Source organism: Pseudomonas extremaustralis (assembly GCF_900102035.1).
GTDB lineage: Bacteria > Pseudomonadota > Gammaproteobacteria > Pseudomonadales > Pseudomonadaceae > Aquipseudomonas > Aquipseudomonas extremaustralis.
On record NZ_LT629689.1, the window covers coordinates 2,498,638 to 2,613,980 of the forward strand.

A 115,343-nucleotide genomic window follows, 5' to 3' on the forward strand; every position below is an offset into this window, starting at 1 on the left:
GCGTCGGCCTTTGCCGAGCGGGTGCACTTGCATTTCGATGAACAGCCCGACACCGCCCTGAATGCCGCCGAAGTGCTGGCGGCGCCCGAAGACGATGTGCACCTGTATGTCTGCGGCCCCGGCGGTTTCATGCAGCATGTGCTCGACAGCGCCCGGGCTCAGGGCTGGCAGGAGGAGCGTCTGCATCGCGAGTATTTCGCCGCAGCGCCGACCGACAATCGTCTCGATGGCGGATTTTCAGTACAGGTCGCCAGCAGCGGCCAGGTCTTCGACATCCCTGCCGACAAGAGCGTGGTCCAGGTCCTGGAAAGCCATGGCATTGAGATTGCCGTGTCCTGCGAACAGGGGATTTGCGGCACCTGCCTGACCCGCGTGCTCGACGGCATCACGGAGCACCGCGACCTGTTCCTCACCGAACAGGAGCAAGCGCTCAACGACCAGTTCACGCCCTGCTGCTCGCGCGCGAAGACCCCGTTGCTGGTGCTCGATATCTGACCCCCATCACGGCGCGGGCAGAATGACCTTCATCCGTTCGTTGGCAGTGGCGGAACTGAAGATCTCGGCATAACGCAAGGTCGCGTTGGCATGCTCGCGCATGATGGCTTCGGCCCGCGCGCCCTGGCGATTGACCAGGGCATCGAACACCGAGTGATGTTGCATGTGGGCATAGTTGAAACGTCGGTACTCACGGGCCATGTCTTCGCGATCCACCGCCAGCGCCGTGACGGATGCGAACGGCAGATGGTCGTTGCGCGCCAGCGCGTCGGCGATCGCCGGGTTGTGGCTGCCTGCGACGATGACGTGGTGAAAGCGCATGTTCAGGTCGTGATAGACCTCAAGGTCATCCTCGGTCACGTAGCCCTTGTCGAACAACTGGTCGCCTTCGACCAGGCAGCGCTCGAGCGTTGCACGCGCCTCATCGGACAAACCGCGCTCGGCGGTCTGACGCGCCGCCAGGCCTTCCAGCACGCCGCGCACTTCGACGGCGCCGGCGATGTCGCTGGCGCTGACCGAACGCACTTGATAGCCGCGCCCGCCAAACGGCACCAGCAAGCCTTCCTGCTCAAGGGTTCGGAACGCCATGCGCACGGGCATGCGCGACACGCCGAAGCGCTGCGCCGTGGGAATCTCCATCAGCCGCTCGCCGGCCGCCAACTCTCCGCTGGCAATCATCTTGCGCAGTGCGACCAGCACCAATTGACCGGGTTTACTCATCCAGGCGACTTCCAGAAAAACCGTGGGTCGCCATAGTACCGCAAGCGCCTGGCCTCGTCAGACGAACGCCAAGGCCGCGCACGCAGCGTCTATCGCCCCCAAGTGCTGGGCCAACCGGGACGGCAGGTAATCGAAAAAGAACCCGGCGCTTTGCAGCTTGGCGGCGCGCAGCGGATCGTCGTCGGGCAATGCCCTGGACACCCGCGCGGCCCGTGCCCAGGCCATGGCCAGCAGGGTCACGCCACAGAGTTGGAGAAAGTCCGGCGCCGCCCGATAGGGATACTCGCTGTCGTGTCGCGTGCGCTCGCGGATGGCCTCGACCACATCGGCCAGCGTGTCACACAGGCTGCCGAGTGCGCGGGCGAACCCCGCGCACTCGGCATATTCACCACCCTGCCCGGCCTCGGTACGCAGCGCTGCCAGCAGCAGGCCGAAGGCACGCCCGTCGTCCCCCAGCACCTTGCGCAGCAGCAGGTCATTGGCCTGGATCTCGTTGCTGCCCTCATAGATCATCGCGATGCGACTGTCCCGTAGCGTTTGCTCGATGGCGAACTCGGCGACGTAGCCGTAGCCGCCGAACACCTGCAACCCATTGCTCGCCTGACGAAAACCCTGCTCGGTGAAAAACGCCTTGATGATCGGCGTCAGCAACGGCGCCAGTTGGCCGGCGCTTTCGCGGGCCTGCGGGTCGGGGTCATGCTCGGCCTGATCGAGCAAGTGCGCAGCCCAATAGCCGATGGCGCGCATGCCCTCGCTGGTGGTGCGCAACTCCAGCAGCACGCGGCGCATGGCCGGGTGATACAAAATCGGGTCCGCCGCCTGGGCTGGCACCCCTTGGGGGCGTGACGGTGCGCGCATCTGTACGCGCTCGGCGGCGTACTGCCGGGCGTTCTGCCACGCGGCCTCGACATGCCCCAGGCCTTGTAGGCCGACATGCAAGCGCGCCGAATTCATCATCACGAACATCGCCGCCAGGCCGCGATTGGCGTCGCCGATCAGCCAGCCTCGAGCACCGTCGAAGACCAGGGAACAGGTGGCGCTGCCCTTGATGCCCATCTTGTGTTCAATGCCGTCACACCGCACACCGTTGAGCTGGCCGTCGTCGAGTAACTTGGGCACCAGGAACAGGGAAATCCCACGACTGCCCGGCGGTGCATCGGGCAAGCGCGCCAGGACCAGGTGCAGGATATTGGCGGTCAAGTCGTGCTCGCCGCCGGAGATAAACAGCTTGCTACCGCTCAGGCGGTAACTGTCATCGGCCTGCGGCTCGGCGCGACAGCGCAGCAAGCCCACATCGCTGCCGGCCTGGGGCTCGGTCAGGCACATGGTGGGCAAGGCCTGGCCGCTGACGATATCGGGCAGGTAACGCGCCTGCAGCCAGGGCGCGGCGTGGGCCTTGAGGCACAGGTAGGCGCCGTGGGCGATCCCGGTGTACATGGCCCAGGCGTGATTGCTGGCGTAGAGCATCTCTTGCAGCGCGGCGTCGAGCAGTTGCGGCAAGCCCTGCCCGCCCAACGCTTCAGCACACGCCAACGCGGGCCAGCCGCCGTCGACATAGGCGCGATAGGCCTCGGCAAACCCCTCGGGGGTGCTGACCTGGCCGGCGGCCCAGCGGCAACCTTGACGATCACCGCTGCTGTTCAACGGCGCCAGCACGCCCTGGCTGAAGCGCCCGGCCTCTTCCAATACCTGAACGGCCAAGGCCATGTCCAATGCCTCGAAGGCCGGACTGCGACTCCACGCCTGGGGGGCTTGCAGCCAGTGTTCCAGCACAAATTGCATGTCGCGCAGGGGCGCCTGATAGCTCCACATAGGAAACCTCATCGAATCAAAAAAAGGAGTGCGGCTTAGAAACTCAAGCGCGATACGCCGGGTTCTCGATCAACAACGCCATGCCCTGCCCGCCGCCGACACACGCAGCGGCAATCCCGTAGCGCAGGTTATGCGCGCGCAATTGCCGGGCCAGGGTCATGACCAGGCGCACGCCGGTGGCGGCCAGTGGATGCCCCAGCCCGAGGGAACCGCCCTGGACGTTGAGCCGGCCGCTGTCCAGCTCCAGTTCCTGGACCACCGCCAGCACTTGGGCGGCCTGGGCTTCGTTGATCTCGAAGCGGCCGATGTCGTCCAGGCTCAACCCGCTGCGTTGCAGCAGCAGACGGATCGCCGGCACCGGGCCGATGCCCATGAACTCGGGGGCTACGCCGACCACCGCGCTGGCCAGCAGCCGGGCCAGGGCCGGACGCGTACAGGCCGAGGCACGCCCCACCAGCGCCGCCGCCGCGCCATCGACCACCGCGCAACTGTTGCCGGCGGTTTGCACGCCGTCCGGGTGCACGGCGCGCAAGCGTGCCAACGCCGCAAGGGTGGTGGAACGCGGGTGACTGTCTTCGGTGACCGCATCGGCGCGGCGCGCCAGGCTGATGCCCCTCGGCCGATACCCCTCAAGCTCGAACACCTGGTTATCGACCGTGACGATCTCGTCAACCCAGGCGCCGTCACGCTGCGCCTGCAAGGCGCGCTGATGGCTGTCGCGGGCGTAGCGGTCCACCGCCTCGCGGCTCAGGCCATGGCGACGCGCCAGGTTGTCGGCGGTGGCGATCATGTCCAGGGCCGGCGCCGGGTCGTACAGTGCCTCCCAGAGAAAATCCTTGAATTGCACCGCGCCGCCGAGACGAAAGCCATCGCGGTGGGTGTAGGCCGCAATCGGGTTGCGCGACATCGACTCACTGGCCACACACAACACCAGTTGGGCCTCGTCGCGCAGCTGCTCGGCGGCCTGGCGCAACAGCTCGAAACCGGTGGCACAGATGCGCTGTACCCCCAGCGCCGGGACCGACTGCGCCACACCGCTGTACAAACCGATATGCCGGGGCAGCAAATACGCATCGAAGCTGGCCTGGGCCATGGAGCCGGCCAGCACGCTGTCCACCGCCAGGGGGTCGATGCCCGCGCGGGCCAGCACTTCACGGCCGACCTTGATGCCCAGGTCGATGGGTGAAACCTGGGACAGCGCCCCGCCGAGGTCGACCCACGGCGTGCGCACCGCCTCGAAAATCGCCGCATCGGCGAATGCCGAGTATTGGCCGATGCGCTTCAAGGCTGGGACCCGGCACGCAGGATCGTGACGTCCTCACCGCGATACAGCGCCTCGACCTTGGCGGCACGCCATTGCAACACCGCACGCTGGTTGATCGAGCCCTTGTCGGTGATTTCCCCACGGTCGATGGACGCGGGCTCGTCGAGCAACGCAATCCACTCCAGGCGACTGGCATTGCCGGTGGCCTCGCGATTGAGGCGCTGCAACCAGTCTGCGAACCAGTGGCGCACCGGCGCGCTGGCCAGCACCTCGGCGTCGCTGGCCTCGGCGTTCAAACCTGCCAGCCGGCGGCATTCGTAGAGTCTGGGGAACACCAGGGCCCCCAGGCATTCGCGGTCCGGCGCGGCAATCACCAGGTCCTGCACATAGGGCGAACCTTCGAGCACCGCGCGATTGCGCAACGGACCGACACTGACAAACACGCCGGAGGACAGTTTGAAGTCCTCGGCAATGCGCCCGTCGAACATCAGCCCCAGTTGCGGCCGATTCGGGTCGGCCAGCTTGATCGCATCCCCCGAGCAATAAAAACCCTGTGGGTCGAAAACCTCGGCGGTTTGCTCGGGGGCGCGCCAGTACCCCGGCATGATGTGCGGCCCGCGAAAGCGGCCTTCGAACTTGCCGTCCACCGGTACCAGCCGCACCTCGCAGCCCGGCGCGGGCAAACCGATATAACCGGCCATGGACAGCGGCCCGGTGGTGAAAGTGCAGGACGGTGCGGCTTCGGTCATGCCCAGTCCGGCCATCATGCGGATGCGTTCGCCGCAGTGCAGCTCGGCCACGCGGTCAAGACGATCCCAGACACTTTGGGAAAGGCCGGCGGCGGCGAAAAAGAACAGTTTCATCCGCGCAAAAAACCGCTCGCGCAACTCAGCGTCCTGCTCCAGGGCGCTGACCAACTCTTCCCAGCCCTTGGGCACCGTCAGATAGGCCGTAGGCGACACCTCCTTGAGATTGCGCAGGGTCTCGGCAAACCCCTGGGCCGTGGGTTTGCCTTCGTCGAGGTAAAAGGTGCCGCCGTTGTAAAGCACGATGCCGACGTTGTGGCTGCCGCCGAATGTGTGGTTCCACGGCAGCCAGTCCACCAGCACTGGCGGTTCTTCACCGAACACCGGAAAGGTCTGCAACAGCATTTGCTGGTTGGCGCAGAGCATGCGCTGGGTGGTGATCACCGCCTTAGGCAATTTAGTCGAGCCCGAGGTGAACAGAAACTTGGCGATGCTGTCCGGACCGGTGGCCATGAAGGCCTGGTCGGCGGCACTGCCAGCGGCGGTTTGCAGCAGGCTGGCGAAGCTGACTTGGGCGCGCCCCGGCACGTGGCCGCGCACGCTGATCAGCGGCGTCTCGGCGGGCAATACCGCGTCGATCGCGCGCTGGTAGGCCGCCGCATCGCTGACGAACACCAGCCCCGGTTGCAGCAGGTCGCAGACATGCCGCAGCTTGGCGAAATCCTGGGACAGCAATGAATAGGCCGGCGACACCGGGCAGTAGGGAATGCCGGCGTACATCGCCCCGAGCGCCACCTGCAAATGCTCGATGTCGTTGCCCGAGAGCAAGGCCAGCGGCTTATCCGCCGACAGCCCATAGCTCAAAAGGCCCTGGGCAATCGCGCGCACGCTGTCGAGCATTTCACGGTAACTGACCCGGCGCCAATCGCCACCGCGCTGGCGTGCGGCGATAAACGTCTGCTCGGGCCGCACCTGGGCCCAGTGCACCAGCCGGTCGAGCAAGCGCGTCGGCAACTCGGCCAGGGGTTCCAGGGAGCGCATATGCAGCACGCCCTGCTCCTCAGTGACCGCCACCGGTGCGTGGCCGATGGAGACCTCGCGGTATCGCGGTGCGGGCTGGGGTTGCGATCTGAATTCGGAACTCACAAGGGTGTCCTCCATCAAGGCGGATCAACGCCGCCTTGTTATTGTTATGTCGCGGCGCCTGCTCAGATCGGGTAGTGCCGTGGCCCGTTCTGCAAGGTCACCCAGCGCAACTGCGTGAAGTGCTCGATGGAGGCCTTGCCACCAAAACTGCCGTAGCCGCTGGACTTGACCCCGCCAAAGGGCATCTGCGCCTCGTCATGCACGGTCGGGCCGTTGATATGGCAAATGCCCGATTCCACCCGCTGCGCCAGGGCCAGTGCACGCCCGGTATCGCGACTGAAAATCGCCGCCGACAGGCCAAACTCGGAGTCGTTGGCCAGGCGCAGCAGCGCTTCATCGCCGTCACCGCGCAGCAGCACCGCCACCGGGCCGAAGGATTCTTCGCGGTACAAGCGCATGTGTTCGGTGACGCCATCGATCAGGGTCGGCTGCAGGATGCTGCCCTCCAGTTGCCCACCGGCCACCAGGCGCGCGCCCTTGCCCAGGGCGTCGTCGATCAGCGCTTTGATGCGGGTGCCGGCGCTGGCGTCCACCAGGGAGCCGAGTACCGAATCCGGCGCAGCGGGGTCACCCGCGTGCAGGGTCGCGAGCTTGGCGGTGAGCTTGGCGATAAACGCATCGGCGACCTTGGTGTCGACGATCAAGCGCTCGGTCGACATGCAGATCTGCCCCTGGTTGAAGTAGGCGCCAAACGCAGCCGCTGCCACCGCCGCGTCCAGGTCGGCGTCGTCGAGCACCAGCAGCGGCGCCTTGCCGCCCAGTTCCAGCAAGGCTGGCTTGAGGTGGCGCGCCGAGAGTTCGCCGACGATCCGCCCGACATGGGTCGAACCGGTGAAGTTGACCCGGCGCACGGCAGGGTTGGCGATCAGCCGCGCAACAATCGCCGCGGCATCTTGCGGGGCATTGCTGATGACATTGACCACCCCATCGCCCAGGCCGGCATCCTGCAAGACCTGGCCGATCAGGCGATGCACCGCCGGGCTCAGTTCAGAGGCCTTGAGCACCACGGTATTGCCGCAGGCCAGCGGCATGGCGATGGCACGCGTGGCAAGAATGACCGGGGCATTCCATGGCGCGATCCCCAGCACCACGCCGCAAGGCTGACGCAGGGCCATGGCAAAACTGCCCGGTACATCGGAGGGGATCACTTCACCGGTGATCTGGGTGGTCATCGATGCCGCTTCGCGCAGCATATTGGCCGCCAGGCGTACGTTGAAGCCGTACCAGTTGGCCATGGCGCCGGTTTCGCCGGCGGCGGCGATGAACTCATCACTGCGCGCCTGCAATTGCTCGGCGGCGTTGAGCAAACGGGTGCGGCGTTCGTTCGGGGCCAGCGCGGCCCAGGCGGGAAACGCGGCTTGGGCGGCAGCCACGGCGGCATCGGCATCTTCCAGGGTCGCGGCGGCAACCCGCGAAACCACGTCACCGGTCACCGGGTTGCGACGCTCGAAGGTTCGACCGTCGCGGGCGGGGCACGACTGGCCGCCAATCAACAGGGGCACGTCCAGCATGGTGATTCCTCTTTATTGTCTTTATCGGGAACACGTTCAAGCAGGGTCACAACAGTGCGGCCCGCAGGCCGCACACTTCAGCGTTTATACGCCTGCAGGCCAGGCTTGATGCTTTTGTCGTCGAGGAACTGCTTCATGCCCTGCTCGCGTCCGCCTTCGGTGTCGAGCAAGCGCGACTGATCGAGCTTGGCGTAGAGGTAATCCTCGTTCTGCTCCCAGGTCAGCTCGCGGCAACGCTTGAAGCCATGCTTGGCGGCCCGCAGCACCACCGGGTTTTTCTCCAGCAGGTTGCGCGCCAGTTCGATGGTCACTTCGCGCAGTTGCGCCAGGGGCACGCTTTCGTTGACCAGGCCCATCTCGGCAGCTTTCTGCCCGCCAAAGGTCTTGCCGGTCATGATGTAGTAGAGCGACTGGCGATGGCCCACGGTGTCGGCCATGGCCTTGCTCACCAGGTTGCCCGGTGGGATGCCCCAGTTGATTTCCGACAGGCCGAAGGTGGCTTCATCGGCACAGATCGCCAGGTCGCACGCCACCAATGGGCTGAAGCCGCCGCCGAAGCACCAGCCATTAACCATGGCGATAGTGGGCTTGGCGTACATGCGCAGCAGTTTCCATTGCCATTGCGAGGCTTCGCGGCGGATTTTTTCCTGGAGGATTTCCGGGCCGGCGTCCACTTCGCGAAAGTATTCCTTGAGGTCCATGCCAGCGGTCCAGGCTTCGCCGGCACCGGTCAGCACCAGCACGCCGGCGGCGGGGTCCTGCTCCAGGGTTTCCAGGACGTCGATCATTTCCCGGTTCAGGGTCGGGCTCATGGCGTTGCGTTTTTCCGGGCGATTGAGAATGACCCAGGCAATGCCTTCCTCGATCTCTACCTTGACGGTGGTCCAACGGCCTTCGTAATTACTCATGACGGTACGCTCTTGTTCTGGGTTGGAAGATGAGTCGAAATTAAACCGCAAATATAGTTATGTCAATTAACTATTAATCTGCATAACCAATATTTTTCCCGTGTAAGCCCTAAGCTACCGGGGCGTTATGAAACGTCTGCATAGCCATGGCGCGCCAACCTCGGCAAACTAGATAGCTTTCTTAACCTCCACTTTCTGAGGATTGCACTGCTAATGGCCAAGCCTTCCACTATCGCCGACGCCAACCTGGCCCTGCCCGACACCCCCGAAGGGCCTGCACCGCTGGATTCGGCTCTGGATGACCTGATCGGTTATGCCATGCGTCGCGCCCAGCTCAAGCTGTTCCAGAACCTGATCGGCCGGCTTGCCGAACACGACCTGCGCCCTGCGCAGTTCTCGGCCCTGGCGATCATCGAACAGAACCCCGGGCTGATGCAGGCCGACCTGGCCCGCGCCCTGGCCATCGAACCGCCCCAGGTGGTGCCCCTGCTGAACAAACTGGAAAGCCGCGCACTCGCCGTGCGCGTGCGCTGCAAGCCGGACAAGCGCTCCTATGGGATCTTCCTCAGCAAGCCCGGCGAAACCCTGCTCAAGACGCTCAAAGACATCGCCGCCCAGAGTGACCTCGACGCCACCGCAGCCCTGGACGCTCAGGAGCGTGCAGAGCTGCTGCGCTTGCTGAAGAAGGTCTATCAGGACTGACGGGGTTACCAGAGCGCCACGGTGTAGAGCACCAGGAAACGGGTCTGGTTTTCATCGCGAAACGCCGCGCCGGCCGGGAAGTCATTGCGGTAGATCGATTTACGCGCCATCAGCCCGACGTTCTTCAGCGGGCCGCTCTGGATCACGTAGCCCAGCTCCATCTGGAACTCGCGCTCCTTGCGATCCTCGGCGTTGAATGCCGCCAGCTCGATGTTGTCGCCCCGCACATAACGCAGCCGGCCCTTCAGGCCCGGCACGCCCGAGGCGGCGAAGTCGTAGTCGTAGATCGCCTGCCAGGTACGCTCCTTGGCGTTGAGAAAGTCCGAACTCATGGTCAGCTCGCTCATGCCCATCAGCTCCGTGCCGGAGATATAGGGCGTGGCCGTGTCCCCGCTGGAATGCATGTAGCCCAGGCTGAATTTGTGACCGCCCAGGCGGTAGCCGAACAACGCCGAGAGGTTGCGGTTATCCACCTTGCCGGCCTTGGCGCTGCCGTCCTCGCGACTGAAGAAACTGCGCAGGTCACTGGTGAGCACGCCATCGCCCACGGGCAGGTTGTGCAGCAACGCCAGGGTGTCCTGTTGGTAGAGGTCGGCTATCTGCGAGTGATAGGCGCGCAGGCTGAGGTCTTTGTTGACCTGGTAATCGCCACCCACGTAGGCCAGATGCGAGGTGGTGGCGGTGGCGTTGAAACGCCGGTTGGGCGAGGCAACGGTCATGGCCTGATAGTCGGTGGAATCGCGCTTGTTGATGCGATCGATATAGCCGGTGTTGAGCGTCAGGCCGTCGATGTCCTTGGAACTCAAGGTGGTGCCGCGAAAGGTCTGCGGCAACAGGCGCGACGGACTGGCAAAGGCGAACGGCAGGAAGATCGACACGTCACCGGTTTTCACCGTGGTTTGGGCAAATCGCAGCTTGGCGGTGGGGGCCAGCCGTGAGTATTCATCGGCGGCACGCTTGTCGCTGGCCGACACTGGCAACAACTCGGTGCCGCTGCGGTCCGGCGACGAGTCGAGCTTGACCCCCATCAGCCCGCGCACATCCAGGCCAAAACCCACCGGGCCTGGGGTGTATCCCGATTCCAGGTTGAGGATGAAGCCCTGGGCCCATTCCCGCGCGGCGGTTTTCGCTCCGTCGTCCTTGTAGTCCCGGTCCAGGTAGTAATTGCGCAAGGTCAAGGTGCCGTGGCTGTCGTCGATAAAGCCGGCCGCCCACAGTGGGGTAGGCAGCACACTCAACATCAGCAGCGCACCGATCAGACGTGGCGTGCTGTTCGACGCACAGCAGGTCGCCGCGACGGCGCCCGTGGGAAGTTTTTGCATGTTCGATGTCCATTTTTTGTTGTTGTTTTTGGGGGTGACACGCGCTTGGCCCTCTGGGCTTCGCGAACAGAGAATGGAAACAGCTGACGGCACTCGTCAACAGCAAATGACCGATAATCGAACATTAATAAACATATCTATTTTATGCTTTCCCACTACCGCGAATCTGGAACCGCTGATTTAGAGGGCTCTCATCGCACTTTTTAGCGCAAATCCTGCACCCTTCTTTTTATAGTTATATTTGTTATCTTAATTGCCAGCGACCGATCAGGCTCGCCACCACAACAAAAACAACAATGAGGTTTGCCCATGGACAGTCCATCGCGTCGTTCGACGCTGACTATTGCGTTGTGTTTTATCGTTGCGCTGATCGAGGGGTTCGATCTGCAGGCCGCCGGCACCGCCGCCGCTGGGTTACGCCAGAGTTTTGCCCTGGACCCGAAGATGCTCGGCTGGGTCTTCAGCGTCGGGATCATCGGCCTGCTGCCGGGGGCATTCTTTGGCGGCTGGGTCGCTGACCGCATCGGGCGCAAGAAAATCCTGGTGATCGCCGTGCTGCTGTTCGGGCTGTTCTCCCTTTGCACCGCGTTTGTCGAAAGCTACTCGAGCCTGCTGCTGGTGCGCTTTCTGACCGGCCTCGGACTGGGCGCCGCGCTGCCCAACCTGATCGCCCTGTGCGCCGAAGCGGTGAGCGAACGCAGCCGTGGCACCGCCATCAGCGTGATGTATTGCGGTGTGCCGCTGGGTGGCGCGTTGGCCGCGGTGGTGGCGATGTTTTCCAGTGAGCACTGGCAGACCACCTTTATCGTCGGCGGCCTGGCGCCCTTGCTGGCCGTGCCGCTGATGATCCTGCTGCTGCCTGAATCCAACGCCTTTCGCCAACAACTCGAACGCACGCCCGGCGCCCGCCCCTCCACACGCCAGGCGCTGTTCGGCGAAGGTCGCGCACGCACCACACTGGCCTTGTGGCTGAGCTACTTCTTTACCCTGACCGTCATGTACATGCTGCTCAACTGGCTGCCTTCGCTGTTGCTGGAACAAGGTTTCAGCAAGCCCCAGGCGGGCATGGTGCAGATGCTGTTCAACATTGGCGGCGCCCTGGGCTCGCTGCTCGGAGGTGTACTGCTGGACCGTTGCAACGCCCTCAAAGTGGTGCTGTTCGTGTACGCCGGCTTGCTGTCGGCGCTGGCCGGTGTCGGGCTGTCGGCGGGCATCGTGCCCATGGCCATCGCCGGCTTCGCCGCCGGCTTGTTCGTCATGGCCGCGCAGTTGGTGCTCTATGCGTCGGCACCGCCTTCCTATCCAACGACGGTGCGCGCCACCGGCGTCGGTGCCGCCGTGGCCATCGGCCGACTCGGCTCGGTGGCCGGGCCGCTGGCGGCCGGGCAGTTGCTCGCCGCAGGCGCTGGGACTGCGGGGGTCCTGCTGGCGACGTCCCCAGGGGTGGTGATCGCCGCACTGACCATCATCAGTGTGCTGGTGCGCACGACGCCACTGAACCGGCCCGAGCCAGGGACGGCCAGCCGCACCAGCGCCTAAACCGTGTGCAGCCCGCTGATCGGCAGCGGGTTGCCTTTGGCTCGGAATACGCGTTCACCGACAGCCCGTATTTCTTGTTGAACTCGTCGACCAGGCCTGGGCAACGCCGATTTACCTATTGTTGAAGAAGCACGCCCGGCAACGATCTGGAATCTGACAGCCCCCAGCGTTCACATTCAGCGCATGGCCGCCAGCTTGATGCCGAACCCCACCAGGCAAACGCCGGCCAGGCGCTCGAGCACATTGGCAATGCGCGGATTGGCGCGCATGCGCTGGGCCAGCTTGTGGGTCAATAGAACGGCGATCAAACCATAGAGAAAAGTCACCACCGCCACGGTCGCGGCCATGAACGCGAATGTCACGATGCCCTGATGCTTCACCGGATCGACGAACAAGGGAAAAAAGGCCATGTAGAACACGATCGCCTTGGGGTTGAGCAAGGTGATCATCATGGTCTGGCGCAGGTAATGGCCGTTATCCATCCGGCTCTTGCGCGCAGCGTTGCCCGCCTTACTGAACAGCATCCGCAGACCCAGCCACGCCAGGTACGACGCGCCCAGCCATTGAATGGCATGGAACGCCGCCGGGTACGCAGCCAGCAGCGTGGCAACGCCTGCCACCGCCAACCACAAGAGCACCTGATCCCCCAGGATCACTCCGCACGTCGCCGCCAAACCCGCTTTTATGCCGCCTTTGCCGGTGGCCGTGATCAGGGCAAAGTTGCCGGGGCCGGGAATGGCCAGGACGATGATGAATGCGATGATGAAAGCGCCATAGTCGGTTACGCCAAACATCGGTTATCTCCCCCACAGGATGGTTTTGGAGGCGAAACCTATCATCAACCTCGACCCGATACCTAGCGGCACGCTTGAGAAACCCGTCAAGCACTGGGCTTGCCGATGTCGTATTCACTGCGAGCCGCTAGCGATAGAGATGACGCATCAAGTCCCTTTCGCGGGGTTCTCACCGCTAGCGCCAATCCAAATAGTGAAAGAGTTCCTCCTCCTGATCGAAGTGCAGTCGCACGAGGGTGTCCAGACGAATCAGTTGATGCTGAATCTCGTCAGCAGGTGCGGTCGCTGGGGCGGCACTGAAGTCGCTACTCATACGCGCCAGCAAATGGATAAGACCAAAAATCTCCCGGTGAGCATGGCTCATCGTCGACATCGGATCCTCGCCCGGCATGCTCCGGGTCAACACCGGGTACAGGGTGTTTTCATCTTCGTGTTCATGCTGCGCCAGTGACGTTTGCAGTTTGTCGACCAGTGCCACCAAGTCGGTCTGTGCTTGCGCAAGGGGGCGCTGGGCAAAATCATTGGCCATTTGGTGCAGGTCATTCAGTACGGCGGCGAGTTGCTCGTGCTCATGCTGCAGGCGATCGATGTACTCTGCCGTCAGCTGTTGTTTCCTCTGCTTCCACAGCGGCCCCTGTGCCCGCAGGGCACTGAGTATGATCACCACGTCGATGCCCTCCTGCACCATGGCGCCAATCAGCGGCGGCAAGTAACCAAGGGCCGCCACCCCCATGGCCAGCAACGACATCCCCATGCCGGCCAATACCCCCTGGCGCGCGATGCTACGGGTGCGTCGGGCAATGTCCAAGGCCTCGACCAGACGATCCAGACGATCCACCAGCAACACAACCCCCGCCGCTTGTGCCGAAGCCGTGGCACCACTGGCGCCCATGGCCACGCCGACATTGGCCGCCGCCAGCGCCGGGGCGTCGTTGATGCCATCGCCGACCATCAGTGTGCTGGCGTGCAGGCCTGCCTGCTGTACCGCACGCACTTTATCCTCAGGCGTCAACCCGGCACGCAACTCGTCAATCCCGGCAGACAGCGCAATCATCTCGGCCGTTTCCAGGCGATCCCCGGTGAGCATGACGATTTTTTCGATGCCTCTATTGCGCAGTCGACGCAGCGTCTGAGGCGTCTCGCGCCGAACGTTGTCCGAGAACACCAACAGACCGACGAGTTTCCCATCCACGTCGATGAAGCTGCCACTGCACGCCAGGTAATCCATGTGGCGCAGCATGGCTGCGACCCAGTCGGTTGCCGCGGCGCCTTCGTGAGCAAACGACAACGTGCCGAAACGCACTTGCTGGCCATCGACGCGCCCACACAGTCCAGAGCCCGGACTTTCTTCGACGACCTGCGGGACGCTGAGCGGCAACCGACGCTGATGCGCCGCTTCGACAATGGCCTGGCAGATAGGATGCGTCGAGGCCTGCGCCAGAGAAGCGGCCAGGCCAAGCAAGCGTTGCGGATCGCTCAGCCCGTTGACCTCTATCGACTGCAAACGGGCATGGCCGCTGGTCAGCGTACCGGTCTTGTCCAGAAACACCTGCTTGACCCCGGCGAGTGCTTCCAGGGTTGTGCCATCTTTGATCAGGATCCCTCGGCGCGCGGCCCTCGAAATACCCGACATAAAGGCAATCGGTACCGCCAGAATCAACGGACAAGGTGTGGCCACCACCAGCACCGCCAGCGCTCGCAGAGGATCCCCACTCAAGTGCCAGGCCAACCCGGCAATCAGCAATGTCAGCGGGATAAAGAACACGGCATAGCGATCGGCCAGACGCACGAAAGGCGCGCGTGAACGGCGTGCCGCCTCGGCCATCTGCACGATGCCAGCATAGGTACTCTGCGCGGCTGTTCGCGTAGCGATCAGCAGGATGGGCGCACCGACATTGGAAACGCCGCTGTGCAGTTGTTCACCCTCTCGACGGGTGACGGGCAACGACTCGCCGCTGAGCGCCGATTCGTCCAGAGTGGCCGCCGGGCTCAACAGGCGGCCATCGACCGGTATCACCTCGCCCAGCCGCACCAGCACAGTCTGATTCAGTTCGACCTGCTCAACAGGGACCTTGCGCAGGCCGTCTGCCTCTTGTAACCAGGCAAACCGTGGCGCACGGTCGATGAGCGCACGTAGTTCACGGTCAGCGCGTTGCTTGGTGAAAAACTCCAGGGTCCGTCCCGTCGCCAGCATCAAGGCAATCACCGCTGACACCAACGCCTGCCCAAACAGCAGAGCGGCGGTGATCGACAGCAGCGCGATCAAGTCCACGCCGGCCTCGCGCCGGGCCAGGCGCCTGACGATCTCGATGAGCAGCACCGCACACATCACCAGACTGCCGGCCGCCCAGCACACAGAAGCCCACTCGGGTTTCTGCCCCACCAGTGCAATACCACCCGCCAGCAGCGTCAGTGCAGTGAGCAACAACAGTAGGGGATCCAGCCACTTAGCGAGCATCGAAGTCCTGCCCATCCTTATGGCCGCAACCGGCAGTCGAGGGCAGAAGAATGCCGAGCCAAGCAGCGAGCAAACACGTGTTCATGACGTTCTCCCTGTTGGCTGTCCGCTGGCAACCGCTGTCAGTTGAATAAAATAGCTGACGTCCTCCACCGTCCGTACTGACATTTATCAAGAGAATTCAGTGTTGACCGTGCGATACCGGCCCCGCGAGGTCGGTTCGCCCTCCCCGGCCGACCACATCCGCGCGTTCGGCTGCCGCCACCAGCGCTGCGGCATTGAGGTTCAAACATCGAGATTCTCCTGGGTGAAGCCAGCCATGGATTCCCGCTGTATGAGACCGCCTCGTCCGTGGTCAGAGAAATCCTGGCATTCACGTCCGTTCGTGCATGAGCGGTCATATCACCTCATCCACTTCACGATGCACAGCCGCGATCAGTTGCGGGGCGCCGTGGATTCAGAATCCTTTGCCGAGCAGGCCTCGGCGTTGATTTATATCAAGTGCGCGGGCAAGCAAGGGATTCGATTGCGATTGATCAATATCAATCGCGCCGGAGCCGACCTGTCTAGATTGAGAAAAACGCACTCACAAGGGTTACGAACAGGAGAAGGCAATGACGATCCTACTGGCCAGTCAGCGGTTGCGTATGTATGACAGCGATGAGCTCGACGATGTGCTGCAGGCGATGGCGCGCAAGGCCGCTCACCTGCTGCCACCGTCGCACACGGCACTGATTGGCATCCAACGTCGGGGCGAGCCCTTGGCTCAACGGTTGCGCCAGTGTATTGCGCGTCAGACCGGGCAACCGGTCTTCCCTCTTTTCCCCCTCCAAGTCAAACGCTACACCGACGACCTGCAAGTGCTGCATACCTACACGCAATTGATCGAGAACCCGGGGCTGGGCACGCTGGACGTTGCCAACACCACGTTTCTGGTTGTCGATGACGTGCTGTTCCAAGGCCATTCGCTTTTGCGTGCCTGCGCCTATCTGGCGCAACTGGGCGCACGTCGGGTCCTCACCGCCGTGCTGGTCGACCGGCATATCTGTCAGCAACCGATCCGGGCCGACATTGTCGGCGTGCATCTGCAAGTCGCCGCCGATGACATCGTCGAATGCAACGTACCGCCGTTCGAACAGGAGTTCTGCATTGACGTGGTTCGGCATGGCGCCGCCCGCTGACGGAAGATTGAACTACACACCGCCACTCACACCCGCAAAGCACTCCCGATTTCCTCGACCGCAGAACCAACGTCATGACCCGCACGAATCAGCTCCGCAAACCGAAGCATCACGCGAGATCCAACGTCATGCGCCAGCGCGATGGTCATCAGCTCTCGCACTGGCTCATGAAGCTCGGCTTCGACAGTAGGCGAACAAGACTGCCCGGTGAGCCAGGTAACAAGGGAGGAAACCCTATGGCCTGATGTATTTTCATCAACGCCCAAAATCTCGCCCAACACCATCCCCAATGTGCCTGCGGGATGCTGCTCAGGGCGACTCCATGCCTTGAGTTCAATGGACTCGCGCTGCACCTTCTCCAAGTTCCGCCGAATCTTTCCAGGAATGGTCGCTGCCGCTTTGGGGCGGTTGTAGTACTCGCGATTAGCTAAACTTGCGGCGTCTCTGACGACCTTCCAGACCACCGACCAAAGTTGTGAAACGCTGTAGGTCTCCAATGCTGCGCGCATCGTACTTTTAATTTCCTCCAGCTCTTGTCCCGACAAGTCATGGTGATAGAGCTCGCACTGGGTACCCAAATAGCGCATGACATCAGCGACTGAGTAATCAAGCCATAGGTTAAAAAGCCCTTCAGCATCGGTGTACACCCTATCCGACAAGCTACGAATGATCTCGTCCGCACTCCTTGACGCGACATCTGGCGCCAAACGATAGACCACCCGGTCCCTCGACACCCAGATCTCATCGCCCTCCCAATAGTAGGTGCCCGGCTTCGCTTTACTGGGATCATCAAGAACCAGTCCAGCCTCACGCAATTGCAGCACAAAGTCGCCGACATACCGAGGCGCCAATCCACGGCAGTCACCTACTGTGAAGCCGCCATCGGTCAATCTCGGCGTAATGGCCCGGTCTAACGCCAACAGAAGGAGCACCTGATTATCCGGTATCTCTGAGTAGTCCACCGTTCGGGTTGACTGCTTACGGACATATTCGCTCAACTGCCGTTCAAGCTCTGCGGCTTTCGCCTTTTCAGCTTCGCGCGCAATCGCGTCCTGGTCTTCCTGACAGAGGGTACAAAGTTGAGTGGATCGCTGAGGGACCTTTTTGGCCTCGGAGCGATTCTTGATTTCGATCAGTTCTGCACACTTGGGACAGACCTGATTTTCATCGAACGCCTTGCAACGTTGCCGTATGAAGCTGGCCAGTGAAACGCCCTTAGCCAACGCAATGATGCCCCCTAGAGCACTGACTTTTTCTCGGTATTGCCCCGACTCATCGACTGCCCAGTAACGCTCGATCAACTCAATTTCTTTAGGGTCTTGAGTCAATATGTGTAGCTTGATTGCCATGTAAACGGTCCTCTTTCACTTGTGGCCAATAGATATCCAGCACTCGCTGATTCATTCGCGCTCAATCGCTGAACACCGCTGCGGCGACGCTTTCGACTTTATTTATGGCGTTCTTTGATCGCCGTTCCTCCAGCAATGTCCTGGGCAATACAAACCCTTCAAAGCTGCGCTGGGTAATCGGGTTGTTAGCCTTTTCCGCCCCGATCCGATAACGCATCAACCCATCGGCGACGGCAAAGGTCAGGTCCACGCTGGTGTCGGTTCTTCCATTGAGGTGCCCGCGGCTAAGCAGCCGGAACAACGACCATGGCCCGCGATAACTCATGCTGGCGGTGTTACCGGTGCTGTGCACCAGGGTCAGTTGGCTGCCATTGGTGTTGCCCAGGCTGTTGGGCCATACCAGCCCCGTGCGTTGCGGTGTGCCGTGCTGGTAGGGGATCAGTTGGCCGTCGACGCTGAGCATGCTGCTCAGGCGCGTTGCGCTGAGGGCCAGGGGTTCGATGGTGAGTTGCACTGCCAGGTGGCCGCGATGGTTGAAGAAGGTGTCGCGGATACGCTCGGCCTTCTTGAGCTGCTCAAGCACATCGCTGCGTACCAGGTAGCCGCCGAGGTTGTCGGAATACAACGCGTCGAGGTTGTCCTTGAGAAACACGTTCAGGTACTGATCGTGGAATTGCTGCAAGCGGCCTTGCGGGCCGAAGAAGGCTTCGAAGTCTTCCAGCGACGCATCTTCACCGCTGGCCTTGAACGGGTAGCGGCCTGCCAGGCGGTCGCGGTAGAAGCTGTAGATTTCACTGTCCCAGCGTTTTTCCAGCTCGCGCAAGGCGGCAATCACCAGTACCTGCGAGGTTTGGTCGGCAAGCTTTTTGACCTGCTGGTTCAGTGGCTCGGGCAGGCCCACGGCAACGCGTTGCAGGTTGGCGATGGGGTCGGCACCGCCCAGCGAGAAGCGGTTGAGTACGGTTTTCAACGCCGCTTTACCGGGGTCGGGATTGTCGTGCACGGCTTTGATGTAGTCATAAACCGCGCTGACCGAACGAAGGGTTTCTTCGTAATAGGACGGCTGCTCGCCTCGCGCAGTGATCAGTTGCGCCAGGCTGGAGAACGCGCGCCGGATGCCGGCGGCCTGTTGTTGGCCGTCTGAGACTTTGTCCAGCGTGAGCGCTGCCGGCCCTTCGGCAGAGGGTACCGACGGGTAGATCACGCTGTTGTCGCGCAGGGTCTCCAGCAAGCGCCGCAGAGGGGCGGCCGGGCCGGTGACTTGTTCCAGCACCGCCACGCCGTGGCCGATATCGTCGAAGTCGGTGACCGCAAACTGATTCAACGCCCGCCGCCAACTGCCCACGTAATCGGCGCTGTACAGCGCGCGGATACGTTGGGTCAGCACTTTGCGGTCTTCGTCGGAGTAATCCAGGCGTTGCCGCTCGCCCAATACCCACTGGTCGATCATGGCCAGTTCGATGATGCCCTCGGTGCCGGGCTCGAAGTAGTCCCTGAAGCCTTTGGCGGTGAGCAGCGGCGCCATCAGCAAACCGCTGCCCTCTTGGTCGGCACTCAGAGGACGGTAGACGATATCGAACGCCGGACCGACCTCGTTGCGCAGATCCAACGGGCGGTGCAAACGTTCCAGGGCATCCTGTTTGAGGCTCATGTAGACCCGTTCAGCCATGGGCAACTGGCGTAATTGCTGTTGCACCTGGGCGATGCGCTCACGGTAGTGCGGCAGATCGGCGTCGGCGTATTTCAGTGCATAGCCCAGGTGCCCCATCAAATCAGACTGCAGTTGACCCTGACCCGGATAGGCTCGCTGCCACTGCTTGGCGACCCACTCTTCGACGATGGCCGGGCGGCGGTTCTGGCGTTCTTCGAGCATGCGGTAGACGCGCAAGGCCTCCAGTTGTTGATTGCTACCGGCGGGCGCGGCGTTGATGGCGTCCAATACACCGCTGGCAATCGCCGGCAGAAAGCGTTTGGACAACAGATTCAGATAGGCCTCATCCACCGTCGGGCCAATCGCCCTCCCCTGATACAGCCCCATATCCGACAGCAACGGCCATGCCTCGCGGTAATCGCCGTACACCAGCACCGCATCGCGGATCTGGTCCAGCGGCACCAGCAGGTTGCGACCGGTGGTGTCGACCCTGGCGTCAATGTCTCGACCGCTGAAGTCCTGGCTCTTGGCCAAGACACTGGCAGCCTTGTCGCGGTTGATGTCGAAGCAAAACTGCCAAGTCCCGATAACCACCAGACAGCCCAATGACACGACGCCAGACCCGGCGATCAGCAGCCGCCGCTTGTGGCGAGCCACCTTGATGTTGTCCCCCGCAAGGCCCGCTTCGGGGTAGATCACCCGCTGGAACAGTTGTTGGGCAAAGTAAATCGCCGTGCCACCGGCAGGCTTGACCTCAGGGGGCGGTGGTGGCAGCTGGTACGCCTGCCCCGCTTCTTTGACGAAGGCATTGCTCAGCGTGCCCTGTTGCAGCACCGAGGAGAAATACACCCCCCGAACCAACGCCGGGGTGGTGAAACGATCACTGCCGAGCATTTCACACAGGAAGCCGAATAATGCCGGGCGCAGGCCTGCCATCTGATGCACCAGCGCCTGTAAGCGATCGCGCTCAATCAAGGTGCGCGACTCCCCGGTGCTGTCGAAAACCTGCTCGCTCAGGCAAACGACGAAGGCCTGGTATTGGTGCGTCAGTTCGGCCAACCAGGCATCGAAGTCATCCACGGCGTCCAGGCTGAAGGTGAAGCCCAGCAGGTCTTCGCGCCCACTACGCGACAACCGGGCGAAAAACTCTTCGAAGCCTTCCAACAGGTCGAATTTGCTCAGCGTCACATACACCGGCAGACGCGTGCCCAATTGCCGCGTCAACTCAAACAGCCGGGTGCGCAGCAAGTTGGCGTGGGCCTTGCGTTGCTCGGGTCGTTGCGCCAACAAGGCTTGCACATCGATCACCAACACAACCCCGTTGAGTGCCCGACGGCTGCGGTTGCGCGCGAGCCAGTCGAGCAGGTGCAGCCATAGACGCGGGTGGGTGCCGGCGGGCAATACTGGTTTGACCTTGCCCTGCTGCTCGACGTTATCAGCCGTCGGTTCGGGGTGGCTGAGGAATTCACCCGGCGGGTCGATCAATACCGCCTCGTCACCGATCCACCAGTCCACGGGATAAGCCAGTTGCTCTTCTTGATGCACCCTGACCCCGGCCCTGGTCACATGGGACAAAGAAAAACTCTGATTGGAGCGGGTGATCAGGCTGGTTTTGCCGGCATTTTCCTCACCCAGCACCAAATACCACGGCAGTTGATAGAGCGAACCGCGGCGCTCCATGTTGTTCAGCAAGTTGCCCAGGCTGCGGTCCAGCGCCCGCTCCTGCGCCTCGACATATGGCAGGCAGGGGTCGGCCTGAATTGCGGCCTCGTGCTGGCGCTCAAGCTGCAGACGCTGAAAACGATTACGCACCCGCCATGCCCAGATCAGCAGCGGCACCACCAGCACCACAACACTGGCCGAGACGCGCATCGCCAGTTCACCCAGCGGCCGATGCTCGCGCCAGGTCCACTGTGGCCCCAACCACCAGATGGCGATCAATAAAAACACCACGCCCAGCAGCGCCAATATCGGCAATGCCTGGTTTAATTGACGCAGTACCGACAGGCCCCCGCGCATCAGGTGACGCCCTATCATCCCCATAAATCGCTCCTAGCTTTCTTGAATGGTTCGCTGTGTACCGGCCACCTGCCAAATATCAATCCCTGCATTGGCATTGTCGGAGTCGTCGTCAGCAATGGGTTGCATCATCACTTCCGAGCCGCTGATCGAGCGACCAACGCCAAACGGTATTTCCGCGCGCGGTGCCGCTGGCGATGTCCGGGAAAATATCCCCGGCTTCGAAACGACGCAGGGACTGATGGCTGGCATCGCTCGACCACCAAACGCTTTGTGGGCAGGCTTGGCCGTCGATAGGCGGTGGCGGGTATTGGCGGGCGTAATCGACCCAGTCCTTGGGGTAGAACTGCATATCGCGGTAGCTGCTGTCGTCGATGCCTAGCAGCCATGTGACAGCCGCGGCTTCCCAGGACCAGTAGCCGTAGTGGAGGTAGCCGCCCTCTTCGTGCTGATCGATATAGGGTTCGCGGCGGCTGGCGTGGTACCACTCGCCCAGATAAGACTTCATAAGCTCCGGACGCTTGGTCGGAGCAGAGCTGAACACTTTGAGCAGTTTTCGATACGGCAGTTGCCGGGTGCATTTATCCGGCGGCGGGCCGCGATCCGGCACAAACGGTCGCACCAAGCGTTCCAGTAAACCGTCGCGCACACCCATCAGTTCATTGGCGTAATCGAGAAACGCCATGACCCTTGGCATGGTATGGGCGTAGCCGCTGAGCAGGCCGAAGCAGGTCAGGCGCAGGGCAACGATCCAGTATTCCTCGGTGCGCAGGGCGGCATGCGGGGCCATGTAATTGCCCGCTTCGGGCGACTGGTCGAACAGTGCATCGAAGTAGCCGTATTCTTCTGCCCACTCCAGTGCGTAGGGCCAGACCTCGGCCAGTTGCTCGACAGGGGCGCCAGCGGAATATTGCAGGTTTGTCCAGTCGAGCGCGTCCCAGAGCCGACGCCTGGTTGAAGTCATCAACCCTCCCGACTTAGAGCGCTCGCGATGCTTGGGCAAGTCCGTGGTGATCATGTGCATACCATTCAGCATTCGCTCAAAACGCTTCTCATAATTTTCAAAGAGCACATAACGTTCCCGGCGCTTTTCAAAGTCTGCTTCGGTGATCTTCCAACTGAACCACCGAGGCCAATCGGGAATAGGCAAATCAGGCATGATTCCGTGCACGGTGCCACTGGCGATGTCCGGGAAAATATCGCCGGCTTCGAAACGACGCTGTGACTGTTGGCTGGCATCGCTCCACCACCAACCGCTTTGTGGACAGGCTTGGCCTGACTCCAGGGTCGAGTCGATAGGCGGTGGCGGGTATTGGCGGGCGTAATCGACCCAGTCCTTGGGGTAGAACTGCATATCGCGGTAGCTGCTGTCGTCGATGCCTAGCAGCCATGTGACGGCCGCGGCTTCCCAGGACCAGTAGCCGTAGTGGAGGTAACCACCCTCTTCGTGCTGATCGATATAGGGTTCGCGGCGGCTGGCGTGGTACCACTCGTCAAGATAGGTCTTCATCAGTTCCGCACGCTTGGTCGGAGCAGAGCTGAACACTTTGAGCAGTTTTCGATACGGCAGTTGCCGGGTGCATTTATCCGGCGGCGGGCCGCGATCCGGCACAAACGGTCGTACCAAGCGTTCCAGTAAACCGTCACGCACACCCATCAATTCATTGGCGTAATCGAGAAACGTCATGACCCTTGGCATGGTATGGGCGTAGCCGCTGAGCAGGCCAAAGCAGGTCAGACGCAGGGCGACGATCCAGTATTCTTCGGTGCGCAGGGCGGCATGCGGCGTCATGTAATTGCCCGCTTCGGGCGACTGATGATAGCGAGCGTGGAAGTCGCCGTACTCCTCTGCCCATTCGAGGGCATAAGGCCAAACCTCGACTAGTTGCTCGACAGGGGCACCGGCGGAATATTGCAGGTTGGTCCAGTCGAGGGCGTCCCAGAGTCGACGCCGGGTTGAAGTCATCAACCCTCCCGATTTAGAGCGCTCGCGATGCTTGGGCAAGTCCGTGGTGATCATGTGCAAGCGGCCCATGAAGTCATCAAAACGCTCTGGATAATTTTTGTAGAGAACATAGTGTTCACGGCGCTGCTCGAAATCCGCTTCATCGATCTTCCAACTGAACCAGCGGGGCCAATTGGGCATGGGAAGTTTCTTCATGGAATTACTCTCGTAGCATCTGAGGTGGCGGGACGGCTCATCGCTTCAACCTTCCTGCCGCTGATCGAGCGACCAACGCCAAACGGTAATTCCGCGCGCGGTACCACTGGCGATGTCCGGAAAAACATCGCCGGCTTCGAAACGACGCAGGGACTGGTGGCTGGCATCGCTCCACCACCAACCGCTTTGTGGGCAGGCTTGGCCTGAATGCAGAATCGCGTCGATAGGCGGTGGCGGGTATTGGCGGGCGTAATCGACCCAGTCCTTGGGGTAGAACTGCATATCGCGGTAGCTGCTGTCGTCGATGCCTAGCAGCCAGGTGACGGCCGCAGCTTCCCAGGACCAGTAGCCGTAGTGGAGGTAGCCACCCTCTTCGTGCTGATCGATATAGGGTTCGCGGCGGCTGGCGTGGTACCACTCGTCCAGGTAGGTCGCGAGCAATGCAGCGCGTTTGGCTGGAGCGGTGCTGAATACTTTGAGCAGCTTTCGATACGGCAACTGCCGGGTGCATTTATCCGGCGGCAGGCCGCGATCCGGCACAAACGGACGCACCAAGTGCTCGAGTAAACCGTCGCGCACGCCCATCAGTTCATTGGCGTAATCGAGAAACGCCATGACCCTTGGCATGGTATGGGCGTAGCCGCTGAGCAGACCGAAGCAGGTCAGGCGCAGGGCGACGATCCAGTATTCTTCGGTGCGCAGGGCGGCATGCGGCGTCATGTAATTGCCCGCTTCGGGCGACTGATGATAGCGAGCGTGGAAGTCGCCGTACTCTTCTGCCCATTCGAGGGCATAAGGCCAAACCTCGACGAGTTGCTCGACAGGGGCACCGGCGGAATATTGCAGGTTGGTCCAGTCGAGGGCGTCCCAGAGTCTCTGATTCGTAGAAGTCATTAACCCACTGGGCTTTGAGCGTTCGCGATACTTGGGCAAGTCCGTGGTAATCATGTGCATACCATTCAGCATTCGCTCAAAACGCTTCTCATAATTTTCAAAGAGCACATAACGTTCCCGACGCTTTTCAAAATCGGCTTCGGTGATCTCCCAACTGAACCAGCGGGGCCAATCGGGAATAGGCAAGTTAGGCATGGCTTCACTCAGGTGTCGGCTTCAAGGCGGGAAATGGCGGGATGACTCATTGCTTTATCCCCCCTGCCGCTGATCGAGCGACCAACGCCACACGGTAATTCCGCGTGCTGGGCCACTGGCAATGTCCGGGAAAATATCCCCCGCCTCGAAACGACGCAGGGACTGGTGACTGGCATCGCTCCACCACCAACCGCTTTGTGGGCAGGCCTGGCCTGAATGCAGAACCGATTCGATAGGCGGTGGCGGATATTGGCGGGCGTAGTCGACCCAGTCCTTGGGGTAGAACTGCATGTCGCGGTAGCTGCTGTCGTCGATGCCTAGCAGCCAGGTGACGGCCGCGGCTTCCCAGGACCAGTAGCCGTAGTGAAGATAGCCACCCTCTTCGTGCTGATCGATATAGGGTTCGCGGCGGCCGGCGTGGTACCACTCGTCAAGATAGGTCTTCATCAGTTCCGCACGCTTGGTCGGAGCGGTGCTGAACACTTTGAGCAGTTTTCGATACGGCAGGTGCCGGGTGCATTTATCCGGCGGCAGGCCGCGATCCGGCACAAACGGACGCACCAAGTGCTCGAGTAAACCGTCGCGCACGCCCATCAGTTCATTGGCGTAATCGAGAAACGCCATGACCCTTGGCATGGTATGGGCGTAGCCGCTGAGCAGGCCAAAGCAGGTCAGACGCAGGGCGACGATCCAGTATTCTTCGGTGCGCAACGCGGCATGCGGCGTCATGTAATTGCCTGCTTCGGGCGACTGATGATAGCGAGCGTGGAAGTCGCCGTACTCTTCTGCCCACTCCAAGGCGTAAGGCCAAACCTCGACGAGTTGCTCGACAGGGGCACCGGCGGAATATTGCAGGTTGGTCCAGTCGAGTGCGTCCCAGAGTCTCTGATTCGTAGAAGTCATTAACCCACTGGGCTTTGAGCGTTCGCGATACTTGGGCAAGTCCGTGGTGATCATGTGCAAGCGGCCCATGAAGTCATCAAAACGCTCTGGATAATTTTTGTAGAGAACATAGTGTTCACGGCGTTGCTCGAAATCCGCTTCATCGATCTTCCAACTGAACCAGCGGGGCCAATTGGGCATGGGAAGTTTCTTCATGGAATTACTCTCGTAGCATCTGAGTAGGTAAAACAAACTCGGTGCCGATCTGATGCGACACTGAGGCTTTGCAGCATTTGGGCGTGACGGCCCCCTTAGCTCGTTCGTGCAGGTTGTGGTTGGGGCCAACCACCGTAATCAGGCTGCGGTCGTAGGGGCACTTCACTAACTGGCGAGTGGCTTCACCGTTTTCGAGACGGGTTTCAGCCCCCATCTTGAACTCGACGCTCCTCCACGCTTCAATCTGCCGCCCCAGAACCAACGTGTGCTGCTCAACCAACTGAGCATCCCGAATCTTCGCTGCAATCCACTTATGACTCAGCTGTCGCCCATCCCCCACCGTGGGTTTGTTCACCGCTCGTTCCACGCGTTTTTCATCGTCCATCCCCAAGTACGCATCAATCCCGTACTCCAGCCCGGCAAACACCGCCTTGGCTGTTTCCAGTTTGTGAAACGCGCCACCCGTGCCCTTGGTGTCGCTGATGCGATAACCCACCGGCAAGCCGCCGCCATGCCACACATGGTCAATACCCCGATGCCCTGGCTGGCTCATTTCGTACAACTTGCCGCGATGGTTGACCTTGGCCCGACGGCGCTGACGTTTGACGAAGTAGTAATCGGTGATGTGTTCGCCCGAGACGCTGATCTGATGGGGCCTTTGACTGGAGCGTTCGCTCTGCCTCTGTTGTGCCGTCACCCGCCCTTGAGCCGGCAATTGAGTACCGGCCGTGGGGGTCGTGACATTGCCGCTCGCTTGGCTGTTGGGCGCAGGCGCCCTGCTTCCTCCAGGCGCAGCAGGTGTGCGCGCCGTGGTGTTGGGCAACGGATCGGCCAGGGCTTTTTGGTGAGCGCGTTTGAGGGTGTTCATCGCTTCGGTGATCTGGCGCTGGGCCATATCCTGAAGCTGGCGCAACTGTTCGATCAGGCGAGGCACGCCCTTACGCCCCAACGCCCAGGTCGACAGGCTGCGACTGAGCATGTTGATCAGCCCGGACAGAATCGCGTCGAGGTTCTGGATGATCTCGGCGGTGTAGCGCGTCCAATCCAGTTGGCGAAACCACGTTTCGATATCGCCGCGCACATGGCGCGGCAAGCTGTCGAGAATGCGCCCCATGGGTTTGCCGTGACGCAGCATGTTGAATACGTTTTTCAGTGCATCGCCAAATCCCGGCACCAGGGCCACCAACGACAGCACCAGATCGAGCCAGTGTTGCCCGCTGTCAGGGGTGCGCGTGAGTTGATAAAGACAACGCAAGATGTTGTATGCATCGACTGCCTGGCCCACAAACGGGATCAGGCCCAATACGGTGCTGACCATCATCTGCGCCAACGACGCACCGCGCCCTTCAACGACCTCTTCGACCCAGGTGAGGATCTGCAGGAAGGTGTCGTCTTCAAGGCGGGAAGTGCTGGAGTGACTCATGACACGTCTCCTTGATCAATCGCCAAGGAAACCTGTTCATGCTCACCCGATGTTACGGGATCTGATTCATCACTGACGGGGTCCTCAGCGTAGGCATAGCTTTCAATCATGTCGTCGTAGTCCAGACGGCCAGCCTCTAGCGCCTCAATCTCATCGGCAAAGTAAGTGTTTTGTCGGTGTTCCTCTTCTTGCCGCCGGTAGCGTTCAATGGTTTGCTCCGCCTCCCCCGGCGTATTGGGTAAAAGGCCAAACACGTCATTTTTTGTCTGTTTGTTGGTGGGAAACGGTTGTCTGATGTCATAGCCGAAATAGGCCACTCCCGCGCCTGGAGGGTTGTCGATTAGCGCAGTCCCCTGATCATCGAGCTTGCCGGTTCTCTGCGTGCCGTCCTCAAAGTCAACTCGATACAGTGCCCCGACCTCAGGCTTCAAATCGTCATAGGTGTAATGCAACTCAAGCGGCGGTCGGTGGATGAGTATCGAGCTGTCGTGCTCCGCCAGCTTGATATTGAGATCCACCTCAGCGCCGCTGATGAGGACTGCCCCAGTGGCACTGAAGTCGAACGTACAGCCGTTGATAAGAACGGTGCCGTCAGACTTCATCACCAGAATTGATTTACCCACCACAATCGAAAATTCATCTTCGACATCGATAGCGTAGGTATGTCCGATGCACTCCGATTTGTTCAGCCCAACTTGCTCACTCTGGCTGAGGCCCACCGTTGTATTCATGGCCCCACCCACTGTCCGCTGATAAGCCGCACCAACAGTCAACGCCTTGGCCAAACCAATGGTTTCAGCTTTAGCCAGCTTGATGGTCTCGGTCTTGTTGCCGCCGATGGTCACGCTGCGGTTGGCGCCGATGCTGATGGTTTCGTTCTGGCCGACGTCTTCAGTGCGGTGATCGCCGATGGACACGGTTTCGTTGTGTTCGACCCGCTCCTTGCGGTCATTGCCGACGAAGATGCCGTTGTTGTGTTTGATATGGACGTTCTTGTCTTTTTCGGCATGGATAAACACCTCCTGGTGACCCAGCTCATCTTCAAAGCGCAGCTCATTGAACCCTTCGCCCTTGTGGGTTCGGCTCTTGATGGTCATCCGCGTCTTGTGTTTGGGCAGCTCATACGGCGGCAGATTGGTCGCGCGGTAAGTGCGACCCGTGGCGATGGGTTGGTCCGGATCGCCGTCGAGGTAGCTGATGATCAGTTCCTGGCCGACACGGGGAATCGCCATGGCGCCCCATGTCGCTCCCGCCCAACCCTGCGCCACCCGAATCCAGCACGAACGCTGGTCGTTGTTTTGGTCCGAGCGATCCCAGGGGAACTGCACCTTGACCCGGCCCCATTCATCGCAATAGATCTCTTCCCCCGGCGGGCCGACCACCGTGGCGATCTGCGGGCCGTCGATGCAGGGTTTGTCGCGCAGCGGGGCTTTCCAGTCAGAGGTGCAGCGGATGGCGCTGGCCTGCATTTCATAGGATGTGCCGGGGCCGCTGCCGAATGACTCTTCCTGCAAGCTGGTGTGCTGTTTGCCCTGGTGTTTGATGGCGATGGTGCGCCAACGGTCGTTGAAGTCTTCGCGCGGGTGATCGCTTAGATCGAACGCCAACCCCGGTTGCAGGCGTTCATCGTCGCCTTCCAGCTGCGCCAGCTTGGCGTCGTTGCGCAGCGCCGCCAGACGGGTCTGGGTAAAGGGCTTGCCGGCGATGTCGCGTTTGTAGCGACCGGGATAGTCGTAGCGTTCGTAGTCCTTGTGCTGGTTGTTCAGGTCCTGGCCGCCGGTGGCGGTGTGCTGCTGGTTGTAGCGCGGGTGGGTGAAGGTGTAGTCGCGCTGCACCTGCACGGCGGTGCGCACTTGTTCGGTGTAGTGGAAGCGGCTCAGTGCCGGTTGCGTGGTATCGCCGCCGGCTATCGGTTGGTAGATCACCGGGCAGTCAGCGTGGGTGCCGAGGGTGCCGAGTCCACCGACGCGGTCGGTGAGGACCAGGGTGTGGCCGTCGGCGCGGTGTTCGAAGGTGTAGAGCAGGCCTTCCTCGGCGGCGAGGCGGGCGATGAAGTCGAGGTCGGTTTCGCCGGCTTGCACGCAGTATTCGCGGGGTTGGTGCCCGGAGCAGATGTCGCTGCGCAGGTCGCTCAGATTTTGCTCGGCCAATACGTGGGTGATGATGTCGGGCGCGGTCTGGCCCTGGAAGATGCGCCAGTTGGAACGCAGGCCGAAGCGCGCCAGGGTGGGCTCGACCACCGCGGTGTAACGGGTGCGACGAAAGCCGGTGTCGCCCTGCTGAAACAGGCTGACCAGGCCGTGGACGTAGCGCACCGGGGTGTCATGACGCCAAATGGTGAACACCGCGGCGAGATCGAGCATGCGGTAGAAGTCGATGGCCGGGAGGTGACTGACCAGCTCCAGTTCAAGCTTGAAAGGTTGAGAGAGACCTTCTTCGAGGGTGAACGCAACCACTTCGAAGGGATCGCCCCGCAGCGGTTTGAAGGTGTAATGCAGGTCGCTTTGACGGGGCATGCGGGTTAATCCTTACGCTCACTGATGACGGCGGCCACCTTCCGAAATAACTCCGGCTCCCAGTCCTGGGCCGTGGTATCGCGCATCAGCCGCGCAACGCTGGCGTACAGATCGTTCGCCAGCCACGCCAGACCACGCGATGCCAGCAGGTCGGCGGCAATCACCGTGGCGTAGCTGCGCTGGCGCGGGGCGTCGTGGGTGGCGTGCAGGTCCTGCAGGCGCAGCAACACCACTTCGACGCCTTCGGTGTTGAGTTGGGTGGTCAGTTGGTCGCGCAGGCTGGCGTACTCCTGCACCGGGCTGCCAGTGGCTTGTGTCTGATCGGCACCGGTGATCCACGCCTGGGTTTGTGCATCAACGAACGGCGTGCCGTCGCTGAAACACAGCTCCAGCAGCGCGGGCAGGCGGCAGACGAAACGCTCGCAGGTCTGGCGGATGGCAGCGGCCACTTGCTCCATGGCCAGGCGCGAGGCGACCTGGGCGGCCAGGTAGCTGCCGCGCAACCAGTACGGCGAGGCGCAGACGCTTTTTTCCACGCGCAGCAGCAGGTTCGGGTCCAGGGCATTGTGGTTCAACGCGTCCTGGTAGCCGTCGACGATATCCTTGGGCACGGCGGTCAATTCAGTACGGCGGTCGCGGGTGATGAGAGGCGCGGTGCGCAAATGCGACCACAGGCCCAAGCGTCGTAATTGGTAGCCGGTGGGGTCGTAGGGGTCTTGCTGGTTGATCTGCTCGGCCATGCTCAACAGGGCGCGGCGCTGTTCGCGCTCATTGCTCGGCGCTTGCGGTTTGGGGCTGGTGAAAAATGCTGAATCCAGAGCATTGCCGGAGGTCGCCACGCGGCTGGGTTCAGTGGCAACCACCGGCTCGCTGTATTTGTCCAACTGGCGTTGCAACGCGTCCAACGGCGCGGGGTCGAGTTTGGCGCTTTCGACGCACCGCTGCAGATTGGCCAGGGCCAATTCCGCCGCGGCTTGATAGGCCGGTTCAAAACTGCTGCGCTCCAGGGTCGGCAACACCCGCCCAATGTCGCCCAGCAGACGCTGCACCTGCTTGCGTTTGTTCAAATAGCCGGTCGGGCCAGGCTTGGGGTAGGCACTGTCCCAATACAGTTCGACCATGCCGGCGATCAAGCCCAGGGCGTCGGCCCAGCGCGCCCATTGCCGGGTGCGCAGCCACACGGCTTGCAAATGACCGATGATGCGCCAGTGCTTGCATTGAATCGCCAAGTATTGGCGGGAGGCTTCGTCGATATACGGCCAGTCAATGTCGCCTTCACGCAAGCCGCCGAGCTTGACCATTTCCTGGTCGATGGCCTGGTAGGTTTCGTCCTCCAGATCGAAATGCCCGGCGGGTTGCCCAGGGTCGATGGGGGTCAACAGGCGCTTGACGATGTCCGCCGGAACGTCGATCACCAGCGACATGCTTGGCGCTCCTGCTTGATCAGGTCGCCCAGCCCTTCAGCGTCGAAAACCAGACCGTGCAACCGAGGGTAGTCACTTTCCAGTCGCAGGCGTTGGCCGCCACCCATGTTGCGCAACAAGGAAATCGCTTGCAGTCCGCGCCCGGCATCGACCACCAGGCCGGCATCGTCCAGCACTTGCCACTGGTAGGCCTCGGAGACCGGACGCTCGTCCTTGAACAGTTGGATGCGAATTTTGTTGGGTCTGGCCGGTTCATCCAGCACCAGTTGCAGGCGGGAAATTTTCGATTCGCAGCTGATAGCCAGGTAAGGCCGAGGCGGCAAGGCGCCCAAGGCGGGGGCCGAGATCACCAGCCGGTGTTGCTGGTCGTTGTCCGGCTCCGGAAACGACGACAACAGGAAACGCTGATCCTCGGGTGGACGCTTGGTTTCATTGCGCTGGACCAGATCCACAATCGGCAGTACCCGGCCAAGTGCGCGTGTCGCGGCCGGTGCGTGATGGACGGGTGTGCCGGCGGCCAGATCAAAACACTCCAGGCGCTTCAAGGGCGAGACGATGGAAGGACATTCTTGTGTGGCCGACTGCGCCTCCATTACGACCATAGCTGTAAGGCAAAGCCCCCCTTTCCATCCCCGCCATCCGTTGTGCATCAACGCCTCCTGATTTGCCGCATCGAAATCCGACCCGGATATTTTTCAACTTCCGAACTAACGAGATCAGCCTGAAAAGTTTGCTCGACCAACTTTACGAGCGTCACCCGATATCTATTTGATAGGCAAGTAAAAGGCATGCAACTTCTGGCTCAAGACCGAATAAACAGAGCCATCCCTCAGACACAATCTCCACGCAATGTAGGAAAAATACCAAAACAACAAAAACGAATTTTCTTACGTCCAACACCCACGATTCGCGTCCCTAGCGTCCTACAAGACAAAACTTGAAACAGCTGTTTTTAATACGCCGACCTTACGTGAAAGGATTCTTCTCATGTCGAAAACTCAGGGTTCTGTCGCCCCCAAAGAACGCATCAACATCAGGTATGTCCCGGCCACGGGCGATCAACAGGCCGAAGTCGAGTTGCCGTTGAAGTTACTCATCACTGGCGACTTCAAAGGCCACGGCGAACTAACGGCCCTTGAAGACCGGCAATCCGTCCGAATAGATAAAGACACGTTCAATGAAGTGCTGACCAAAGCCGAAGTTGCTCTAGACATGGCAGTCCCCTCCGTTCTGAACAACGATCACGACACTGATCTGAACCTGCAACTTCAATTCAACAACATCAATGACTTCGGCCCCGACGCTGTCGCCCGCCAAGTACCGGAACTGAATAAATTGCTGGAGTTGCGCGAAGCCTTAGTTGCGCTCAAAGGCCCGATGGGCAACGTCCCGGCCTTTCGCAAACACCTGCAAAACCTGCTGACCGATGCAACCACCCGTCAACGCCTGGCCAGTGAATTGAACCTGGTGCTCGACGCGCCAAACAACTGATTTGAACGCCCTTCTCAACGGAGTATTCCCCATGCCTATGGAAAGCACTGCTGCCCAAGTATTGGTGGTTGACGAACCACCGTCGTTGCTCGACCAACTGCTGGCCAACACCACCATTCGCCCTTCCCAGGAAGGCTATGCGGTCGCTCGCCATGGCGTTGCTGCGTTCATCAGCGAAATCCTGCAAAGCGGCGACCATCAGCAGCCGGTCAACAAGTACCGGGTCGATCAGATGATTACCGAGATCGACCTTACGTTGAGCAAGCAGATGGATGTGATCCTGCATCAGCCGCAGTTCCAGCAACTGGAGTCGGCGTGGCGTGGACTTAAGTTGCTGGTGGATCGCACGGATTTTCGCGAGAACATCAAGCTGGAAATGCTGCATGTCACCAAAGAGGAGCTGCTGGACGATTTTGACAACGCTGGCGACATCACCCGCAGCGGCTTGTACAAGCACGTCTACACTGCCGGCTACGGCCAGTTTGGCGGCGAGCCGGTGGGCGCCATCGTTGGCAACTACACCTTTGGCCCCAGCTCGCCGGACATCAAGTTGCTCAGCTACATGGCCTCCATCGGCGCCATGTCCCATGCGCCGTTCGTCTCGGCGGCAGGCCCGGAGTTGTTCAACCTGGAAGGTTTCCAGGGGCTGCCCGACCTCAAGGAAATCAGCGATATTTTCGACGGCCCACGCCACACCAAATGGCGCGGCCTGCGTGAATCCGAGGATGCCCGCCATCTGGCCCTGACCCTGCCACGCTTCTTGCTACGCCCCCCCTACAGCACCGAAGACAACTCGACCCGCAGCTTCGGCTATGACGAAACCGTCGATGGCAATCACGACAATTACCTGTGGGGCAACACCGCGTTCCTGATGGCTTCACGCATTACCGACAGTTTCGCCCGCTATCGCTGGTGCCCGAACATCATCGGCCCGCAGTCCGGCGGTGCGGTAGACGATCTGCCGGTGCACTTATACGAATCCTTCGGCCAGTTGCAGGCCAAGATCCCCACCGAAGTGCTGATTTCCGACCGCAAGGAATTCGAGCTGGCCGAAGCCGGTTTCATCCCGCTGACCATGCGCAAGGACAGCGACAACGCGGCGTTCTTCTCCGCCAATTCGGTGCAAAAACCCAAGACCTTTCCCAAGACCCGCGAAGGCCAGGAAGCCCAGACCAACTACAAGCTCGGCACTCAGTTGCCGTACCTGTTTATCGTCAATCGCCTCGCCCACTACATCAAGGTGCTGCAACGCGAACAGATTGGCAGTTGGAAAGAACGCCAGGACCTGGAGCGCGAACTGAATCGATGGCTCAAGCAATACATCGCCGATCAGGAAAACCCATCGACCGATGTACGCAGCCGTCGCCCACTGCGCGCCGCGAAAATTGAAGTCCAGGACGTGGCCGGCAATCCGGGTTGGTACCAGGTGTCCTTAGCGGTGCGCCCGCACTTCAAGTACATGGGCGCCAACTTCGAGATCTCGCTGGTCGGTCGGCTGGACACCCAATAAGTGCGTGGCAGCCTGTTCGAACGCCTGGAACCCGATGCACCGCGCTACCGCCCAGGCAGCGAGGATGAACAGGCACACCAGCGTGTCGAAGCGATCAAACGTCACTTGGAACAGGTGCTCAACTCACGCCAGGGCTGCTCACAAAGCAGCCCTGAACTGGGCCTGCGCGACTTCAACGGGGTCACCCAGGCCAGCAGTGACCTGGTGGTGGCCATCAGCGCCGATATCCGGCGCTCGGTGGAAGCATTTGAGCCACGTATCACAGTGACGGGCGTGCGCTATCGGCCCGACCCGGACCTGCCGCTGGAGCTGAACTTTCGCCTGGATTGCCAGGTGCGGGTCAATCACAAGGAAGAACAGGTGCAGATCGAGGTGGCCATGCAGGGCCGCGACGGCTACACCCGCGTGAGATGAGGATGCGATGGACTTGAAACAACGCTTTGCCGAGGAGTTGCGCTACCTGCGCGAACTCGGCCGCGAGTTTGCCGAGGACAACCCCCAACTGGCGCAATTTCTCGGCGATCAGGCGGGCGACCCGGACGTGGAGCGGCTGCTGGAGGGGTTTGCCTTCCTTACCGCCAAGCTGGGGCTGAAGATCGACGACGACTTGCCGGAACTGACCCATCCGCTGTTGCAGATGCTCTGGCCCACCTATCTGCGCCCCTTGCCCAGCGCGACCATCATCCGTTTTGCACCACTGCCGAATGCGATCAGCCGGCGCCAGGTGATTCCCAAGGGAACGTCACTGTTTGCCAAACCGGTGAACGGCATTTCCTGTCAGTTCCGCACCTGCACCGACGTCAACCTGTACCCGTTGGTCTTACAAGAAGTCAGCGACGCCCACAGTCGTGAGGCCTCGGTGATGCGCATCGACCTCAAGCTGTTGACGGAGCAACCGCTGACCAGCATGGGCTGCGATCAGTTGGATTTTCATCTGGGAGGCGATAACGCCACCGCGCTGACCCTGTACCTATGGCTCGCCCATTACCTGGACAGCGTCATGCTGCACATCGATGACCAAAGCTATCGCCTGTCGGCCAAGGATATCGGCTTCCCCGGCTTCACTCCCGAAGAGGCGTTGCTGCCCTACCCGCGCAATGTGTTCGATGGCTACCGCATCCTGCAGGAATATTTTGTATTCCCCCAGCGGTTCCATTTTTTCAGCCTGACGCGGCTGGCTCACATTTGGCCGGATGTCAGCGCCACCAGCCTGCGTTTTGAATTTCAGTTCAGCCGGCCTATGCCAGCCGATATCCGCCTGCGTACCAGTGACCTGCATCTGTACTGCGCACCGGCAGTCAACCTGTTCCGTCACGATGCCAACCCTGTCGCGCTGGACGGACGCACCCAGGAGCGACGTATCAGCCCCAGCGGCAACCGCCCCGATGCCTACGAGATTTTCAGCGTCGACCAGGTGGCCGGTTGGGACGCCGCCGACAAGGAGCGGAAGGGCGACCCGTTGCGGCGCTTTACCCCGTTCGAGTCGTTCCAGCATGAGATCGAACATGCGCGGGGCCGCACGGCCCTGTACTTTCGCACCCATCTCGAGGAGTCCCACGGCCGCGAGGGCCTGCGCCATCGCATCGCCTTTGTGCGCGGTGATGAGAGCCTGTACATCGGCGAGCATGAGGCGGCGTCCATCGAACTGACGTGCACCAATGGCGACCTGCCGCAGTTACTGAATGTGGGCGATGTGTCGCTGTCCACCGAGGTCACGCCGTCGTTTGCCACTTACACCAACCTGATTGCACCGACTCGAAGCTATCGACCCGTACTGGACAGCAGCCTGCACTGGACGCTGATATCCAACCTGTCGTTGAACTACCTGTCGCTGCTGTCGGCCGAGCCGCTCAAGGCGGTGATCCGCGCCTATGACTTCGCCGCCTTGCATGACCTGCAACAAGCCCGAGCCACCCGCAAACGCCTCAACGGCATCCACGCAGCCGTGACTACCCCTATCGACTGGCTGATGAAAGGCCAGCCGGTGCGAGGTGTGCAGACCTGCCTGCAACTGGACCAGAACGCCTTCCTGTGCGAGGGCGAGTTGTACCTGTTCGCCAGCGTGCTTTCGCACTTCTTCGCCCTCTACGCGAGCATCAATTCCTTCCATCGCCTGGAAGTGACCAATACCACTAACAACGAGCGCTACGAATGGCCACTGTTGACCGGCAGACAACCCGTGATCTAGCCGATGTGCTGCTGGCCGACGCGCGGAACTATTCGTTTCACCGTCTGCTGGAGCACTTGCACGCCCTGCATGGCGATGACCTGGAGGCGCAGCCCCTGAGTGCCGCCGCGCGCCGTCGTGTGCGCTTGCAAAGCCATGCGGGGCTGGGCTTTCCGGCCTCCGATATCGTCGACGCTGCACGCGTGGAGGAGGATCGCGAAGACGTGCGCTATCGCCTGCGCACCAGTTTCTTTGGGCTGCATGGCACCGACTCGCCGCTGCCCGGTTATTACCTGGATCGCCTGGCCTACGAGCAGGCTCAGGAGCGCGGGATTCGTCCAGCGTTCATGGACTTTTTCAATCATCGCTTGCTGACCTTGCTGCACCACAGCTGGCGCAAGTACCGCTACTACATCCGCTTTCAGGCCGAGGCCAGCGACCGCTTTTCACGTTATGTGTTTTCCATGATCGGGCTGAACGACAACGATCTGCGTGGCGCAACACCGCTGCCGTGGGGGCGGCTGTTGAGCTTTGCCGGGCTGATCGCTAGTCGCAGCCGCTCACCGTCGGTGGTGTCCGGCATTGTCGAACATTGCTTCGACCTGCACGGCGTGTACATCCGTGAATTCGAGGCGCGCTCGGTGAGTTTGTCGCCGCGTCAGCGCATGGCGCTGGGCAAGGCCAACGGCACCTTGGGCAACGATTTTGTGGTGGGTGACCGCAGCAAGACCCGCGTCAGTAAGTTCACCCTCGTCATTCCCAACCTGACCCAGGCACGATTTCGGCAGTTTTTGCCCAGTGGCGAGCAGTTCGGGCGGTTGCGCCAGTTGATGGATTTTTTACTGCGCGATGTCACTGCCTACGACCTGGAACTGGGGCTGCGCGAAGAGGATGTGCCGCCCTTCAACCTGCAACGCGACAGCGGCACCCACCTGGGCTGGACCAGCTTTATCGAAGATCAGGAACAACGTCATCCCACCGTGGTGCGGATTCGGGGGCGTGCATGAAGTTGACGCTGGTTATCAGCAATCCCGCGCAGTTGTTGCACGGGTATCTGCCCAGTCACCGGTTTGGTCCACAGGGTGGCAGCATCGGCAGTGCCGCGGCGGATTGGCGCCTGGAGGATCGCCACGACAGCGTTCAGCCCCATCATTGCGAAATAAGGGTCGTCGAAGGACGTTTCTGCGTGATCGACCGCAGTGGCTGCACTTACGCCAATGGCCATGACTTGCCACTGGGTCGCAATGCCGCAGTGAGCCTGAACGATGGCGACTTGTTGCAGATCGGTGCGTACCGGGTCGCGGTGCAGTTGGGCGAGCACGTCCCACGCGCGCTCGATGAGCTGTTCAGCGACCAGCCGCAAGGCCTGCAAGCCTGGCACCTCGAGGATGTGCCGAGTCGTCCCTTGCCCGCCCCGCAACCTGCGGCTTGCGCGGAGTTCGAACGCCTTTGCCGGCCTGTGGACTTGACTGAGCAAGGCGATCCACTGCGAGCACTGCAAGCAACGCCGCCCTTAAAGCAGCCGCCTGCAGTTCAGCCGATGATTCCAAAACGTCCCGGCACGCTGTTCAGCAACCTGCGCCTGGGATCCTTGTTGCTCGCTTGCCTGACCCTCGGCGGCTGCACCATGCTCGGCAAGCTCGGTCAGGTGATCTGGACCCCATCGATCCCGGTCGGCGGCCCCGACGATCAGCCCAGCCGCTACTCCCTGAGCCTGCACGCCAGCGAGCACGTCAACCCGCGCCTGATCAGCACCGGTACCGCACCGGATGAAGACGCAAGCCGCGCGCCTTACACCCTCAACGTTCAGGCGAGCAGCCCGCAGGCCCTGACCGACAAAGTGCAAACCCTGCTCAACCACCTTTACCAAAACCTACCGGCCCAGTCGCCGCTGAGCGTGGCCCCCACACCCGTGGTGCCAATGTCGCCCCTCGAAGACGCGCTGCTGGGCCACTACCAAACTCAGGGTGTAAGCCTGACCACGCCCTGGGGCAACCCGACGCTGCAGCAGGTCGCCACGCCTATCGCGTTCAAGGTCCTGCAACTGAGCGACGACTCGCTGCTGGTCAACGCCAGCCCCCAGGCCATAGCCGAGGACCTGAAAAAAGCCTTGGGCAGCACCTATATCCGCGCCGACGACTACCTGCTCCAGCCCGGCCAATTCAAGTTTATCGACCTGCGCCCCGTGGATGAGGACACCCGGTTTATCGCGGTGATCGCCCACTACCACAGCAGCGAGGTCGGCCAGTGGAAACAGCATCTGCGCGTTGAACCCAAAGGCCGGCAGTACGCCGTGCTGGTGCAGTTGGATGCCTCCCAGGTCAGCCTCAAAGGGGAAACCCGATGACGTCATTTTCAGCCGATTTTGCGCAGAGTAATTACCGATGAGTTCACGCAACCCCGTCATCTGGCATGAGGGTTTGTTCGTCAAACCCCAACACTTTCAGCAACAGGCTCGCGCCGCCGAAGCCGCCGTGCATCAGCGCGTGCACAGTCTGAACGACGCCCTCTACGGCTTCAGCGAGCTGGAGTTGAACAGCGAATATTTGAGCTTCGGCAAGGTCGCCATCACCAAGGCACGCGGGATCATGCCCGATGGCAGCGTGTTCGATATCCCTCGCGATTTGGCGCCCCCCGCGCCCCTGGAAATTGCCGACAGCAGTGCAGTGAACCAGATTGTCCACCTGGCCCTACCGCTGCGGTCCAACGGCGCACTCGAAGTGCGCTGGCCCGATCGCTACGGTAATAGCCGTTACATCGCCCTGCGTGAGGAAATCCGCGATACCCACAGCGATGACGGCGACCAGGTGGGTATGGACCTGGCCGTGCCCAACCTGCAATTGATGCTCGACCGCAGCGACCGCAGTGCCTTTACCGGCATCGCGTTGGGCAGGATTAAAGACAAGCGCCCGGACGGCGGTTTGGTGATGGACGAGCACTTCTACCCCACCAGCGTGTCCCTGCAAGCGGTGCCGGCTTTGCATCGCTACTTGGGTGAAGTGGCCGGGCTGATGCGTGAGCGGGCCAAGAACCTGGCTCAGCGGATTGGCTCGCCAGGGCAGTCCGGCGTGGCGGATGTCACCGACTTCAACCTGCTGCACACCCTCAATCGTTTGTTTCCACTGTTTCAGCATCTGGCTCGCCAGCGCCAGGTCCACCCGGAACGGCTGTACATCGCACTGGCCCAGGCCTGCGGCGAACTGGTGACCTTTACCGATGAAGGTCATCTGCCCCAGGAGTATCCGGCGTACCAGCACGACAACCTGCGCGAATCCTTCCAGCTTCTGGAACACACGTTGCGCCGTGCCCTGGGCACCGTGCTACAACCGCGTGCGGTGTCGCTGCCTATCGTCATGCAGCAATACGGCGTTCGCACTGCCGCCCTGCACGACAAGCGCCTGCTGGACAACGCCGAGTTCATCCTCGCGGTACGGGCCGAACTGCCCGCGCAGACCCTATGCCAGGAACTGCCCAAGCAGATCAAGATCAGCTCCACCGAAGGCTTGGAGCAACTGGTCAGCCTGCAACTGCCGGGTATCCCGCTTATGCCGTTGCCGGTGGCGCCACGGCACCTGCCGTTCCATGCCGGTTTCAGCTACTTCGAACTCGACCGCCATCACCCTGCGTGGCAAGGCCTGAGCAGCGGCAGCGGGTTTGGTTTCCATATCGCGGGTAAATTCCCGGAGCTGGAGTTGCAGTTCTGGGCCATCCGGAGTGAAAAAGATGAGTGAGTCCACGCCCAGCGAAACCACGCCGCCGACGGATAACAGCAACCGGCTCTCCAGCTATTTGCACCCGGCCACCAGCAGCAAGAAATCCGCCCCCGTAGCGGGCCAGGCCAAGCCCGAACCGCTGCTCGCAGACCCCGAATTCGACATGCGCGGCCTGGCCTGGAACCCACTGTGCGATGCGGCCACGCCCCTGATCGGCCTGGTGATTCGCCTACGCCGCCTGGACCAGCACGACGATGTGCCCGCGCTGTATCGAAGCGTCAGCAACCAGATCACCACGATCATGGAAGAAGTCGGCCAGCTCGACTACGACGCCGGCACGCTCAAGGTCTACTCCTACAGCCTGTGCCTGCTACTGGACGAGGTGGTCATGAGCACGACTTGGGGCAGGCTCTCCAGTTGGAGTGAACGCTCATTGCTCAGCCAGTTTCATGGGGAAACCCGAGGCGGTGAGAGGTTCTTCACCGTCATGAACAACATGCTCCCCGAAGCAGCCCGGTACCAGCACGTGCTGGAGTTCATGTACCAGTGCCTGGTCTCCGGCCTCAAAGGTAAATACGGCGCCCATACCAAGGGCGATGACGAAATACAGAAGATCATCAACCAACTGCACGGCCTGTTGCGCCCACTGCGGGGTGAAGCCCCCAAACGCCTGACCGATCCGCTGAAAAACGTCGCGCCGCGTAATTACCGGATCAAGCGGGCGTGGCCGTTGTGGACGCCATGGGCGTTGGCCGCTGTCGTGCTGACCTGCGCCTACACGATCTACTCCCTGCGCCTGAACAGCATCACTCAGGAAGTGCTGGCGTCCCTGGAACGGATTCTCAACCTGTAACCGATTTTCAGCGTGCTCAGCCCGAGCGCCTGTAAAGCCATGGCCTCTTTGGCCAGAACCCACGACCTCACGATCGTTTAATCATCGCGACAAGGAGCTTGTCATGCCAACACCCGCATTCATCAGCATCCACGGCAAAAACCAGGGCCATATCACCAAGGGCGCGTTCACCGCTGACTCGGTGGGCAACGTTTATGTGGAAGGCCACGAAGACGAAATCCTCGCCCAGGAAATCGACCACCAGATCACCACCCCCACCGACCCGCAAAGCGGTCAGCCGACCGGCCAGCGAGTACATAAACCGCTGATCTTCACCAGCGCCCTGAGCAAAGCCTCGCCCATGCTTTACCAGGCTTTGGCCACCGGCGAGATGCTGCCGACCGTCGAGGTCAAGTGGTTCCGCACCTCGAGCGACGGCAAACAGGAGCACTTCTTCACCACCAAACTCGAGGATGCCACCGTCGTCGACATTCACACCGTGCTGCCCCACGCACAAGACAGCAGCAACGAAAACTACACCCAACTGATCAAGACCAGCCTGGCCTATCGCAAGGTCAGTTGGAGCCATGAGGTGGCCGGCACCGAAGCTTCGGATGACTGGCGTAAACCGGCTTAACCGCTAACCGGCCCGTTCCGCCGCACAGGCGGAACGGGCACTGATCCGGATGCACAACAAGGAGGTCTCATGCCCCGTCAAAGCGACCTGCATTACACCTTCAAACCGCTGCGGGGCGATCCCTTCGAAGTGGTTGCGTTCACCCTCGAAGAAGGCCTCTCTCAACCTTTCAAGCTTGAACTGGAGCTGGTCAGTCACCTCCCGGCCATCGACTTCTACCGCATGCTCGATCTCGCCGCGGTGTTCACCATTTGGCGCCATGACACCCCGGTGCGCTACGTCCACGGCCTGGTCAGCCTGTTTCAGCAGGGCGACACCGGCTTTCGTCGCACCCGTTACACCGCGGTGGTCGAGCCCACCCTGGCGCGCTTCGGCCTGCGTTCCAACTGGCGCATCTTCCAGGGCCAGACCGCGCCCGACATCATCACCCACGTATTGGCCGAGCAAAATCTGAGCGACCTGCGCAGCGACATCTGCTCCGGGCACCAACCCCGCGAATACTGCGTGCAAGCCGGCGAAACCGACCTCGACTTCATCGCCCGCCTCGCCGCCGAGGAAGGCCTGCTCTACACCTTCGAACACCGCGCCGACGGCCACACCCTGGTCCTCACCGACCGCGTCGGTGGACTCGGCACCCTCGGCACCCACGCTGACTGCCCGGTGATCTACCAACCGATAGCCGGCGGCGATACCACGCAACCGGCACTGAGCCGCTTCCACTACACCGAACAAGTGCGCACCGCCGTGCAGGTGCAGCGCGACTACACCTTCACCCACCCGCGCTACAACCAGCAGCACACCGCCACCGGCGGCCAGGACCTGAACAACCAGCACAAGGACTACGAACGCTACGACTATCCCGGTCGCTACAAACGCGACATCGCCGGCAAGCCCTTTACCCAGACCCGTCTGGCGGCGCTGCGCAACGACGCCAAGCTGGCGCAGCTGGAAGGCGACGATGAACGCCTGCAACCGGGGTTGGCGTTCGATCTAAGCGATCACCCGCGCGAAGACTTCAACGATCGTTGGCGCACCATCGCCATCAAACACCAGGGCAAACAGCACACCAGCTTGCAGGAAGAGTCATTCGGCAGCGGCCCCGGCACATCCTATGAAATGCAGGCCAGCGCCATCCGCTGCACCTCTGACTGGAAAGCCCCGCTGCGCGACAAACCCTGCATCGACGGCCCGCAGATCGCCACGGTGGTCGGCCCGCCGGGGGAAGAGATCTATTGCGATGAATGGGGCCGGGTCAAGGTGCAGTTCCCCTGGGATCGCTCGGACCAAAACAACGACCAGCGTTCGTGCTGGATTCGGGTGGCGCAGGGTTGGGCGGGAGCGACATGGGGCGCCATGGCGATTCCCCGTGTCGGCCAGGAACTGATCATCAGCTACCTCGACGGCGATCCGGACCAACCCATCGCCACGGGTCGCACTTACCGCGCGACCAATCTGCCGCCGTATGAGCTGCCCAAACACAAGACGCGTATGACCATCAAAAGCCAAACCCACAAGGGCGAAGGGTTCAATGAGCTGCGCTTTGAAGATGAGCTGGGTCACCAGGAGGTGTTTATCCATGCCGAAAAAGATAAGAACGTCCATATCAAACACAACAACGGCATCTTCATCGGCAACGACCGCAAGGAGCGGGTGGAACACAACGAAACCGTGTCCATCGGCGATCACCGCACTGAAGACGTCGGCCAGAACGAAACCATCAGCATCGGCGCCAACCGCAGCGTAACCATCGGCGGCAACAAGACCGAGACCATCAAGCTGGCTAAAGCCGAAACCATTGGTTTGGCCAAGGCGTTGACTGTTGGTGCGGCGTATCAGACCAGCGTCGGCGCGGCGATGAACACCACCGTGGGCCTGAGCCAGAGCGAGCAGATCGGCATCCACAAGTCGGTGGTGGTCGGCAAGCGTTTCAGCATCGCTGCCGGTGATGAATTCAAGGTCACGGTGGGCAAATCCACTCTGGTCATGAAGTCCGACGGCACCGTGCTGATCAATGGCCGCACCTTCGATTTCAGCGCCACCGGAGCGGTGCAAATCAACGGTAAAGACGTGGATATCAACTAGGGGGCGTCATGGAATTTCGCAATCTGACGCCCTTCGATGCGCTGTGTTTCTGTGCGCTGGGCATGGACGATCAAGAGTATCCGGTGCTGGTCATGAAGGTGGGTTATCGGCTGCTGCCGATTGACGGGCAAACGGGGCAATTTCGAGTCGAGGTGCTGGAGGAGGATCCGCTGTCGCTGTGCACCGCCGATAGCTACTACGGCGAGGAAGGATCGAGCAGCGTCTGCGAGGAAAGTGACCTCGCGCCATTCAAACCACGCTGTGACGTGATTGTGGTGGGCAATGCTTATGCACCACAGGGCCAACCTGCCGCGCACTGGAGCGCCGGCCTGCGAATCAGTGTGCCAGTGGCACCGCCCAGTATCGACATGCCGCTGCCAACACCGTTGAGCCCCGGCGAACGGCTGAACCAGGACCAATTATTTGCCTGGCAAGCCGCCCGGCAAGAGGCGTTGAAACAGCGCTCCGAAGCACCGACACGCCGCTACTTGTTGGAAAAACACCTGAAATTCACCGGCCCACGGCAGTTCAGACACAGCCTGTTCGGCGGTTGGCAATTGTCCGAACCGCTGCCGGCCACCTTAGTGCCTTTGCGTTGGGAATATGCCTTCGGCGGCAGCAGTGTGGTGCCCAATCCCGAACATGCAGTTGATACAAACACTGCGCCCTATTTGCTCAACGAAGTCTGCTACAGCAACCCACTGGGCCGAGGCTGGATCGAAAAGCGCCAGGAAGATCTGGGCTATCAACTGGACAATCCGCTGCGCGAACTTCCCGCACCGCAGATCGAGCCTATCGACAAACCGGTATGGCGTCTCGTCCGGGCCAAACATCCCGAGGGTGAACCCGACGCTAACGGCATGGCGCGGATCGCGGCCAACTACAAGAACCAACCGGCCGGTTTTAGCATTGTGGGCCGGGCCTGGGCGCCGCGCCTGCGACTCGCGGGAACCTATGGCACCACATGGCAACAGGAACGCTGGCCGGGGCTGCCGACGGATTTCGATTTCGGTTACTGGAACGGCGCGCCGGCCGACCAGCAGATCGAGTTTCCACCACCGGCGTTTCGTCTTGAACTGTTCAACCTGACCGCTCCCGAGTCCACTCCCGACGGCTCGTTATGTGTCGAACTCCATGGCCATCGCCCTTTTGCCCTCCTGCGCTTGCACAACGGCGCCATGCTGCCGCTGCCAATGCTCACCGACACCCTGCGCATCGACACCGAAGCCATGACCCTGGCCTTGACCCACCGCATCAGCCTGCCCAACCACCTGGACATCCGCGTCCTGGAAGCGCGCTTCGAAACTGATCCGAATGCACCGCTGATCAAGCGCTCCGCAAAGGAGCTGCTCTGACATGGCCGATAACGTCATCGCCCGCAAGCAGGGCAAATGGAAGGTGGTCAGCATAGTCCCCGACGTGTGCAAAACCCCGATGGGCAGCGCCATACCGCCGGTGCCCTACCCTGTCACTGCCGAGCTAAAAACCGCCACAGACGTGGCCAAATCCGTTCGCGCCAACGGCAAGCCCGTGTTGGTGTTCGACAAGAGCCTGGTGCCGACCACCGAGGGTGATGGGGCTGGCGCGGCCAAAGGCATCAAGAGCCATACCGTCGGCGGCAAGTGCTATCCCCTGGAGAAGAGCAACACGGTGCGCGCCGAAGGCAAGTTGGTGGTGCGCCATGGCGACAAGTTCTGGATGAATGGGGCTTAACGCATGGCAGAACCGACCAACCTAGCCCCGGTGCGGGTGCATGCGATTAGCGTCTCCGTCCGACCGCCCCCTGACAGCATCGTCGGCCCAGCCGAAATGCTGCTGCAGCAAGGCGAGAATGGTGGAGTGCAAATCGATGCCTTCTGGCGCGACGCCATGGGCAACGAAATACACGAAAGCAAGGAGATGCAGGAGGAAGAATACGAGGCCCTGCGGGCGGGCTACCTGCGCACCGAACAGGCGATCCTGCCGTCGTTCAGTTCGTTCAAGAGTGGCAATACCATTGGGCGGGTTGTGGGTGAAACAGCCCCCGCCGCCGTCCCCGCCATACAGGCAAATCCACCAATAGAACCGGAAACAGAGGCAGAGAAAGGCTGGTGGGGCAGTGCAAGCCCATGGGTTCACGGCGGCTTGGATGTACTGGGCTTCGTGCCGGGGCTGGGTGCGATTCCGGACCTGATTAATGCCGGGATCTACGCTGCTGAGGGTGATGCGGTCAATGCTGGCCTCTCAGCAGTTGCGGCGATACCCTTTGCAGGAGATGCAATAAAGGGAAGTGTGCTGGTTGGTAAAAGTGCTCATCGTCTTGGCACAGAGGCAGTCCAACGGACGACGCAAGAGGCGGCGGAGAAAAGCGCCAAGAGGGCTAGTGAAACCTCGGGAGCCAAAATTCTCGAGGGCAAAAAATCTTTACGAGAGAAATATCTTGGGCGGACACCAGGAAAGGGGTCACGGACCGGAGAAGAAGTGCAAGAGCGGATGCGAACTGAGGATAAGCTTAGAGAGGGGAAAAATGGTACTGAATTTAAGGCCTCTGATGGCGAATGGTATCCCCTCAAAGATGCCGACATGGCCCATAATAAGGATGCTGTCAAATGGTGGAATTATAAGGGACGGCACTTAGGCGCAAAATCTCCAGAAGTTCGGAAGTGGATGCTTGATTCAAAAAATTATACACTTGATCACTACTCCATCAATAGATCCGCAGGAGCTAAGCTAGGTGAAACTTACCTTCCACCATTAAAGTAGGAAATACAAACAGATGAAAGATTTAAACGAATCCGTTAGAGATGAAATAGACGTAATTCTTCGCCATGCGCAAAAAGCTCTAACCACTGGTGATAAGCAATCCGCCACAAAATTGGCCGAAGAAGCTTGGAGCAAACTTCCTGATCCTAAATTTGGATGGGATGTAAGTAAAAGCTTTGCTCATGCAGTGGCAGAGCTGTATAGAGATACGGGGAATTTTTCAGCGGCCTTGAAGGTAATGAATAACTTGTTTTTATCTGGCACAGTCAAACCATACCAAGATGGCCCATATTTTATATTGGGGACTATCTACTTTGAACTTGGCGATTTGGAGAACGCAAAAAAATCACTCATAAAAGCTGCCAAGATATCCAAGGGGCGCTGCTTTAACGGCGAGCCTGAGAAATACAAAAGTATTATTTAATTACAATACGGGGCACCCTTAGAATGGAAAATCAACTGCCGGATGATATTTACGAGAAAATTCATGAGTTGTCGGAAGCGGGTAACAACTTGTGTGAAGTTAATGAGTTCAGCAGGGCCGTTGACCAATGGACTAAAGCACTAACTCTGCTGCCAGAACCTAAGGTCGAGTGGGAAGCTTACACTTGGCTATCAGCTTCTGTGGGGGATGCCCAATACCAGCTCGGCCACATCAAGATAGCACTCGAGAGTTTTTTTGATGCCCTCAATGGGCCAGCCGGAACTGAAAATCCATATATCCTTTACCGGCTAGGGCAGTGCCATACGTTGCTCGACATGACAGACAAGGGTGTAGAGTTTCTATTAAAGACCTACATGCTGGATGGTGATTCTTTATTTCACGACGACCCAGAAGGATTGTCATACTTGAAGTTACTTCAGGATCGGAAACTTGTTATTTAAAGTGAGGAATTGCAAGATTTTAATTTAAATGGGCGGTGTGGCATGGAATAGCGATGAAGCATCGATTATATAAAGGAAAATCCATAACAATCAGTCCACTTGATTGACGCTACTGTATAAAGATGCTGACTTTTACTCAGCGACTGAACTCCAAGGCATTGTCTATATAGGTGCCAGTGATGGCATTTACAAAATCATCGTTAACAACATCAAAAAACTCCACATCATGGCTAAGGAAGTCAGTTGCATCGAATCAAAAGACGGTGTCATGTGGGCACTTTCATCTGAAAAATTACTGCGTTTTGATGGGCGCTGCTGGGAAGATTTCACTTACATAGACAATTAATGGAAGGGACTCTCCGAACAAGTCCGCAGATGTGCTGAAATACGCCTGACTTGCTGATCCGAGCTGCCCATGAGCCAGTTACTGGGGCTCATCGAACCGTTCTACCAACACAGCTCAGTTGATGACGCTGTTCGCCCTGTCAAACCTGTGGATGGCTCGAAAACAGCTGATGGGTATGGGTGAGTTGCGCGCGTAACGTCGGGAACGGGGCTGAAATGCCCGACGAAGCAGTGCGGACGGGCCTTTCTGCGCTAAGCAACGCTGAAAGTCGTTTTCGATTCGACTAAAAGCATGCTCATCGCGAGTTGATCGGAGTTTCCCTAGGGTTTACTGGCGAAGTAACACGCGCCTGTTTTTTGTGAGGCGCTGGGGTTGGCGAGTCAATCGTCAATGGCTCGGCTACCGCCTCAATACAACCCTGCTTATAACGTGGTACTGATATGCTTACAGAACATGATGGGCCGTAGGGCTTTCCCCGATGTTCAATACCGATGAGTGCCTATCTTTTGTCATTGACTCCGCTACTAGTATGTGACGACTCCAGCATGGCTCGTAAGCAGGTGTTAAGGGCGCTGCCGGCGGACTGGCCGGTTTCGGTCACAGAAGCCGGTAATGGTCATGAGGCCATGGATGCCATACGCCTGGGTTTGGGGCAGGTGGTGCTGCTCGACCTGACCATGCCGGAGATGGATGGTTATCAGGTGTTGAGCGCCTTACGCGCCGAAGGCTTGGCGGCGCAGGTCATCGTGATCTCCGCTGACATTCAGGAAGAAGCGGTGCGCCGCGTGCTTGCACTGGGCGCGCTGGCATTCCTGAAAAAGCCTTTTGACGAGAACGACCTGCGCCAGACGCTCAGTCAGTTGGGGATACTGACGGAACCCGGCTACATCCCGCAGAGGAATCGTCTGGCAGCGAACCCGATCATCAGTTTTCACGATGTATTCCGTGAAACGGTCAACGTTGCCATCGGCCGAGCGGCCGCCCTGATAGCCAAGGTGTTGGGCGTCTTCGTGCAGTTACCAGTGCCGAACGTGAACATCCTCGAAGTCGGCGAGTTGCACATGGCGCTGACCGATGCCAGCACTTGCAAGAAACTCACCGCCATCTGCCAGGGTTTTATCGGCAGTGGCATCGCTGGCGAAGCGCTGCTGATGTTTCACGACTCGGAAATCGCCGACATAGCGCAATTGATGCAGCGCCAGAGTGCCGATTATTCGGACCTGGAAATGCTGCTAGACCTCTCCAGCGTTCTGATCGGTGCTTGCCTGAGCAGTATTGCCGAGCAAATCGATGTGGTGTTTTCTCAAGGTCACCCGCAAATCCTCGGGCAGCACGCGAGCATCGATGAGCTGATTCAGGTCAACCGCAAGCGCTGGAAAAAGACCCTGGCAGTGGAAATCAGCTACAGCCTGGAAGGGCATGATATTCGTTTCGACCTGCTGTTGCTGTTCACAGAAGACTCAATCGAACGATTGACCCACAAACTCGCCTACTTGACGAACTGAGCCATGAACGATTCTCTCGATCTGAACGAGTTTCACTGGTTGCTGGCAATCGTCCAGAACATCGACGTCGGTGTTGTGGTGCTCGACCGCAACTATTGCGTGCAGGTCTGGAACACCTTCATGGAGAACCGCTCCGGGTTGCAGCCCAAGGACGCCCAAAATCAGAATTTCTTGAGTCTGTTTCCCGAAATCGACCAACAATGGTTCAGCCGCAAGGTGGAAAGCGTCGCTACCCTGGGCACGCCCGCGTTCACTATCTGGGAGCTACGCCCGTATCTGGTGCGGTTCAAGAACTACCAGCCGATCACCGGCCAGGAAGAGTTTATGTACCAGAACACCACGTTGTTACCGCTGCGCTCCACCGATGGCAAAATCAAGCATATTTGCCTGGTGATCTATGACGTCACTGACGTCGCCACCAACCGGCATCAACTCCAGGCCGCCAATGCGCAATTGCAACAACTCTCCAGGACCGATCGGCTGACGGGCTTGTACAACCGCGGTCACTGGGAAGAAAGCCTGAAAGGCGCCTATGCGCGGCACCAGCGTTACGGCAATGCCACCAGCCTCGTGATGTTGGATATCGACCACTTCAAGCAGATCAACGACACCTATGGTCATCAGGCGGGCGACAAAGTCATCGAGGAAATCGCCAGGCTGATCCACGAGCATGTGCGCGAAACCGATATGGCTGGGCGTTATGGTGGCGAGGAGTTCGGCGTGGTGCTATCGGACACCGACAAGACCAATGGATGGGTGTTCGCCGAGCGTCTGCGTAAGGCAGTCGAAGGGCTGGAAGTGCTGCACAACGGTCAGAGCATCCGTTTCACCATCAGCCTGGGGGTGGCCGACCTGAGCCAGCAATCGATCAACTATGCTGAGCTGATCGCCTGGGCGGACCATGCACTGTTTGCATCAAAGAAGGCCGGGCGAAATCGCGTGACGGTGTATGAATAGAGCGATCGCAGGGCCTGGCCTACGACTGCTTCGCGCCAGCTAAAAGGGCCTCGGACTGACAGCCACTCAAGCTTGCTCCTGAGAAACTAATGAAGTCTTCACTCTGACGCATATGGCGAGAGCCCAAGAGGACACTACCTGTTTCGCGTCGAGCAAACGCCAGTCGCCGCCGCCGCAGTGAGCGCTGCCCAGATACCACTGCCATCCGCCGAAACTTAGTGTGAGAGTGGTACTACTCCCCCTGCGCGCCTTTGGTAGCAGGCGCTTTTGTGCAATTGACGCTTTTGGTCAGCCCTCGCAATACTTCACACCGCGAAATCAGCCAGTCATAACAATAATAATTACTGCCGGACGCCTAGATGCGCCGATGAGACAAGGAGTTCTTAAATGCTTGGTTACTATGCGCAATACAGCAAGGAATACATCACAACCCTGATGGTGGTGACCACCCTCTTCTTTGCCTTACCCATCTTTTTCGCCCCACTCCAATGGGCTCGGCTCATGCGTTGGACGGCCCCCGAACACGAACACCTGGCTATCTATTTCGGCCGCTGCCTAGGTGCGTTCATCCTTGTCGTTGAAGTAGCGATGTTGCGTTCGGCCACCACCGGCACCAGTTTCAGTTATGCCTTCGATATTCTTTTCGTGGTCTTCACGCTGATGTTTTTCGTGCATGTTTACGGCACAATCAAAAAGATCCAGCCTATTACCGAAACACTGGAAATCGGTTTCTGGATGATCCTCTTCGTACTCAATATTTTGTTCTACCCCGCCACCAGTATCACGCTGTAAAACCTTCGCCGAACCACGGCCAGAAGTTCGCCAGTCTCCGTTCAAGCCCGTTGAAAGTCAGCAATGCCTGGCGCATTCGCGTCGGCGGCCCCGTGTCCGCCGAACGCTCCACCATGGTCGGTTCAAGGAGCGAACATGATCCAATCCAGAGAAGACGCCGCGCTCAAGCCGGTCGTTAAGGAATTAGTGCACAACCTACTTTTGCAGGCCACCGGACCGGCCCCGGCAGCGCTGCACGAAGAGGTGCCGTTCATGAGATCGGCCTGACATCCCCGGCCTGAACAAGACCTTGCTGTTCGACTGCCGCCACCTTGGCGATGTGGTCAAGCATCTGCTACGCGAGCACCCCACGCAACAGCACCCTGGCCGCACCTCGCTCCACTTACCCTTCGGCGGCCTCACCAGCAACACCTGGCCACTGCTGAGACCTGTACTGTGGCAGTCCGGGCAGACGGCGGTCCCCAGCGGCCTGCCATGGCTGGTCGCCAACCGACCTGTGCGAGCCGAGCCTGACGGTGGACACCGCCTGCTCGTCGTCACCGACCGCCCTGCACCTGGCCATCGAAAGCCTGCGCAAAGGCCGGTGCCGCGCAGCACTGGTGGGTGAGGTCAACCTCTACAGCCACCCGACACAAGCACAAAAAAAAAGCCACTCATCTGAGTGGCTTTTTCTGAATTTTGGAGCGGGAAACGAGACTCGAACTCGCGACCCCGACCTTGGCAAGGTCGTGCTCTACCAACTGAGCTATTCCCGCGTCTTGGTGATGCGCATTCTATAGAATCCTGATCACCCGTCAACCCCTTGATTCAAAAAAGTTTTATTTCTTTTCAACGGTGGTGCGCAGATGAGGCCAGGCAGCGCGTAAATACTGGAGCATGGACCACAGGGTCAGGCCTGCGGCGATGAGCAGCAAAGCATAGCCCAGCAGGACCCAGAAGGTGAAGTCCGACGGGTTGGCCAGCAGGATTACCAGCGCAAGCATTTGCGCGGCAGTTTTCCACTTGCCCATGTTCGAGACCGCCACGTGAGCGCGGGCACCGATTTCGGCCATCCATTCACGCAGGGCCGAAACGACGATTTCGCGACCGATGATCACGGCTGCCGGCAGGGTCAGCCACAGGTTGCCGTGTTCTTGCACCAGCAGCACCAGGGCGACGGCCACCATCAGTTTGTCGGCCACCGGGTCGAGGAACGCGCCGAACGGCGTGCTCTGCTCCAGGCGACGAGCCAGGTAGCCGTCAAGCCAGTCGGTCGCAGCTGCAAAAGCGAACACTGAGCTGGAGGCCAAATAGCTCCATTCGTACGGCAAATAGAACAACAGAATGAAAATCGGGATAAGCAGGACGCGTAGAACGGTGATCAGATTAGGGATATTCATCGGCACAACTGGCTACGAGGTGGAAAGGCATTCTATTCGCTGTGCAGATTGGCATAAATCAGCTCAGCGAGCTTTTTACTGATACCGGGTGCTTTGGCTATTTCGTCAATGCTGGCACGGGATAGCTCCTGCAAGCCACCAAAATGTTTAAGCAGGTCACGACGCCGTGTCGGCCCAACCCCCGCCACCCCTTCCAGGGTTGAGGTTCGCCGGGTTTTGCCACGACGGGCACGATGGCCGGTAATGGCGAAACGGTGGGCTTCGTCGCGAATCTGTTGGATCAGGTGCAACGCGGGCGAGTCGCCCTTCAAGGTGAACTCATGGGCGGCATCATTCAAGTACAAGGTCTCGAAACCGGCCTTGCGCGTGGCGCCCTTGGCCACGCCAAGCAGGATCAAGTCGGGTACCGCCAGCTCGTTGAGTACGTCACGGGCCATGGACAATTGGCCCTTGCCGCCATCCACCAACAGGATATCCGGCAGCTTGCCCTCCCCGTCCTTCAACTTGCTGAAACGCCGTGTGAGGGCCTGGTGCATGGCGGCATAGTCGTCGCCTGCGGTGACGCCCTCGATGTTGTAGCGCCGGTAATCGGACTTGATCGGACCTTCAGGCCCGAACACCACACAGGACGCCACCGTGGCCTCGCCGCTGGAATGGCTGATGTCGTAGCACTCCAGGCGCTGGGGTGGCTCATCGAGGTTGAGGACTTCGGCCAGGGCCTCGAAGCGCGCGGCGACGTGCTGTCGATTGGCCAGGCGTGCGCCCAGGGCCTGTTCGGCATTGGTCACCGCCAGTTGCTGCCAGCGGGCGCGGGTGCCGCGCACGCGGTGGCTGATGTCCAGCTCGCGGCCGCGCAGTTCGTGGATCGCTTCGATCAACGCCGGGAAATCCTCATGTACCACGTTGACGATCAACTCGGACGGCAAATCGCGCTCGGGGCTGCTGACGTAATACTGACCAAGAAAGGCCGCCATGACTTCGGCCACCTCCTCGTCGATACCTGTCTGGGGGAAGAAGTTCTTACTGCCCAGCACTCGCCCGCCACGCACGCTGATCAGGTGCACACAGGCGCCGCCAGGGTTGACGAATGCCGCGATCACATCGACGTCACCAGTGCCGCCTTCCATGCTTTGCTGGTCCTGGACGCGGCGCAGCAGGGATATCTGGTCACGCAGCTCGGCGGCCCGCTCAAAATCCAGGGTACTTGCCGCCTGCTCCATTGCGCCGGACAGCTCATCGGTGAGCGCATTGCTGCGTCCTTCGAGAAACATCACCGAATGGCGCACATCCTCGGCGTACTCCGCCGGCTCCACCAAGCCCACGCAAGGCGCCTTGCAGCGTTTGATCTGGTATTGCAGGCAGGGCCGGGTGCGGTTCTTGAAGAAGCTGTCTTCACACTGGCGCACAAAAAAGGTCTTTTGCAGCAGGCTCAAGCTTTCACGAATCGCACCGGCGCTGGGATAAGGACCGAAATACTTGCCCTTCTGCTTCTTCGCACCACGATGAATGCTCAGGCGCGGGAAGTTGCCGTCGGATAAATACACATAAGGGTAGGATTTATCATCGCGCAGCAGGATGTTGTAGGGTGGCCGCCACTCCTTGATCAGCGTCTGCTCCAGCAGCAGCGCCTCGGTTTCATTGGCGGTGATGGTGGTTTCGACCTGAGCGATACGCGTCACCAGCGCGGCGGTCTTTGTCGTCAGGCCGGTCTTGCGGAAGTAGCTCGACAGGCGGCTTTTCAGATTCTTGGCTTTGCCCACGTAGAGCAGGCGCGCCTCGCTGTCGAACATGCGGTACACGCCGGGACGGCCACTGCAGGTCGAGAGAAAGGCACTGGGATCAAACGGTGTGGTCATGTCAGGCGCTGGCGTCCACCATGCCGTGGCGCACTGCGAGCAGGGTCAATTCAACATCACTGCTGATGGCGAGCTTCTCGAAAATGCGATAGCGGTAGGTGTTGACGGTCTTGGGTGACAGGCACAGCTTATCGGAGATCGCCTGCACTTTCTGGCACCCGACGATCATCAAGGCGATCTGGATTTCCCGCTCCGACAGTGCGTCGAATGGCGAGTCGCTGGTGGGCTGGAAGGACTTGATGGCTAACTGCTGGGCAATCTGCGGGCTGATATAACGCTGGCCGGCAAACACCAGGCGAATGGCTTGCACCATCTCCGCCAGGCCGGCGCCCTTGGTCAGGTAGCCAGCCGCGCCCGCCTGTAACAGACGAGTGGGAAAGGGGTCTTCCTCGCAAACAGTCACCACCACGACCTTGATGTCGGGATGGCTACGCAACAGCTTGGTGGTGGCGCCAAGGCCGCCGATACCCGGCATCTTGACGTCCATCAGTACCACATCGGGTTTCAACTCCCGGGCCTTGATCAGGGACTCTTCCCCCGACTCAGCCTGGCCGACTACTTGCAGGCCATCGATGTCAGCCAGCATTCGTGTAATGCCTGTACGAACGAGATCATGGTCATCGACTACTAGCACCCTAATCAAGCAGACACCTCGCGATATGGTCTTATAGGTTGCTGAACACCTTAGCAAAAAACCAAGGCGCAGACCTAGTTGCAAGTGTCATATATATAGAGTTTCAACGCGCTGCACCTGTTCGTCGAATGACCAACGGCGCTATTTCCTGGGTGAAAGGTCAAGAATCCTCGAGCGGCGGCTTGGCTTTTCCGTTCAACGTTAGCGAATGCTCGGCCAGGGTGGTGGTCAAGCGGCGGATTGCATCCTGATCTTCCTTGAACATCGCTCGATAATTGCCCAGTACCTTCTCTTCAAGGTGACTCAGATTATCCATTTGCATCGGCGTTGGGGTGCCGGTCAATACATACAGGACATCCACCCCTCTTTCGGCGACGCGGGACAGATAGTCAGCCTTTGGCGCACGACCTCCGTTTTCATATTTGCCTTGTGCGTTGGCTTCAACGCCTCCTATTTCACCAAAAATCTTTTGCGACAGGCCGAGTCGCTCTCTTTCCTGCCGTAAACGCGAACCGATTCCACTCATTTGGATGTATGATCCTAAATTTGCACACCCCAAGAGGTGACACACTCATCTCTTTATTAAACAAACTTGAACGGTTTTGAACTATGCCCGGAATCCGCACTGCTGCACAAGCCAAGGCCTGGCTCGAACACCAAGGAAAGTCAGTTCAAGCCTTCGCCCGGGAACACGGCGTGGACCCGGCAACCACGTATCAAGTGCTCGCTGGGCGTAAAAAGGGACGGCGTGGAGAGGCCCACAAGGTGGCGGTCCTGTTGGGCATGAAGGAAGGGATTATTCTGGACGAATCTGAAGTCCAGCACAGCGACAAATAAAGTTGGTTTCTTGAACCAGTATGCGCTTATTCATGGGACCTGCCTGTTTTACTCAGTTGGCGCTGCCCTGCACTCACGTTCCATGCGCCAAAAGCATTCTTCTTCTCCCACGATAGTCAGCCCCAGGCGCTGGTACAGCCTTCGCGCCGGATTGGTCTTGAACACGGTCAACCGTAAAAGACCCAGGCCCAGCAGGCGCGCCTTGAGCACCATCTGCGCCAATACCCAACTGCCCGCGCCCTGCCTGCGGAAGTTTTCGAGCATGTGCAACTCGCGGATATACAAAGCCTTGCTGTCGCGGCTCAGGCTGATGAAGCCCATCACGACGTCGTCGTTGCAAATCAGCCAGTTCTCGCGACCTGCCCAGGCAATGTCAAAGCCGTCGTTGGACCACAACAAGTCGTACTGCACGTAATAGCGGCTCATGGCGTCGCGGGTCAAGGTCCGTGCGAACGGCAGATCGTGGTCTGTTGCTGCGCGCAGGTTAAACGCCATTTAGAGATCCACCTCTTGGCCAGTCCAGCACCCATTCTCGCGGCGGGCAATGACCAGCACCTGCACACCATACCCGGCAGCCGCCCGCATGAATGCCAGATGCCGTTCAATATTGGCCGGCACATCGCCAGCAATGGAAATGGATTGAGCAGCAGCAAGGGTCAAGGCTGTCATGTTGCGTCCGAGCAATCATCAATAAAGTCCGGTAAGCATATCGGCACTCACCCCATAGCGGTAAGTACCACCACACAATAGAAATTACTGATTGAATCCTCCGGCGTGCCTCTAGTAAGCTCCCACCATCATTTGGAGACACAACATGTTGCAACTCACCCAGACTCAGGTTTGCCCTGCTGCCAGCGCCTCGCGCTCGGTACCGGCTACCCGTGTGCAGGGTTCGAGCGCACCTGTCAGCTTTTATTTTGGGTATTGGTTTAGCCACTGGCGCGCCTGATAACTGAAATCGGCGCCCACTACTCAAGGGGTCGCCTGCCAGAGAAATCTAACCCCCGGTCGGCTCCCCGATCGGGGGTTTTGTTTTTTCAGCCCTGAACACTTTGTTTGATCAAGCACATTTAAAGGAATCACGACATGAACTACGCCACCTATTACCGCTACGACACGTGCACTGCATGGCGATTTAGCAAGCTCCGCTCGGGACAGCCTGCCGCCTCCGATCGGTCACCCATCGGTGGCAAGCCAACACACGTCGCCACTACGGCCAATTGTCGAACACCCCAGTAGGGCCAAGCGCGCGGGAATAACCCGCCGCTGCCCAGGAAGCCTTGAATATGAACTCCTCCGTCGCCGCTCTGCCCGTTTCCACCCTGGCCTGCGCCAATGAAGCCTTGACCCAGCGCCTGCCCAGCGCCCTTGAGCTCAAGCAGCAGTTGCCCCTCAGCCCATTCCTCAACGAACAAGTCCACGCCCATCGCCAAGCCGTGCGTGCCATCCTCAATGGCCAGGACTCACGCTTGCTGGTGATTGTCGGCCCATGCTCGATCCACGACCCCGAATCGGCCATGGAATACGCGCGCAGCCTGAAAAAGCTGGCCCTGGACGTCAGCGACCAGATGTTGCTGGTGATCCGCGCCTACGTCGAAAAACCGCGCACCACCATCGGCTGGAAAGGCCTGGCCTACGACCCGCACCTGGACGGCAGCGATGACATGGCCGCCGGCCTGACGCTCTCGCGCGAACTGATGCGCGAAATGCTGCGCCTGGGCCTGCCGGTCGCCACCGAGTTGCTGCAGCCCATGGCCGCCGGCTACTTCGATGACCTGCTCAGTTGGGTGGCGATTGGTGCGCGGACCACCGAATCACAGATCCACCGCGAAATGGCCAGCGGCCTGGGCATGCCCGTCGGCTTCAAGAACGGTACCGACGGCGGTGTCGCGATTGCCTGTGACGCGATGCGCTCGGCTTCCCACCCGCACCGCCACTTCGGCGTCGACACCCAGGGCCACCCGGCGATCATCCAGACGCCAGGCAACCCGGACACGCACCTGGTGCTGCGCGGCGGTCATCGCGGGCCGAACTACGATGCGCAGAGCGTGGCGCAGGTGAAACACGACCTGGCCAAGTCCAAGGTGGCGGCGCGCATCATGGTCGATTGCAGCCACGCCAACAGCGGCAAAGACCCATTGCGCCAACCGGCGGTATTCAGTGATGTGCTGGAGCAGCGCTTGCAGGGCGACACGTCGCTGATCGGCATGATGCTTGAAAGCCACCTGTTTGACGGTTGCCAGCCGTTGAGCGCGTCGATGAAATATGGCGTGTCGGTGACCGACGGCTGCCTGGGCTGGAACGGCACCGAGCAGCTGCTACGCAGTGCCGCCGAGCGTCTGCGCGCTCAGGCCTGACCGATCCAGGCGCGCCGACGCGGGACTAGAACCCGGCCACCGGTGTGCGCGATAACTCGCGCAGCCACGGCAGCACCCGTAGGCCGGTAGCGGCCTCGGGTGGGTCGATGATGTCCATGAAGTGTTCGAGGTTGACGTTGTCCGGCACACCGGGCAGCCGTACCAGCACCGTCGACGTTGCACCGACCGGCGCGCCCAGGTCCAGGTGGTCGTAGACCAGTACATGACGCACCCGAGGTTGCGATCCGCAGTGATGAGCCGTCAGCCCCGCATTGATGATCAGCACATCGAAGGGTTCGGCCGGGATGGCCGTGAGTATCTGGACCTCTTCGAAAGTCTGCACCGGCACGATCCGGTGGTACCCCAACCGATTGAGCATTTTTTCGATGTACAACCGTTGCAGGTGCTGTTCATCGGCAATCAGGATGGTCAGTGCTTTGTTTGGCATGGCAAACCCCTGGGCAGGCAACGCTCGTCAGTGAGCGCCGCCCATTCTCCAGACATATTCCGACGACTAAATCAGGAAAGTTCCCCCTTCGCGTAGGAGTTCTCCTAAACCCACCGAACGGCTACCTGCCGCAATCAAGCCTGACGGCAATAGCGCTCCAGGCTTTGATGCAAATGGTCGATGGCCGCCCCCAACGCTTCCACCGCCGCACCTACTGCGGCACTGTCGCGCCGTTCGCAAACGCCCTCCAAGGTTTCACTGCAGGTAATCAGCGTCGTGGCCTTGACCATGCGTGCGCCACCTTTGACGCGATGGGCCAAGTCATGCAGAGCGGCGAAATCCACTTGGCCCTGCTGAGCCCTCAACACCGCGCGGTCTTCTTTCAAGCTGCTGAGCAATGGCAGCAACAACTCGTTGAGGGCGGCCTTGTCGCCCTCCGTCAACGCGATCAGCGAACTCACATCGAACGCCGGTTCGGCATCATCCGCCAGACGGTTGGCCGTGCGCGGCGCCAAGGCCGCACGCAGGTCATCGAGCCCGGTCGGCTTGAACAGGCAACCATCCATGCCGGCTTGTCGGCAGCGTTCGGTCTCCTGGGGCTGGGCGTTGGCGGTGAAGCCGAGCAACAGGCACGGCGTGAGCCCATGCAGGCGCTCTTGTGCACGAATATCACGGGCCAGCGTGTAGCCGTCCTTGAGGGGCATATTGCAGTCGGTGATCACGCCGTCGAAATGCCCCGCCTGCCACAGTGCAAACCCTTGGGCACCGTCCTCGGCCGTGGTAATGCGATGCCCCAGGAACCCCAGTTGTCGAGCCAGCAGCAGGCGGTTGGCCGGGTAGTCGTCCACCACCAGGATATTTAACGCCCTGGCCGGTGGAATGTGCGGGACCGCCGAGGTGACCGGCATCGCGGTGCTGGTCGCCAGGGTCAACGTCACATCCACCCGCGTGCCTTTGCCCAGCACACTGCTCAAGTGCAAACGCCCGCCCATCATTTCGCACAGGTTGCGGCTGATCACCAACCCCAGGCCCGAACCGCTGCGCGCCGATTGCTCGTTATTGCTGCCCTGAATGAACGGGTTGAATAGGCGCAGTTGATCGTCGGCACTGATACCAATGCCCGTGTCCTCCACCCACAGGCGCAGGCTCAACTGATCGTCGGCCAATGCCCCTTCGGCACCCAGGCGAACCTGGCCGGTGGCGGTGAATTTGATTGCGTTGCCCAGCAGATTGGAGACCACCTGCTTGAAACGCAGAGGATCGATCAATACCACCCGGTCGATCAGCGGGTCGAGTTCCACCTGTAGGGCCAGGCCCTTGTCCCGCGCCAGCCCCTCGAATACCCGCCCCACCGAGGCCAGTAATTCGTAAAGGTTGGCCGGCTCCAGGCTGAGGGACAGGTGCCCGGATTCGATCCGCGCAATGTCGAGAATATCGCCGATCAACTCCAGCATGCTTCGCGAGGCTACCGACGCCACCTCCAGCGCATCGCGGTCGACCTGGCCCTGCTCGGCGTTTTTCAAGGCCAGCTCGATCATGCCGATCACCGCATTCATGGGCGTGCGTATCTCGTGGCTCATGGTCGCCAGGAAGGTTGTCTTGGCGCGGTTGGCGGCGTCGGCTTCTTCCTTGGCCTCCTGCAACTGACCCAACAAGCGCTGGCGCTCGCTGACATCCACCCAGCCGGCAATCATGCCCACAACGTTGCCGTTGCTATCGCGGTACGGCAGCATCCACTGGTAAATGGTCATTACACCGCCGCCCGGCACCTTGAGCACGCGGTCGTGGATCTGCGGCTCACCCTGCTCCATCAAGCGCAAGTAATCGGCATGGAACGATTGGGCCTGGGGCGGGTTGCCGGTGTCGGTTTCCACCACGGTCTTGCCGATCACGTCTTCCAGCTTGAAGCCGAATACATCGAGGTAGGCGTTATTGCAGGCCATCAACCGGCCTTGGCGATCGCGTACGTAGATCGGGTGCGGCGTACCATCGATCAATACGCTCATGAACCGCATCTGGTCGCTCAACGCCCGCTCGGCCTGGGCCCGCTTGCGAATCAGATTGCGCAGGTAGAACACCCAGCCAAGGGTGACCAGCAGCAGCAGCGCGGCCAGGCCGAAGCCCTGGATAATCACATTGCGATGCCGCGCCCAGTAGCTGTCTTCGATGATGATCTCGCTGCGCCAATGGTTGGTCAGCTCGTCCATCTCTTCGGGGGAGATGCTCAACAACGCCTTGTCGAGGATCGAATACAACTCCAGCTGGCTGCGGTTGACACCAAAGGTAATGCGCGCAGGTTCCCTGCCGACGGTGCTGGTGATGCGCAGGCGCCCACGGTAATGGCGCGCGATCATGTAGCGCGCGCTGATCAGCGGAACCACGGTCGCATCGACACTGCCCTTGGCCACCAGGTCCAAGGCTTGCTCGGGGTTTTCGACATCGACAAACCCGATGCCAGGAAAATCCCGGATTATTTCCATGATGAGATTGTTGCCGTTGATGAGCGCCAGGCGCTTACCGGGCATGTCTTCCAGGGTGATCAGCCGGTCGTTGTCGGCGGCCACTACCAACACATAGGGGTTTGACAGGTAAGGCCGGGTAAAGCGGATCTTCTCGGAACGCTCGATGCTCGGAATCACTGACGCGAGCATATCCACGCGCCCGCTACTGACTTCGTCGATTTGGCGCGGCAGCGAACTGCCCTGCTCCACATCGAACCTGAGGCCCGTGCGCAGGCTGATCCGCGACAGCACCTCGGCACTCAACCCTTCGAATTGCCCCTGCTCGTTGGAAAACGACAACGGCACGAATTTGTCGACCGCCGCCACTTTCACCCGCGGATGCTTCTCCAGCCAGCGCTGCTCGCTGTCACTCAGGCGCAACCGATCGGCCTCCAGGAAGCCGCTGCCGCCGGCACTCCAACGGCGCAGGATTTCCATCTGCTGGTTGACCGGCACGGCGGCCAGCGCGGCATTGATGATGTTCAGCAGGCGCACGTTGTCCTTGACGAAGGCGAACCCGAACGGGTTGACCTCCAGGGCGGAAAAGTCCGCCATGCGCACGTTATTGAGGTGGTTTTTGTTGATCAGGTAGCGGGCGCTGATGGCGTCGCCCAAGTACACATCCGCCTGGCCGAACGCCACGGCACCGATCGCTTCGAAGGTCGAGCCGAACAACAGCAAATGCGCGTCGGGGTAAAACGCCTGGACGGCATCTGGCTGCATATAGTGGTAGAGCATCGCCACGCGCTTGCCCGCCAGGTCGGCACTCAGCGCGTGGCTGTCACCGGCGCGCGTCACCAAGGTGGGTTGATCGTTGGCGTAGGAGCGCGACAACACCAATTGCGGGTCGGCTGCCTCATACCCGTTGGCCGAGCCGACAAAATCCACCGCGCCGCTCTTGAGGGCTTCGATCACCTCATCGCGGGTGTCATAGCGCCGCACCTCGATGGCAATATTCAGCAACTGGGCGATCAGCGCCGCGTAATCGGCAGTAATACCTTCAAGCTCGTCCTTGTTATTGCTCAGGTCGAAAGGCGCGTAATCGGGCGCCGACACCCCCAGCGACAACGTGCGGTGCTCACGCAGCCAGCCCCAATCGGCCTCATCCAGCCTTACGGCAACGTGGTCGAGGGTTGAGTGCCCCAGCAGTCGCAGGGTATGCGGTTCGTCCAGGGCCATCACTGCCGAGGGCAACAGCCCCATCAGCACAATGGCCGCGAAGGTGATCAGCCGGCAGGGGTTCATTTCAGATCAGATGGTTGCGCTGCGCAAACTTGGACAGGTGCACCACCGAAGACATGTGCAGCTTCTCCTTGAGTCGCGTCTTGTAGGTGCTGATGGTCTTGTGGCTCAACAACATATCCTCGGCGATTTCCTTGTTGCCCAGCCCCAGGGCCAGTTTCTGCAATACCGTCAACTCGCGGTCCGACAGCGCTTCGACCAACTCAATCTCGCTGGATTGCAAATCGTCGCGGCGCACCGAACTGGTCGGCAGGCTGGGGAAGCAACTGTAGTTGGACATCACCGCCTTGATCGCCTTTTGCAGTTCGTCCAGCTCGCCGGTCTTGGCCACAAACCCCATGGCGCCGGCACGCATGCAGCGGGTGGAAAAAAACACCGCGAGGTAGGACGTCAGCACGAGGATCTTGCACGGCAAGCCGAGCGCCTTGATCCGGGCGATCACCTCCAGCCCTCCGAGCTTGGGCATCGCCAGGTCGAGAATCACCAGGTCCGGACGCCCCTCTCTGGCTTTCTGCACCGCATCCGCTCCGTTTCCGGCTTCTTCGATGTGCTTGAAACCTTCCTTCCTCAACAGATACCGCACTGTGGCGCGGATAAACGGATGATCATCCACTATTAACGCTTTGCTCATAAAAGACCCCTGGGAGGACAAAGTACCCTGACACATCAAGCGGGACCCAGGTACCTGTGAGAAATGACAGTTCCGACGAGCGGCACCGCACACCTCCAGGGCGCTGGCCAGGCGTTGCCCGGTCCCTTCGATTGAAAACACCACCAACACGTGAAGCTGCAACTTTTGCTGCCGGCCAGCCGCAAAGGCGCAACCTTAGCAATGAAGTGATGTGGCAATTGAAGGGATAGTCCTGACTACATGTAGGACTTTTCCTCACCAAAGCATAGCCAATCCAGGGGTTGGCCAGGGCGTAGAGCAAGGGTGTCAGTCGGTGGTACTCGGGCTCCAAAAGGCCTGCACCACCAGGGTCGAGGAGGAGAGTCGCGCGACCAGGGCATCGATCAGGGAGCTGAGGTTGATGGTGTTGAGTGCTTGCATAAAACGTCTCCATGCCAGGTAGGCACGAGGGTGAACGCCTCGCTCTTGCTTGCGAAAAACCAGAGAGCGTTGCGTGCACACTGTGTGCACGCGTAATCGTTAACGTTTTTCGCGAGCAAGCTCGCGCCTACCGGGCGGCTTGGGTTACTGCCAGCCGAACTTGCGGATGTAGTAGCCCTTCACCGCTTGGGTCAGCCCCATGTAGCCCAACAGGATCACCGGCAGGAACACAAAGTACAGCGACGGCAACGCCTGCAGTTTGAAGTAGTGCGCCAACGGTCCCATCGGCAGGAAAATCCCCACCGCCATGATCACCCCCGTCATCACCATCAACGGCATCGCCGCACGGCTTTGCAGGAACGGGATTTTCGGAGTGCGGATCATGTGCACGATCAGCGTCTGGGTCAGCAGCCCCACCACGAACCAGCCGGATTGGAACAGCGTCTGGTGGTCTGGGGTGTTGGCATCGAATACGTACCACATGAGTGCGAACGTGGTGATGTCAAAGATCGAGCTGATCGGCCCGAAAAACACCATGAACCGCCCCACATCCCCCGGCTGCCAGCGTTGTGGCTTGGCGAGCATTTCTTCATCGACGTGATCGAATGGAATCGCGATCTGGGAAATGTCGTACAGCAGGTTTTGCACCAGCAGGTGCATAGGCAGCATCGGCAGGAACGGAATGAACGCACTGGCCACCAGCACCGAGAACACGTTGCCGAAGTTGGAGCTGGCGGTCATCTTGATGTACTTGAGCATATTGGCGAAGGTGCGCCGGCCTTCAAGCACGCCTTCTTCCAGGATCATCAGGCTCTTTTCCAACAGGATGATGTCAGCCGCTTCCTTGGCGATATCCACCGCGCTGTCCACCGATATCCCGATATCGGCCGTGCGCAGCGCCGGTGCGTCATTGATGCCGTCGCCCATGAAACCCACCACATGCCCGTTGCCCTTGAGCAGACGCACGATGCGTTCCTTGTGGCTCGGCGTCAGCCTGGCGAACACGTTGGTGGTTTCCACGGCCTTGGCCAGCTCGGCATCGGTCATGTCCTCGATGTCATTGCCCATCAGCAGGCCTTGCTGCTCCAGACCCACTTCGCGGCAGATCTTGGCGGTGACCAGCTCGTTATCGCCGGTCAGCACTTTGACCGACACACCGTGGGCCTTGAGGGCCTTGAGGGCCGGCGCAGTGCTTTCCTTGGGCGGATCGAGGAAAGCCACGTAACCGATCAGCGTCAGGTCGTTTTCGTCCGCCAGGCTGTAGGTATCGCGGCCTGCGGGCATCGGCTGCGCGGCGACCGCGACCACCCGCAAGCCTTCTTCGTTGAATGCCGCGGTCACTTGGCGGATGCGCGCCAGCAACTCATCGGTCAGCGCTTCATTGGTGTCGCCGTGACGCACCCGGTTGCACACCGACAGAATCTCTTCCACCGCGCCCTTGCAGATCAACAGGTGCGGCTGACCCTCCTCGGCCACCACCACCGACATACGGCGCCGGTTGAAGTCGAACGGGATCTCATCGACCTTCTGGAACGCGGTGGCGACTTTCAGGTCGCGATGGACCTCCACATGCTCCAGCACCGCCACATCCAGCAGGTTTTTCAGGCCGGTCTGGTAGTAACTGTTGAGGTAGGCCATTTCCAGCACGTCGTCGGACTCTTCGCCCCACACGTCCACATGGCGCGCCAGGAAGATCTTGTCCTGGGTCAGGGTGCCGGTCTTGTCGGTGCACAGCACGTCCATGGCGCCGAAGTTCTGGATCGCGTCCAGGCGCTTGACGATGACCTTCTTGCGCGACAGGAACACTGCGCCCTTGGCCAACGTCGAGGTGACGATCATCGGCAGCATTTCCGGGGTCAGGCCCACTGCAATCGACAGCGCGAACAGCAGCGCTTCGGTCCAGTCGCCCTTGGTGAACCCGTTGATGAACAGCACCAGCGGCGCCATCACGAACATGAAGCGGATCAACAGCCAGCTGACTTTATTGACGCCATGCTGGAACGAGGTGGTCGCGCGGTCGGTGGCGGTCACGCGTTGGGCCAGCGCCCCAAAATAGGTGCTGTTGCCGGTGGTCAAAATCACTGCGGTCGCCGCGCCGGAGACCACGTTGGTGCCCATGAACAGGATGTTTTCCAGGTCCAGCGGGTTGCGCGTCTTGGCGTCCCGTTGATGGGCGAACTTCTCCACCGGCATCGATTCGCCGGTCATCGCCGCCTGGCTCACAAACAGGTCCTTGGCGCTGAGCACACGGCAGTCGGCGGGAATCATGTCGCCGGCCGACAGCACGATCAGATCGCCCGGCACCAGTTGCTTGATCGGCAGTTCGATGCGCTTGCCCTCGTCACGGCGCAGCACCGTGGCGGTGTTGCTGACCATGGCTTTCAGCGCATCGGCGGCCTTGTTCGACTTGGCCTCCTGCCAGAAACGCAGCAGCGTCGAGAGCACCACCATGGAGAAAATCACCGTGGCGGCCTTCATGTCGTCGGTCAGCCAGGAGATCACCGCCAGCAAAGTCAGCAGCAGGTTGAACGGGTTCTTGTAGCAGTGCCACAAGTGCACCCACCACGGCAGCGGCTGCTCGTGCTCGACTTCATTGAGGCCGTATTGCACGCGCAGGGCATCGGCTTCCTGGGTGTTCAAGCCTTCGCAGTGACTGCCCAGCGTACCGAGCAATTGCACGGCACTGCTGTTGGCCGCGACCACCAGGGTTTGCGCCAGGGTGGGTGGGACTTCGCGGCTGACGCTGGCGTCGGTCATGGTTTCAAGCATCGCCAGGCGGCGGAAGTGCCGGGCGATATGCCGGGTCCGCAGGAAACCGGCGAAGAACTCTTTCAACAGAGTGAGGTTCATGGTGTTACTCCTGCGCGGGGAAACCGTCGTGCAGGTACGTCCGTCTGCACCGCACCCGGTTCATGGGCACAGTCAGATTGGCTCGCCGGCCGTGAAAGGCAGGCGCGTCCGTAGCATCCCGAGGTGAGTCAGGTGCTGGTCAGCGTCGATGAGAGGGGATCGGGCAGGTGCCAGGACTGGCCGCTGCCGGGATGCCGCTTCTCGCTTTTGTGGCGAGACAACGGCATCGAAAGAATGCGCGTTACCTTGCCAAGTCTGTGCCGGTTACCGAAACCGGCCGACGACTGTCACTCGAACAAGTACCCACTGAGGGTCTCCGCTATTGATGAAAACGCGCGAAGCTTACGCCCCGATTTCAGGAGAGTAAACCGTAGGAAAGTATCCGCAGGACGAATAAGAAGATTCTTCAGGGTGGGTTCAGGAAGGCATTTCCGAGCGGTCCCGCGCAACCGATGCCAGGTCGGCCTCAATCGTCCCGTGTCAGCACTTCCAACAACTCGATTTCAAAGCGCAGATTGCTGTTGGGGGTGATATGCGCGCCCATCGACCGCTCGCCATAGGCCAGGTGCGCCGGCACGAACAACGTGCGCACGCCGCCTACCTGCATGCCCATCAAGCCCTGGTCCCAGCCCTTGATCACCCGCCCGGTGCCGATCACGCACTGGAACGGCTTCCCCCGCTCCCAGGACGAATCGAACACCGTGCCGTCTTCCAGGGTGCCGGTGTATTGGGTGGTGATCAGCGCACCTTTGACCACGGCTTTGCCGGTGCCAATGCGCACGTCAGTGATCTGGAGTGTGTCGTTGCTCATGGGAAGTCTCGTTGGAGGCGCAAAGGGTGGGGTTTTCCCAGAATCGCGTGGGATTTGCAACCTGAAGAACGATCCCAATGAACGTATTCGATAGGCAGGAGCCAACTGACAAGATTAGTGGAAGCGCCTGATTTACCGCGCGTCATCACATCACCTCTTATGCAGGACCCACCATCCCGCTTGAATTTTCAAAGAGGTCACTTGCAATGAATCAAGCCACCAGCCCCGTTCGTGTTTCTGTTGTGCAATTCGATCCCCAGGTGGGTACGCAGCGTCGTTCCGCCAACCTGCGAAGGAGCCTGGAACTGGCCGCGCAGGCCGTGAACAGTGGCGCCAATCTGATCGTGCTACCGGAGCTCTCGAACTGCGGCTACTACTTCGCCAACCGCCGGGATGCCTTTGATCACGCCGAATCGGTTCCGGACGGTAGGAGCGTGCAGGTATGGATCGAGTTTGCCAGCAAGCACCAGATTTATCTGGCGGCCGGCGTTAACGAAGTCGACGGTGTGCAGTTATTCAACACCGCCGTTTTGATAGGCCCGCAGGGCTTTATCGGCAAGTACCGCAAGGCTCATCTATGGAACCTTGAGAAACTGTGGTTCACCCCGGGAAACACCGGTTTTCCAGTCTTCGATACGCCCATCGGGCGTATTGGCATGCTGATCTGCTGGGACATCTGGTTTCCCGAAGTCCCGCGCATTCTCAGCCAGCAAGGCGCCGACATTATTTGCAGCCTGAACAACTGGGTCTGGACGCCTGCGCCCGTGTTCGACGACACGGGAAAATGCATGGCGTCGTACCTGACGATGACAGCGGCGCACGTCAATAACGTATTCATCGCCGCTGCCAACCGAATCGGCGAGGAGCGCGATGCGCGCTACCTCGGCTGTTCGTTGATCGCGGGGACCAACGGCTGGCCCCTTGGCAAGGTTGCTTCGACCGACCGCCAGGAAATCCTGTACGCGGATATAGATCTCAGCAGCGCGCGCAGTGCGCCGATCTGGAACAACCTCAACGACCTGCAAAGGGATCGGCGCGTCGATCTTTACGACCAGACGCTGGGGTACATCCAGCACCCCGCTTGGCCACGCTGAGCACACGATGCATGTTGGGGTGAGCGCTCCCCGCCCCCCCATGCCCCCAAACTCAACCTTCAAGCCCGGAAAACAAGGTTTTCGAACTCGCCAGCACACCCAGTTTCTGCGCAACATCGTTGAACGCCCCCAGTCGCCCCACGTCCTCTGGCGTGGCGTTCTTGGTGAGCATGTTTTTAATCACAGTCAAGAACTCCATCCTGCCCGTATCAACCCTGTCGGACTTGGTATTTTTCGTTGAGATGCGTGCCTGGGACGCTGAAATTTCCGTGTCCAGGTAAACGAGAAATTCGGACTTCGTCATTGCAGGCTCCTTTTTCAATATTCCACGGTGGCCAGCCCAGCCTACGAACATTGACCGGTCGTGCCTACTGTCAAAGTTGACAGGTACCCCAGCCAAGCGACGTCCGCCAACGGGTGACCCGCTTTCATCGGGCTAATGGCGCTGCACTATCCTGAAGCCTGGTGGTCGTACTTCCATGCGCCTACCCCCCGGAGAAACCATGTCCCAGGATGTTCTTGCCAAAGAAACCAACCGCCGCCAGTTACAGCAGATCATCTCCGGGCTGTCCGATGGGATCATCCTCGCCGAAGTCGACCAGACGATCCTCTGGGCCAACGACGCCGCACTGACGATGCACGGGGTGGATGACGTCGCGGCCCTGGGCGCCAATACCCAGGCTTACGCCGAGCGCTTCGCCCTGCGCTATCGCAATAACCATCCCCTGCCGCCGGAAAATTACCCCCTCGCCCGCGCAGCGGCGGGTGAGGAATTCAGCGATGTGGTGGTGGACGTCACGCCCACCGCCGACCCGGAGAAAACCTGGGTGCATCGCTTGCGTAGCCTGGTGATCAGCGATGCCCGCGGTGCGCCGGAATTACTGGTACTGATCCTCGCCAACGCCACCGAATGGGCCAGCGCCGAACAACGCTTCGAGAAGACTTTCAGCGCCAACCCGGCACCGGCGGTGATCTGTCGTCTCAGCGACCTGCGCTACATCAAGGTCAACCAAGGCTTCCTGGAAATGACCGGCTACAACCGCGACCAGGTCATCGGCCGCTCGGTGTATGAACTGGATGTGCTGGAACAGGCCGAGCGCAGGGACCTGGCCATCCAGCGTCTGGCCGACGGCGCGACCATCCCCCAGATGCAGGCCGAACTGCGCCTGCCCGACGGCGGCAGCAAACTGGTGATCGTCGCCGGCCAACCGTTGGACATGAACGAGGAAGACTGCATGCTGTTTTCCTTCACCGACCTCGAGCCGCGCCGCAAGGCCGAAATCGCCCTGCGCCAGAGTGAAGAGCGCTTCGCCAAGTCGTTCCGCCTGACGCCGGTGCCGACCCTGGTGTGCAACGCCGCCAACCGGCAGGTACTGGACATCAACGAAGCCTTCATGACGATTACCGGTTACACCAGCGACGAACTGATCGGTAAATCCATCGAAGACATCGACTTCATCGACAGCCAGGAAGCCGCCGTCCAGTTGTTCGCCACCCTGGAGCAAGCCGGCAACCTCGACGGCCAGGACCTCAAGGTGCGCAAGAAAAGCCACGAGGTGATCGACTGCGTAGTCTCCGCCGACACGGTGACCCTCCAGGACGAGCCGTGCTACTTGCTGGTGATGATGAACATCACCGAACGCAAACGCTCGGAGCTGGAACTGGTGGCAGCCATCGAGGAAGTGATGCAGGACGCCTCCTGGTTCAGCCAGACCCTGATCGAGAAACTGGCCAATGCCAAGAGCGCCAACAGCCTCAACCGACCGAATGTGAGCTTCACCGACCTGACCGCCCGCGAGCGCGATGTGCTCGGCTTGATCTGTGAAGGCCTGGCCGACAAGGAGATCGCCTCGCGCCTGAAGCTGGCGCCCAACACCGTGCGCAACCATGTGGCCACGGTGTATTCCAAGCTGGGGGTGCATAGCCGCAGCGCGGCGATCGTCTGGGCCCGTGAGCGAGGGCTGTTTGCCGGCGAACTGCGGGTCAAACGCAAAAAATAAAGTGCAAATGCACTAGTGAGGCTAGTGCGAATTCGCCTTATGGCGCACCAGGGCAATCCTTAACCTTCAGGGGTGAGTACAGGGCTTTTTGAGCCTGTGGCATCGCGAAACGACACCCTGAAGGAACCCTCATGTTTACCCTCTCTCAACTGCGAAATTGCATCGAAGAAGGCCTGGCGCCGCTGACGTGTGAATTCACCCTGTGCCGGGATGCGTCGCTGACCCTCAAGGTCTTCGACGCCGATACCGGCCGCGTGGACCTGGTGGTCACCGGGATCAGCACCAATCGGCTGCAAACCCCACAAGAAGTGGAAAAAATGGTGGAAGAACTGCGCTACGAACTGCAGAGCAACAACATGGGCAAGCTCACCCTGGATGACTTGTCTTCAACGACGAACCAATGAAATAGAACACCCCGCCCCCCACGATAAACGCCCCCAGCATGTAGAACATGGCAGGGGCCGGCAGGCTGGTCAGCACCAGCCCGCACAACACCGGCCCCAGGGCGGCGCCCAGATTGGACAGGTTCTGCGCCCCGTAATACATGCCGCGCAGGTGGTCCGGGGCAATCCGGTCGATAAACATGTACTCGGCCGGAAACACGACAATCTCGCCCACGGTGAACACCGCCATCGCCAGCACCCACGCCAGCACGCTGGTGGACAGCGCGAACCCGATCACCCCCAACATGAACATACTCAAGCCGAAGATCAGCCACTGGCTGAGGTAACGGTGGGAGATGCGTCGGCCAATCACATACTGCAAGGCAATCACCAGCACCGCGTTGGTGGTGAGCACGGCACTGATGACGGTGTAGGTGTATTCGGCGGTGGTGGTGGTCACCAGGTACTGCGACAGGTAGGCGGTGAACTGGCCGAACACCACGGCACTGAGCAGGCCGCCGACGGTGAAGCACACCAGGCGCCGGTCACGCAGCAGCACGCGGCCGACGGCCAGGAACGACACCGGCTTTTGCGCGACGTCGACGCTGGCCAGGGTGCGATCGCCCCAACGCCAGTACAGCAGGAAAAACCCCAGCCCCAGTAGCGCCGAAAGGATGAACGGCACGCTGATATCCAGCTTGGCCACCATCGCCCCCAGGAACGGGCCCACGGCATAACCGATGTTGGTGAGGGTGTACTTGATGGAAAACACTTCGCTGCGCGCGTGCTCGGGCAACAGGCTGGCGAAGCCGGCCTTCACGGCTATATCGATGACCGCGTAGGCCAGGTTGATCAGGATCAGGCAGCTGTAGAACGCCCAGATATTCTGCGCAAGCAGCGTGCCGATAAAGCCCAGCACAAACAGCCCACTCAAGCCGAGTAGCAGCCGATAACTGTTGACGCGGTCGACGAGGAAGCCACCGTAGACGCTGAGCAGCGAACCGACGATCAACGAGCTGCCGATCACCAGGCCAACCTGGGCAATGTCCAGGGCAAAGTGGCCGGTAAGGTAGATCACCAGGTACGGGAACGTGATGGCCTTGGCCAACGTCAGCAGCAACGTGGCGCACAGCAACAGGTTCACGGTGCGGGGGTAGTTTCTTATTGTGGCAAGCATCCTGCTCTCATTCTTCCAAGGTAACGCGGCCTTTAGAGCCGGTTACCTTAACGCAAGAGCCAGGCAAAAAACCGGGTTACTTCTTGACCGGGGTGATTTCAAGAATGGTGCCGTTGGTGGTCTTGAGCAGCACGAACCGGTCCCCCACACGGGACCATTGGCTGTCCGCTTCAGGCTGCTTGAGGCCGCGTTTTTTCCAGTCACTGACGGCTGACTCCTTGCGCATCAGGATATCCGGCGCACGGTCGCCCTCTTTCAGATCGCGGGTGTTGATACTCGAAGGCTTCACGGTTTCCTGGGGGGTATCACCGGCCTGCACGACAACACTGGCGGTGGACAGGCTGGCGGCGACCAGAACGCAGGCGACTAGGGTTTTGGACTTCATGGGTGCTCCTTGAATGAATGGCACGTACCCAGGCTCCGACCACAGGCGCAGGCAATCATTCATCCGAGATTTTCCTGTGGCCAGGGAGCTTTCTCCCTCGCCACAGGAAATCTTCGACCGCCAATCTTTCCCATTGCCACCATGAAATTAATCCTGTAATTTTTCATGAAATTATTCGATATAAATTTCATGAACCAACAAGAAGAACTCGCCACCCTCGCGGCCCTGATCCACGACCTGCGCAAGCACAAAAAGCTCACCCTCGCCCAACTGGCGCAAAAAATCGAACGCTCAGTGGGTTTTCTGTCCCAAGTGGAGCGCGGCCTGTCGCGCCCGACCGTGGCGGATCTGACGGCCATCAGCCATGCCCTCGACGTGCCCACCACCTACTTCTACAGCCAGCCCAAGCCCAAGGCGGTCGACTGGGTGACCCGTCCCAATGAGCGGCGCACGGTGCATTACGCCAATGGCATCACCGACATTCTCGTCTCGCCGAGCATGAACGGCGCCTTCTCGATGCTCGACAGCCTGCTGGCGCCCGGCGCCAACAGTGGCGAGCAAACCATGAGCGACCGCGCCGAACAGGCCGGTTTTGTCCTTGAAGGCGAACTGACGCTGTGGGTGGAGGGCGAGGCCGACTCGGTGACCCTCGGCCCCGGCGACAGCTTCCACCTGGCCAGTTTCGCCCACTGCCGCTACGCCAACCTGACCGACCTGCCCGCCCGCGTACTGTGGGTTTACAACTAGGAGCAACTCCCGTGAAAAGCCAACCGTCCACGTTGCTGGCCGAAGTACGGACCTTTCGCCAGAACCATCCCGACGTGCGTTACGTCGACCTGATCGCCCTGGACATTCCGGGGCATTTCTACGGCAAGCGCTACCCGATCGAGATGCTGGAAAAAGTCGCCGCCGGCAGCCCCTTGAAATTGCCCCAGAACGCCGTGCTGCTGGGGGTTCAAGGCGGTCTGTTCAAGATCGGCGATTACTGCTTCCACGACGGCGACCCGGATGCCAACCGCCGCCTGGTGCCGGGCACGCTCAAGCCGGTGAACTGGGAGTCCCAGCCGTTGGGCCAGATGATGATCACCTCGGACGGCACCGACGCGCCGATCGAATTCGAGCCCCGGGAAGTGCTGGCCAAGGTACTCGAACGCCTGCACCACAAGGGCATCCACCCAGTGGTAGCGTTCGAGCTGGAGTTCTACCTGTTCGACAAGCAACTCGACAACGGCCTGCCGCAGTTTGCCCGCGACCCGTTGAGCGGTGACGCCGACGACCAACCCAACCTGCATATCGAACGGTTGTCGCGTTTCAGTGACGTTCTGGACGATATGGCGCAGACCGCCAAGGACCAGGGCATCGACATCACGGTGATCACCGCCGAACTCGGCCCCGGCCAGTTCGAAATCAATTTCGGTCATCTCGACGACGGCCTGCGCGCCGCCGACTGGGCCGCCCTGTTCTGTCGCAGCACCCGCGGCGTGGCACTCAAGCACGGCTACCGCGCCAGCTTCATGGCCAAGCCCTACCTGCAATTTCCCGGCAGCGGCATGCATGTGCATGTGAGCCTGTATGACGGCGCGGGCAATAACCTGCTGGCGGCCCATCAACAACAACCGCTGCGCCACGCGGTGGCCGGCTGCCTGGAGTTGCTGCCGCACTGCATGCCGATCTTCTCGCCCAACCACAACGCCTTCCGCCGTCTGGGCGGCACGGTCAACGCCGCCACCCGCGCCAGCTGGGGCTTCGAGGACCGCGACGCCTGCGTGCGCATCCCCGAGTCCGACCCGCGCAACCTGCGTATCGAGCATCGCCTGGCCAGCGCCGACGCCAACCCCTACCTGGTGCTGGCCGCGATTCTGGCGGGGCTGGAGCATGGCCTTGAAGCCAAGCGCGACCCCATCGCCCCGCTCAACGACGACCGTACCAGCGGCGCTGACTTCCCCCTGGATATGCTCGATGCGGTGCGCGCCATGCAACATCACGCGGTAGTGCGCGATAAGCTGGGCGCGGAATTTGTCGACGTATACTGCGAAAACAAGCGCCAGGATCACTTGGCGTTTCAACAAGAAATCAACGCGCGGGAATACCGCTGGTTTCTTTAACCCGATGGAATCACCGATGACCGACCAAAGCGCCCCGGCCCTCAAAGAAATCTTCAACGTCGAACGCTTGCAACACATCGCCACCGAGATGACGGCGGTGTACCCGGCGTTCGACGCCAAGGGTTTTCTCAAGCACGCCAAGGCCGGTTTGAGCGAGTTGTCGGTGATGCAGCGCATGGCGCGGGTCAGTGAGAGCCTGCATGCGGTGATCCCGCTGGATTATCCGCAAACGCTCACGCTGCTTTACGCCCTCGCCCCGCGCCTCAACAGCGGGTTTGTCAGCCTGTTCCTGCCGCACTATGTGGCCAGTTACGGGCGCGACGACTTCTCGCGTTCCATGGACGCGCTCAAATACTTCACCACCTTTGGCTCGGCCGAGTTCGCCATCCGCCACTTCCTGCTGCACGACTTCCAACGCACCCTGGCAGTCATGCAGGCGTGGTCGCTGGATGCCAACGAACACGTGCGCCGCCTCGCCAGCGAAGGCTCGCGACCGCGATTGCCGTGGTCGTTTCGCCTGACCGACGTGCAGGCCAATCCTGAGTTGTGCGCGTCGATCCTCGACAACCTCAAGGCCGACAGCAGCCCGTATGTGCGCAAGTCCGTGGCCAACCACCTCAACGACATCACCAAGGATCACCCGGACTGGGTGCTCGGCCTCATCGAAAGTTGGAACCTGGACAACCCCCACACCGCCTGGATCGCCCGCCATGCCCTGCGCAGCCTGATCAAGCAGGGCAACACCCGTGCACTGACGATCATGGGTGCCGGCGCCAAGGCCGAGGTGAACCTGCACCACCTGAGCGTCACGCCGGCGGTGATCAGGCTGGGCGAGCGCATCAACCTGTCGTTCAGCCTGGAATCCACCTCAGCCACCGCGCAAAAACTGGTGGTGGACTATGCCATCGACTACGTCAAAAGCGCCGGCCACAGCGCGGCCAAAGTGTTCAAGCTCAAGGCCTTTACCCTTGGCCCTGGCGAGCACCAGCGCATCAGCCGCGAACAACATATCCGTGAACTGACCACGCGCAAGCACTACCCCGGCAAACACTCGGTGCATGTGCTGGTGAATGGGGAACGGCTGGGCAGCGCTGAATTCGTCTTGCGCGATTGACTCAGTTCAAGCAACACCACATTTTTGATCAGGTTTCTTCAGATGGACTCGCCGAGCAACAGTGGCTGCTCGCGCGCGCACAACTCCACCACGTAATCCCACAACACCCGTAACCGCACCGACTTGTGCAGCTCCCTGCGCGAACTGATCCAGTAGCTGCGCTGGATATTCTCCGCCGGCAGCAACGGCACCAACTGCGGGTCGCCGGCGGCCATGAAGCACGGCAACACCGCGACCCCCAGCCCGGAACGCGCTGCCTGGTGTTGGGCGATGACGCTGGTGCTGTGGAACACCACCTTGGGGTTGCGGCAGAAACTGCTGAGGAACTTCAATTCCTGACTGAACAGCAGGTCGTCGACGTAATCGATCCAGGCGTGAGACGCCAGGTCTTCGCGCTTTTCGATCGGTGGATGACGATCCAGATAGGCGCGACTGGCATAGAGGGCCAGGCGGTAGTCGGTGAGTTTGCGCGTGACCAGTTGATCGACACTGGGGCGCTCGAGGTGGATGCTGATTTCCGCTTCGCGGTTGAGGATGCTGACGAAGCGCGGCACGGCGACCAACTCCACCTCCAATCCGGGATAGCGCTCGAACAGCCCGCCCATGCGGCTGGCAAGGAACATCACCCCCAGGCCTTCGGCCACGCCGAGGCGGATCTTGCCCAGGGGCGCGGCGCTATGGGTGAGCTCGTCTTCGGCCAGCAGTGCGACGTTTTCCATCGCCTCGGCATGCTTGAGCAGGGCTTCGCCGGCGGGGGTCAATTCGTAGCCTTGGGCATGCTGCACAAACAGCGCGGTGCCGAGGCTTTTCTCGATCGCATCGATATGCCGCGCCACGGTGGCGTGGGTGGTTTTCAGGCGCTGCGCGGCGGTAAGCAGGCGGCCGCTGCGCTGCAACTCGAGAAAATACCGCAGGTCATTCCAGTCGAACATAGCACCTCCATTGCTTGAACCCGAACCGCGCTGTTTAAAAACGCACAGCAGCTGGGCAAAAACTAACATTTTTAAGCCGAAAACTAACAACTAGGATGGGGCCAATAAGAAAAACAAGCGAGACCTCAGATGCCCATTGCAGCTGCTGAATACGATTACGTGGTAGTAGGCGCCGGCCCCGCAGGCTGCCTGCTGGCCAATCGACTCTCCGCCAACCCGGCCCACCGCGTACTGCTGCTCGAAGCCGGTGGCCGCGACAACTACCCCTGGATTCATATCCCCGTCGGTTACCTCTTCTGCATCGGCAACCCGCGCACCGACTGGTGCTTCAAGACCGAAGCCCAGGAAGGCCTGCAAGGCCGTGCGCTGAGTTATCCGCGGGGCAAGGTGCTCGGCGGTTGCTCGTCCATCAACGGCATGATCTACATGCGCGGCCAGGCCCAGGATTACGACGGCTGGGCGGCGGCAGGCAATGCGGGCTGGGCCTGGAACGACGTCCTGCCGCTGTTCAAGCAGAGCGAAAACCATTTTGCCGGCAGCTCGGAATTCCACAGCGACGGCGGCGAATGGCGGGTCGAGCAACAGCGCTTGTCGTGGCCGATTCTGGATGCGTTCCGCGAGGCAGCGGCGCAAAGCGGCATCGCCAACGTCAGCGACTTCAACCAGGGCGATAACGAAGGCTGCGGCTACTTCCAGGTCAACCAGAAGGCCGGGGTGCGCTGGAACGCGGCCAAGGCGTTTCTCAAGCCGATCCGCCAGCGGCCCAACCTCACTGTGCTGACCGACGTCGAAGTCGACCGTGTGCTGCTGGAAAACGGCCGCGCCTCCCAGGTGATCGCGCGTCAACACGGCCAGGCGGTGAGCTGGAAGGCACGCAAGGAAATCGTGTTGTGCGCCGGCTCCGTGGGCTCGCCGGGAATTCTGCAACGCTCGGGGATCGGCCCGTCCAGCGTGCTCAAGCCGCTCGGTATCGAGGTGCGGCACGAACTGCCAGGCGTCGGCGGCAACCTGCAGGACCACCTGCAACTGCGGCTGATCTACAAGCTGGAAAACGCGCGCACCCTCAACCAGATCGCGGGCAGCATGTGGGGCAAGATGGGCATGGGCCTGCGCTACCTGTATGACCGCAGCGGCCCGCTATCGATGGCCCCCAGCCAGCTCGGCGCATTTGCCCGCTCGGGCCCGGAACAGACCTCGGCCAACCTTGAGTACCATGTGCAGCCGCTGTCCCTGGAGCGTTTCGGCGAACCGTTGCACGCATTCCCGGCGTTTACCGCGTCGGTCTGCGACCTGCGCCCGCAAAGCCGGGGACGTATCGATATTCGCTCGGCCAACCCGGCGGACGCGCCGCTGATCCGCCCCAATTACCTCAGCCATCCGCAAGACTTGCGGGTCGCCGCCGATGCGATTCGCCTGACCCGCCGCATTGTCGCTGCGCCGGCCTTGAGTCCGTTCAAACCGGTGGAATACCTGCCCGGCGACGCGCTGCAAACCGAAGAGCAACTGCACGAAGCCGCCGCGCGCATCGGCACGACGATCTTCCATCCGGTCGGCACCTGCCGCATGGGCAGCGATAAGGACGCGGTGGTCGACGCCCAACTACGGGTCCACGGCGTGCCGGGGCTGCGCATCGCCGACGCGTCGATCATGCCGCGCATCACCTCTGGCAACACTTGCTCACCGACATTGATGATCGCGGAAAAGGCCGCGCAACTGATCCTTTCGCCAAACACTGTAGGAGCGAGCTTGCTCGCAAGAAACGCAACGGCGCCGCAGCCATCCAGGTTTCCCGCGTAATCGTTGACGATTTTCGCGAGCAAGCTCGCTCATACAGAGGAACGCAAAACAGACCGGCGCCGAGATTGGCGCCGACAGTGGAACAACAATAAATAATCACTGTGAGGGCTACCCGATGTCAGAACACGCTCAATCCCTGGGCTCGGCGGTTACTGCGAGCACCAGCAGCGAATCAAGGAAAGTCATTTTCGCCTCGTCCCTGGGGACGGTATTCGAGTGGTATGACTTCTTCCTCTACGGCGCCCTCGCGGCGGTGATCAGCAAACAGTTCTTTGCCGGGGTCAACGACACCACGGCGTTCATCTTTGCCTTGATGGCGTTTGCCGCCGGCTTTGTGGTGCGGCCGTTCGGTGCGCTGGTATTCGGTCGCCTGGGCGACATGATCGGGCGCAAGTACACCTTCCTCGTGACCATCATTCTGATGGGCGTGGCGACCTTCTGCGTCGGCCTGTTGCCCACCTATGCCAGCATCGGCATCGCCGCGCCGATCATCCTCATCGTGCTGCGCATGCTGCAAGGCCTGGCGCTGGGCGGTGAGTACGGCGGCGCGGCCACCTATGTGGCCGAGCATGCGCCACCGGGCAAACGCGGCTTGAACACCAGCTGGATTCAATCCACCGCCACCCTCGGTCTGCTGCTGTCGCTGCTGGTGGTGCTGGCCTGTCGTTACCTCACCGGCGATCAGTTCGAAGTCTGGGGCTGGCGTATTCCGTTCCTGTTTTCCATCGTGCTGCTGGGGATTTCCACCTGGATTCGCATGAGCCTGCATGAGTCGCCGGCGTTCCTCAAAATGAAAGAGGAAGGCAAGGCCAGCAAGGCGCCGATCCGTGAGTCCTTCGGCAAATGGGAAAACCTCAAGGTGGTGCTGATTGCGCTGTTCAGCATCAACGGCGGGCAAGCGGTGACCTTCTACGCGGCGCAGTTCTATGTGCTGTTCTTCCTCACCCAGTTCCTGAAAATGGACCCGGCGCTGGCCAATATGCTGCTGATCATCAGCGTGGTGATCGGCGCACCGTTCTTTGTGCTCTTTGGCTGGCTGTCGGACAAGATCGGGCGCAAGCCGGTGCTGATGCTCGGCCTGTTGCTGGCCACCGTGCTGTACTTCCCGATCTTCAAAGGCTTGGCGCACTACACCAACCCGGCAATGGACCAGGCCAGCCGCCAGGCGCCGATTACCGTGCTGGCCGACCCAGCCACCTGCACCTTCCAGTTCGACCCAGTGGGCAAGGCGCGGTTTGACAGTCCGTGCGACAAGGTCAAGACCTTCCTGGTCAAACAAGGCCTGCCCTACAGCAGCGCCGCCGCCCCTGCCGGCAGCCCGGTACAGGTGAGCGTGGGTGATGTGCGCATCGATGGCTTCGATGAGTCGGCCCTGCGCGCGGCCGTGACCCTGGCCGGCTACCCATCTTCGGCGGATGTGGCGCAGGTCAACAAGGTGATGGTGGTGGTGCTGATCGTCGTGCTGATCCTGATCGCCGCGATGTGCTACGGCCCGCTGGCAGCGCTGATGGTGGAACTGTTCCCGACGCGTATCCGCTATACCTCGATGTCCCTGCCCTACCACATCGGCAACGGCTGGTTCGGCGGATTCCTGCCGACCGTGTCGTTTGCCCTGGTGGTGTACACCGGCGATATCTTCTATGGCTTGTGGTACCCGGTGGTGGTGACCGGGGTGAGCCTGGTTGTCGGGATGTTCTGCCTCAAGGAAACGCGGCACGTGGATATCGACCATAACTGAGGCCTGCACCGTGTAGGAGCGAGCTCGCTCGCGAAAAACGTCAACGATAACGCGGGCTTCCAGGCCAAACGCGTTGTGCTCAGGTTTTTCGCCAGCAAGCTCGCATCAGTCATCCTGCGTTATTCACACAAATTGCTGTATATCCATCCATATAAAGGTTGATCAATTCCCCTCTTTTGCCCATCCTGTTTCCCATTCAATGGTGTAACGAATGGGCTGAGCATGCAGCTGTACCTCTGTGAAAAACCCTCCCAGGCCAAGGATATCGCGGCTGTGCTCGGTGCCAGTCGCCGCGGCGACGGGTGCTGGCTGGGCAATGGGGTCACTGTCACCTGGTGCATAGGCCACCTGCTGGAAACCGCCCCGCCCGATGCCTACGACGCCAAGTACAAACGCTGGGTGCTGGCCGACCTGCCGATCGTCCCGGCCACCTGGAAGATGCGGGTCAAGCCCAAGACCGCCAGCCAGTTCAAGGCGGTCAAGCGTCTGCTGGGGGAAGCCCATGAGCTGGTGATCGCCACCGACGCCGACCGTGAGGGCGAAATGATTGCCCGCGAGCTGGTAGAGCATTGCCGCTATCGCGGGCCGATCCGGCGTTTATGGCTGTCGGCGCTGGACGATGCCTCCATTCGCAAGGCCCTGGCGGCGCTCAAGCCCGGTGCAGACACCTTCAGCCTGTATCACTCGGCCCTGGGCCGCTCCCGTGCCGACTGGCTGATCGGCATGAACATGAGCCGCCTGTTTACCCTGCTGGGGCGCCAATCCGGCTACCAAGGCGTATTGCCGGTGGGCCGGGTGCAAACGCCGACCTTGCGCCTGGTGGTGGACCGCGACCGCAGCATCGCCGATTTCGTGCCGGTCGCGTACTGGGCCATCGATGTCGACCTGCGCCACGAACACATGACCTTCACCGCCCAATGGCGTGCGGCCGAAGAGGCCTGTGACGATCAGGGCCGCTGCCTCAACCCGCAGTTGGCAAGGGAGGCGGCCGACGCCATGGACAACGCCGCCAGCGCGAGGCTGGTCAAGCTGCGCACCGAACGCATGCGCGAAGTGGCCCCCTGCCGTTCGACCTCGGCACCCTGCAGGAGATCTGCTCCAAGAAGCTCGGCCTGGGCGCCCAGGAAACCCTGGATATCGCCCAATCCCTCTACGAAACCCACAAGGTCATCACCTACCCCCGCAGTGACTGCGGCTACCTGCCACTGAGCCAGCACAGCGAGGCGCCAAAGATCCTCGCCGCGCTGGGCCGTGCGGACGCGGCGGTGAACGAACTGATGCCGCACATCGATCCTCAGCGCCGCTCACGGGCCTGGAACGACGCCAAGGTCAGCGCTCACCACGGCATCATTCCTACCGGAGCCGGCAAGGACCTGGCGCAACTCACCGGCAAACACCGGGCGGTGTACACGCTGATTCGCGCGCGTTACCTGGCGCAATTTCTGCCTGACCATGAATACGATCGCACCCAGGCGGATTTCGACTGTGCAGGCTTTGCGTTGCGCGCGGTGGGCAAGGTGGTGATCGAGCCGGGCTGGAAACGCGCCTTGCCCGAAGCCCTGGCCCCAGCCAAAGGCCGTGAAGCGCCGCCCCCCAAGCATTGCCGGCACTGGCGCAGGGCCAGGACTGCGCGGTGGTCAAGGTCAACCTCAAGGACCTGTGGACCCAGCCGCCCAAGCCCTTTACCGAAGGCGACCTGATCAAGGCGATGAAAAACGTCGCCAAGCTGGTGGAAGACCCACTGCTCAAACAGAAACTCAAGGACACCACCGGCATCGGTACTGAAGCTACCCGCGCCGGGATTATCCAGGGGCTGCTGGACCGCGGTTACCTGGTCAAAAACGGCAAGGCACTGGCGGCTACACCGGCGGCATTCAGCCTGATCGACGCGGTGCCCCGAGCCATCGCCGACCCCGGCACCACTGCGATCTGGGAACAGGCGCTGGACATGGTGCAAAGCGGTGAGATGAGCCTGGAAGAGTTTGTCGCCAAACAAGCAGCCTGGATGAGCAAACAGGTGGCGCGCTGCAACGGCATGCGCATGACCATCACCGGTCCGGCAAGCCCGGCGGGCCCTGGTGCCGCACCGTGGAAAAAGAAACGCAAGGCCGCGCCCCGCAAGACGGCAGCGAGCCCCAAGCGGGCAAAAAAATCGCCAAATGCCGGGTGAAAGGCAAAAAAACCGGCAAATGACGTTTTTTGACGGGTTTAACGCCGCTTTGGACCTTGCTACGGCGTCGGCTGTCTAGGATTCTGTAGGGGCTTGCTGACTTCCTAATAACAACACCGGAGTGGCCGACATGAAAACCGTCGCAGAAGTTCTCAAAGCCAAGGACCTTAAAAACCAGGAAGTCCATACCATTGAATGGGATCACACCGTATTCGAAGCACTCGTAGTGATGTCATCGAAAAACGTCGGGGCCCTGCCGGTCGTCAAGCATGGTGAGGTGGTTGGCATCATCAGCGAGCGTGATTACGCACGCAAGCTGATACTCAAAGGCCTGTCTTCAGTCACCACCAAAGTCCATGAGGTCATGAGCGCTCCGGTCATAACGGTCAATGCCCATAAAACTATCGAAGAGTGCATGAACATCATGACCGACAGTCACCTGCGCCACTTGCCGGTGGTGGAACACGGCAAACTGCGAGGCCTGCTGTCCATCGGTGACTTGGTCAAGGAAGCCATTGCCGAACAAGCCGACCTGATCAAACAGCTGGAGCAATACATCCGCGGCGAATAGGGGACTCCATGCTCGACACCCACGAACATCAGCAGGATCACCTCGATGTCCTGCACCATGCCATGGTCGAACGGCGTTTCCTGGTGTTGACCGGCGCCGGAATCAGCACGTCCTCGGGCATTCCCGACTACCGCGACAGCGAAGGCGTGCGCCGGGGCAAGGCGCCGATGATGTATCAGGAATTCCTCGCCACCGCGCAGGCGCGGCGCCGTTATTGGGCACGGGCCATGCTAGGGTGGCCCCGTGTACATATCGCCCAACCCAACAACGCACATCGGGCGCTGGCGACCTTGCAACAACGCCAGCGCATCACCGGCTTGATTACCCAAAACGTCGACACACTGCACGATCAGGCCGGTAGCCATGGGGTGATCGAATTGCACGGCAGCCTGCACCGGGTGCTGTGCCTGGATTGCCACCGGCACAGCCCGCGGGACGTGATCCAGCGGCAGATGGAAATCGACAACCCGCACATGGCGCACGTCCATGCGGTGCAGGCACCTGACGGCGACACCTTGCTCGACACCGCGCTTGAAGCACACTTCCAGGTCCCCCGCTGTCCCCACTGCAATGGCGAGCGGCTGAAACCCGACGTGGTGTTTTTTGGCGAGAACGTGGCACCGGCAACCGCGGCCAGGGCGATGTCTGCCGTGGAGCAGGCCGAAGGATTGCTGGTGGTGGGGTCGTCGCTGATGGCTTATTCGGCCTTTCGCCTGTGCAAAGCGATGGTGGAACGGGGCAAGCCGGTGATCGCCATCAACCTGGGCAAAACCCGCGCAGATGAGTTGCTGCAGACCAAGATCGAAACATCGTGCGAGCGGTTGTTACCCTTGCTGGTCGACCGGCTGCAATAGACCGTGTTTCGCGGTCTAGCCACCTTCATAACGACCCATCAGCGCCAAAGGTGACGCCCGAGTCACGTTCCCGCCCATTCTCCCGCCCTCACAACAATTTATGTAGTGATCTAAAAAAATCACTACATAACCGTTGACGTAACCGTTTTGTCCTTGCATGATCTAGACGTCTCCCGGATCGGGAGCGTTGGTAACAAGCGTTTTGAAAGAGCTCGTCTGACCGCCGAGCTGTTTTTTCCGGATGTGCACTGCCCACAAGGCAGATTGATGAAGCTGACCGAGCCGAAAGGCGCGGTACAAGGAGCGCAAATGCTGCTTGTCTTCGTTATGAAACCATTGCGTAGCAGTTCATCAGCAAAACTACATGCATCAGGTTCAAGACCCTGCCCGTATTCGGCAGACCGTCACTGACGCCCGGTTTTCATAACCGGAGACAACTAAGCAGTTTTAACGGAATCAACTGATAGATCGCCAACTGGTCAAGGGGCTTACACATGAATCTGAACAACCAACCAACTATCGAACAATTGGCTGAGATGTTCGCAGCGCAGAAAGACACACTCGACGACCATATCCTGTGGATTGGCAAATCGGGCAAAGTCCAAATTGACTGCCTGGCGCCCCACACCGAAGAAGCCGAGTTCGACCGCAACAACCGTGAACTGGCCGCACGCCTGAAGGTGTACCGCCGTGGTCAGGGTTATGTCGGCAAGAAGGCTGCGGCCGATCGCAACTTTATCCAGCAAGTGTTCGATACACTTAACCATGCTTGGGAATCTTTCAAAGATAACTCGCAAGTTAAAGTCATCGACCGCTACTACTAAGTAAGTACAACGCCCAGGGGAGTTGGCATATCGCCAACTCCCCTACTTGTTTTTAGCCTGTTCAAAAAGTTGGAAACCTGCCCTTCCCCGCTTCATCCCGAAATATATCAAACAACGCCTGGGCGGCCGCCGACAGCTCATGGCCTGGCTTGGTCAATACGCCAATCGGCCGCTCGATCACTGGATAGTTCAAGGTGATGCAATGAGCACCCGCTTCTTCCATCTGCCGCGCGCACAATGCCGGTACGGCGCTGACGCCCAGCCCGCTGGCGACCATCTTGCCCACTGTAGCCAATTGATGACTTTCCAATGCCACGGGTAGCTTCATGTGCAAAGCGCCCAAGTGTTCTTCCAGCATCACCCGTACCGTAGAGGGCCGCTGCAACGTAATGAACGGGTGCTCCAGCAAGGTTTTCCAGTCGATCTCGGCACATTCGGCCAATGGCGAGTCGCCCGGCACTACAGCAATGAAGCGGTCCAGGTACAAAGGAGTAAATGCCAGGGATGATCCTTCCGCCGGCTCGAACGCCACCCCCAACTCCACCTGACGGTCGCGCACCATCTCCAGCACCTGCTCATTGATCAGGTCATGCACCGTCACATTCACCTGGGGGTAACGCGCACGGAATATCTTCAGGATCGGTGGCAACAGGTTGCCCGCGAACGACGGCATCGCAGCGACCGTTACCCGCCCGCGCTGCAAGGTGAAGCGCTGGCGCAGTTCATCCTCGGCGTTGTCCCAGTCGGCGATCAACCGACGCGCCAGCGGCAGCAGGGACTCACCTTCAGGCGTCAACGCAACATTGCGTGTATTGCGGCTGAACAAACGCCCGCCCAGCCCTTCCTCCAGCCCCTTGATGGTCAGGCTCAGTGCCGATTGGGACAGGTGCAGGCGCTCGCAGGCCGCAGCAAAACTCAGGCTCTGGGCCACAGCCAGAAAGGCACGCATCTGTTTGACAGTCATGAGGGGGCTCCAGAAGCAGGGTTGACTATGCTGTTTTTTAAATCAATCAACCTTAAAAAACAACTTAACAAATCAATCCGTCGGCGTAACACTCAAGGCATTGGCTGGCCCACAAACAATAAAAGAGGTGCATATGGCAGGTTTCGATAAACGCGTGGCGTCCTATGAAGAAGCCCTTGCAGGCCTGGAAGATGGCATGACCGTACTCGCTGGCGGCTTTGGCCTGTGCGGCATCCCGGAAAACCTCATCGCCGAGATCAAGCGCAAAGGCACCCGCGACCTGACCGTGGTTTCCAATAACTGCGGCGTCGACGGTTTTGGCCTGGGCGTACTGCTGGAAGAAAAGCAGATCCGTAAAGTGATCGCATCCTATGTGGGCGAAAACGCCCTGTTCGAGAAGCAACTGCTCAGCGGCGAAATAGAAGTGGTGCTCACCCCCCAAGGCACCCTGGCGGAAAAAATGCGCGCCGGCGGCGCTGGGATTCCGGCCTTCTTCACCGCGACCGGCGTCGGCACCCCGGTCGCCGAAGGCAAGGAAACCCGTGAATTCAATGGGCGCCCGTACCTGATGGAAGAATCCATCACCGGCGACTTCGCCATCGTCAAAGGCTGGAAAGCCGACCATTTCGGCAACGTCATCTACCGCCACACCGCCCAGAACTTCAACCCGCTGGCCGCCACTGCCGGCAAGATCACCGTGGTCGAAGTCGAGGAAATCGTCGAACCGGGCGAGCTGGAACCGTCGCAGATCCACACCCCTGGCATCTACGTCGACCGGATCATCTGCGGCACCTTCGAGAAGCGCATCGAACAGCGCACCGTCCGCAAATAATCCCTCCAGCCCGAAGAGAATAAGAGGAACAGCACAATGGCTCTCACCCGCGAACAAATGGCTCAACGCGTCGCCCGCGAAATGCAGGACGGTTTCTACGTCAACCTCGGCATCGGCATTCCGACCCTGGTGGCCAACTACATCCCCGAAGGCATGGAAGTGATGCTGCAATCGGAAAACGGCCTGCTGGGCATGGGGCCGTTTCCTACCGAAGACACCATCGATGCCGACATGATCAACGCCGGCAAACAAACCGTGACCGCGCGCATCGGCGCCTCGATCTTCTCCTCCGCCGAGTCCTTCGCAATGATTCGCGGCGGTCACGTCGACCTCACCGTGCTGGGTGCGTTTGAAGTGGACGTACAGGGCAACATCGCGTCTTGGATGATCCCCGGCAAATTGGTCAAAGGCATGGGCGGCGCCATGGACCTGGTGGCCGGGGCGGAAAATATCATCGTGATCATGACCCACGCGTCCAAGGACGGTGAGTCCAAGTTACTCAGCCAATGCACCCTGCCGCTGACCGGTGCGCACTGCATCAAACGGGTACTGACGGACCTGGCCTACCTGGAAATCGACAACGGCGCCTTTATCCTAAAGGAGCGTGCCCCAGGGGTCAGTATTGAAGAGATTGTCAGCAAGACAGCCGGTAAACTGATCGTCCCCGACCATGTTCCAGAAATGCAATTCCAGTGAGGACACATTCCATGCAAGACGTTGTGATTGTTGCTGCCACGCGTACCGCCGTAGGCAGTTTTCAAGGATCGCTGGCCAGTATCCCGGCACCGGAGTTGGGCGCTGCCGTGATCCGTCGCCTACTGGAGCAGACCGGCCTCGACCCGGCCCAGGTAGATGAAGTGATACTCGGCCAGGTACTCACAGCAGGCTCGGGCCAGAACCCGGCGCGCCAGGCAACGATCCTCGCCGGCCTGCCCCATGCCGTCCCTGCAATGACCTTGAACAAGGTCTGCGGCTCGGGCCTCAAGGCCCTGCACCTGGGCGCCCAGGCCATCCGCTGTGGCGATGCCGACGTGGTTATCGCCGGCGGGATGGAGAACATGAGCCTGGCCCCCTACGTATTGCCTGGCGCGCGCACCGGGTTGCGCATGGGTCACGCCAAGATGATCGACAGCATGATCACCGACGGCCTGTGGGATGCCTTCAACGACTACCACATGGGCATCACCGCCGAGAACCTGGTGGACAAGTACGGCATCAGCCGTGAAGCCCAGGACGCCTTCGCCGCCGCGTCCCAGCAAAAAGCCGCCGCCGCCATCGAAGCCGGTCGCTTTGCCGATGAGATCACCCCGATTCTGATTCCCCAGCGCAAAGGCGATCCGGTGGCGTTCGCCGTCGACGAACAGCCACGTGCCGGCACCACCGCCGAGTCGTTGGCCAAACTCAAACCCGCGTTCAAGAAAGACGGCAGCGTCACCGCCGGCAACGCATCCAGCCTCAACGACGGCGCCGCCGCCGTGCTGCTGATGAGCGCCGACAAGGCCAAGGCCCTTGGCCTGCCCGTGCTGGCACGTATCGCCAGCTACGCCAATGCCGGCGTCGACCCGGCCATCATGGGCATCGGCCCGGTCTCGGCCACTCGTCGCTGCCTGGACAAAGCCGGCTGGAGCGTGAGCGACCTGGATCTGGTCGAAGCCAACGAAGCCTTTGCCGCGCAATCCCTGGCGGTGGCCAAAGAGCTGGAATGGGACACCGACAAGGTCAACGTCAACGGCGGCGCAATTGCCATTGGCCACCCGATCGGCGCGTCAGGCTGCCGCATTCTGGTGAGCCTGCTGCATGAAATGATCAAACGCGACGCCAAGAAAGGCTTGGCGACGTTGTGCATCGGTGGCGGTCAAGGCGTAGCCCTCGCCCTCGAGCGCAACTGATGATGCAGGCGCGGGCTTGCTGATAACGCCGCGTGCTTGGTAGTACGCGGCGCCTGTCGGTTCTTCGCGAGCAAGCTCGCTCCTACAAAAAAGCTGTAATGCGTCATACCGAAAAGGCCTGGTTCCACGAAAAACCAGGCCTTTTCTTTATCCTCATTCCCGTTCCTGCGGTACCGCAAATACTGCACTTGCCCGTGCCACCACCTTGTCTTCGACCTGCAAAGCCGCCGTGGCGAACGCCATCTGTCGCCCTCTTTTGTGATGTTCCAAGCGCACCACAATCCACTCCCCCATTTGCGCCGCCCCCAGGTAGTCCATGGTCATGCTCGCGGTAATCAGCGGCAACGGCGGTGCGCTGGAGAACGCCATGGCATAGCCCATGCCGACATCCGCCAGCGTCGCCAACACCCCGCCATGCACGGTGCCGCGCCCATTGGCGTGACGATTATCAGCGCGCAAGCCGATTTCCAGTTGCACACCTTCGCCCCGGCAGTACGCCGGGCCCAACAGATCAAGCAGCGGGCTGCTACGGGGTAGCGACACAAAACCTTCGGGGATGGCATAAGTGATCACGGCGATGGCCTCCTTGGCTGAGGCCTGAGGTTTAACCCAGGCCGACAGCGCCCGCCATCAAAATCCATCTCACCAATCGACAGCAATAAGCTAGCGCTTCATACAGCGTTGATAGCGCTCATCCACGCGCTTGGCGAACCATGCCGTGGTGAGGTTGCGGGTGATCTTGGGGCTCTTGAGCACAATGCCCGGCAGGATCGCCCGAGGCATTGGCTTGCCGGCGGCTTTGTCGGCCAGGGCGAACACGCGGTTGTAGAGAGGGGTATCTTCAAAAGCCAGCTGCTCGCCCTGTTCCAACTGGCTGCGGATGCTGGGGTTGCGCATATCCAGCTTCGCGCCCAGTGAGCGCACCGCCAATTCGGTGGTGCCAGGCAACAGTGAACCATAGCGAATCAAATCCCCATCCAGCGCCAGGTCGGTGCCCGAGACACGGCTGACGGCTGCCTGAAATGCTGCGTTTCGGCTGGCGTACCAACCGGCATTGAAGTCGGCAAAGCGGTACAGCGGCTGGTCGTAGTTCACCGAATAACCAAGCAGGTGGGCGATGCCGAAGTACATTCCGCCGCGGCGGGTGAACACTTCGCGACGAATCGTGCCATCGACCGTGTAGGGATAACCCCGCGCCTGTTTCTGCGCAAAGTCGATGCTCACCTGCATGGGACCCGCGGTGTGCACCGGGTTGAAACCGCCAAACAGCGTGTTACCCAAAGGCACCATGCTGATGAAGTCATCGAAGATTCCGCTGAGGTCCTTCTCCGTGCGTGCGGCGCTCAGGCGATCGGCGTAGGACTTGCCGGTGGGCGAACGCAGTTGCAAGGCGCTGCGCACCACAAAGGCCGGCACATGGACCTTGCCGGCACGGCGCAGGATTTCGTCCTGGGCGATCTTGCCCATGTTGGGTACGGGTGGGTCGACTTGATAGGTGGATTCTTGCTCGGTCACCGCCAGCACGGCGCAGATATTCTCCGTGCTGGGGTAGATTTTCTGGGTGTCGAAGGCGGTGTAGATGTCTTGGGCCCAACCATTACGGTCCGCCACCGTCGTCGGCAGCAGCCCCACGATCTGCGCTTTCACCTCGGCTTCGCTGCGTTGCGGTTGCTGCGGGTTGCGGGTAGTAGAACAGCCGGCCAGCACCAGCAAAGTCGTGAGGCATAGGATCAGACGGCTTGGGTACATGAGGCTTCCTTGGATAACGACGGGCCAGGCATTGCCGATATTGACAGGTAAGTCTGACCGGGGTTCGCCGGACGGCCCTACTCGCCAGTTGCAACCGCATGTGGCAGGATCGCTCGTCGACCATTCGTACAAGGAATTTGAATGCCATGCTCAGTATGAACTTCCTCATCACCTGCCTGATCGTCGTGCTGATTCCCGGTACCGGCGTGATCTTTACCGTGTCCACAGGCCTCACGGCCGGCAAACGCGCCAGCCTGTTTGCCGCACTGGGCTGCACATTGGGAATCCTCCCCCATTTGCTGGCGTCCGTCCTTGGCCTTTCCGCGCTGCTGCATACCAGCGCATTGGCGTTTGAAGCACTCAAATATGCGGGCGTCGCCTACCTGTTGTATCTGGCTTACGCCACCTGGCGTGACCGTTCGGCCTTCGCCGTGAATGACGCACCGACGCGAGCCACTGCCCACGGGCTGATGATTCGCGGTTTTCTGCTGAATATTCTCAACCCCAAGCTGACCATTTTCTTCCTGGCCTTCCTGCCTCAGTTCGTCACGCCCGACAGCACGGCGCCGGCCCTGCAGATGCTGGTGTTGAGTGGCGTGTTTATGGCGATGACATTGGCTGTGTTTGTGATCTATGGCCTGCTGGCCAATGGTTTTCGTCGCGCGGTGATCGAATCGCCACGGGTGCAGAATTGGCTGCGTCGCAGTTTTGCCGCGGCATTCGCGGGGCTGGGCTTGAACCTGGCGTTTGCACAGCGCTGAAAGACCTACCCGTGGCGAGCAGGCTTGCCCTGCTCGCCACGGTATTACGCCACTTATTTAGATCCCGGCCAGCGCCAGGTCCATGGCGAAGTAAGTGAAGATCAGGTCCGCACCGGCACGCTTGATCGAACCGAGGGTTTCACGCACCACGCGGTCCTCGTCGATCGCCCCAGCCTGGGCGCCGAACTTGATCATCGCGTATTCGCCGCTGACCTGATACGCCGCCACCGGCAGGCGCGAGGCTTCGCGGATGTCGCGGATGATGTCGAGGTAGGCACCGGCCGGCTTGACCATCAGTGCATCCGCGCCTTCCTGCTCGTCCAGCAGCGACTCGCGCACGGCTTCGCGGCGGTTCATCGGGTTCATCTGGTAGCTTTTGCGGTCGCCCTTGAGCGCACTGCCACCGGCTTCGCGGAACGGGCCGTAAAGGGCCGAGGCGAATTTGGTGGAGTAGGCCATGATCGGGATGTGGGTGAAACCGGCGTCATCCAGGGCGCGGCGAATCGCCTGGACCTGACCGTCCATCGCCGCCGACGGCGCGATCACATCGGCACCGGCGCGGGCGGCGGCCACGGCTTGCTTGCCGAGGTTGACCAGGGTCGCATCGTTGTCGACATGGGCACCGTGCATCACACCGCAGTGGCCGTGATCGGTGTATTCACAAAAGCAGGTGTCGGACATCACAACCATTTCCGGCACGGCGTCCTTGATGATCGAGGACATGCGCGACACCAGGCCGCGCTCCTTCCAGGTGTCGCTGCCGCTGGCATCCAGGTGGTGGGACACACCAAACGTCATCACCGACTTGATCCCGGCGCGGGCATAGCGCTCGATTTCGCCGGCCAGCTTTTTCTCAGGGATACGCTTCACACCCGGCATGCTGGTAATCGGCACAAAGTCGTCGATTTCTTCTTCGACGAAAATCGGCAGCACCAGATCATTGAGGGTGAACTCGGTTTCCTGGAACAAGCCACGCAGCTCAGGGGAGCGGCGCAGGCGACGTGGGCGGGCTTGGGGGAACTGGCTGATCATGGCTTTCCTGGCTAAAGACTGAAAACTGTGGGGCGAAAGCTTATGCCCCTTGGCCCCGGCAGCACAAATGCCCGGGGACCAACAGTGTATTGCGAGGCCCGGAATAATTCATTGATCTAAAGCTGTAGACGCCCTTCGATGCACGCTACAACCGCCCCGCCGACCCAGATTTCATCGCCCTGGCGCTCGATACGCAGGCGCCCCGCGCGCCCCATGGCCGTGCCCTGGCTGACCACATAGCGCTCGGGCGCCAGCCCCTCGCTCAACAACCATTGCGCAACGCCAGCGTTCAAACTGCCGGTGGCCGGGTCCTCCTGGGCGCCATCGCCTGCAATAAAGGCACGCACCTCGAAGTGCGCCTCGACATCGTCGCGGACAGGGTCGCACGGGGCGATCACGCCCACGGCCAGTCCCATCAACTGCGAATAGTCCGGCTGCAAGTCCAGCACTTGAGTGCGCTCGGCCAACATCACCGCCAGCCAGCCCGCACCGTTATCGACCCACTGACTACGTACAATCGCCCCTGGCGCCAGGCCCAGCCCCAGGCGCACACGCTCCAGCAACGGCGCCTCCACCGCGCCCGAGCGCAACAACGGCGGCGCAATAAACGCCAGCTCATCCCCTTGGCGGCGGACGCGCACCAAGCCGATTTCACACTCCTGGATGATCTCCGCGCCCTTCGCCACGCCCCCGGCCTGCAGCCATGCCTGGCAACTGCCCAGCGTTGGATGCCCGGCGAAAGGCAGTTCCTTCAAGGTGGTGAAAATTCTTACCCGGTAGTCAGCCCGAGGATCGCGGGGCGTCAGCAAAAACGTGGTTTCACTGAGGTTGGTCCACTTGGCAAAGTCAGCCATCTGCTGGTCACTGAGGCTGTCTGCCCCTAGTACCACCGCCAGCGGGTTGCCTTTGAGCGGCACGTTACTGAAGACATCCAATTGTTTGAAAGCGAAAGTCGGCATGCGTCAGCTCGGAATATTCAGGCCACGGATCACTGCCGGCCGGGCGACAAAGCCATCCAGCGCGCGCAGTACATTGGGGAAGTCAGCGATACCCACCAGGTCGCCCGACTCGTAGAAGCCAATCAGGTTGCGAATCCAGGGGAAGGTGGCGATGTCGGCGATGCTGTACTCGTCGCCCATGATCCAGGTGCGGCCCAGCAGGCGTTTCTCCAGCACCCCGAGCAAGCGCCGGGATTCGGCGGCATAACGGTCGCGGGGGCGCTTGTCTTCATAGGCCTTGCCGGCGAACTTGTTGAAGAAACCCAACTGGCCAAACATCGGGCCGATACCCGCCATCTGGAACATCAGCCATTGAATCGTTTCATAACGTGTCGCCGGATCTTCGGAGAGCAGTTGGCTGGTTTTTTCCGCCAGGTAGATCAGGATCGCGCCGGACTCGAACAACGCCAACGGCTGGCCGCCGGGGCCATCGGGGTCGATGATCGCGGGGATTTTGTTGTTGGGGCTCAGGGACAAAAACTCGGGGGACAACTGGTCCTGGGTCTCGAAACTGACCTTGTGGGCCTCATAGGGCAGGCCCAGCTCTTCGAGCATGATCGAGACTTTTACCCCATTGGGCGTAGGCAGCGAGTACAGTTGCAGGCGCTCCGGATGCTGGGCGGGCCATTTACTGTTGATCGGGAAGGCGGCGATTGGATTCATCGAGATGTCCCTTGGCGTAAAGCCGTCATGATAGCCATCTGTCCTAGGTCCTGCATGAGTCATCAATACGCAACATCCGCGGACTAATGTCCCGCGTGGGCGAACCAATGGGCCCATGCACACTCTCAAGTGCGCACTGACGGTGAAAGGAGGTACCTCGCTCGATCGACAGGGAATACCGCAGAACGCCATTGGCGTGACTGGGGCCGGGCTTGTCTACCCTCATCCGAAGCACTGAAGGCTCCCAACTAATGACAATCAAGCCTCTGAGCCTTGCGCCGCGCCTGAAACGCTATTGCTACTTCATGTTGCCCCTATTGCTGGTTGGCGGCGCCATCGGCCTGGCCCTGGAGTCACGCTCCAGCCGCGCCGAACCGGTGGACGGCGTGCAAACCCTGGTGTTCCTGCGCCATGGTGAAAAACCCGCCGGTGGCCTGGGCCAACTCAATTGCCAGGGGCTCAACCGGGCAATGAACCTGGCCACGGTATTGCCGGAAAAGTTCGGCAAGGCCAACTTCGTCTTCGCTGCCAACCCGACGCGCAATGTCGAGGAGGGCGAGCAGGACAACTCATACAGCTACATTCGCCCCCTGATGACCATCAGCCCCAGCGCCATCAAGCTGGGCCTGCCGGTGAACATCAAGTTTTCCGCGAATGACACCAGCGCCCTCGCTGACGAACTCGTCGAAAACAAGTACCACAACGCCATCATCTACACCGCCTGGTCCCACGGCTATCTGCCGGAGCTGATCAACAAGGTGGCCAGCGAAGCATCGGGCGAAAAGCACACCATCACCGCCGACTGGTCCGGCAGCGACTACGACACCCTGTATGTGCTGACGCTGACCTGGCACAACGGCAAGGCCTCGTTGCTGAGCCGCAACTACAAGCAGGGCTTGAACCATGGTGAAGAAACCTGCCCTGAAGCGACGCAGGTGAGTGTCGAGCGCTGACAGCGTATGATGCGCCGCTATTGACTCATCTGCGGACGCTCATCATGCCCAACCTCACTTCCACCCAGCCCGTCCGGGGCTGGTCGTTCTGGTGGAAACCAGCGTTGTTCCTGATAGTCGCCTGCGTCGGCCTCTATTACGTGAAATGGTCGCCGTACTACTTCAAGGCATTTGTGGCGGCCGATAACCACAGCATCGGCGCGTCGATTCTCAACGACCAACAAAGCTCGCCACTGGCTGCGGCGCTGGCCTATGCCCAGGTGTATTTCCTGGCGATCTGGAAGGCTGCGGTGCTGGCGGTGATCCTCGGCTCGCTGCTGCAAGTGCTGATTCCCCGTGACTGGTTGCTGCGCCTGTTCGGCCGCGCCGGGCTGGGCTCGACCCTGCGCGGTGGACTGTTCGCCTTGCCGGGGATGATGTGCAGTTGCTGTGCGGCGCCGGTGGCGGCGGGCATGCGGCGCCAACAGGTATCTGTAGGCGCGGCGCTGGCGTTCTGGATCGCCAACCCGGTGCTGAACCCCGCGACCCTGGTGTTCATGGGGTTCGTGCTGGGCTGGGGCTTTACCGCCCTGCGGCTGGTGGCGGGAATCGTGCTGGTGGTGGGCGTGTCCCTGGTGGCACAGCGCATTGCCCGGCCTGAACAAGTACCGGAAGCGGCGTTGGACGCGGTGGCCGAGGTCAGTACCGTCGAATCGCAACCGTTTTTCAGTCGCTGGTTGCGCACCCTGTGGCAGCTGTTCTGGAGCACCATCCCGATCTATATCCTGGCGGTGCTGATCCTCGGCGCGGCGCGGGTCTGGCTGTTTCCCCATGTGGACGGGGCGATGGCCGACAACCTGATATGGCTGGTACCGCTGGCCATTGTCGGCACGCTGTTTGTGATTCCGACAGCGGCAGAGATTCCTATCGTACAAACCATGATGACCCTGGGCATGGGCACCGGCCCGGCCGTCGCCCTACTCATGACCCTGCCCAGCGTCAGCCTGCCGTCGCTGCTGATGCTGCGCAAGGATTTCGACGCGCGGGTGCTGGTGACGGTGGCCGGGTTGACCATGCTGATGGGCGTGGTTTGCGGGTTGATCGGGGCGTTTATCCTCTGATCAGGGCGCGCTCGCGCAAATACGCCATCACGGCGCCCTGCTCTCCCGCAAACTCGATCCGTGCGCCTTTGCTTTGCCGTTGGAAGGCGTACATCGGGTCGTAGTACTCGCGCAAAAGCCCTTCAATCCAGGCGCGATGCAGGTCCACTGCGCCGCTGCGCGCCTGTTCTGCCAGGGCCTGCAGCAGAATCGCCTGCAAGCGCTGGAAGCGTTCACCGCCCAGGCGCTTGTGGATATTGGCCAGGCTCTGGGTCAGACGCTCGGCAAATAAAACCTGGCCCTGCTCGCCAAACACGTCGATGAACTCCGCGCACAGGTCGACGACATAATCGCGCAGGATACGCTCGACGCGACCTTCGACACTGTCCTCCAACCACACCATGGGAAAAGTCTGCATGCCCTTGTGCAAGGGCAACGGCAGCGCGCAACTGCCGATCATGCGGCTTTCATCCTCGACCACGAACTGCTCGATGCCCGCCGCGCGCTTTTTCAGCAGGTCCACCGCCAGGCGGTTTTCAAAGTCGATGATGGACGGCTGTGCCGTGGCCCGCTTGCCGAAACTGGAGCCTCGGTGGTTGGCATGGCCTTCCAGGTCCAGGGCGTTGTGCAGTTGGCCGAGCACTTCGGTCTTGCCAGTGCCGGTCATGCCGCCCAGCAGCACGAAGTCGCATTGCGCAGTGGCGTGCTCCACGGTGTCCAACAAAAAGGTGCGCATGGCTTTGTAGCCACCGCCCACCCGGGGGTATTCGATGCCGGCGTCGGTCTTCAGCCATTGCTGCACGATCTGCGAGCGCAGCCCGCCGCGAAAGCAATACAGGTAACCGTCGGGATGGGCCTGGGCAAACCGCGCCCATTGCTCGATACGCTCGGCCTTGATCGTCCCGGACACCAGTTCATGGCCCAGCACGATGGCGGCTTGCTGGCCCTGCTGCTTGTAGCAGGTGCCGACCCGCTGACGCTCGTCATCGGTCATCAACGGCAGGTTGATCACGCCTGGGAAGGCGCCCTTGGTGAACTCGACCGGCGCGCGGGTATCCATCATCGGCCGGTCGTTGAGGAAGATGTCGCGGTAGTCGGTGATGTCAGTTGCCATCAAAACACCTCTACCGCGTGGGTCTGTCGTTCAACCAATGCGCCGATAGGCTCGAGGTTGAGGCCCAGCTCGCGGGCCACGGCGTGAAATTCGGCGTCGCCTTCGGGGGTCACGGCGACCAGCAGGCCGCCGCTGGTCTGCGGGTCGCACAGTACGCGTTTGTGCAATTCCTGCAGGCGCCCGATTTTGCTTGAGTAGCTGTCGAAGTTGCGCAAAGTGCCGCCGGGCATGCAGCCCTGGTCCAAGTAGTCCTCGATCCCCGGCAGGCGTGGGACTTTGGCGTACTCAATGCGCGCTGTCACCCCGCTGCCGTCGGCCATTTCCACCAGGTGGCCCAGCAGGCCAAAACCGGTGACGTCGGTCATTGCCGTCACGCCGGTCAATTTGCCGAAACGGCTGCCTGGCTTGTTGAGGGTACACATCCAGTCACGGGCCAGGCCGATATCCGCCTCGCGCAGCTTGCCCTTCTTTTCGGCGGTGGTGAGGATGCCGATGCCCAGGGGCTTGGTCAGGTACAGGCGGCAGCCGACGGTGGCGGTGTCGTTGCGCTTCATATGGCGTTTTTGCACGATGCCGGTCACGGCCAGGCCGAAGATGGGCTCGGGGGCGTCGATGGAATGGCCGCCCGCCAGGGGAATCCCGGCCTCGTCGCACACCGAGCGGCCACCACGGATCACTTCACGGGCAACCTCCGGCGCCAGCACATTGACCGGCCAGCCAAGAATAGCAATGGCCATCAGCGGGTCGCCGCCCATGGCATAGATGTCGCTGATCGCGTTGGTGGCGGCGATGCGGCCGAAGTCGAAAGGGTCATCGACGATCGGCATGAAAAAGTCCGTGGTGGAAACCACGCCACGTTCGTCATCGATAGCGTAGACCGCTGCGTCGTCCCGTGAGGCGTTGCCCACCCACAGGTTGGGGTCGAGGTTCTGCGCGCCGCTGCCGGCGAGGATCACTTCCAGGACCTGGGGTGAAATCTTGCAACCGCACCCCGCACCGTGGCTGTACTGGGTAAGGCGAATCGGCTCGTTCATGGTGGACCTCAAGCTATCAAGTGCAGGGATTCTAACAGACAGCAAAAAGCCGGCTGGGCTCTTGCGAGCACAGCCGGCTTTTGGGTTTCAGCGATTACTGACGGGCGGCCAGCAAACGCTTGTGCCGGTTGCGCCGGGCGATGTTCAGGCACTCGATCGCCGCCGAGAACGCCATGGCCGCATACACGTAGCCTTTTGGCACATGGGCGCCGAAGCCTTCGGCGATCAGGGTCATACCGATCATGATCAGGAAGCCCAGGGCCAGCATCACCACGGTCGGGTTGTCATTGATGAACTTGGCCAGCGGTTCGGCCGCCACCAGCATCACGATGACCGAGGCCACCACGGCGATGATCATGATCGGCAAGTGCTCGGTCATGCCCACGGCGGTAATAATGCTGTCGATGGAGAACACCAGGTCGAGCATCAGGATCTGCCCGATGGCCGCGGCAAAGCCAATCGTGACGACCTTGCTGGTACTGACCTTTTCTTCTGGCTCCGGGTCCATGCTGTGATGGATCTCGGTAGTGGCCTTCCACACCAGGAACAGGCCGCCGGCAATCAGGATCATGTCCTTCGACGAAAACGCCTGGCCAAAGATTTCGAACACCGGTGTGGTCAACTGCACGATGAACGCGATGGTGCTCAACAGGCCCAGGCGCAACACCAACGCCATGCTGATACCGATGCGCCGTGCCTTGGCCCGATGCTGCTCCGGCAACTTGTTGGTGAGGATCGAGATAAAGATCAGGTTATCGATGCCCAGCACGATTTCCATGACGATCAAGGTGGCCAGTGCAACCCAGGCGGTGGGGCTGGCGGCCAGTTGTAAAAGGTAGTCCATAGGTCAGTCCTGACGTTGTGCTGGGAGATTAGGCTTCTTTGCTGTTCGATCCAGACTCGTTTTGTTCCTGATCATCCTTTTTCTGTGGACTGATCAGGCCTTGTGTCGCTTCACTCAATGCCTGCTCGGCAGCCTTGTGGGTCTCGTCGATCGCTTGCTTGGCCGACTCGGTGGCCTTGCCCAACACCTGTTGCGCGCTTTTTTCGACCTGGTCGCAACCACTGATCACCATTAATGAAAGCGCAAGCAACGATGCCGCGCCCAGGGAATTGAGTTTCATGATGTTTTCCTCGTTAGAACCATTGGGTCCAGATAGTGGCCCCGCGATAGCGAGGCATTCTATGCAGGCGAACAGTTCAGAAAAATTCGTATTTTTCTCGCGTATACTTCGACTTTTACGAAGTGTTACCTTTCATGCTCAATTACCGACAACTGCATTACTTCTGGGTGGTGGCCAAGACCGGCAGCATCGTGCGCGCCTGTGAGCAATTGAACCTCACGCCCCAGACCATCAGCGGGCAGATCAGCCTGCTGGAGCAGACCTATGGCATTGCGCTGTTTCAACGGGTCGGCCGCCAACTTGAACTCACCGAAGCCGGGCGCCAGGCCCTGCCCTATGCCGAGCAGATGTTCCAGACCGGCAACGAGCTGGAGGCGATGCTCCGTGCACAACCCAATGAACAGCAGATCCTGTTCCGGGTCGGGGTGGCGGATGTGGTGCCCAAGTCCATCGTCTACCGGTTGATCGCACCGACCATGGAGTTGAGCGAGCCGATCCGCATCACCTGCCGTGAAGACAAACTCGAACGTTTATTGGCCGACCTGGCGATCCAACGCCTGGACCTGGTGATTTCCGACAGCCCGATGCCCAGCCACCTGGACATCAAGGGCTACAGCCAGAAGCTGGGGGAATGTGGCATCAGCTTTTTCGCCACGCCGGCATTGGCGGACAGGTATGCCGGAGATTTCCCACAGTGCCTGCACGGCGCGCCACTGTTGATCCCCGGCGCGGAAACCGTGGTACGCAGCCGCTTGCAGCGCTGGTTCGCGGAGCAGCAGATCCAACCGAAGATCATCGGCGAGTTCGACGACAGCGCCTTGATGCAGGCGTTTGGTCAATCCGGCAGCGGGATCTTCATCGCCCCCAGCGTGATCGCCGACGAGGTGGTGCGCCAGTATGGCGTGGTGCTGATTGGCCAGACCCTTGCCGTAACCGAATCGTTCTACGCGATCTCGGTGGAGCGCAGGGTCAAGCATCCCGGCATCGTGGCGATCACCGAAGGGGCGCGACGCGAGTTGTTTACCGACCTGCCCTGAGGGCTCAGGCGTTGGAGGCAACCACTTGCTTGGCGCTCATCAGCCACAGCGCCAGCAGGATCGACACCAGGATAAACCCCGAGGCCGCCAACCCCAGACTTTCCAGGCCCAAGGTGTCGATCACATGCCCTCCAACCAAAGCCCCCAGACCAATACCGAGGTTTCCGCCGGCAATATTCAACGACGCGGCGAATGCCGGCGCATGGGGTGCTGCCTTCATCAACCGAACATGGCTGACCAGGAACATCGCCGCCTGGGTTACGCCCCACACGGCCATTGCCGCCGCCAGCCCGACAGTGGAATGAATCGCCGGCACCAGCGCAACCATGCCCGCGATCATGAAACCGCAGAACACCATGGAGGCGATCAGCGGGTGACGATCGACCGCGCGCCCGCCCAGGGAGTTGCCGATCAGCCCCACCGCGCCAAACCCCATCAAGCACCAGCCAACCAGGGTGCCGTCGAAGCCGGCCAGGCGCTCAAGGATGTCCGCCAGATAGGTGTAAGCAGTGAACATGCCGCTGAATACCAGGATCGACAGCAGGATATGCCCCTGCATCAGCGGGTTGCGCAGGATCTTGAACTGCGAGCGCAACGTCACCTGAACATTCTTCGGGGTGGTCACCGGCAGGTAGATGAACAGCAGCAGGGCCTTGACCAATGCCACCACCGCGAGGATGGCAAACGCCGTGCGCCAGCCGAACATATCGGAAATCAGCGTCCCCACCGGAATACCGAACACCGTGGCGCAGACGATGCCGAAGCCGATCTTCTCAATGGCGCGCCCGGCGTATTCGGGGCCGACGATATCCACCGCCGTTTCACTGGCCAGGGCCCAGAACACCGGCAAGCCCAAGGCCGGGATCAACCGTGCCAAGGCCATCACCCAGATATTCGGCGCCAGTGCCGCCACGCTGTTGGCCACGCCGAACAGGATCAGGATGCTGATAAACAGGCGCTTGCGTGGGAAACGGGCGAAGTACGCCGTCAGAAACGGCCCGAAGGCTGCCACGGTAAACGCGAACAGGGTCACCAACAGTCCGGCCTGGGACACACTGACGTTCAGGTCCCTTGCGATGGACGGCAGCAGGCCGACGATGATGAATTCCGTGGTCAGCACGGTAAAGCCGGCGGCCGACAGCAGCAGGATGGGAAACAACATGAAAACTCCAGAAACAACGACATCAGCGACAGCCCGAAGGGCCCGCTGACGAATAGGAAAGATGAGAGGCGAGAATCTTAACAGAACATGTCCGGCTTTGGCGAAAGGCCACCCATGCGGGTGACGGGATGCCGCAGTAATCGGGACGCGTCCTACAGCGTGTTAGACTCCGCGCCCTTCACGCTATACCCCCTGCTCTTCATGCATCGCTTCGCCCTATTAAAAAAATCCGAGACAACGTTTATGACTGCTGCCCCTTCCCTCCTGCAACGACTGGCGCGCGTCAGCCTGGTCACGCAAATCGTCATCGGCCTGATGGCCGGTATCCTGCTGGCCCTGCTGCTGCCCGAGGCCGCCAGGGCCACGGCGTTTATCGGCAAGATGTTCGTCACGGCGCTCAAGGCCGTGGCACCGATCCTGGTGTTTGTGCTGGTCATGGCGTCGATCGCCAATCATAAACACGGCCAGGAAACCCATATCCGCCCGATCCTGTTCCTGTACGTACTCGGCACCTTCGCCGCGGCGGTGGTCGCCGTGGTCGCCAGCACGCTGTTTCCCTCGGCGCTGGTGCTGGCTACCCATGACTTGACCGTCAGCGCCCCCGGCGGCATCGGCGAGGTGTTGCAAAACCTGCTGCTCAGCGTGGTCGACAACCCGATCAGCGCACTGATGAATGCCAATTTCATCGGCATCCTGGCCTGGGCCATCGGCATGGGCATCGCCATTCGCCATGCCGGCGAAACCACCCGCACCGTACTCGACGACCTGTCCAACGGCGTGACCCTGATTGTGCGCGTAGTGATCCGCTTCGCGCCCCTGGGCATTTTCGGCCTGGTGGCCTCGACCCTGGCCACCTCCGGGTTCGGCGCCCTGCTCGGCTACGCCCACCTGCTGCTGGTGCTGATCGGTTGCATGTTGTTTGTTGCGTTGGTGATCAACCCGGCCATCGTGTTCTGGAAACTGCGACGCAACCCCTACCCGCTGGTGCTGATGTGCCTGCGCGAAAGCGGCCTCACTGCCTTCTTTACCCGCAGCTCGGCAGCGAACATCCCGGTGAACCTGGCCTTGAGCAAACGCCTGGGCCTGCATGAAGACACCTACTCGGTGTCGATCCCATTGGGCGCCACCATCAATATGGCCGGTGCTGCGATCACCATCACCGTGTTGACCTTGGCGGCCGTGCACACCCTCGGCATTGCCGTCGACCTGCCCACCGCCGTGCTGCTCAGCGTGGTCGCGGCCATCTGCGCGTGCGGCGCGTCGGGCGTGGCCGGTGGTTCGCTGCTGCTGATCCCCCTGGCGTGCAGCCTGTTTGGCATTCCCAGCGAAATCGCCATGCAGGTGGTCGCCGTCGGTTTCATCATCGGTGTGCTGCAGGATTCGGCAGAGACCGCGCTCAACTCGTCCACCGACGTGTTGTTTACAGCGGCCGCGTGCCTGGGCAAGGAAGAGCGGCTGGCTTAAACGCCAGGCGAAAAAAAGCCCGGGGTCGTTCGCTGCAGAGCGGCCCCGGGCTTTTTTGTGCCTGGGTGCTTAGAACGCGCCCATATAGTCACGCTTGCCCACTTCCACACCGTTGTGGCGCAGCAAGGCGTATGCGGTGGTGACGTGGAAGAAGAACTGCGGCAGACCGTAGGTCAGCAGGTAGGACTGGCCGCTGAAGCGCTTCTCTTTCGGGGTGCCTGGGCGGGTGATGATCTCGATGCCTTCCTTGCCGTCGATTTGCTCGGGCTTGATGGTGTCGATGAATGCCAGAACCTTGGCGATCAGCGCTTGCAGGTCGGCGAAGGTCACTTCGGTATCGTCGTATTTCGGCACTTCGATCTCGGCCAGGCGCGCGGAAACGCCTTTGGCGAAGTCGACGGCGATCTGCACCTGGCGAACCAGTTGGAACATGTCCGGGAACAGGCGCGCCTGCAGCAGGGCGTTGGGTTCGATGTTCTTGGCGGTGGCGTGGGCTTCGGCTTTGCTCAACACACCGCTCAGGGCGGTGAGCATCTGCTTGAAGACGGGGATGGAGGCGGCGTACAGGGAAATAGTCATGGCAGTCTCATCGGTAATGGCAGGGTTGGAACCAGCGGCGATTATAGCCCTGCCCGCCGCTTGTCTTTTATTTTTTCAGGATTAGGCTAGTGGCCTTCACTGCATAGGGAAAGCGCGATGACCGCCGAGCACGACACCGACACCCCTGAGCCGCGCCTGAACAGCACGGAAATCCGCATCCTGGGCTGCCTGATCGAAAAACAGGCGACCAACCCGGAAACCTATCCACTGACCCTCAATGCCCTGGTACTGGCCTGCAACCAGAAGACCAGTCGCGAGCCGGTGATGAACTTGAGCCAGGGCCAGGTCGGCCAAAGCCTGCGTGCGCTGGAAAGCCAGGGCTTCACCCGCCTGGTGATGGGCAGCCGCGCCGACCGCTGGGAACATCGGGTCGACAAGGCGCTGGAACTGGTGCCGGCCCAGGTGATCCTGACGGGCCTGCTGTTCTTGCGTGGCCCGCAGACGGTCAATGAGTTGCTGACCCGCAGCGGGCGTATGCACGATTTTGAAGATGCCGAGCAGGTGGGGCATCAATTGGAGCGCCTGATTGCCCGGGGGCTGGCACTGTTGGTGCCGCGCCAGGCGGGGCAGCGGGAAGATCGCTATACCCATGCGCTGGGGGACCCGGCGGATATCGAGGCGATTATTGCGGCGCGAGGGAGTCCGGTGGAGCGTGGGGCCGGTGGCGTTTCAATTGAACGCATTGAAGAACTGGAAGCCCGGATTGCAGCCCTGGAAGAGCGGCTGGCGCGCCTGGAATAGAGCCTCTGCAGGAGCGAACCTGTTCGCGTTGGACCTGAGAGTGCCGTGGGGGGCCAGGTTTAACGCGGTAAGGTTGACGATTTTCGCGAGCAAGCTCGCTCCTACAGAAAAACGCGCTTACGCGCGGGCGAAGGCCACGGCTTTTTCGAACTGTTCCTGGGTCGGCCGCACGCCGGTGTAGAGCACAAACTGCTCCAATGCCTGAATCGCGATGACTTCCAGCCCGGTAATCACCCGCTTGCCTTGCGCCCGCCCCCGCACGATCAGCGGCGTTTCGGCGGGAATCGCCACCACATCAAACACCGTATCCGCGGTATCCACGGCATCTGCCTCGAACGCCAGCGCATCCGCCTCGGCCCCGCAGGTCATGCCGATGGGGGTCACGTTGACCAGCATCTGCGGGCGCAGGTCACCCAAGTCCGCCTGCCATTCGTACCCGAGATTCTGCGCCAATGCCCGGCCTGCCGCTTCGTTGCGCGCCACGATCACGCCGTTGGCATAACCGCCATCGCGCAGCGCACTGGCCACGGCTTTGGCCATGCCGCCGCTGCCACGCAGGGCGAACGTCGATGCCTTGGGCACCGCGTGTTTTTTCAGCAGTTGTTCGACCGCGATGTAGTCCGTGTTGTAGGCCTTGAGATGACCATCGGTGTTGACGATGGTGTTCAGGGAGTCGATGGCTTGAACCGAATCGTCGAGTTCGTCCACTAAGGCAATGGCCGCTTCCTTGAAAGGCATGGAAACCCCACAACCCCGCACGCCCAACGCGCGGATGCCACCTATCGCGCCGGGCAAATCCCGGCTGCTGAACGCTTTATAATAAAAATTCAGACCCAGCTGTTCGTACAGATGATTATGAAAACGCAGGCCGAAATTTCCGGGGCGCGCCGACAGTGACATGCATAGTTGAGTGTCCTTGTTGGGGTGCATCTGCATGGATAACTCCTTTGAGTAAGCAAATCGGTACAGACCTTACACAACCTTTACCTATCGCCCGTGCTGTTTTTCAGAAATACGTTGTCTTAAAAGTATCCCCGCGACATTACTTGAGTCTATTGATTGCAGACCACAAGCGCAGGGGCTAACCGAGGAATGACCATGATTCGTAAAATCCCCAAGATCGCCTTGCTTATCGGTGCACTCGCTATGGCAGGCCAAGCTTCCGCCCACGGTGGTGGCGGGTGGGGTGGCCCGGCCGTCCTGGGTGCGTTGGTCGGCGCCGCCGTCGTAGGTTCCGTGGTGGCCAACCAGCCCCGGGAAGTCTATGTGCAGCAGCCGGTGTATGTGCAACCGCAGCCGGTCTATGCCGCGCCGCCGCCTGTGTATTACGCCCCGCCACCACCGGTGTATGTACAGCAGCAGGTGTATTACCGCCCGGCGCCGGTCTATTACGGCCCACCGCGTGGCTACTATGGCCCTCCCCACGGCTACTACGGTCGCGGCTGGTAACCGGCCATCGTCCTGCATGAAACAGGCCTCGCCTTCGCGCGAGGCCTTTTTTTGCGCGCGAAGTCCGGATTGATCGCGCCAGGGTCGCAATGAGGACAATGCCGCGGGTCCAATCCCACATTATTGACACCAATGTCTACTTGCCTGCTCGGGGCTCGCGCTGTCATGTTTGCGTCACGACACACGCCCATTCTTGAGCCTGTCCGCCCCATACAATAAGGACGACTGACCATGCCCACACAAAACCCGCACCGCACCGCTGGCCTCTGTACGTCCGGCAAGGTCTACAGCGCGCTCACCGAACTCAAGCACCTGGAAGGCCATCGCAGCGCCAAATTCCTTGCGCTGCTGACGGAAAACCTGGTGCTCAAAGGCCTGCTCAGCGAGCAGGAAGTCGTGAACATGCTCGATCATGTGGTGGAATGACGCTTGGCGTCGATGTCGACTATCAAGACTGGTGATTTTTCCTACACGCCGCCCCTCCCGTAAGGTGACCTCCATAGCCATTGGAGGTCCTTATGCCCACTGTCCAGATCATGTCCGTCATCGGCAGCGCCGTCCCCGCCCCTTTGCGTGAGCTGGGCTTGCTCGCCTGCTGGTACCTGGTGAGCGATGGCGAGACCATCAGCGGCCCGCTCACGTCCCTTTGCGCCGCCAAAAAACAGCTGCAACAGGCCTCAAGGTTCAGGCTCCATGCCTGAGATTCGTGGCAACGGCAGCTTGACCCGCGGCTTGCTTTCGACAAACAGCGCCCAGCTCGACATGAATAACGCCGCCACCAGCGGCCCGATCACGAACCCATTGAGGCCGAATACCGACAGCCCGCCCAAGGTCGAGATCAGGATCAGGTAGTCCGGCATCCTGGTGTCCTTGCCCACCAGCACCGGGCGCAGCACGTTGTCCACCAGGCCGATCACGAATACACCGAACAACGCCAGCACCACGCCCTGCCAGGTTGAACCACTCAACAGGAAATAGGCGGCCACCGGGCCCCAGACAATGCCTGCGCCCACCGCCGGCAGCAGCGACAGAAACGCCATCAGCACCGCCCAGAGCAATGCACTGGGAATGTCCAGGAACCAGAAGATCAAACCGCCGAGCGCGCCCTGGGTCACGGCCACCAGCACGTTACCCTTGACCGTCGCGCGCACCACCCGATTGAACTTGAGCTGCAACCGGCGCTTCTGCGGCTCGGCCAGGGGCACCGCCGTGCGCACCTTGCGCACCAGTTCCGGGCCATCGCGCAACAGGAAGAACAACAGATACAGCATGATGAAAAAGCTCACCAAAAAATCAAACGTGCCCTGGCCGAAGCTGAACGCCTGCGTGGCGAAGAACTGACTGCCCTGCATGGCACTCTTGACGATCTTTTCCCGCAACCCTTCCAGGTTGCCCATGCCGAAGCGGTCCAGCAGGTGTTGGAAGTACGGCGGCAGGAAGTTCTTGAACTGCTCGATATAACCGGCGACGTCGAGTTTGCCGCTCTCGACGTTCTTGTAGAGCGTGGCCCCCTCTTGCACCAGCAGGGCGCTGGTAATGATCACCGGCAGAATCGCGATGACCAGGCACACCATCAAGCTGGTCAGGGAGGTGAGGTTGCGGTTCCAGCCGATTTTCGTCTGCAGGCGGCGCTGCATCGGGGCAAAGATGATGCCGAGGATCACCGCCCAGAACATCGCGCCATAGAACGGCAGCAATATCCAGATAAAGGCGATGGTCACCAGCATCAGCAATAACAGTAGGGTTTTGAATTGCAGGTTGGTTTGATTCATGTCCGGTCCATGTCAGGAAAGCAAGGTGCATGTGCGCACCCTGGTGCTTAGTCCGCCGCGAACCCTGTGAAGTGCCATCTTTTGTGACAAGCGTAGACCCAGATCAATAAAACCCTCGCCGGCTTGCCCTACCCTGCCGCACTTTTGCCCCAAGTGCCGACCATGCCGCCTATTCTCGCTCCCGAACTGCTCGCCCCCGCCGGCACCTTGAAAAACATGCGCTACGCCTTCGCCTACGGCGCCGATGCGGTCTACGCCGGCCAGCCGCGCTACAGCCTGCGCGTGCGTAACAATGAGTTCGACCACGCCAACCTGGCGCTCGGTATCCAGGAAGCCCACGCCCTGGGCAAGCGCTTCTATGTAGTGGTGAACATCGCGCCGCACAACGCCAAGCTCAAGACCTTCCTCAAGGACCTCGCCCCCGTCATCGCCATGGGCCCGGATGCGCTGATCATGTCCGACCCTGGGCTGATCATGCTGGTGCGCCGCCACTTCCCGCAGATGCCGATCCACCTGTCGGTGCAGGCCAACACCGTGAACTGGGCCAGCGTGGAGTTCTGGCAACTGCAAGGGATCTGCCGGGTGATTCTGTCGCGGGAATTGTCTCTGGAGGAGATCGGCGAAATCCGTCAGCAGGTGCCGGCCATGGAGCTGGAAGTGTTTGTGCACGGGGCCCTGTGCATGGCCTATTCCGGGCGCTGCCTGCTCTCGGGCTACATGAACAAGCGCGACGCCAACCAGGGCACCTGCACCAATGCCTGCCGCTGGAAATACCAAGCCACCCCCGCGGTGGAAAACTCCACCGGCGATATCGTCCAGCAATACCAGCCGGAGCCGACCCTGGGCATCGGCGCGCCCACCGATCAGGTGTTCCTACTGCAGGAAGCCAACCGCCCCGACGAACAAATGCCCGCGTTCGAAGACGAGCACGGCACCTACATCATGAATGCCAAGGACCTGCGCGCCGTGCAGCACGTGGAGCGCCTGACCCACATGGGCGTGCACTCGCTGAAGATCGAAGGCCGCACCAAGTCCCACTTCTACTGCGCGCGCACCACCCAGGTGTACCGCCAGGCGATCGACGACGCGGTGGCCGGTCGCGAATTTGACCGCAACTTGATGACCGACTTGGAATCCCTGGCCCAACGTGGCTACACCGAAGGTTTCCTGCGCCGGCATGTGCACGACGAATACCAGAACTACCAGAACGGCAGTTCAGTCTCGGAGCGTCAGCAGTTTGTCGGCGAATTGACCGGCGAGCGTCGCGGCGAGCTGGCCGAGGTCAAGGTGAAGAACCGCTTTGCGGTGGGCAATCACCTGGAATTGATGACCCCCGCCGGCAACTTCCACTTCGATCTGGCCACCCTGCACAACGCCAAGGGTGAAGCCATCGAGGTGGCGCCGGGGGACGGGCACACGGTGTACGTGCCCTTGCCGGCTGAAATGGATCTGCGCTTCGGCCTGTTGATGCGCGATGTCTGAACGGCCTAGATCCTGAACTGACCCACCAGTTGGCGCAGGCGCTGGCCCAGGTCTGCCAGGCTGCGGGACGTCTGGGCGCCCAACTGGGTTTCATCGGCAACGCTGTCCACCGCCACGGCAATCTGATGCACGCTGCGGTTGATCTCTTCGGCCACGGCGGTCTGCTCTTCGGCGGCGCTGGCGATCTGCGCGTTCATCGAGTTGATGGTGCCAATCAGCTGCGCCATGGTATCCAGCGAAGCACCGGCTTCGTTGGCTTGGGCCGAGGTGCCGTCGCCGGCATCGCTGGAACGGCGCATGGCGTCCACGGCAGCTACGGTGCCTTTTTGCAGACGGTCGATCATGCCCTGGATTTCCTGGGTGCTGGCCTGGGTGCGGCTGGCCAGGGCACGCACCTCGTCGGCGACCACCGCAAACCCACGCCCGGCCTCCCCGGCCCGCGCGGCTTCAATCGCTGCGTTGAGCGCCAGCAGGTTGGTCTGTTCGGCGATCGAACGGATCACACCGAGCACGCTGACAATCGATGACACGTCCTGTTGCAGGCTGTCGAGGGACACGCCGCTGCTGCGGATGTCGTTCACCAGTGCATGGATCTGCGCGATGCTGGCGGCCACCACGCGCTTGGCGGCCTGGCCTTCCACATCGGTTTGCTGGGCGGCCACGGAGGCGCCCTGGGCGCTGCGCGCCACTTCCTGGGCGGCGGAGGACATCTGGTTGATCGCGGTGGCCACCTGATCCGTCTCATGGCGCTGGCGCTCCATGGCCTGTTCCGAGCGCTGTGCCTGATCGGACACCTGGCCGACCAGACCGGTGAGTTGGCCGGTCATCTCGGTGATCTGCCGCACCAGGCTGTGGATCTTGTCGACGAAGCGGTTGAACGCGCCCGCCAGGTCGCCCAATTCGTCCTGGCTGGTGATGGCCAGGCGGCGGGTCAAATCGCCTTCGCCGGCGGCGATATCGTCAAGGTTGGCTTTCATCAGGTGCAGCGGACGCAGGAAGGTGTTGGCCAGCAACATGCCCACGGCGGCCAGTACCAGCACCACGACCACGGCCACGCCGAGGATACTCAGCAGCACGCCCTCCATGCGCTTCTCGACCTTGGCCTCGACCACCGCCACCTGGGCTTCGATACCGTCCAGGTTCACCGACGTGCCGATGACCATGTCCCACTTCGGCAGGTATTCGGTATAGCCCATCTTCGGCACCAGTTCGGTCTGCCCCGGCTGGGTCGAGCTGTATTGCAGGTAGTGGGTGCCGTCCTTGCCGACCTTGACCAGGTCGCGGTTGACGTAGACCCCGTTGGGGTCACGGTTGTCCTTGAAGCTCTTGCCCACGCCATCGGGGCTGTTGCCCTTGAACAGACGAATGGTCTCGGAGTCATAGCCGAAGAAGTAACCGTCCTTGCCGTAGTTCGTGTTGGATAACAGCTTGACTACCTCGGCCCGCACGGCGGTATCACCCGGCGCAGCGGCGTCGTAGAGCGGTTGGATGGTGGTCATGGCCACCTCCACATAACCTTGCAGGGTAGCCTTGGCGTCGTTGAGCAGCCGCTGGCGGGTTTCATCCACCTCGTTGCGCGCTTGCCCCTGGAGAATCCACACGGTCGTCAGGCTGATCACCAGTGCAAACAGCAACACCGGCACGACCGCAAGGGACAGCACTTTAGCCTTCAGACTCAGACGCATGGCTTTTCTCTCTTATTAATAGCGACTTTAAGAGGTTATCGGCCAACCACATCAAACCTGTAGGAGCAAGCTTGCTCGCGAAAAACCCGAGAGCGACGCTGAGTATCTGGCGCTCCACGTTATCGTTGACGTAAGTGGCGTCATCAGAGGGTCATCGCAGCCAGCCAGCCGAATGCCAGCAATGGGATGTTGTAGTGCAGGAACGTCGGTACCACCGTGTCCCAGATATGGTGGTGCTGGCCGTCGACGTTCAGGCCGGAGGTCGGGCCCAGGGTGGAATCCGACGCCGGCGATCCCGCATCGCCCAATGCCCCGGCCGTACCGACGATGCACACGATGGCCAGCGGGCTGAACCCTAGTTGCACGCACAATGGCACGAAGATCGCCGCCAGGATCGGCACCGTGGAAAACGACGAGCCAATGCCCATGGTCACCAGAAGCCCCACCAGCAACATCAACAACGCGCCTACGCCACGGCTATGACCGATGAACGCCGCCGAGGCTTGCACCAGCGAACCCACGTCGCCGGTGGCCTTGAGCACTTCGGCAAAGCCCGATGCGGCAATCATGATGAAACCGATCATCGCCATCATCTTCATGCCTTCGGTGAACAGGTCGTCGGTGTCGCGCCAGCGCACGATGCCCGAGACCGAGAAGATCAGGAACCCGGCCAGGGCGCCGATGATCATCGAGTCCAGCCACAACTGAATGATGAACGCCGAGGCAATCGCCACGCCGGCCACCAGCAGCGTCAGCGGGTTGTACTGCACCGCCACCTGCTCGACCCGCTCGATTTTCTCCAGGTCATACACGCGCTTCTTGCGATAGCTGACAAACACCGCCACCAGCAGGCCGACCACCATGCCCAGTGCGGGCAGGCCCATCGCGTGGGTGACATTGACCTGGCTGACGTCCACGCCACTCTTGGCCACGTTGGCCAGCAGGATCTGATTGAGGAAGATATTGCCGAAGCCTACCGGCAGGAACATATACGGCGTGATCAGGCCGAAGGTCATCACACAGGCGATCAGGCGGCGGTCCAGTTGCAACTTGGTCAGCACGTAGAGCAGTGGCGGCACCAGCAGCGGGATGAACGCGATGTGGATCGGCAGGATGTTCTGCGAGGCAATCGCTACCACCCACAACAGGCCGATCAGCAGCCATTTGACATGACCGCCGCCGCTGGCGTCCTGGCGGTCCACCAGGAGCAGCGCCTTGTCCGCCAGGGCGTGGGCCAGGCCGGATTTGGCGATTGCCACCGCGAACGCGCCGAGTAACGCGTAGGACAACGCCACCGTGGCACCTCCGCCAAGGCCGCCGTTGAAGGCCTTGAGCGTGGCCTCGATGCCCAGGCCACCGGTCAGCCCGCCCACCAGGGCGCCGACAATGATGGCGATGACTACATGCACGCGGGACAGGCTGAGCACCAGCATGGTGCCGACCGCGGCGATGACTGCGTTAATCATGGTTACCTCAAGCAAAAACATAAAAACAGGCATGCCCGCACGTGCAGCCATTGGAAACGGCCGCTCGCGTGCAGGCGTGAAGGAGGTCTTGTTAGAGGGCGCGCACTTTGCAGCAGGCGCGGCCGCCTGTCAAAAAACCTGTGGCGAGGGCGCTCAATAAAGAAACGCCTCAAGAAGCCGATAATCTGACTCACTGTGTTTTCAGGTTAAGGATGCTCCTCGATGTCCCTCAGACAGCTGTCCATTCAATGGAAAATCACCTTGCTCGCCGGCCTTTGCCTGCTGGGAATCGTGACCTTGCTGGTGGGGCTGTCGCTGTATCGCATGACGCAGAGTTCGGAGCAGGTCAAAGCCTCGAGCATGCAGATGCTGGATGAAGCCGCCCAGGCGCGCATCGAGGCTCAAGGGGAAGTGCAGGCGCTGGGCATCCGCCGGCAATTCATGGACGCCTACCAATATGGGCATGGTTTTTCCCGCCAGGTGCTGTTCTTGCGTGAACAGGCGGAAAAGCGCTTCCTCGACGCTTTCGACACCCGCGAGGACCTGACCCGCCAGGTCAAGGCCGCACTGCTGGCCAACCCGGACCTGCTCGGCCTGTCCCTGGTATTCGAAGCCAATGCGCTGGACGCCAAGGATGAGTTGTTCGCCAACCAGGCCGAGCTGGGCAGCAACGACAAAGGCCGCTTCGCCCTGTACTGGTCACAGCCGACGCCAGGCAAACTGACCTCGATGGCACTGCCCGAAAGCGACATAAGCGACACCCGCGTCGGACCCAGCGGCGAGCCGGCCAACGCTTGGTTCAGTTGCCCGCGTACGACCCTCAAGCCCTGCGTGATCGAACCTTACTTCTTTATGATCGACGGGCAAAACGTGCTGATGACCAGCATCGTGTTCCCGCTGATGGTCAACGGCAAACTCATCGCCTCGTTGGCGGTAGACATCAAACTCGACAGCCTGCAAGCCATTACCCAACGGGCCAGCCAGCAGTTGTACGACGGCCAGACCCAGGTCAGTATCCTCAGCGCCAGCGGCTTGCTCGCCGGCTACAGCGCGGACGCGAGCAAACTCAGCCAGCGCCTGGACCAGGTCGACACCGTCAATGGCGCGCAGGTGCTCAGCACGCTGGCTGCCAGTACGCACATCCGCAGCCTGCGCACCAACCATCAACTTAAGATACTGGCACCCTTCGCACCGATTCCCGACGGCAAGCCCTGGGGCGTGCTGCTGGATGTGCCGGAAAGCGTCCTGGTGGGCCCCGCTGAAACGCTGAAAGCCCAGATGGACGCGGACAACACCCGAGGCACCCTGCTCGAACTCAGCCTGGGCCTGTTGGCCGCCGTGATCGGCCTGATCCTGGTGTGGCTGATGGCGCGCAGCGTGACCCGGCCGATCCTGGGCGTGGCGCACATGCTTGAAGACATCGCCAGCGGCGAAGGCGACCTGACCCGCCGCCTGGCCTATGACAAAAACGATGAACTGGGCCAACTGGCAGGTTGGTTCAACCGCTTCCTGGACAAACTGCAACCGATCATTGCCGAGGTCAAACGTTCGGTGCAGGACGCCCGTGGCACCGCTGACCAGTCCGCCGCGATCGCCACCGAAACCAGCGCCGGCATGGAACAGCAATACCGCCAGGTCGACCAGGTGGCCACCGCATCCCACGAAATGAGCGCCACCGCCCAGGACGTGGCCCGCAGCGCCGCCCAGGCCGCCAAAGCTGCACGCGATGCCGACCAGGCCACGCGCGACGGCCTGACGGTGATCGACCGCACCACCACCAACATCGGGCACCTGGCCGCGGACATGAGCACCGCCATGGCCCAGGTCGAAGGCCTGGCCGCCAACAGCGAGAAGATCGGTTCGGTGCTGGAAGTGATTCGCGGCATCGCCGAGCAGACCAACCTGCTGGCGCTCAACGCAGCGATCGAAGCCGCCCGCGCCGGTGAGGCCGGCCGCGGGTTTGCCGTGGTCGCCGACGAAGTGCGTAACCTGGCGCGGCGCACCCAGGAATCGGTGGAAGAAACCCGCCTGGTCATCGAGCACTTGCAGAGCGGCACCGAAGAGGTCGTCGGCGCCATGGGCAACAGCTATCGCCAGGCCCAGGGCAACGTCGAGCAAGTCGGCGAAGCGGTCACGGCCCTGCGCCAGATCGGCGCGGCGGTCACGGTGATCAGCGACATGAACCTGCAAATCGCCAGCGCCGCCGAACAACAAAGCGCGGTGGCCGAAGAGATCAACAGCAACGTGGCGACCATTCGCGACGTGACCGAGTCACTGTCGGAACAGGCCAATGAATCGGCGCGGGTCAGCCAGGCGTTGAACAGTCTGGCCAATCAGCAGCAGGGATTGATGGACCAGTTCCGCGTCTAAAGCGTGAAGACCATCCAATGTGGGAGGCGGCTTGCTCCCACATCTTGATCTGCGGGGTGTCAGCTACGACGCCTGGGCAATTCGATCAGCACTTTCAGCCCGCCCAACTCACTTTCCTGCAACTGCAGCACACCGCCCCACACCTCGACGATATCCCGCACGATGCCCAACCCCAGGCCATGGCCGTCGGTCTGCTCGTCCAGGCGCGCACCACGGCTGAATACCCGGTCGCGCTGGGCTTCCGGGATGCCGGGGCCGTCGTCTTCCACGGCCAACAGATAGCTTCTTTCGGTTTCGCTGACCGTCAGGCGCACTTCGGCATCCGCCCATTTGCAGGCGTTGTCCAGCAGGTTGCCGAGCAGTTCCAGCAGGTCTTCGCGATCCCAGGGCAGTTGCAGGCCTGGGGTGATGTGGTCGCTCAGGTCCAGGTGATCGCCGTGAATCATATTCAAGGTGGCCAGCAGGCCGGGCAGTTCTTTTTCGCAGTCGAACAAGGCACCGGGCAGGGTTTCGCCGGCCAGGCGCGCACGGTTGAGTTCGCGGTTGAGGCGTTGCTGCACCTGTTCCAGCTGGACGCGCAGCAACTTGCTCAGTTCGGGGTGGTCCTTGAGTGCCGCGCTGGAGGCCGCACTTAACAGCACCGCCAGCGGCGTCTTCAAGGCGTGGCCAAGGTTGCCCAGTGCATTGCGCGAACGCTTGAGGCTGTCTTCGGTGTGGGCCAGCAGGTGGTTGATCTGGGCCACCAGCGGCTCCAGTTCCTGCGGCACCTGGGTGTCGAGCTGCGAGCGCCGCCCCTGTTGCAGTTGGGCGATCTGGTTGCGCGCGGTTTCCAGCGGGCGCAAGGCGCGGCGCACGGTGATCCGTTGCAGGATCAACACCAGCAACAGCGCCGCCAGCCCCAGCACCAGGCCGATCTGACGCATCAGGTGAAAGCTGTCCCGCACCGGGGTGTAGTCCTGGGCCACGCTGATGGAAATCGACTGGCCGAAGCGCTTGTAGTCCGAGCGCAGCACCAGCAATTGCTGGCCTTCGGGCCCCAGTTGCAGATTGCCCTTGAGCCCGGCCTCGGGCAGCCGGGGCAACTCCTGGTCCCACAGCGAGCGGGAGCGCCAGTGGGTGTCGGCGAAATCGATACGGAAATAATGCCCGGAAAACGGTCGCTGATAGGCCGGCGACAGGCGCTGCTCATCCAACTGCACACCATTGGGCCCACGCACCAGCGCCACCAGCAGGTTCTCGGCATCGTCGCGCAGGCCCGCCTCCAGGTAACGCTGCAAACCGGCCTCGAACAACCACAGGCTGGTCTGCGCCAGCACCACGCCGACGACCACCATCACGCTGATCAGGCCCAGGCTCAGGCGTCGCTGAATCGACTTCATGCCGGGTTGGCGCCAAACCGGTAACCCTGGCCGCGACGGGTCTCGATCACGCTGCGGCCCAACTTGCGGCGCAGGTGGTTGACGTGGACTTCCAGCACGTTGGAATCGCGCTCGGTCTCGCCGTCGTACAGGTGCTCGGCCAGGTGGCTTTTGGAGAGGATTTGTTCGGGGTTCAGCATGAAATAGCGCAACAGGCGGAATTCGGCCGCAGTCAGTTGGATCTCCTCGTCGTCGCGCAGTACGCACTGGCGACCTTCATCCAGGTGCAGGCCGGCGGCTTGCAGGGTGGGCTGGTTGGCATGCCCGTGGGAACGCCGCAACAATGCCTGGATGCGCAGGTGCAGTTCTTCCGGGTGGAACGGCTTGCTCAGGTAATCGTCGGCGCCGGCCTTGAGCCCTTCGATGCGCTCGGCCCAGGAATCGCGGGCGGTAAGTACCAGCACCGGG

General features: G+C 60.8%; 102 protein-coding genes, 1 tRNA gene and 6 pseudogenes (2 of these 109 only partly in view). 55 read left to right on the forward strand and 54 right to left on the reverse strand.

Going from position 1 to position 115,343, the window contains the following annotated elements; translation table 11 throughout:
- Positions 1–495, forward strand: the 3' portion of a protein-coding gene (locus tag BLR63_RS11365) for a PDR/VanB family oxidoreductase (protein ID WP_010567574.1). It extends 456 nt beyond the left edge of the window; only the last 495 of its 951 coding nucleotides appear in the window; the start codon falls outside the window, past its left edge; its stop codon occupies positions 493–495.
- A gap of 6 nt (positions 496–501) precedes the next feature.
- On the opposite strand, the gene BLR63_RS11370 is transcribed toward BLR63_RS11365, so the two are convergent.
- From BLR63_RS11370 to BLR63_RS11395, 6 genes are all read right to left on the reverse strand, one after another.
- The gene (locus BLR63_RS11370) at positions 502–1,215 is read right to left on the reverse strand and encodes a GntR family transcriptional regulator (protein ID WP_010567573.1); all 714 of its coding nucleotides are present in this window, start codon (positions 1,213–1,215) and stop codon (positions 502–504) included.
- A 57-nt stretch (positions 1,216–1,272) separates the two neighbouring features.
- Positions 1,273–3,027, reverse strand: a complete 1,755-nt coding sequence (locus BLR63_RS11375; protein ID WP_010567572.1) for an acyl-CoA dehydrogenase family protein — start codon at positions 3,025–3,027, stop codon at positions 1,273–1,275.
- 43 nt (positions 3,028–3,070) lie between these two features.
- Positions 3,071–4,312: a thiolase family protein gene (locus BLR63_RS11380; protein ID WP_010567571.1), complete on the reverse strand. Its 1,242-nt coding sequence runs from the start codon at positions 4,310–4,312 to the stop codon at positions 3,071–3,073.
- Positions 4,309–6,183, reverse strand: coding sequence for a feruloyl-CoA synthase (locus BLR63_RS11385; protein ID WP_010567570.1), 1,875 nt, complete (start codon positions 6,181–6,183; stop codon positions 4,309–4,311). Before BLR63_RS11385 ends, BLR63_RS11380 begins: the two co-directional genes overlap by 4 nt.
- A gap of 62 nt (positions 6,184–6,245) precedes the next feature.
- Positions 6,246–7,694: an aldehyde dehydrogenase gene (locus BLR63_RS11390; protein WP_010567569.1), complete on the reverse strand. Its 1,449-nt coding sequence runs from the start codon at positions 7,692–7,694 to the stop codon at positions 6,246–6,248.
- 77 nt (positions 7,695–7,771) lie between these two features.
- Entirely contained in the window at positions 7,772–8,602 is an 831-nt protein-coding gene (locus BLR63_RS11395) for a p-hydroxycinnamoyl CoA hydratase/lyase (protein WP_010567568.1), read from the reverse strand.
- Between the two features lie 213 nt (positions 8,603–8,815).
- On the opposite strand from BLR63_RS11395, the gene BLR63_RS11400 reads away from it, so the two are divergent.
- Positions 8,816–9,304 carry a MarR family winged helix-turn-helix transcriptional regulator gene (locus BLR63_RS11400; RefSeq protein ID WP_010567567.1) on the forward strand — a complete coding sequence of 163 codons (489 nt, stop codon included), beginning with the start codon at positions 8,816–8,818 and terminating at the stop codon, positions 9,302–9,304.
- 5 nt (positions 9,305–9,309) lie between these two features.
- Here the strand turns inward: BLR63_RS11400 and BLR63_RS11405 are convergent, their stop codons facing one another.
- Positions 9,310–10,626, reverse strand: a complete 1,317-nt coding sequence (locus tag BLR63_RS11405) for an OprD family porin (protein ID WP_010567566.1) — start codon at positions 10,624–10,626, stop codon at positions 9,310–9,312.
- 309 nt (positions 10,627–10,935) lie between these two features.
- On the opposite strand from BLR63_RS11405, the gene mhpT reads away from it, so the two are divergent.
- Entirely contained in the window at positions 10,936–12,165 is a 1,230-nt protein-coding gene (gene mhpT, locus BLR63_RS11410; RefSeq protein ID WP_010567565.1) for a 3-(3-hydroxy-phenyl)propionate transporter MhpT, read from the forward strand.
- 176 nt (positions 12,166–12,341) lie between these two features.
- On the opposite strand, the gene BLR63_RS11415 is transcribed toward mhpT, so the two are convergent.
- Complete coding sequence (locus tag BLR63_RS11415; RefSeq protein ID WP_010567564.1) at positions 12,342–12,959, reverse strand: LysE family transporter; 618 nt, start codon at positions 12,957–12,959, stop codon at positions 12,342–12,344.
- A gap of 175 nt (positions 12,960–13,134) precedes the next feature.
- Positions 13,135–15,417, reverse strand: coding sequence for a heavy metal translocating P-type ATPase (locus BLR63_RS11420; protein WP_010567563.1), 2,283 nt, complete (start codon positions 15,415–15,417; stop codon positions 13,135–13,137).
- Positions 15,418–16,031: 614 nt separating this feature from the next.
- Here BLR63_RS11420 and BLR63_RS11425 point away from each other — a divergent pair.
- On the forward strand, positions 16,032–16,598 hold the full coding sequence (locus BLR63_RS11425) for a phosphoribosyltransferase family protein (RefSeq protein WP_010567562.1): 567 nt from the start codon (positions 16,032–16,034) through the stop codon (positions 16,596–16,598).
- A gap of 26 nt (positions 16,599–16,624) precedes the next feature.
- Here the strand turns inward: BLR63_RS11425 and BLR63_RS11430 are convergent, their stop codons facing one another.
- The 9 genes from BLR63_RS11430 to vasI form a co-directional block, all read right to left on the reverse strand.
- The gene (locus BLR63_RS11430) at positions 16,625–17,947 is read right to left on the reverse strand and encodes a hypothetical protein (RefSeq protein ID WP_010567561.1); all 1,323 of its coding nucleotides are present in this window, start codon (positions 17,945–17,947) and stop codon (positions 16,625–16,627) included.
- A gap of 61 nt (positions 17,948–18,008) precedes the next feature.
- Entirely contained in the window at positions 18,009–21,641 is a 3,633-nt protein-coding gene (gene tssM, locus BLR63_RS11435; protein WP_042947665.1) for a type VI secretion system membrane subunit TssM, read from the reverse strand.
- 88 nt (positions 21,642–21,729) lie between these two features.
- Entirely contained in the window at positions 21,730–23,763 is a 2,034-nt protein-coding gene (locus BLR63_RS31865) for a PoNe immunity protein domain-containing protein (protein ID WP_010567559.1), read from the reverse strand.
- 60 nt (positions 23,764–23,823) lie between these two features.
- Positions 23,824–24,672 carry a PoNe immunity protein domain-containing protein gene (locus BLR63_RS11445; RefSeq protein ID WP_231998162.1) on the reverse strand — a complete coding sequence of 283 codons (849 nt, stop codon included), beginning with the start codon at positions 24,670–24,672 and terminating at the stop codon, positions 23,824–23,826.
- 249 nt (positions 24,673–24,921) lie between these two features.
- Entirely contained in the window at positions 24,922–25,950 is a 1,029-nt protein-coding gene (locus BLR63_RS11450) for a PoNe immunity protein domain-containing protein (RefSeq protein ID WP_010567557.1), read from the reverse strand.
- Positions 25,951–25,969: 19 nt separating this feature from the next.
- Positions 25,970–27,388: a hypothetical protein gene (locus BLR63_RS11455; protein WP_010567556.1), complete on the reverse strand. Its 1,419-nt coding sequence runs from the start codon at positions 27,386–27,388 to the stop codon at positions 25,970–25,972.
- Positions 27,385–29,904, reverse strand: a complete 2,520-nt coding sequence (locus tag BLR63_RS11460) for a type VI secretion system Vgr family protein (RefSeq protein WP_231998163.1) — start codon at positions 29,902–29,904, stop codon at positions 27,385–27,387. Before BLR63_RS11460 ends, BLR63_RS11455 begins: the two co-directional genes overlap by 4 nt.
- 5 nt (positions 29,905–29,909) lie before the next feature.
- Positions 29,910–31,328, reverse strand: coding sequence for a type VI secretion system protein TssA (gene tssA, locus BLR63_RS11465; RefSeq protein ID WP_010567992.1), 1,419 nt, complete (start codon positions 31,326–31,328; stop codon positions 29,910–29,912).
- A complete protein-coding gene (gene vasI / locus BLR63_RS11470; RefSeq protein ID WP_231998164.1) occupies positions 31,316–31,978 on the reverse strand; it encodes a type VI secretion system-associated protein VasI in 663 nt (220 codons plus the stop codon). Before vasI ends, tssA begins: the two co-directional genes overlap by 13 nt.
- 337 nt (positions 31,979–32,315) lie before the next feature.
- Between vasI and tssB the strand changes: the two genes are divergently transcribed.
- The 21 genes and pseudogenes from tssB to BLR63_RS32340 form a co-directional block, all read left to right on the forward strand.
- The gene (gene tssB / locus BLR63_RS11475; protein ID WP_010567990.1) at positions 32,316–32,819 is read left to right on the forward strand and encodes a type VI secretion system contractile sheath small subunit; all 504 of its coding nucleotides are present in this window, start codon (positions 32,316–32,318) and stop codon (positions 32,817–32,819) included.
- 37 nt (positions 32,820–32,856) lie between these two features.
- Positions 32,857–34,329 carry a type VI secretion system contractile sheath large subunit gene (gene tssC, locus BLR63_RS11480; RefSeq protein ID WP_010567989.1) on the forward strand — a complete coding sequence of 491 codons (1,473 nt, stop codon included), beginning with the start codon at positions 32,857–32,859 and terminating at the stop codon, positions 34,327–34,329.
- Positions 34,330–34,743, forward strand: coding sequence for a type VI secretion system baseplate subunit TssE (gene tssE, locus BLR63_RS11485; RefSeq protein WP_010567988.1), 414 nt, complete (start codon positions 34,330–34,332; stop codon positions 34,741–34,743).
- A 7-nt stretch (positions 34,744–34,750) separates the two neighbouring features.
- Positions 34,751–36,517: a type VI secretion system baseplate subunit TssF gene (gene tssF / locus BLR63_RS11490; protein ID WP_010567987.1), complete on the forward strand. Its 1,767-nt coding sequence runs from the start codon at positions 34,751–34,753 to the stop codon at positions 36,515–36,517.
- Positions 36,481–37,503 carry a type VI secretion system baseplate subunit TssG gene (gene tssG / locus BLR63_RS11495; RefSeq protein WP_010567986.1) on the forward strand — a complete coding sequence of 341 codons (1,023 nt, stop codon included), beginning with the start codon at positions 36,481–36,483 and terminating at the stop codon, positions 37,501–37,503. The genes tssF and tssG overlap by 37 nt, the downstream gene beginning before the upstream one ends.
- Positions 37,500–38,843, forward strand: a complete 1,344-nt coding sequence (gene tssJ, locus BLR63_RS11500) for a type VI secretion system lipoprotein TssJ (RefSeq protein WP_010567985.1) — start codon at positions 37,500–37,502, stop codon at positions 38,841–38,843. Before tssG ends, tssJ begins: the two co-directional genes overlap by 4 nt.
- Positions 38,844–38,880: 37 nt before the next feature.
- Positions 38,881–40,227, forward strand: coding sequence for a type VI secretion system baseplate subunit TssK (gene tssK / locus BLR63_RS11505; RefSeq protein ID WP_010567984.1), 1,347 nt, complete (start codon positions 38,881–38,883; stop codon positions 40,225–40,227).
- Positions 40,220–41,062 (forward strand): type IVB secretion system protein IcmH/DotU, encoded by an 843-nt coding sequence (gene icmH / locus BLR63_RS11510; RefSeq protein WP_010567983.1) that lies wholly within the window; start codon positions 40,220–40,222, stop codon positions 41,060–41,062. Before tssK ends, icmH begins: the two co-directional genes overlap by 8 nt.
- A 103-nt stretch (positions 41,063–41,165) precedes the next feature.
- Positions 41,166–41,678 carry an Hcp family type VI secretion system effector gene (locus BLR63_RS11515; protein ID WP_010567982.1) on the forward strand — a complete coding sequence of 171 codons (513 nt, stop codon included), beginning with the start codon at positions 41,166–41,168 and terminating at the stop codon, positions 41,676–41,678.
- A 69-nt stretch (positions 41,679–41,747) separates the two neighbouring features.
- A complete protein-coding gene (locus BLR63_RS11520; protein WP_083365949.1) occupies positions 41,748–43,760 on the forward strand; it encodes a type VI secretion system Vgr family protein in 2,013 nt (670 codons plus the stop codon).
- An 8-nt stretch (positions 43,761–43,768) separates the two neighbouring features.
- Positions 43,769–45,115, forward strand: coding sequence for a DUF2169 family type VI secretion system accessory protein (locus tag BLR63_RS11525; RefSeq protein ID WP_010566004.1), 1,347 nt, complete (start codon positions 43,769–43,771; stop codon positions 45,113–45,115).
- Position 45,116: 1 nt separating this feature from the next.
- The gene (locus tag BLR63_RS11530) at positions 45,117–45,473 is read left to right on the forward strand and encodes a DUF4150 domain-containing protein (RefSeq protein ID WP_010566005.1); all 357 of its coding nucleotides are present in this window, start codon (positions 45,117–45,119) and stop codon (positions 45,471–45,473) included.
- Between the two features lie 3 nt (positions 45,474–45,476).
- Positions 45,477–46,502, forward strand: a complete 1,026-nt coding sequence (locus tag BLR63_RS31635; RefSeq protein ID WP_010566006.1) for a GH-E family nuclease — start codon at positions 45,477–45,479, stop codon at positions 46,500–46,502.
- Positions 46,503–46,515: 13 nt separating this feature from the next.
- A complete protein-coding gene (locus BLR63_RS11540; protein WP_010566007.1) occupies positions 46,516–46,926 on the forward strand; it encodes a tetratricopeptide repeat protein in 411 nt (136 codons plus the stop codon).
- A 23-nt stretch (positions 46,927–46,949) separates the two neighbouring features.
- Positions 46,950–47,387 carry a tetratricopeptide repeat protein gene (locus BLR63_RS11545; protein ID WP_010566008.1) on the forward strand — a complete coding sequence of 146 codons (438 nt, stop codon included), beginning with the start codon at positions 46,950–46,952 and terminating at the stop codon, positions 47,385–47,387.
- 103 nt (positions 47,388–47,490) lie between these two features.
- Positions 47,491–47,733, forward strand: coding sequence for a hypothetical protein (locus tag BLR63_RS11550; RefSeq protein ID WP_010566009.1), 243 nt, complete (start codon positions 47,491–47,493; stop codon positions 47,731–47,733).
- Between the two features lie 545 nt (positions 47,734–48,278).
- Complete coding sequence (locus BLR63_RS11555; RefSeq protein WP_231998165.1) at positions 48,279–49,238, forward strand: response regulator; 960 nt, start codon at positions 48,279–48,281, stop codon at positions 49,236–49,238.
- A gap of 3 nt (positions 49,239–49,241) precedes the next feature.
- Positions 49,242–50,195: a sensor domain-containing diguanylate cyclase gene (locus tag BLR63_RS11560; protein ID WP_010566011.1), complete on the forward strand. Its 954-nt coding sequence runs from the start codon at positions 49,242–49,244 to the stop codon at positions 50,193–50,195.
- Positions 50,196–50,582: 387 nt separating this feature from the next.
- Positions 50,583–50,987, forward strand: a complete 405-nt coding sequence (locus BLR63_RS11565) for a hypothetical protein (protein ID WP_010566012.1) — start codon at positions 50,583–50,585, stop codon at positions 50,985–50,987.
- Between the two features lie 135 nt (positions 50,988–51,122).
- Positions 51,123–51,254: a hypothetical protein gene (locus BLR63_RS32125; RefSeq protein ID WP_258170909.1), complete on the forward strand. Its 132-nt coding sequence runs from the start codon at positions 51,123–51,125 to the stop codon at positions 51,252–51,254.
- A gap of 248 nt (positions 51,255–51,502) precedes the next feature.
- A pseudogene (locus tag BLR63_RS32340) lies at positions 51,503–51,565 on the forward strand (beta-ketoacyl synthase N-terminal-like domain-containing protein); the annotation flags it as partial.
- A 101-nt stretch (positions 51,566–51,666) separates the two neighbouring features.
- Here BLR63_RS32340 and BLR63_RS11575 read toward each other — a convergent pair.
- From BLR63_RS11575 to BLR63_RS11595, 5 genes are all read right to left on the reverse strand, one after another.
- Positions 51,667–51,742 (reverse strand) — tRNA-Gly (locus BLR63_RS11575).
- Positions 51,743–51,805: 63 nt separating this feature from the next.
- Entirely contained in the window at positions 51,806–52,366 is a 561-nt protein-coding gene (pgsA, locus tag BLR63_RS11580) for a CDP-diacylglycerol--glycerol-3-phosphate 3-phosphatidyltransferase (protein ID WP_010566013.1), read from the reverse strand.
- Between the two features lie 32 nt (positions 52,367–52,398).
- On the reverse strand, positions 52,399–54,222 hold the full coding sequence (gene uvrC / locus BLR63_RS11585; RefSeq protein WP_010566014.1) for an excinuclease ABC subunit UvrC: 1,824 nt from the start codon (positions 54,220–54,222) through the stop codon (positions 52,399–52,401).
- 1 nt (position 54,223) lies between these two features.
- Positions 54,224–54,865, reverse strand: a complete 642-nt coding sequence (gacA, locus tag BLR63_RS11590; RefSeq protein ID WP_010566015.1) for a response regulator transcription factor GacA — start codon at positions 54,863–54,865, stop codon at positions 54,224–54,226.
- Positions 54,866–55,016: 151 nt separating this feature from the next.
- Complete coding sequence (locus tag BLR63_RS11595) at positions 55,017–55,382, reverse strand: helix-turn-helix domain-containing protein (protein ID WP_010566016.1); 366 nt, start codon at positions 55,380–55,382, stop codon at positions 55,017–55,019.
- An 83-nt stretch (positions 55,383–55,465) separates the two neighbouring features.
- On the opposite strand from BLR63_RS11595, the gene BLR63_RS11600 reads away from it, so the two are divergent.
- A complete protein-coding gene (locus BLR63_RS11600) occupies positions 55,466–55,693 on the forward strand; it encodes a DNA-binding protein (RefSeq protein ID WP_010566017.1) in 228 nt (75 codons plus the stop codon).
- A gap of 48 nt (positions 55,694–55,741) precedes the next feature.
- Here BLR63_RS11600 and BLR63_RS11605 read toward each other — a convergent pair whose 3' ends face one another.
- Together BLR63_RS11605 and BLR63_RS31175 are read right to left on the reverse strand one after the other, a co-directional pair.
- Positions 55,742–56,188 carry a GNAT family N-acetyltransferase gene (locus BLR63_RS11605; protein ID WP_010566018.1) on the reverse strand — a complete coding sequence of 149 codons (447 nt, stop codon included), beginning with the start codon at positions 56,186–56,188 and terminating at the stop codon, positions 55,742–55,744.
- A gap of 51 nt (positions 56,189–56,239) precedes the next feature.
- A pseudogene (locus BLR63_RS31175) lies at positions 56,240–56,362 on the reverse strand (carbon-nitrogen hydrolase family protein); the annotation flags it as partial.
- Between the two features lie 617 nt (positions 56,363–56,979).
- On the opposite strand from BLR63_RS31175, the gene BLR63_RS11610 reads away from it, so the two are divergent.
- Entirely contained in the window at positions 56,980–58,050 is a 1,071-nt protein-coding gene (locus tag BLR63_RS11610; RefSeq protein ID WP_010566020.1) for a 3-deoxy-7-phosphoheptulonate synthase, read from the forward strand.
- A 25-nt stretch (positions 58,051–58,075) separates the two neighbouring features.
- Here the strand turns inward: BLR63_RS11610 and BLR63_RS11615 are convergent, their stop codons facing one another.
- From BLR63_RS11615 to BLR63_RS11635, 6 genes and pseudogenes are all read right to left on the reverse strand, one after another.
- Positions 58,076–58,498: an ANTAR domain-containing protein gene (locus BLR63_RS11615; protein WP_010566021.1), complete on the reverse strand. Its 423-nt coding sequence runs from the start codon at positions 58,496–58,498 to the stop codon at positions 58,076–58,078.
- Between the two features lie 134 nt (positions 58,499–58,632).
- Positions 58,633–62,244, reverse strand: coding sequence for a transporter substrate-binding domain-containing protein (locus BLR63_RS11620; RefSeq protein WP_010566022.1), 3,612 nt, complete (start codon positions 62,242–62,244; stop codon positions 58,633–58,635).
- A gap of 1 nt (position 62,245) precedes the next feature.
- On the reverse strand, positions 62,246–62,872 hold the full coding sequence (locus BLR63_RS11625) for a response regulator transcription factor (protein ID WP_010566023.1): 627 nt from the start codon (positions 62,870–62,872) through the stop codon (positions 62,246–62,248).
- Between the two features lie 306 nt (positions 62,873–63,178).
- Positions 63,179–63,256 (reverse strand): annotated as a pseudogene (locus tag BLR63_RS31180) (MgtC/SapB family protein); the annotation flags it as partial.
- 180 nt (positions 63,257–63,436) lie between these two features.
- On the reverse strand, positions 63,437–66,142 hold the full coding sequence (gene mgtA / locus BLR63_RS11630; protein ID WP_010566025.1) for a magnesium-translocating P-type ATPase: 2,706 nt from the start codon (positions 66,140–66,142) through the stop codon (positions 63,437–63,439).
- A 466-nt stretch (positions 66,143–66,608) separates the two neighbouring features.
- Complete coding sequence (locus BLR63_RS11635; protein WP_010566026.1) at positions 66,609–66,953, reverse strand: FKBP-type peptidyl-prolyl cis-trans isomerase; 345 nt, start codon at positions 66,951–66,953, stop codon at positions 66,609–66,611.
- Positions 66,954–67,159: 206 nt separating this feature from the next.
- On the opposite strand from BLR63_RS11635, the gene BLR63_RS11640 reads away from it, so the two are divergent.
- Entirely contained in the window at positions 67,160–68,047 is an 888-nt protein-coding gene (locus BLR63_RS11640) for a nitrilase family protein (protein ID WP_010566027.1), read from the forward strand.
- Between the two features lie 52 nt (positions 68,048–68,099).
- Here the strand turns inward: BLR63_RS11640 and BLR63_RS11645 are convergent, their stop codons facing one another.
- Complete coding sequence (locus BLR63_RS11645) at positions 68,100–68,351, reverse strand: hypothetical protein (protein WP_010566028.1); 252 nt, start codon at positions 68,349–68,351, stop codon at positions 68,100–68,102.
- A 199-nt stretch (positions 68,352–68,550) separates the two neighbouring features.
- On the opposite strand from BLR63_RS11645, the gene BLR63_RS11650 reads away from it, so the two are divergent.
- Both BLR63_RS11650 and BLR63_RS11655 read left to right on the forward strand, forming a co-directional pair.
- A complete protein-coding gene (locus BLR63_RS11650; RefSeq protein WP_010566029.1) occupies positions 68,551–70,047 on the forward strand; it encodes a helix-turn-helix transcriptional regulator in 1,497 nt (498 codons plus the stop codon).
- A gap of 131 nt (positions 70,048–70,178) precedes the next feature.
- Positions 70,179–70,451 (forward strand): DUF1652 domain-containing protein, encoded by a 273-nt coding sequence (locus BLR63_RS11655; RefSeq protein WP_010566030.1) that lies wholly within the window; start codon positions 70,179–70,181, stop codon positions 70,449–70,451.
- Here the strand turns inward: BLR63_RS11655 and BLR63_RS11660 are convergent.
- Both BLR63_RS11660 and BLR63_RS11665 read right to left on the reverse strand, forming a co-directional pair.
- A complete protein-coding gene (locus BLR63_RS11660; protein WP_083365950.1) occupies positions 70,414–71,607 on the reverse strand; it encodes an MFS transporter in 1,194 nt (397 codons plus the stop codon). The genes BLR63_RS11655 and BLR63_RS11660 overlap by 38 nt on opposite strands.
- Before the next feature lie 76 nt (positions 71,608–71,683).
- Positions 71,684–71,992 (reverse strand): RcnB family protein, encoded by a 309-nt coding sequence (locus BLR63_RS11665; protein WP_010566032.1) that lies wholly within the window; start codon positions 71,990–71,992, stop codon positions 71,684–71,686.
- A gap of 189 nt (positions 71,993–72,181) precedes the next feature.
- On the opposite strand from BLR63_RS11665, the gene BLR63_RS11670 reads away from it, so the two are divergent.
- Genes BLR63_RS11670 through BLR63_RS11680 form a run of 3 tightly spaced genes read left to right on the forward strand, consistent with a single transcriptional unit; the run spans position 72,182 to position 75,211 of the window.
- The gene (locus tag BLR63_RS11670) at positions 72,182–72,739 is read left to right on the forward strand and encodes a helix-turn-helix domain-containing protein (RefSeq protein ID WP_010566033.1); all 558 of its coding nucleotides are present in this window, start codon (positions 72,182–72,184) and stop codon (positions 72,737–72,739) included.
- A gap of 11 nt (positions 72,740–72,750) precedes the next feature.
- Positions 72,751–74,097: a glutamine synthetase family protein gene (locus tag BLR63_RS11675; protein WP_010566034.1), complete on the forward strand. Its 1,347-nt coding sequence runs from the start codon at positions 72,751–72,753 to the stop codon at positions 74,095–74,097.
- A 16-nt stretch (positions 74,098–74,113) separates the two neighbouring features.
- The gene (locus BLR63_RS11680) at positions 74,114–75,211 is read left to right on the forward strand and encodes a DNA alkylation repair protein (RefSeq protein ID WP_010566035.1); all 1,098 of its coding nucleotides are present in this window, start codon (positions 74,114–74,116) and stop codon (positions 75,209–75,211) included.
- 38 nt (positions 75,212–75,249) lie between these two features.
- Here the strand turns inward: BLR63_RS11680 and BLR63_RS11685 are convergent, their stop codons facing one another.
- Complete coding sequence (locus BLR63_RS11685) at positions 75,250–76,143, reverse strand: LysR family transcriptional regulator (RefSeq protein WP_010566036.1); 894 nt, start codon at positions 76,141–76,143, stop codon at positions 75,250–75,252.
- Between the two features lie 129 nt (positions 76,144–76,272).
- Between BLR63_RS11685 and BLR63_RS11690 the strand changes: the two genes are divergently transcribed.
- The 7 genes and pseudogenes from BLR63_RS11690 (at position 76,273) to BLR63_RS11715 (ending at position 84,097) form a co-directional block, all read left to right on the forward strand.
- Positions 76,273–77,940 carry a GMC family oxidoreductase gene (locus BLR63_RS11690; protein WP_010566037.1) on the forward strand — a complete coding sequence of 556 codons (1,668 nt, stop codon included), beginning with the start codon at positions 76,273–76,275 and terminating at the stop codon, positions 77,938–77,940.
- Between the two features lie 115 nt (positions 77,941–78,055).
- Positions 78,056–79,678, forward strand: coding sequence for an MFS transporter (locus BLR63_RS11695; protein WP_010566038.1), 1,623 nt, complete (start codon positions 78,056–78,058; stop codon positions 79,676–79,678).
- Positions 79,679–79,900: 222 nt separating this feature from the next.
- A pseudogene (locus tag BLR63_RS11700) lies at positions 79,901–81,378 on the forward strand (DNA topoisomerase 3).
- Positions 81,312–81,848, forward strand: a complete 537-nt coding sequence (locus BLR63_RS32130) for a DNA topoisomerase (protein WP_269458105.1) — start codon at positions 81,312–81,314, stop codon at positions 81,846–81,848. The pseudogene BLR63_RS11700 and the gene BLR63_RS32130 overlap by 67 nt, the downstream one beginning before the upstream one ends.
- Positions 81,849–81,978: 130 nt before the next feature.
- Entirely contained in the window at positions 81,979–82,419 is a 441-nt protein-coding gene (locus BLR63_RS11705; RefSeq protein WP_010566040.1) for a CBS domain-containing protein, read from the forward strand.
- Between the two features lie 8 nt (positions 82,420–82,427).
- Positions 82,428–83,273 carry an NAD-dependent protein deacetylase gene (locus BLR63_RS11710; protein WP_010566041.1) on the forward strand — a complete coding sequence of 282 codons (846 nt, stop codon included), beginning with the start codon at positions 82,428–82,430 and terminating at the stop codon, positions 83,271–83,273.
- Between the two features lie 494 nt (positions 83,274–83,767).
- Positions 83,768–84,097 carry a hypothetical protein gene (locus tag BLR63_RS11715; RefSeq protein ID WP_010566042.1) on the forward strand — a complete coding sequence of 110 codons (330 nt, stop codon included), beginning with the start codon at positions 83,768–83,770 and terminating at the stop codon, positions 84,095–84,097.
- A gap of 61 nt (positions 84,098–84,158) precedes the next feature.
- Here BLR63_RS11715 and BLR63_RS11720 read toward each other — a convergent pair whose 3' ends face one another.
- Positions 84,159–85,061 (reverse strand): LysR family transcriptional regulator, encoded by a 903-nt coding sequence (locus tag BLR63_RS11720; protein ID WP_010566043.1) that lies wholly within the window; start codon positions 85,059–85,061, stop codon positions 84,159–84,161.
- 133 nt (positions 85,062–85,194) lie between these two features.
- Between BLR63_RS11720 and BLR63_RS11725 the strand changes: the two genes are divergently transcribed.
- The 3 genes from BLR63_RS11725 to BLR63_RS11735 are packed head-to-tail and all read left to right on the forward strand — an operon-like array spanning position 85,195 to position 87,782.
- The gene (locus tag BLR63_RS11725) at positions 85,195–85,893 is read left to right on the forward strand and encodes a CoA transferase subunit A (protein WP_010566044.1); all 699 of its coding nucleotides are present in this window, start codon (positions 85,195–85,197) and stop codon (positions 85,891–85,893) included.
- Between the two features lie 36 nt (positions 85,894–85,929).
- Positions 85,930–86,589, forward strand: coding sequence for a CoA transferase subunit B (locus BLR63_RS11730; protein ID WP_010566045.1), 660 nt, complete (start codon positions 85,930–85,932; stop codon positions 86,587–86,589).
- Between the two features lie 11 nt (positions 86,590–86,600).
- Positions 86,601–87,782: an acetyl-CoA C-acetyltransferase gene (locus BLR63_RS11735; protein ID WP_010566046.1), complete on the forward strand. Its 1,182-nt coding sequence runs from the start codon at positions 86,601–86,603 to the stop codon at positions 87,780–87,782.
- A gap of 153 nt (positions 87,783–87,935) precedes the next feature.
- On the opposite strand, the gene BLR63_RS11740 is transcribed toward BLR63_RS11735, so the two are convergent.
- Together BLR63_RS11740 and BLR63_RS11745 are read right to left on the reverse strand one after the other, a co-directional pair.
- A complete protein-coding gene (locus BLR63_RS11740; protein ID WP_010566047.1) occupies positions 87,936–88,355 on the reverse strand; it encodes a PaaI family thioesterase in 420 nt (139 codons plus the stop codon).
- A gap of 90 nt (positions 88,356–88,445) precedes the next feature.
- The gene (locus tag BLR63_RS11745) at positions 88,446–89,531 is read right to left on the reverse strand and encodes a DUF1615 domain-containing protein (protein ID WP_010566048.1); all 1,086 of its coding nucleotides are present in this window, start codon (positions 89,529–89,531) and stop codon (positions 88,446–88,448) included.
- 146 nt (positions 89,532–89,677) lie between these two features.
- Here BLR63_RS11745 and BLR63_RS11750 point away from each other — a divergent pair, with 146 nt between their 5' ends.
- Positions 89,678–90,292: a LysE family translocator gene (locus tag BLR63_RS11750; protein ID WP_010566049.1), complete on the forward strand. Its 615-nt coding sequence runs from the start codon at positions 89,678–89,680 to the stop codon at positions 90,290–90,292.
- Positions 90,293–90,349: 57 nt separating this feature from the next.
- Here the strand turns inward: BLR63_RS11750 and hemB are convergent, their stop codons facing one another.
- The 3 genes from hemB to BLR63_RS11765 form a co-directional block, all read right to left on the reverse strand.
- Complete coding sequence (hemB, locus tag BLR63_RS11755; RefSeq protein WP_010566050.1) at positions 90,350–91,324, reverse strand: porphobilinogen synthase; 975 nt, start codon at positions 91,322–91,324, stop codon at positions 90,350–90,352.
- 116 nt (positions 91,325–91,440) lie between these two features.
- A complete protein-coding gene (locus BLR63_RS11760) occupies positions 91,441–92,283 on the reverse strand; it encodes a PhzF family phenazine biosynthesis protein (RefSeq protein WP_010566051.1) in 843 nt (280 codons plus the stop codon).
- A gap of 3 nt (positions 92,284–92,286) precedes the next feature.
- Complete coding sequence (locus BLR63_RS11765; protein WP_010566052.1) at positions 92,287–92,985, reverse strand: glutathione S-transferase N-terminal domain-containing protein; 699 nt, start codon at positions 92,983–92,985, stop codon at positions 92,287–92,289.
- A 251-nt stretch (positions 92,986–93,236) separates the two neighbouring features.
- Here BLR63_RS11765 and BLR63_RS11770 point away from each other — a divergent pair, with 251 nt between their 5' ends.
- Positions 93,237–93,938 (forward strand): hypothetical protein, encoded by a 702-nt coding sequence (locus BLR63_RS11770; RefSeq protein WP_010566053.1) that lies wholly within the window; start codon positions 93,237–93,239, stop codon positions 93,936–93,938.
- A 44-nt stretch (positions 93,939–93,982) separates the two neighbouring features.
- Positions 93,983–95,038 carry a permease gene (locus BLR63_RS11775; RefSeq protein ID WP_042947082.1) on the forward strand — a complete coding sequence of 352 codons (1,056 nt, stop codon included), beginning with the start codon at positions 93,983–93,985 and terminating at the stop codon, positions 95,036–95,038.
- Here the strand turns inward: BLR63_RS11775 and mnmH are convergent.
- The 4 genes from mnmH to BLR63_RS11795 form a co-directional block, all read right to left on the reverse strand.
- Complete coding sequence (gene mnmH / locus BLR63_RS11780; RefSeq protein ID WP_010566055.1) at positions 95,028–96,131, reverse strand: tRNA 2-selenouridine(34) synthase MnmH; 1,104 nt, start codon at positions 96,129–96,131, stop codon at positions 95,028–95,030. The genes BLR63_RS11775 and mnmH overlap by 11 nt on opposite strands.
- The gene (gene selD, locus BLR63_RS11785; protein ID WP_010566056.1) at positions 96,131–97,165 is read right to left on the reverse strand and encodes a selenide, water dikinase SelD; all 1,035 of its coding nucleotides are present in this window, start codon (positions 97,163–97,165) and stop codon (positions 96,131–96,133) included. The genes mnmH and selD overlap by 1 nt, the downstream gene beginning before the upstream one ends.
- Positions 97,166–97,259: 94 nt before the next feature.
- Entirely contained in the window at positions 97,260–98,009 is a 750-nt protein-coding gene (locus BLR63_RS11790; RefSeq protein ID WP_010566057.1) for a TerC family protein, read from the reverse strand.
- Positions 98,010–98,037: 28 nt separating this feature from the next.
- Entirely contained in the window at positions 98,038–98,289 is a 252-nt protein-coding gene (locus tag BLR63_RS11795; RefSeq protein WP_010566058.1) for a hypothetical protein, read from the reverse strand.
- A gap of 134 nt (positions 98,290–98,423) precedes the next feature.
- Between BLR63_RS11795 and nhaR the strand changes: the two genes are divergently transcribed.
- A complete protein-coding gene (nhaR, locus tag BLR63_RS11800; RefSeq protein ID WP_010566059.1) occupies positions 98,424–99,326 on the forward strand; it encodes a transcriptional activator NhaR in 903 nt (300 codons plus the stop codon).
- Positions 99,327–99,330: 4 nt separating this feature from the next.
- Here nhaR and BLR63_RS11805 read toward each other — a convergent pair whose 3' ends face one another.
- The gene (locus BLR63_RS11805) at positions 99,331–100,488 is read right to left on the reverse strand and encodes an MFS transporter (RefSeq protein WP_010566060.1); all 1,158 of its coding nucleotides are present in this window, start codon (positions 100,486–100,488) and stop codon (positions 99,331–99,333) included.
- A gap of 243 nt (positions 100,489–100,731) precedes the next feature.
- Between BLR63_RS11805 and sstT the strand changes: the two genes are divergently transcribed.
- Entirely contained in the window at positions 100,732–101,952 is a 1,221-nt protein-coding gene (gene sstT, locus BLR63_RS11810; protein ID WP_010566061.1) for a serine/threonine transporter SstT, read from the forward strand.
- Between the two features lie 69 nt (positions 101,953–102,021).
- Here sstT and BLR63_RS11815 read toward each other — a convergent pair whose 3' ends face one another.
- On the reverse strand, positions 102,022–102,531 hold the full coding sequence (locus BLR63_RS11815) for a DUF1993 domain-containing protein (protein WP_010566062.1): 510 nt from the start codon (positions 102,529–102,531) through the stop codon (positions 102,022–102,024).
- A 117-nt stretch (positions 102,532–102,648) separates the two neighbouring features.
- Here BLR63_RS11815 and BLR63_RS11820 point away from each other — a divergent pair, with 117 nt between their 5' ends.
- Positions 102,649–103,293, forward strand: a complete 645-nt coding sequence (locus BLR63_RS11820) for a YceH family protein (RefSeq protein ID WP_010566063.1) — start codon at positions 102,649–102,651, stop codon at positions 103,291–103,293.
- A 117-nt stretch (positions 103,294–103,410) separates the two neighbouring features.
- On the opposite strand, the gene BLR63_RS11825 is transcribed toward BLR63_RS11820, so the two are convergent.
- Entirely contained in the window at positions 103,411–104,229 is an 819-nt protein-coding gene (locus BLR63_RS11825) for a shikimate 5-dehydrogenase (RefSeq protein ID WP_010566064.1), read from the reverse strand.
- A gap of 156 nt (positions 104,230–104,385) precedes the next feature.
- Here BLR63_RS11825 and BLR63_RS11830 point away from each other — a divergent pair, with 156 nt between their 5' ends.
- From BLR63_RS11830 to BLR63_RS11840, 3 genes are all read left to right on the forward strand, one after another.
- Positions 104,386–104,742, forward strand: coding sequence for a hypothetical protein (locus tag BLR63_RS11830; RefSeq protein ID WP_010566065.1), 357 nt, complete (start codon positions 104,386–104,388; stop codon positions 104,740–104,742).
- A gap of 231 nt (positions 104,743–104,973) precedes the next feature.
- Positions 104,974–105,168, forward strand: coding sequence for a hypothetical protein (locus tag BLR63_RS11835; RefSeq protein ID WP_010566066.1), 195 nt, complete (start codon positions 104,974–104,976; stop codon positions 105,166–105,168).
- Positions 105,169–105,260: 92 nt separating this feature from the next.
- Positions 105,261–105,443, forward strand: a complete 183-nt coding sequence (locus tag BLR63_RS11840; RefSeq protein WP_010566067.1) for a hypothetical protein — start codon at positions 105,261–105,263, stop codon at positions 105,441–105,443.
- Here BLR63_RS11840 and BLR63_RS11845 read toward each other — a convergent pair.
- Complete coding sequence (locus tag BLR63_RS11845; RefSeq protein ID WP_010566068.1) at positions 105,420–106,514, reverse strand: AI-2E family transporter; 1,095 nt, start codon at positions 106,512–106,514, stop codon at positions 105,420–105,422. The genes BLR63_RS11840 and BLR63_RS11845 overlap by 24 nt on opposite strands.
- Positions 106,515–106,676: 162 nt before the next feature.
- Between BLR63_RS11845 and trhP the strand changes: the two genes are divergently transcribed.
- Positions 106,677–107,996, forward strand: a complete 1,320-nt coding sequence (gene trhP / locus BLR63_RS11850; protein ID WP_010566069.1) for a prephenate-dependent tRNA uridine(34) hydroxylase TrhP — start codon at positions 106,677–106,679, stop codon at positions 107,994–107,996.
- Between the two features lie 5 nt (positions 107,997–108,001).
- On the opposite strand, the gene BLR63_RS32345 is transcribed toward trhP, so the two are convergent.
- The 3 genes and pseudogenes from BLR63_RS32345 to BLR63_RS11860 form a co-directional block, all read right to left on the reverse strand.
- On the reverse strand, positions 108,002–108,823 hold the full coding sequence (locus BLR63_RS32345; protein WP_370623312.1) for a methyl-accepting chemotaxis protein: 822 nt from the start codon (positions 108,821–108,823) through the stop codon (positions 108,002–108,004).
- An 84-nt stretch (positions 108,824–108,907) separates the two neighbouring features.
- Positions 108,908–109,681: pseudogene (locus BLR63_RS32350) on the reverse strand (cache domain-containing protein); the annotation flags it as partial.
- A 143-nt stretch (positions 109,682–109,824) separates the two neighbouring features.
- Complete coding sequence (locus tag BLR63_RS11860) at positions 109,825–111,144, reverse strand: Na+/H+ antiporter family protein (RefSeq protein ID WP_162097536.1); 1,320 nt, start codon at positions 111,142–111,144, stop codon at positions 109,825–109,827.
- 1,410 nt (positions 111,145–112,554) lie between these two features.
- On the opposite strand from BLR63_RS11860, the pseudogene BLR63_RS32355 reads away from it, so the two are divergent.
- Together BLR63_RS32355 and BLR63_RS32360 are read left to right on the forward strand one after the other, a co-directional pair.
- Positions 112,555–112,611 (forward strand): annotated as a pseudogene (locus BLR63_RS32355) (hypothetical protein); the annotation flags it as partial.
- A gap of 201 nt (positions 112,612–112,812) precedes the next feature.
- A complete protein-coding gene (locus BLR63_RS32360) occupies positions 112,813–113,517 on the forward strand; it encodes a methyl-accepting chemotaxis protein (protein ID WP_408003390.1) in 705 nt (234 codons plus the stop codon).
- Positions 113,518–113,576: 59 nt separating this feature from the next.
- On the opposite strand, the gene BLR63_RS11870 is transcribed toward BLR63_RS32360, so the two are convergent.
- The gene (locus tag BLR63_RS11870; RefSeq protein ID WP_010566073.1) at positions 113,577–114,896 is read right to left on the reverse strand and encodes an ATP-binding protein; all 1,320 of its coding nucleotides are present in this window, start codon (positions 114,894–114,896) and stop codon (positions 113,577–113,579) included.
- Positions 114,893–115,343 carry the 3' portion of a response regulator transcription factor gene (locus tag BLR63_RS11875; protein WP_010566074.1) on the reverse strand. It continues 218 nt past the right edge of the window, so the window shows 451 of its 669 coding nt (coding positions 219–669); its start codon lies beyond the right edge, outside the window; it ends in the stop codon at positions 114,893–114,895. Before BLR63_RS11875 ends, BLR63_RS11870 begins: the two co-directional genes overlap by 4 nt.

Bases quoted from the DNA above. Each gene is read 5' to 3' on its own strand.
- BLR63_RS11370 (WP_010567573.1), bottom strand. From the start codon at position 1,215: ATGAGTAAACCCGGTCAATTGGTGCTGGTCGCACTGCGCAAGATGATT.
- BLR63_RS11375 (WP_010567572.1), bottom strand. From the start codon at position 3,027: ATGTGGAGCTATCAGGCGCCCCTGCGCGACATGCAATTTGTGCTGGAA.
- BLR63_RS11390 (WP_010567569.1), bottom strand. From the start codon at position 7,694: ATGCTGGACGTGCCCCTGTTGATTGGCGGCCAGTCGTGCCCCGCCCGC.
- BLR63_RS11395 (WP_010567568.1), bottom strand. From the start codon at position 8,602: ATGAGTAATTACGAAGGCCGTTGGACCACCGTCAAGGTAGAGATCGAG.
- BLR63_RS11400 (WP_010567567.1), top strand. From the start codon at position 8,816: ATGGCCAAGCCTTCCACTATCGCCGACGCCAACCTGGCCCTGCCCGAC.
- BLR63_RS11405 (WP_010567566.1), bottom strand. From the start codon at position 10,626: ATGCAAAAACTTCCCACGGGCGCCGTCGCGGCGACCTGCTGTGCGTCG.
- mhpT (WP_010567565.1), top strand. From the start codon at position 10,936: ATGGACAGTCCATCGCGTCGTTCGACGCTGACTATTGCGTTGTGTTTT.
- BLR63_RS11415 (WP_010567564.1), bottom strand. From the start codon at position 12,959: ATGTTTGGCGTAACCGACTATGGCGCTTTCATCATCGCATTCATCATC.
- BLR63_RS11420 (WP_010567563.1), bottom strand. From the start codon at position 15,417: ATGCTCGCTAAGTGGCTGGATCCCCTACTGTTGTTGCTCACTGCACTG.
- BLR63_RS11425 (WP_010567562.1), top strand. From the start codon at position 16,032: ATGACGATCCTACTGGCCAGTCAGCGGTTGCGTATGTATGACAGCGAT.
- BLR63_RS11430 (WP_010567561.1), bottom strand. From the start codon at position 17,947: ATGGCAATCAAGCTACACATATTGACTCAAGACCCTAAAGAAATTGAG.
- tssM (WP_042947665.1), bottom strand. From the start codon at position 21,641: ATGGGGATGATAGGGCGTCACCTGATGCGCGGGGGCCTGTCGGTACTG.
- BLR63_RS31865 (WP_010567559.1), bottom strand. From the start codon at position 23,763: ATGCCCAATTGGCCCCGCTGGTTCAGTTGGAAGATCGATGAAGCGGAT.
- BLR63_RS11445 (WP_231998162.1), bottom strand. From the start codon at position 24,672: ATGACTTCTACGAATCAGAGACTCTGGGACGCCCTCGACTGGACCAAC.
- BLR63_RS11450 (WP_010567557.1), bottom strand. From the start codon at position 25,950: ATGCCCAATTGGCCCCGCTGGTTCAGTTGGAAGATCGATGAAGCGGAT.
- BLR63_RS11455 (WP_010567556.1), bottom strand. From the start codon at position 27,388: ATGAGTCACTCCAGCACTTCCCGCCTTGAAGACGACACCTTCCTGCAG.
- BLR63_RS11460 (WP_231998163.1), bottom strand. From the start codon at position 29,904: ATGCCCCGTCAAAGCGACCTGCATTACACCTTCAAACCGCTGCGGGGC.
- tssA (WP_010567992.1), bottom strand. From the start codon at position 31,328: ATGTCGCTGGTGATCGACGTTCCGGCGGACATCGTCAAGCGCCTGTTG.
- vasI (WP_231998164.1), bottom strand. From the start codon at position 31,978: ATGCACAACGGATGGCGGGGATGGAAAGGGGGGCTTTGCCTTACAGCT.
- tssB (WP_010567990.1), top strand. From the start codon at position 32,316: ATGTCGAAAACTCAGGGTTCTGTCGCCCCCAAAGAACGCATCAACATC.
- tssC (WP_010567989.1), top strand. From the start codon at position 32,857: ATGGAAAGCACTGCTGCCCAAGTATTGGTGGTTGACGAACCACCGTCG.
- tssF (WP_010567987.1), top strand. From the start codon at position 34,751: ATGGACTTGAAACAACGCTTTGCCGAGGAGTTGCGCTACCTGCGCGAA.
- tssG (WP_010567986.1), top strand. From the start codon at position 36,481: ATGGCCACTGTTGACCGGCAGACAACCCGTGATCTAGCCGATGTGCTG.
- tssJ (WP_010567985.1), top strand. From the start codon at position 37,500: ATGAAGTTGACGCTGGTTATCAGCAATCCCGCGCAGTTGTTGCACGGG.
- tssK (WP_010567984.1), top strand. From the start codon at position 38,881: ATGAGTTCACGCAACCCCGTCATCTGGCATGAGGGTTTGTTCGTCAAA.
- icmH (WP_010567983.1), top strand. From the start codon at position 40,220: ATGAGTGAGTCCACGCCCAGCGAAACCACGCCGCCGACGGATAACAGC.
- BLR63_RS11515 (WP_010567982.1), top strand. From the start codon at position 41,166: ATGCCAACACCCGCATTCATCAGCATCCACGGCAAAAACCAGGGCCAT.
- BLR63_RS11520 (WP_083365949.1), top strand. From the start codon at position 41,748: ATGCCCCGTCAAAGCGACCTGCATTACACCTTCAAACCGCTGCGGGGC.
- BLR63_RS11525 (WP_010566004.1), top strand. From the start codon at position 43,769: ATGGAATTTCGCAATCTGACGCCCTTCGATGCGCTGTGTTTCTGTGCG.
- BLR63_RS11530 (WP_010566005.1), top strand. From the start codon at position 45,117: ATGGCCGATAACGTCATCGCCCGCAAGCAGGGCAAATGGAAGGTGGTC.
- BLR63_RS31635 (WP_010566006.1), top strand. From the start codon at position 45,477: ATGGCAGAACCGACCAACCTAGCCCCGGTGCGGGTGCATGCGATTAGC.
- BLR63_RS11540 (WP_010566007.1), top strand. From the start codon at position 46,516: ATGAAAGATTTAAACGAATCCGTTAGAGATGAAATAGACGTAATTCTT.
- BLR63_RS11545 (WP_010566008.1), top strand. From the start codon at position 46,950: ATGGAAAATCAACTGCCGGATGATATTTACGAGAAAATTCATGAGTTG.
- BLR63_RS11555 (WP_231998165.1), top strand. From the start codon at position 48,279: ATGGCTCGTAAGCAGGTGTTAAGGGCGCTGCCGGCGGACTGGCCGGTT.
- BLR63_RS11560 (WP_010566011.1), top strand. From the start codon at position 49,242: ATGAACGATTCTCTCGATCTGAACGAGTTTCACTGGTTGCTGGCAATC.
- BLR63_RS11565 (WP_010566012.1), top strand. From the start codon at position 50,583: ATGCTTGGTTACTATGCGCAATACAGCAAGGAATACATCACAACCCTG.
- BLR63_RS32125 (WP_258170909.1), top strand. From the start codon at position 51,123: ATGATCCAATCCAGAGAAGACGCCGCGCTCAAGCCGGTCGTTAAGGAA.
- pgsA (WP_010566013.1), bottom strand. From the start codon at position 52,366: ATGAATATCCCTAATCTGATCACCGTTCTACGCGTCCTGCTTATCCCG.
- uvrC (WP_010566014.1), bottom strand. From the start codon at position 54,222: ATGACCACACCGTTTGATCCCAGTGCCTTTCTCTCGACCTGCAGTGGC.
- BLR63_RS11595 (WP_010566016.1), bottom strand. From the start codon at position 55,382: ATGAGTGGAATCGGTTCGCGTTTACGGCAGGAAAGAGAGCGACTCGGC.
- BLR63_RS11600 (WP_010566017.1), top strand. From the start codon at position 55,466: ATGCCCGGAATCCGCACTGCTGCACAAGCCAAGGCCTGGCTCGAACAC.
- BLR63_RS11605 (WP_010566018.1), bottom strand. From the start codon at position 56,188: ATGGCGTTTAACCTGCGCGCAGCAACAGACCACGATCTGCCGTTCGCA.
- BLR63_RS11610 (WP_010566020.1), top strand. From the start codon at position 56,980: ATGAACTCCTCCGTCGCCGCTCTGCCCGTTTCCACCCTGGCCTGCGCC.
- BLR63_RS11615 (WP_010566021.1), bottom strand. From the start codon at position 58,498: ATGCCAAACAAAGCACTGACCATCCTGATTGCCGATGAACAGCACCTG.
- BLR63_RS11620 (WP_010566022.1), bottom strand. From the start codon at position 62,244: ATGAACCCCTGCCGGCTGATCACCTTCGCGGCCATTGTGCTGATGGGG.
- BLR63_RS11625 (WP_010566023.1), bottom strand. From the start codon at position 62,872: ATGAGCAAAGCGTTAATAGTGGATGATCATCCGTTTATCCGCGCCACA.
- mgtA (WP_010566025.1), bottom strand. From the start codon at position 66,142: ATGAACCTCACTCTGTTGAAAGAGTTCTTCGCCGGTTTCCTGCGGACC.
- BLR63_RS11635 (WP_010566026.1), bottom strand. From the start codon at position 66,953: ATGAGCAACGACACACTCCAGATCACTGACGTGCGCATTGGCACCGGC.
- BLR63_RS11640 (WP_010566027.1), top strand. From the start codon at position 67,160: ATGAATCAAGCCACCAGCCCCGTTCGTGTTTCTGTTGTGCAATTCGAT.
- BLR63_RS11645 (WP_010566028.1), bottom strand. From the start codon at position 68,351: ATGACGAAGTCCGAATTTCTCGTTTACCTGGACACGGAAATTTCAGCG.
- BLR63_RS11650 (WP_010566029.1), top strand. From the start codon at position 68,551: ATGTCCCAGGATGTTCTTGCCAAAGAAACCAACCGCCGCCAGTTACAG.
- BLR63_RS11655 (WP_010566030.1), top strand. From the start codon at position 70,179: ATGTTTACCCTCTCTCAACTGCGAAATTGCATCGAAGAAGGCCTGGCG.
- BLR63_RS11660 (WP_083365950.1), bottom strand. From the start codon at position 71,607: ATGCTTGCCACAATAAGAAACTACCCCCGCACCGTGAACCTGTTGCTG.
- BLR63_RS11665 (WP_010566032.1), bottom strand. From the start codon at position 71,992: ATGAAGTCCAAAACCCTAGTCGCCTGCGTTCTGGTCGCCGCCAGCCTG.
- BLR63_RS11670 (WP_010566033.1), top strand. From the start codon at position 72,182: ATGAACCAACAAGAAGAACTCGCCACCCTCGCGGCCCTGATCCACGAC.
- BLR63_RS11680 (WP_010566035.1), top strand. From the start codon at position 74,114: ATGACCGACCAAAGCGCCCCGGCCCTCAAAGAAATCTTCAACGTCGAA.
- BLR63_RS11685 (WP_010566036.1), bottom strand. From the start codon at position 76,143: ATGTTCGACTGGAATGACCTGCGGTATTTTCTCGAGTTGCAGCGCAGC.
- BLR63_RS11690 (WP_010566037.1), top strand. From the start codon at position 76,273: ATGCCCATTGCAGCTGCTGAATACGATTACGTGGTAGTAGGCGCCGGC.
- BLR63_RS11695 (WP_010566038.1), top strand. From the start codon at position 78,056: ATGTCAGAACACGCTCAATCCCTGGGCTCGGCGGTTACTGCGAGCACC.
- BLR63_RS11705 (WP_010566040.1), top strand. From the start codon at position 81,979: ATGAAAACCGTCGCAGAAGTTCTCAAAGCCAAGGACCTTAAAAACCAG.
- BLR63_RS11710 (WP_010566041.1), top strand. From the start codon at position 82,428: ATGCTCGACACCCACGAACATCAGCAGGATCACCTCGATGTCCTGCAC.
- BLR63_RS11715 (WP_010566042.1), top strand. From the start codon at position 83,768: ATGAATCTGAACAACCAACCAACTATCGAACAATTGGCTGAGATGTTC.
- BLR63_RS11720 (WP_010566043.1), bottom strand. From the start codon at position 85,061: ATGACTGTCAAACAGATGCGTGCCTTTCTGGCTGTGGCCCAGAGCCTG.
- BLR63_RS11725 (WP_010566044.1), top strand. From the start codon at position 85,195: ATGGCAGGTTTCGATAAACGCGTGGCGTCCTATGAAGAAGCCCTTGCA.
- BLR63_RS11730 (WP_010566045.1), top strand. From the start codon at position 85,930: ATGGCTCTCACCCGCGAACAAATGGCTCAACGCGTCGCCCGCGAAATG.
- BLR63_RS11735 (WP_010566046.1), top strand. From the start codon at position 86,601: ATGCAAGACGTTGTGATTGTTGCTGCCACGCGTACCGCCGTAGGCAGT.
- BLR63_RS11745 (WP_010566048.1), bottom strand. From the start codon at position 89,531: ATGTACCCAAGCCGTCTGATCCTATGCCTCACGACTTTGCTGGTGCTG.
- BLR63_RS11750 (WP_010566049.1), top strand. From the start codon at position 89,678: ATGCTCAGTATGAACTTCCTCATCACCTGCCTGATCGTCGTGCTGATT.
- hemB (WP_010566050.1), bottom strand. From the start codon at position 91,324: ATGATCAGCCAGTTCCCCCAAGCCCGCCCACGTCGCCTGCGCCGCTCC.
- BLR63_RS11760 (WP_010566051.1), bottom strand. From the start codon at position 92,283: ATGCCGACTTTCGCTTTCAAACAATTGGATGTCTTCAGTAACGTGCCG.
- BLR63_RS11765 (WP_010566052.1), bottom strand. From the start codon at position 92,985: ATGAATCCAATCGCCGCCTTCCCGATCAACAGTAAATGGCCCGCCCAG.
- BLR63_RS11770 (WP_010566053.1), top strand. From the start codon at position 93,237: ATGACAATCAAGCCTCTGAGCCTTGCGCCGCGCCTGAAACGCTATTGC.
- BLR63_RS11775 (WP_042947082.1), top strand. From the start codon at position 93,983: ATGCCCAACCTCACTTCCACCCAGCCCGTCCGGGGCTGGTCGTTCTGG.
- mnmH (WP_010566055.1), bottom strand. From the start codon at position 96,131: ATGGCAACTGACATCACCGACTACCGCGACATCTTCCTCAACGACCGG.
- selD (WP_010566056.1), bottom strand. From the start codon at position 97,165: ATGAACGAGCCGATTCGCCTTACCCAGTACAGCCACGGTGCGGGGTGC.
- BLR63_RS11790 (WP_010566057.1), bottom strand. From the start codon at position 98,009: ATGGACTACCTTTTACAACTGGCCGCCAGCCCCACCGCCTGGGTTGCA.
- BLR63_RS11795 (WP_010566058.1), bottom strand. From the start codon at position 98,289: ATGAAACTCAATTCCCTGGGCGCGGCATCGTTGCTTGCGCTTTCATTA.
- nhaR (WP_010566059.1), top strand. From the start codon at position 98,424: ATGCTCAATTACCGACAACTGCATTACTTCTGGGTGGTGGCCAAGACC.
- BLR63_RS11805 (WP_010566060.1), bottom strand. From the start codon at position 100,488: ATGTTGTTTCCCATCCTGCTGCTGTCGGCCGCCGGCTTTACCGTGCTG.
- sstT (WP_010566061.1), top strand. From the start codon at position 100,732: ATGACTGCTGCCCCTTCCCTCCTGCAACGACTGGCGCGCGTCAGCCTG.
- BLR63_RS11815 (WP_010566062.1), bottom strand. From the start codon at position 102,531: ATGACTATTTCCCTGTACGCCGCCTCCATCCCCGTCTTCAAGCAGATG.
- BLR63_RS11820 (WP_010566063.1), top strand. From the start codon at position 102,649: ATGACCGCCGAGCACGACACCGACACCCCTGAGCCGCGCCTGAACAGC.
- BLR63_RS11825 (WP_010566064.1), bottom strand. From the start codon at position 104,229: ATGCAGATGCACCCCAACAAGGACACTCAACTATGCATGTCACTGTCG.
- BLR63_RS11830 (WP_010566065.1), top strand. From the start codon at position 104,386: ATGACCATGATTCGTAAAATCCCCAAGATCGCCTTGCTTATCGGTGCA.
- BLR63_RS11835 (WP_010566066.1), top strand. From the start codon at position 104,974: ATGCCCACACAAAACCCGCACCGCACCGCTGGCCTCTGTACGTCCGGC.
- BLR63_RS11840 (WP_010566067.1), top strand. From the start codon at position 105,261: ATGCCCACTGTCCAGATCATGTCCGTCATCGGCAGCGCCGTCCCCGCC.
- BLR63_RS11845 (WP_010566068.1), bottom strand. From the start codon at position 106,514: ATGAATCAAACCAACCTGCAATTCAAAACCCTACTGTTATTGCTGATG.
- trhP (WP_010566069.1), top strand. From the start codon at position 106,677: ATGCCGCCTATTCTCGCTCCCGAACTGCTCGCCCCCGCCGGCACCTTG.
- BLR63_RS32345 (WP_370623312.1), bottom strand. From the start codon at position 108,823: ATGACCGGCCAACTCACCGGTCTGGTCGGCCAGGTGTCCGATCAGGCA.
- BLR63_RS32360 (WP_408003390.1), top strand. From the start codon at position 112,813: ATGAGCGCCACCGCCCAGGACGTGGCCCGCAGCGCCGCCCAGGCCGCC.
- BLR63_RS11870 (WP_010566073.1), bottom strand. From the start codon at position 114,896: ATGAAGTCGATTCAGCGACGCCTGAGCCTGGGCCTGATCAGCGTGATG.